Origin of the sequence: Streptomyces sp. NPDC001933 (assembly GCF_042890955.1) — a bacterium.
Lineage (GTDB): Bacteria > Actinomycetota > Actinomycetes > Streptomycetales > Streptomycetaceae > Streptomyces.
The window spans coordinates 1-115,343 of record NZ_JBIASS010000007.1 but is presented as its reverse complement, the minus strand read 5'-3'; the positions used below and the strand labels follow the sequence as shown (position 1 = coordinate 115,343).

The window sequence follows — 115,343 nt, the reverse complement described above, 5'->3', positions numbered from 1 at the left end:
CGTCGCCCATGGTGAACCCGCCCACGTTGCGCAGCGGTTCGGCGAGCAGGAACATCAGCAGGACGAGCGAGAGGGTGATGCTCAGGGCGAGGATCATCCCGTCGTAGCCGGTGAGGGCGATGATGCCGGTGGTGCCGAGCACCGTGGCCGCGGAGAGGTAGTCGCCCGCGAGGGCGAAGCCGCTCTGCATGGGCGAGAGCGAGCGGGAGCCGGTGTAGAACTCGTCGACGTCGTCACGGTCCGGGCCGGTCATCACGCAGAGCAGCAGTGCCACGGTGCCCACGGCGAGGAAGGCCACCAGGGACATCGACTGCGCGGAGTTGTCGAATCCGTTCACCGGGCCGCTCCCGCTCTTCGCAGCCGGGCGGCGAGCGGATCGGCCGTGCGCCGGGCGCTCCGCTCGTACAGGGCGATGGCGAGCAGCGTCACGGGGAGCTGGCAGAACCCCAGGGCCAGGCCGACGTTGAGGCCGCCGAACAGGGGCTGGTCCAGCAGGTCCTTGGCGTATCCGGAGAGCAGCAGGAAGACCACGAAGTAGCCGAGCGCGGTCAGCGCCGCGGTGCGCCGCAGCGCCCGGTACGAGGTGCGCAGCCGACGCAGGTCGCTGTGGCGGCCGGGCGCGGGTGCGGGGGCGCCGGAGGCATCGGGGGCGTCGGGGGTGCCCGGCGAGCCGGGGCCGGGGCCGGGGTCGGGGTCGGGGGCGGTCTCGGAGCTCTGCCAGGGCAGCAGATAGTCGGCGTGGTGCGGGGGTGGCGGCCGATGCTGAGGGGACGGCTTCGGCAGCGGTCCGGGCCAGGGGGAGTGGGGGGCCGGGGGCGGGTTTCCGTGCGACATCGGGGTGCTGCTCCTTGCATGGCTCGGGTCCTGGGGCGGGCGGCAAGGCAGGAGTGCGGGTGCGTGCGGATGCGCGAACATTACTTGTGGGTACGGCAGTTGGGGAGGGGGTGGCCTGAATTACCCAAGGTAATGGCTCAGTTGCGTGAGGCCGGATGAACCGGAGGTGGCGGCCGGGCGGGAACGGGGCCTTCCGGCGAGGCTTCCGGTACACCTTTGGTCGGAGCCCCTGACACGGGTCTCCGCCCTGGGGTCGAGACCCCTAGGGGGAGCTCCTTAATTCTCGCCAGGGGCGGTTCCTCCCGGCGGAGGACGTCACGGCGGGGGGCTGTTCCTTAACGTTTTCCTACACCGCAACGTTTTCCCGCACCGCGGAAAGCGGCTGGATCCCACCGCCGGAGCGGGCGGGCAGCGGGCGGGCAGCGGGGGAGGGGTGGGGAAAACCCCACCCGGGAACTGCGCTGGACACCAGTGCGCCCAACCCGCTCCCGACACCAGACTCTGCAATGCGCGCCGACACATCCCTGACGATGACCGACATAGGAGATAAACCGTGACAACGGCTGTGACCATTCCCAGGCACGGGGACACTGGAGGGCTTACGGCCGTCGCCGCGCGGGCGCGGCAGGTCGTCAAGGCGTACGGGGCGGGCGAGACCCGGGTCGTCGCGCTCGACCATGTCGACGTGGACATCGCCAGGGGGCAGTTCACCGCGATCATGGGGCCGTCCGGCTCCGGCAAGTCGACCCTGATGCACTGCCTGGCCGGCCTGGACACCGTGAGCTCGGGGCAGATCTTCCTCGACGAGACCGAGATCACCGGGCTCAAGGACAAGAAGCTCACCCAGCTCCGCCGGGACCGGATCGGCTTCATCTTCCAGGCGTTCAACCTGCTCCCCACGCTCAACGCGCTGGAGAACATCACGCTGCCGATGGACATCGCGGGCCGCAGGCCCGACGCCGCCTGGCTGCGGCAGGTCGTGGAGACCGTCGGCCTCGCCGAGCGGCTGAAGCACCGGCCGACCGAACTCTCCGGCGGCCAGCAGCAGCGCGTCGCGGTGGCCAGGGCGCTCGCCGCCCGCCCGGAGATCATCTTCGGCGACGAGCCGACCGGGAACCTGGACTCCCGGGCCGGCGCCGAGGTGCTGAGCTTCCTGCGCAGGTCGGTCGACGAGCTGGGCCAGACCATCGTCATGGTCACCCACGACCCGGTGGCCGCCTCCTACGCGGACCGGGTCCTCTACCTCGCCGACGGACGCATCGTCGACGAGATGCACAGCCCGACGGCCGACCAGGTCCTCGACCGCATGAAGGACTTCGACTCGCGCGGGCGGACGTCATGACCGTCTGGAAGACATCGCGGCGGAACTTCTTCGCCCACAAGGGACGCATGGCGCTCTCCGCCGTGGCCGTCCTGCTGTCGGTGGCGTTCGTGTGCGGCACGCTCGTCTTCACCGACACCATGAACACCACCTTCGACAAGCTCTTCGCCGCGACCGCGGCCGATGTCACGGTCTCCCCGAAGGACCCCGAGGAGAACAACGGGATCCCGGAGAACGGCAAGCCCGTCACGGTACCCGCGTCCGCCGTCGGGCAGGCCGCGAAGGCCACCGGCGCGAAGGCCGCCGAGGGCGCGGTCTCCAGCATGTCCGTCACCGTCGTCGACAGCCACGACAAGAACCTGGGCCCGACCTCGGGCGCCCCGACGATCGCGGGCAACTGGACGAGGAACGACCTCCGTTCGATGGAGATCTCCTCCGGCCACGCACCGCGCGGCCCGACCGAGGTGATGGTCGACGCCGACACCGCCGAGAAGCACCACCTGAAGCTCGGCGACGAACTGCGCACCATCACCGCGGGCGGCGACATCAGGGCCGCGATCACCGGCATCGCCACCTTCAAGGTCACCAACCCCGGCGCCGCGGTCGTCTACTTCGACACCGTCACCGCCCAGACGAAGCTGCTCGGCGCGCCCGACGTCTTCAGCATGGTCTCCGTCACCGCCGAAGCGGGCGTCTCCGACGAGCAGCTGAAGAAGAACGTCGCCACGGCGCTCGGCGACACCTCCGCGTACAAGCTTCAGACGCAGGAGCAGGCGGCGGCGGCCAACAAGGACTCGATGGGCTCCTTCCTCGACGTCATGAAGTACGCGATGCTCGGCTTCGCCGGGATCGCCCTCCTCGTCGGCATCTTCCTGATCGTCAACACCTTCTCGATGCTGGTGGCCCAGCGCACCCGCGAGATCGGCCTGATGCGGGCCATCGGCTCCAGCCGCAAGCAGGTCAACCGGTCCGTGCTGATCGAGGCGCTGTTCCTCGGCGTCGTCGGCTCGCTCCTCGGCGTCGGCGCGGGCGTCGGCCTCGCCGTCGGCCTGATGAAGCTCATGGGCGCCATGGGCATGGAACTCTCCACCGGGGACCTCACCATCGCCTGGACGACCCCGGTGGTCGGCCTGGTGCTCGGCATCGTCGTCACCGTCGTCGCCGCGTACTTCCCGGCCCGCCGGGCCGGGAAGGTCTCCCCGATGGCCGCCCTGCGCGAGGCCGGAACCCCGGCGGACGGCCGCGCGGGCCGGGTCCGGGCCGCGATCGGCCTGGTCCTCACGCTGGCCGGCGGCGCCGCGCTGCTCGCCGCGACGAGGGCCGACGAGGCGGCCGAGGGTTCGCTCATGCTCGGTGCGGGCGTGCTCCTCACCCTGATCGGCTTCATCGTGATCGGCCCGCTGCTGGCCGGCCTCGTGGTCCGGGTGCTGAGCGCGGTCATGCTGCGGATGTTCGGCCCCGTGGGACGGCTCGCCGAGCGCAACGCCCTGCGCAACCCGCGCCGCACCGGTGCCACCGGCGCCGCCCTGATGGTCGGCCTCGCCCTGGTCGCCTGCCTCTCGGTCGTCGGCTCCTCCATGGTCGCCTCGGCCACCGAGGAACTCGACAAGTCGGTGGGCGCCGACTTCATCGTCCAGCCGGCCGGTGGCGGCGGCGGGCTGATCGTCGACCAGGCGGCGAAGGCCGTCCGGGCGGCGGGGGACATCGACCACGTCACCTCGTACAAGTTCGTCAGCGCCGAGCTCACCGCCCCCGACGGCTCCACCGGGAGCGAGGGCCTGGTCGCCGCCGACCCCACGTACAAGGACGACGTCCGCCGCGAGACGGTCTCCGGCGAGCTGGCCGCCGCGTACGGCAAGGACGCCATGTCGGTCGGCGAGACGTACGCCACCGAGCACCACGTCGAGGTCGGTGACCGGATCACCGTCGCGTTCAAGGGCGGCGAGACCGCGAAGCTGAAGGTCGCCGCGATCACCTCGGACGACGTCAACATCGACAAGGGCGCGATGTACATCAACATCACGACCGCCGAGCGCTACGTCCCCGCCGAGACCCTGCCCCAGAACATGATCATGTTCGCGAAGGCCGCGGACGGCAAGGAGAAGGAGGCGTACGCCGGTCTCAAGGACGCCCTCGCCAAGTACCCGCAGTACGAGGTGAAGAACCAGGCTGACTTCAAGCAGCAGCTCAAGGACCAGATCGGCCAGCTGCTGAACATCGTCTACGGTCTGCTGGCGCTCGCGATCATCGTCGCCGTGCTCGGTGTGGTGAACACCCTGGCCCTGTCGGTGGTCGAGCGGACCCGGGAGATCGGCCTGATGCGTGCCATCGGTCTCTCCCGCCGCCAGCTGCGCCGGATGATCCGTCTGGAGTCGGTGGTCATCGCCGTCTTCGGAGCCCTGCTCGGCCTCGGCCTCGGCATGGGCTGGGGCACGGCGGCCCAGAAGCTGCTGGCCCTGGAGGGCCTCGGCGTCCTGGAGATCCCGTGGCCGACGATCCTCACGGTCTTCGTCGCCTCGGCCTTCGTCGGCCTGTTCGCGGCCCTGGTCCCGGCGTTCCGGGCGGGCCGGATGAATGTCCTGAACGCGATCGCCACCGATTAGCGCGGGCGGCGGCCGACGTAAGATGGCCTGATCCGGCCCCGGGGTGTTCCTCCAAACACCCCGGGGCCGGATCCGTACGTGCGGGGCGCCGCCGGGACGCCCCACCGTGGCGCCGCGTCCGAACACCCCGCCGGGCGTGGATTGCGGGCGCGGCTGTCACAGCGGAGTCGTACGCTGGGAACCCCCCGGTACGCCAGGGGGTGGCTTCTGGATCCTGCCGGGCTCGCGAGGGCCGGCACGCACATCTGCTGCGTTGTCGTCAGTCGCCCACGCTCCGCGTGGGCTCCCTCCTCCGCCCTGCAGCTGCACGCACCGGCCCTCGCTCCCTGATCCGGCAGGATCCAGCAGCCACCCACAGCACGTGTCGGGCGCTTCGCGTTGCCCTGCGCGTTGCTCTTCGTGTCGCCCTGGCAGCAGCCGGCTGCCGGACCTCGCCCTAGTTACCCGGACGGAAGCCCTTCATGAGCCTGCACGGTCTGCTGGATGTCGTCGTACGTGACCCGGCACTCTCCGAAGCGGTGAAGGCCGCCGGCGACGGCCACCGGATGCACGTCGACCTCGTCGGCCCGCCCGCCGCCCGCCCCTTCGCCGTTGCCGCACTGGCCCGCGAGACCGGGCGGACCGTGCTCGCCGTCACCGCGACCGGCCGGGAGGCCGAGGACCTGGCGGCCGCGCTGCGCACCCTGCTGCCGCCGGACACGATCGCCGAGTTCCCGTCCTGGGAGACCCTGCCGCACGAGCGGCTCTCGCCCCGCTCGGACACCGTGGGCCGCCGCCTCGCCGTGCTGCGCCGCCTGGCGCACCCGAGGGCGGACGACCCGGAGACCGGCCCGGTCTCCGTCGTCGTCGCGCCGATCCGTTCCGTGCTCCAGCCGCAGGTCAAGGGGCTCGGCGACCTGGAACCCGTGGCGCTGCGCATCGGCGAGAGCGCCGATCTCGGCAAGACGGTCGAGGCGCTGGCGGCGGCCGCGTACTCCCGGGTCGAACTGGTCGAGAAGCGTGGCGAGTTCGCCGTACGCGGCGGCATCCTGGATGTGTTCCCGCCGACTGAGGAGCACCCCCTTCGGGTGGAGTTCTGGGGCGACGACGTCGAGGAGATCCGCTACTTCAAGATCGCCGACCAGCGGTCCCTGGAGATCGCCGAGCACGGACTGTGGGCGCCGCCCTGCCGCGAGCTGCTGCTCACCGACGAGGTGCGGGAGCGGGCCGCCGCGCTCGCCGAGGCCCACCCCGAGCTGGGCGAACTCCTCAACAAGATCGCCGAGGGGATCGCGGTGGAGGGCATGGAGTCCCTCGCCCCGGTCCTGGTCGACGACATGGAGCTGCTGCTCGACGTGTTGCCGAAGGGCTCGATGGCGCTGGTCTGCGACCCGGAGCGGGTCCGTACCAGGGCCGCCGACCTGGTCGCCACCAGCCAGGAGTTCCTCCAGGCGTCCTGGGCGGCCACCGCGGGCGGCGGCGAGGCCCCGATCGACGTGGGCGCGGCCTCGCTGTGGGGCATCGCGGACGTCCGGGACCGGGCCCGCGAGCTGGGGATGATGTGGTGGTCGGTCTCCCCGTTCGCCGCCGACGACGAGCTCGACGAGGACACCCTCAAGTTCACGATGCACGCCCCGGAGTCGTACCGCGGCGACACCGCCCGCGCGCTCGCCGACACCAAGGGCTGGATCGCCGACGGCTGGCGCACGGTGTACGTCACCGAGGGCCAGGGCCTCGCCTCCCGTACCGTCGAGGTGCTGAGCGGCGAGGGCATCGCCGCCCGCCTGGACCCGGACCTGGCGGAGATCTCCCCGTCCGTCGTCCACGTCTCCTGCGGCGCGATCGACCACGGCTTCGTCGACCCGGCGCTGAAGCTCGCCGTGCTCACCGAGACGGACCTCACCGGCCAGCGCACCGCCACCAAGGACCTGGGCCGGATGCCGGCCCGCCGCCGCAAGACGATCGACCCGCTGACGCTGGAGACCGGCGACTACATCGTCCACGAACAGCACGGTGTGGGCCGCTACATCGAGATGGTGCAGCGCACCGTGCAGGGCGCCACCCGCGAGTACCTCCTCGTCGAGTACGCCCCCGCCAAGCGCGGCCAGCCCGGCGACCGCCTGTACATCCCGACCGACCAGCTGGAACAGGTCACCAAGTACGTCGGCGGCGAGGCGCCCACCCTGCACCGGCTCGGCGGCGCCGACTGGACGAAGACCAAGGCGCGCGCCAAGAAGGCCGTCAAGGAGATCGCCGCCGACCTGATCAAGCTGTACTCGGCCCGGATGGCGGCCCCCGGCCACACCTTCGGCCCCGACACCCCCTGGCAGCGCGAGCTGGAGGACGCCTTCCCGTACGCGGAGACGCCCGACCAGCTCTCCACCATCGCCGAGGTCAAGGAGGACATGGAGAAGTCCGTCCCGATGGACCGGCTGATCTGCGGCGACGTCGGCTACGGCAAGACGGAGATCGCGGTCCGGGCGGCGTTCAAGGCGGTCCAGGACGGCAAGCAGGTCGCCGTCCTCGTGCCCACGACCCTCCTGGTCCAGCAGCACTACGGCACGTTCACCGAGCGCTACTCCCAGTTCCCGGTCAACGTGCGGGCGCTCAGCCGTTTCCAGTCCGATTCCGAGTCCAAGGTGACCCTCGAAGGGCTCCGCGAGGGCTCCGTCGACCTGGTCATCGGCACCCACCGCCTGTTCTCCTCCGAGACCAGGTTCAAGGACCTGGGTCTGGTCATCGTCGACGAGGAGCAGCGCTTCGGCGTCGAGCACAAGGAGCAGCTGAAGAAGCTCCGCGCCAACGTGGACGTCCTCACCATGTCCGCGACGCCCATCCCCCGTACGCTCGAAATGGCCGTGACCGGCATCCGTGAGATGTCGACGATCACCACCCCGCCCGAGGAGCGCCACCCGGTCCTCACCTTCGTCGGCCCGTACGAGGAGAAGCAGATCGGCGCGGCCATCCGCCGCGAACTGCTCCGCGAGGGCCAGACGTTCTACATCCACAACCGGGTCGAGTCGATCGACCGCGCCGCCGCCCGCCTCCGCGAGATCGTCCCGGAGGCCCGGATCGCGACGGCCCACGGCCAGATGTCCGAACAGGCCCTGGAACAGGTGGTGGTGGACTTCTGGGAGAAGAAGTTCGACGTCCTGGTCTCCACGACGATCGTCGAGTCCGGCATCGACATCTCCAACGCCAACACCCTGATCGTGGAGCGCGGCGACAACTTCGGCCTCTCCCAGCTCCACCAGCTGCGCGGCCGCGTCGGCCGTGGCCGCGAGCGCGGCTACGCGTACTTCCTCTACCCCCCGGAGAAGCCGCTCACCGAGACGGCCCACGAGCGCCTCGCCACGATCGCCCAGCACACCGAGATGGGCGCGGGCATGTACGTGGCGATGAAGGACCTGGAGATCCGCGGCGCCGGAAACCTCCTGGGCGGCGAGCAGTCCGGCCACATCGCGGGCGTCGGCTTCGACCTGTACGTACGCATGGTGGGCGAGGCGGTCGCCGACTACCGGGCCTCCCTCGAAGGCGGCGTGGAGGAGGAGCCGCCGCTGGAGGTCAAGATCGAGCTCCCGGTCGACGCCCACGTCCCCCACGACTACGCCCCCGGCGAGCGGCTGCGCCTCCAGGCGTACCGCGCCATCGCCTCCGCCAACACCGAGGACGACATCAGGGCCGTCCGCGAGGAACTCACCGACCGCTACGGCAAGCTCCCCGAGCCGGTCGAGAACCTCCTCCTGGTCGCCGGCCTGCGCATGCTGGCCCGCGCCTGCGGCGTCGGCGAGATCGTCCTCCAGGGCCCGAACATCCGGTTCGCCCCGGTGGAGCTGCGCGAATCGCAGGAGCTGCGCCTGAAGCGCCTGTACCCGAAGACGGTCATCAAGCCGGCCGTCCACCAGATCCTGGTCCCGCGCCCCACCACCGCCAGGGTCGGCGGAAAGCCGGTCGTGGGACGTGAACTGCTGGCTTGGACGGGGGAGTTCCTGACCACGATCCTGGGGTCGTAATCCCGGGACGTCTGCTGCCTCGGCCCCGTCGGATGTCCGGCGGGGCCGAACCCTTCCATGGGGTGAGCGGAGTGGCAGGCCACTTGAATCGGCTGGCTGCTGATCGACTGCCGACGACTTCCTTTCCGCCCGAGTCGCTTTCCAGGAGTGGTCCCGGACGGTGGGCCTGATCCGGGTGACCGGTGCCGCCCACCGGTTCCGGCACCGCGAGTTCCAGGAGTGGCTCACGCGCCACCCCGTTCCGGCCCGCCCGGTGCCGGCCGCTCATCCGCCGACGCGAACAACAACTCCGTGACCGACCGGAAGACCGCCTCGGGGTCCCGCGTGCCCACCGCCGCCTCCAGGTTGCCGCTCAGCAGCAGCGTGGCGAACCCGTGGGCCAGCGACCAGGCGGCCACACCCGCGAGCCGGGCGTCGTCGCCGCGTCCGGCAGCGGGGAGGCCGGTGACGCCGGCGCGCAGCTCGGCCGAGGCGCGGTCCTTCGCCGCGAGCAGATCCGGGTCGTCGGTGCGGTAGAGGTCCGGCTGGAACATCACCTGGAAGTGGGCGGGGTGGTCGACGGCGAACCGCACGTACCGCACGCCCCGTTCCCGCAGGTCCGGGGCGTCGGCCAGGGCGTCGGCGAACCGCTCGTACCCCTCCGTCGCGATGGCGGTGAGCAGGCCCGTGCGGTCCTTGAAGTGGTGGGCGGGGGCCGCGTGGGAGACCCCGGCCCGGCGCGCCAGGTCGCGCAGGCTCAGTGCGCCCGGCCCCTCGGTACGGATGACGTCGAGAGCGGCGGTGAGGACGGCCCGCCGCAGGTCGCCGTGGTGGTAGGTGCGCTCGCTGGTCATGGGCAGGAGATTACGCGGAATCTAGTCGTTGACAAGTTCGAGGGTGGGGCGGCAGTCTGGGGATCTCGATATCTAGTCAGTGGCTAGATTGGTGACTTCGTGGAGGGCGGAATCATGTCCGAGTCGCTGGGGCGGGTGCGACGGATGTGGCACCTGCTGGAGCCGTTGCACGCTGTTCTGTACTACGCGCCGGAGGCCGTCGCGGAGGCCGCCGCGCTCGGATACCGGACCGACGAGCGGTGGCCCGGCTACTTCGCCTGGCGCGCGGCGCCGCTCGGGGAGGTCGATGCGGGGCGGGTGGCCGACACCTTCTACAGCTTCAGTCCGGCGATGGTGAGTGAGTACGTGCCCGCCGCCTGGTCCGTCGCCTCGCCCGGTGCGGTGCTCGCGGCCCGGACCCGGGCGGTCGACCGCGCCTACCGGAAGCTGCTGGGGGAGGCGGTCGACGGTGCGGAGTTGCGTGAGGCCGCCGCGCTCGTGCGGCGCGTCGCGGAGGGCGCCGACACCGCCGGCCGGCCGCTCGCCGCGGCCAACGCCGCCCTGTCCTGGCCAAAGGAGCCGCACCTCGCGCTCTGGCAGGCGGCGACGGTCCTGCGTGAGCACCGGGGCGACGGCCATCTCGCGGCGCTCGTCGAGGCGGGGCTCGACCCGGTCGAGTCGCTGGTCTCCTTCGCCGCCGTCGGGGCGGCGCGGCCGGAGGTGTTCGCGAGCCGGGGATGGAGCGACGTGGAGTGGCGGGCCGCCCGGCAACGGCTCGTGGAGCGTGGGCTGTTGGACGGGGGCGGTGTGGCGACCGAGGCGGGGCGGGCGTTGCGCGCCGAGGTCGAGCGGCGTACGGACGAAGCGGCGGCGGACCCGTGGCGGGTGCTCGGTGAGGAGGGGCAGGAGCGGCTCGCCGAACTGCTGGGGCCGTTCTGGGTGGCGGCGATCGGTTCCGGGATGCTGCCGTCCGAGACGACGCTGGGGATCGGGAAGGTGTGAGCCGACGGGGGGCCGGACGGTGCGCGTGTGCGCGGAGGGGCCGGATCGCGGACGCCGCCCGCACCCCTCACGCGCCCCAGGCGGCCAGCAGTGTGATTCGGGTTGCAATCGGCCAGAGTGTCGGCATGTGCATGCTCTCGGGGAGCAGGCTTTCGTAGGATTCCCGGGTTCGGCTTTCTCCCTGTCAGGACGGTTCCGAGTGATATCTCCCCGCACTTACCGAGTGATGCTGCCCGCCCTCGGCGTGGCGGCGGTGCTGGCCCTGGCCGGCTGCGACCCCGAGCAGCCTTCGCGCTCCGAGGGGGAGGGCGGCGGGCGGGCCGTCACCGGGTTCGGGGCCAGTCCGCTCGACAACGCCGACGGTACGAAGCCGGGGCTCGCGCCGCTCACGTCCGAGGCGGACCGGGCGGCCGGGCGGAAGGTCATCGAGAAGGTGGCGACCAAGGGGCGGGGGCCGAAGACCGGTTACGCGCGGGACAAGTTCGGCTACGCGTGGAAGGACTCGGTCGACGGGATACCGCTCGCGAGGAACGGCTGCGACACCCGTAACGACCTCCTCGCCAGGGACGGCAAGGACCTGAAGTTCCGGTCCGGTTCGGACTGCGTGGTCGTGTCGATGACGCTCAAGGACCCGTACACCGGCGCCACCATCGACTGGCGCAAGCAGCAGGCCACCAAGGTCCAGATCGACCACGTCATGCCGCTCTCGTACGACTGGCAGATGGGCGCCGCGCGCTGGAACGAGGCCAAGCGGCAGCAGATCGCCAACGACCCGCTCAATCTCATCCCGGTGGACGGGCCGGCCAACAACGCCAAGCGCGACTCGGGGCCGGCTTCCTGGCTGCCGCCGTACAAGCCGGTGCGCTGCTCGTACGCAGTGCGGTTCGCGCAGGTGTCCCTTAAGTACGGACTTCCCGTAACCGCCGCAGACAAGACGGCGATGCTGGAGCAGTGCGGCGGGTGAGCACAGGGGCGGGGCGGTAGTACGCAGAACCCGCCCTGGGGCGGGGCGGGTTCTGTGGTCCGGAGCGCTCAGGGGTTCAGGGCTTCGGGCTGTTCGCCTTGAACGGCTTGTCGAATTCGGAGAATTCGACGGACACGGGGGCGGTGCCGTCTCCCGTTCCGCCGCGCGGGAGGCGCAGCCGCAGCAGGAAGGGTCTGCCCTCGGTGGCGATGTCCGCCGTCCACTTTCCGTCGTCCGTCCTGCCGGTGACGGTCAGGGCGGGGGTGCCGGAGGCGGCGGCGCTCGTCCACCTTTTGCGGGCCGTTCCGGTCTTCGGCGCGAGGCCGCCGAGGAAGGTCTCCCAGTCGCAGTAGCGTTCGGCCAGCTTCGCGTGCCGGTCGGCGGTGGTGGGTTCCACCCAGCGGCCGGTGAGGTTCTTGGCCTGTGGCGGGGAGGCCGATCGCAGCATCGCGGCGTCGGAGCGGGTGCGGACCGTGCCGTCCGTCCGTACCAGCTCCAGCGTGCCCGCCGCGCCCATGGAGAGGGTGACCGTGCACTCGCCCCTGATGTCCGTGGCCACGTACGCCTCCACCGGGCCCTCGGGCGTCGCCGTCCGCACCGTCATGCGTACCGACTTGGCGGCGCGGGTCGCCGCGAGGGCCTTGTTGACGACCTCGGGGGCGGTCAGCCCGGCGTAGGGGGCGGTGGCGTCGGGTCCCTCGTCCGGGAGCATGTTGCAGGCCGTCGCGAGGGTGAGGGCGGTCGCGGCACTCAGGGCGGCTGCCGAGGCGCGGGCGGGAAGGCTCATGCCGAGCTGCTCCGGTCTCTCCGGTTCGTTCTGTCCGGTCTCGGAAGGACGGTCAGAGCTTCAGGTCCCACTGCGAGGCGTCGTACGTGAAGCCGGGGTTGACCTCGACCGTCAGGTTCTTGGCGTCCGCCGGGGTGTCGAAGGCGAACTGGACAGTGACCTTCTTGCCCGGCAGGACCGTGCCGCTGAAGCCCGTGCCGACCTTGTTGTCGAAGATCTGCTCGGCGTCCACGCCGTCCTGGCCGGCCCGTGCCGAGACGCTGACGAGCGCGGAATCGAACTTCTCCTTGCCCGCGTTCTCGATGACGACGGCGACCCGGTAGGCCTTCTGGCCCTTGGTGTGTCCGGCGGCGTACGCGTCCGGGGTGTACGAGGTGGCGTCGCCGACCGTGACCGTCAGATCGTCGTCGTACACGGCCGAGTCGCCGGCCTCCAGCGCCTCGCCGGTCTCCTTCTTCTTGTCCGCGCCCCCGTCCTTGGCGGAGTCGCCGCCGGGCTTCGGCTTCGCGGAGGCCGTCGTGTCGGAGACCGCCTTGTTGAGGTCGTTCACGGCGTCGTCCACGGCCTTGAACGTGATCACCGCGCCCACCACCGTGAGGATCAGCGAGATCAGGCCGAGTACGGCACCGAAGGTCGCCATCCCCTTGTTGGTGGCCTCGCCGCGCTTCGCCCGGCCCCGGCCGGCCAGGCCCAGGATCAGGGCGATGAGGCCGAGGATGCCCGCCAGCCAGAACAGGAACGGGATCAGGCCGGACACGGCGCCGATGACACCCAGGATGAGGGCGGCGATGCCCAGTCCGTTACGGGCCGGGCGCATCCCCGGCGTCTGGGCCGGGGTGTACGGCTGCTGGGGCTGCGGGGACTGCGGCGGCTGCGTGAACTGGGACATGGCTGTGCCCTCCGGCGAAAGCAGAAATGGGTGGGGAGCGGTTCCGTGCATCGCTCCGGTGCATCGCCCTGTGCGGCGATGGGTCAATCACAGCAGAGCTTGTGAACCGAGTCAACACGGTTCACGGAGAATGGGTCGATGCACGCTGTGAATCGGTGTCGTGTGAACCGGGTCGGTATGCTCGCCGACAACCAGTACCGGGACGAGTGCCAGGACCAGCCAGGGAGACAGTCAGTGCCGGAGAACTCGACAGAGGTGACCGCGGCCGGGATCGCACGGCTGGCGGGGGTGGGACGCGCCGCGGTCAGCAACTGGCGCCGCCGCCACGCCGACTTCCCCAAGCCCGTCGGCGGCACCGAGACGAGCCCGTCCTTCGCGCTGCCCGAGGTCGAGCAATGGCTCCGCGACCAGGGGAAACTCGCCGAGGTCCCGCTGCGCGAACGGGTCTGGCAGCAGGTCGCCGGGCACCCGGCCGGAGCGGTCCCCGCCCTGGTCCACGCGGGCTGCGCCCTGCTGCTCCTGCGGACCAGCCCCAGGGCCTGGCCGGAGATCACCGCCGTGTCGGACGAAGGGATGGCCGGCGTGCTCTCCCTCGCCGTCGACAAGGTGCTCACCACCCGCTTCGGACCGGCGGCGGAAGGCGGGAGGGCCGTTCACACCCCGAGCCCCGCCGAACTGCTCCCGTCCGTCCCGCTGCTCCGCGCCGCCGCCGAACTCGCCGCCGGGACCGGGGCCCGGGAGACCTTCGAGTTCCTCCTCGGCCGTCAGCTGGACGCCAACCCGCGCCAGTACACACTCACCCCGCCCGGACTCGCCGAACTGATGGCCGCCCTCGTGGAGACGGGCGAGCGGCCCGCCCGTACGGTCCTCGACCCGGCCGCGGGCACCGGCGCCCTGCTGCGCGCCGTCGGCAACCCCGCCGCCCTGTACGCCCAGGAGACCGACCCCGACCTCGCCGCGCTCACCGCGCTGCGGCTCGCCCTGCACACCGGCCCCGGCTGCGCCCTGGCGGCACGGACCGCCGACACCCTGCGCGCCGACGCCTTCCCGCAGCTCGCCGCCGACGCCGTGCTCTGCCACCCGCCGTTCAACGAACGCAACTGGGGCCACGACGAACTCGCCTACGACCCGCGCTGGGAGTACGGCTTCCCGGCACGCACCGAGTCCGAACTCGCCTGGGTCCAGCACGCCCTGGCCCATCTGCGAGAGGGCGGCACCGCCGTGCTGCTGATGCCCCCGGCCGCCGCCTCGCGCCGCTCCGGCCGCCGGATCCGCGCCGATCTGCTGCGCCGCGGCGCCCTGCGCGCCGTCATCGCGCTCCCGGCCGGCGCCGCACCCCCGTACGGCATCCCGCTCCACCTCTGGGTGCTCCGCAAGCCCGGCAGCGGCTCGCCCACCTCGCCCGAACTGCTGCTCGTCGACACCGCCGAGCCCGCCGAACCGGCCTCGGGAGGACAGGCCTCCGCGACCGGTGGGCGCGACCGGCTCGACTGGCAGGCGGTGCAGGGCGCCGTGCTCGACGCCTGGCAGTCCTTCGAAGGCGCCGCCCCGGCCGGGGCCCGCCCCGGCGCGGGCCGCGCCGTCCCCGTCATCGAACTCCTCGACGACGACGTGGACCTGGCCCCCGCCCGCCATCTGCCACCGCCGGCCGCCGCGGGCGGACCCGGCGAACTGATCCGGGTACGGGAGCGGCTCACCGAGACGCTCGGCCGCGCCGGCGCCCTCACCCCGCCCGCCGTCACCCTCACCGACCCGGCCCACTGGCCCCTCACCACCGTCGGCGAACTCGCCCGCGCCGGAGCCCTCCAGCTCCGCACCGGCGGCTCCGGCACCGGCCAGGGCCCCGTGCTCACCGAACACGACGTCCTCGGCTCCACCGCCCCTTCGGGAAGCCTGCCCGCCGACGGCCCCGCCGAGGAGCCGGTCCTCGTCGAACCGGGCGATGTCGTCGTCCCCGTGCTCGGCGGCGGCTCCGCCGCCCGCGTCATCGACGACGCCACCGCGGGTGCCGCGCTGGGCCGCAACCTCCAGCTGCTGCGCCCCGATCCGGCCGCCCTCGACCCCTGGTTCCTGGCCGGCTTCCTGCGCGGCACCGCCAACAACCGCCAGGCCAGCAGCTACGCCTCCACCGCCACCCGACTGGACGCCCGCCGCCTCCAACTGCCCAGGCTGCCGCTCGCGGAGCAGCAGCGGTACGGCGAACGGTTCCGTGCCCTGGCCGAGTTCGAGGACGCCCTCAGGCTGGCCGGCCGGCTCGGCGGACAGCTCGTACAGGGGATGTACGACGGACTGACGGACGGCACGGTCGCACCGAAGTGAGCTGAACCGGAGTGAGCTGAACCACAGCGGTTCCGTACAACCCGGGGCCGGTTGTCGGTGTCGCCCTCTACGCTCGGATCTGCGTGCACGGAGCGTGCGCGCGGATGTTCAACGACCAGGTCTCCAGGAGCAGCCATGTACGCCCCGGGTCATCCGCCGACGCCGCCGCGCCGGGTTCCCAGCCGGGCCTGGATCGTCTCGATGCGGGTGCTGTTCGGCGTGCTCTCGGTGGGCTCGCTCGGGATCCTGCTGTGGGCTCCGCTGCTCCGGCTCGCGATCGTGCGCCGCCGGGCGTACGACTGGTGGCTGACCGGTGCCGGGTTCGTGTTCGTCTGCGTGCTCCTGCCGGTCCTCGGCCGGGACGGCAGCGACGAGCCGACCGGCATCGACTACCTCCTCATCCCGCTGCTGCTGGTGGTGATGCTGGGCTCGCTCGCGTACTACCTGGTGGGGGACATCCGCCATTACGAACGGCTGACCAGGCAGCAGCCGGTGACCGGCTACGGCTACGGACACGGCTACGGACACGGACACGGACACGGGTACGGCTACGGGTACCAGCACGCGCCCACGGTGCCGATGGGGAGGTCCACGCCCGCTCCTGTGCCCATGCCCGCGGCTGCTCCCACGCCCGTGCCGTCGCCGCCCCTGCCCGTACAGCAGCCGCCCGCCGCGCCCCAGTTCCAGCCGCAGCCGCAGCCGCAGCCGCAGCTTCAGCCCCAGCCGAACCCCGCGCCCCAGCCTCAACCCCAACCCCGGCCCCATTCGCACCCCCACCCCCAGCGCATCGACCAGGTCCGCGCCGAGCTCGACGAGCTGAGCGACTACCTCCGCAAGGAGGAAGGCCGGTGAACGGGCGTCTCATCGGTGGGCGGTACCAACTGGCGACCATCCTCGGCCAGGGCGGCATGGGCCAGGTCTGGACGGCCTACGACCAGCGCCTGGACCGCCGCGTCGCGGTGAAGCTGCTCCGCCCCGACCGGGTCACCGGCCCCATCGACGGCGAGGCCGCGGACGAGCTGCGCCGCCGCTTCGTCCGCGAGTGCCGGGTCACCGCCCAGGTCGACCACCCGGGCCTGGTCACCGTCCACGACGCGGGCAGCGACGGCGACGACCTGTTCCTCGTCATGCAGTACGTCGAGGGCGCCGACCTCGCCGACCACCTTGCCGAGCACGAGCCGTACCCCTGGCAGTGGTCCGTCGCGGTCGCCGCCCAGCTCTGCGCCGTCCTGTGCGCCGTGCACGCGGTGCCGATCGTCCACCGCGACCTCAAGCCCCGCAACGTGATGGTGCGTCCGGACGGCACCGTCACCGTTCTCGACCTGGGCGTCGCCTCCGTCCTGGACACCGACACCACCCGGCTCACCCACACCGGCTCACCGATCGGCTCCCCGGCCTACATGGCCCCCGAGCAGGCGATGGGCGGCGCCGTGGGCCCGTACACCGATCTGTACGCCCTCGGCGTGCTTCTGCACGAACTGCTCAGCGGCGAGGTGCCGTTCGCCGGGACCACCGCCCTCGGCGTGCTCCACCGCCACCTCCACGAGCCGCCGGTCCCGGTCCGCCGGATCAGGCCCGAGATCCCCGAGCAGCTCGAAGCGCTGGTGCTGCGGCTGCTCGCCAAGGACCCGCAGCACCGCCCGTCCGGCGCCCAGGAGGTGTACGAACACCTCGCCCCGCTGCTTCCCGCGCCGGGCACCGGCCTCTCCGTCGGACCGCTCGACCCGACCCGCCCCTTCCTGCGCCCGCACGCCCCGTGGCCCGACCGCAACGCCACCCGGTCCCAGCCCGCGGCACCGGCCCCGCCCGCCGCGGCCGCCCGGCCCGATGTGGCCGCCGCCGTCGACGACGTCAAGAAGCTGCTCGGCGAGGGCCGGATCACCCAGGCCGTGGACATCCTCGGCTCGATCCTTCCTGTCGCCGCCGAACAGCACGGCGAGGACTCCGCCGTGGTCCGCATCCTGCGCAAGCAGTACGCGGCGACGCTGATGGACGACGGCCAGTACCGCCGCGCCCTGCCCGAGCTGCGCCGGCTCGCCGGCGACCGCGCGGCGGAGGCCGGCCCGGCCGACCCACAGACGCTCCAGTTCCGCTACGACGCGGCCCAGTGCCTGGAACAGCTCGGTGAACCGGCCGCCGCCCTCGCCGAGTACCGCGCGGTCCTCCCGTACTTCGAGAACCACCGCACCACGGGCGGCGACCCGGCCCGCGCCTTCGAGATCCGCAACCGCATCGCGCACCTGCTGCTCGCGCTCGGCGACCATGTGACGGCGCGCGTCCAGCTCCAGGCGCTGCTGTACGACGCCGAGCGGGCCTACGGGCCCCACCACCCGCTGCCGGTGGAGCTGCGCCGCCGGCTCGACCGCCAGGTGGAGGTGCGGGGCGGCTGACGACCGGCCCGGCCCCGGTCGGAACTTCAGGGGCTCTCATGGCCGGACCGGCCCGGCGCCCGGCCCTGGTCAGACCTCCACGGGCTCCGGGGCCCCGGAGAGCTGCGGCGCGGGGTCGGGGCCGGGCCGTCCGGACCGCCCGGTCTCCGATCGCCGCCGCCGGTACGCGAGGGCCGCCCCGCCGAGCACGAGCACGGCGAGCGAACCCGCCCCGGCCACCGCACCCGCCCGCAGGCCCGGGGGCCGGAACGTGCAGTCGACGGCCCCGCCCCGGGCCGGTGCCGGGGTGGCGACCAGGCCCAGGTAGCTGTCGGCGGGGCGGCCCTGGCAGCTCCAGCCCGCGATCCGGGGCGCCGCGATCACGACCGTTCCGGTGGTGCCGGGCGGCAGTTCGGCCCGGACGCCGTGGCCGGTGACGTGGACGGCGGTCGCGCCGGTGCGCTTCAGTCCGGTTACCGCCGAGGCCAGCCGGGCCCGGTCCAGACAGCCGACCGCCCCGTGCGGCACGGTCCCGGCGCGCACCGGGGTCAACGTGACCCGCACGCTCCCGCCCCCGCCGACCGTGCCCAGGTGCTGCATCGCGGCCCGCCTGGCCGGCAGCTGCCCCTTGAACTCGACCTCCGGGCCGTCGCCGAGCCGCGCCCGGCCGAACATGTCGGGCGACCACAGATACGCCTCGCTGCCCGCCGGACAGGCGGCGGTCAGCGTGTACGTGCCGCGCCCCACCCGGTAGTCGTACGCCCTCTTGTCCGCCACCGTGCCGCCGTCCGCCGCACGCAGCACCGTCGTCGGGACCGTGTAGACCCGCGAACCGAGCAGCTGCTCCTGGTTCCGGAACGGCGAACGGCCGTACGGCACAGGCACGCCCGGCCCGCGCACCGTCACCAGCGGCGGCGCCTCGGCACGGCTCACCGTCACCGGCCGGTCGTCCGGGACGTTCGACCCCTGGTGCGGATCGCGCGGCCCGCGCACCCGCGCGCCGACCGAGAAGACCGCGTCCGTGACCGGGTTGTCCAGGCTCTGCACGGCCCGGCCGTTCGACGTCCACCCGCCACCGAGCGCCCGCATCGTGCGGGTCAGCACCGCGGGCGTGTGGCTGCTGTAGTACGCGCCGCCCTGCCCGCCCACCAGCAGCGGATCGTTGGTGGTGGTCTGCTCCCGGCCGGGGTCCGTGCGGTAGCCCGGCCAGCCGTCGGCGCCCGCGACCACGGCCGCCTGGGTCCGCTGCCGTTCGCCCCAGGGCGCGTAGTCGTCGAGCCGGTTCAGCCGCTGCCGGTCGAAGTACGCGGTGGCCGCGGCGGCCTGCCCGGCCTGTGCGCCGATCAGCAGCACGGCGGCCAGCGCCGCGAGCCTCCGGCCCCGCCCGGCCAGCACCAGAGCGCAGGCCGCGGCCACCAGCCCCACCGCGAACAGCGGATACGTCCACCCGGTGACCAGGTCGCTGAAGCCGGCCCCGGCCGCGAGCAGCACCAGGACCGCGGCCCCGCAGAGCAGCGCCCGCCGCTCCGGCCATCCGTACGAGACCGAGACCCAGGCGGCGATCACCAACAACCCGGCCAGCACGAACGTCTGCCGGTACGGGCTGCCGTTGGGCGTCGCGAAGGCGTGCCACAGCAGATGGGTCGGCTCCCACTGCATCGACAGCGCGACCCCGGCCACCAGCCCCGCCCACGCCCACCGCTCGCGCCCCGGCACGGACCGCTGGAAGGCGAGCGCGACGGCCAGCAGCAGGGTGCCGGTGCCGAGGAAGAGGGCCGGGGTGAAGAAGCTGTACGTGGCGGGCAGCAGCCGGGCGAGCACATCGGGCCAGGTGGCCGGCGCGAACGGACGGTCCCAGCCCGGGTAGGCGTGCTTGGTCCCCAGATAGACCGGGAGCAGGACGGGCGCCGAGAGCCCGACACCGATCCCGACCGTGCAGACGGCCCGCACCAGCCCCCGGACCACCGCCCGCCGGTCGTCCCGCTCGGTGAACAGCCGGACGGCCAGCACCAGAGCGGCACCGAGCGTCGCCATGTACGCCGTGTAGAAGTTGGCCGCCCACACCACCGCCACCAGCAGCGGCCCGGCGATCCGGTGCCGTCCGGTACGGGCCCACTCGGCGACCAGGCAGAGCAGCGGCAGCGCGACCAGGCCGTCCAGCCACATCGGGTTGTACGACGCCTCGGCGACCGACCAGCCGCACAGCGCGTACGAACCGCCGAGCGCGCCGGCCACCCACCAGCGCCCGCCGCGCAGCGTCAGCAGGAACAAGGCCATCAGCGCCGCCGCCGAGGCCATCTTCAGGACCGTCACCACATAGACCGCGAGATCGATCCGGTCACGCGGGAAGACCCCGACGAGCAGGGCGAACGGGCTGGTCAGATAGGTGCCGAGATCCGGCAGGAAACTCGTCCCGTACCCGGAGGACCAGTTGAGCAGCAGCCCGCCGTCGGCGTTCCCGTGCAGCAGGTCCCACAGCCGGGCGTGGAACGGCACGAACTGATTGCCCAGGTCGTTGACGCTGCGCGTGTGCGGCCCGAACGGGAAGACGCGCGCCACGGCGTCACCCGCGCAGACCGCTGCGACGGTGAGCAGCGCGGCGAGCGAGCCCGCGCGCAGGCGGGGACGGAAAGTCGGCATACGCAGGAATATGCCAGCTTCGAACTTACAACCCCGGGCCGGATTGGGTCAGTTCACGCAATGGACGCCCACCGGTCACGTGCTGCATCGGGTTCCGACATCTGGCCGGGCTGATGTACTTCCGTGCTGATCTCGCTGGTGGTGCCTTGTTACAACGAGGAAGAGATCCTCGAACGCTTCCATGAACGCGTCACGGAAGAAATGACCGGGCTGGGACATGAATTCCAGCTGGTGTTCGTCGACGACGGCAGTGCGGACCGGACCCTGGTGATCCTCCAGGAACTGGCCGCCGCCGATCCGCGGGTCCGCTATGTCTCCTTCAGCCGCAACTTCGGCAAGGAGGCCGCGATGCTGGCCGGTCTCCAGCACGCCGAGGGCGACGCCGTGGTCATCATGGACGCCGACCTCCAGCACCCGCCCGAGCTCGTGGGCCGGATGCTCCAGGAGCACGAGCAGGGCCACGACCAGGTGATCGCCCGCCGCACCCGCAAGGGCGACCGGGTCACCCGCACCCTCAGCGCCCGCACCTACTACTGGCTGATCAACCGCCTGGTGGACGTGGAGCTGGTGGACGGCGTCGGGGACTTCAGGCTGCTGTCCCGCCGCACCGTCGACGCGGTACTGGAGCTCACCGAATACAACCGGTTCTCCAAGGGCCTTTTCGCCTGGGTGGGATTCCGTACGACGACCTTCTCCTACGAGAATGCCGTCCGTGAACAGGGAAGTTCCGCCTGGACCTTCGGAAAGCTGCTCAATTACGGTCTCGACGGGCTGCTCTCCTTCAACAACAAACCGCTGCGCGCCGCGCTCTACCTGGGCATGCTGCTGCTTTCGGTGGCCTTCGCCTATGCTGCGTGGATCGTCGGCGTCGCCCTGGTGAAGGGAGTGGAAACTCCCGGCTATGTCACGCTCATCGTCGTGGTCACCGCACTCGCCGGGGTCCAGATGGTGATGGTCGGGGTGGTCGGCGAGTACGTCGGCCGCATCTACTACGAAGTGAAGCGACGCCCGCACTTCCTGGTGAAGGCCACCAACACCGAGGCACCACGACCGACGCCACAGACGTCACAGACGCGACAGATACGGGAACCCCAGGAGTTCGTACGCCGATGACGGTCACCGCGCAGATGGCCCGATTCGCCCTCGTGGGAGTGGTGAACACCGGCACGTACTACGGCTGCTATCTCGTCCTGCTGATGTGGCTGCCCTACATCGCCGCCCATGTGATCGCCTTCGCGCTGAGCATGACCGGCTCCTTCTTCCTGAACTCCTGGTTCACCTACCGGACCCGGCCCACCTGGCGGAAGTTCCTGCTCTTCCCGCTCACCAACGCCGCCAACTTCGTCATCACGACCGGCGGTGTCTATCTGCTGGTCGACCTGGCCGGGTTCAGCAGCCGGTACGCGCCGCTGGTCGCGGCCGCGGCGGCCATCCCGATCACCTTCGTCGTCTCGCGCACGATCATGCTGCGGCCGGACACCCCGGCCCCGGAGGCCGAACGCGTGCCCTGAGCCGTCCCGGCCGGGGCCACATCCCCAACTCCTCCCGAATCGTTGGTCGAATCGGTGGCCCCAGCCGTGTCCACTGCCTAACATCGATCACCGCAAGGTCTTGTGCACTGATGCACAAACTCTCCCCGGGAGGTTCCTTTGCACCGCCGCCGTCGCACCGCGCTCACCGTCTCCGCCGCCCTGCTCGCCGGCGCCCCACTCCTGACCGCCTGCGGCAGCGAGGCCCACCCGGGCGCCGCGGCTGTCGTCGGCGGGGACCGGATCGAGGTCTCCACGCTGCAGAGCCAGGTGGCCGCGGTACGCGAGGCGCAGCGCGACTCGAAGGACGCCTCCCAGCTCATCGACAAGTCCGGGCAGCTCAGCCGGGCCAAGCTGCACGGCATGATCTTCGACCGGGTGCTGGACCGGGCCGCACAGGACGTGGGCGTGACCGTCAGCCGCAGCGAGATCCAGCAGATGCGCAAGGCGGCGGCCGCCCAGTCCGGCGGGGAGGAGCGGCTGCGGACGGCGATGCTCCAGCAGAGCTGGGTCGCCCCCGGCCAGATCGACGCCGTCCTGCGCGAGCAGGTCCAGCTGACCAAGCTGGCCCAGGCGCTCGGCGCCGACCTCCAGCAGCCCGCCGGTCAGCAGGCCGTCGGCGAGGCGCTCGGCAAGGCGTCGAAGGCCCTGCGGGTCGACGTCAATCCGCGCTACGGCACCTGGGACGACAAGCAGACCCAGCTCGCCGACTACAAGGCCCCCTGGCTCAACCCGGTCACCAAGCCGGCCGGCGCGGCCGCCGAGGCCGGGGCCTGACCGGCCGCGGAAGGGGCGGCGGGAGCGACCGGAGTAGATTCGAACGGTGAATGCTGAAGACCCCGGCCGTATCGTTCTGCTCACCGCCAGCCACCGCGTCGCGCCCGGACTCCTGTCCTGGCCCGCCTGGCAGGCACTGCACGCCGCCGACCGGGTGCTCTGCGCCGAGCCGGACCACCCGCAGCTGCCGTATCTGCGCGAGGCGGGCGTCACCGTCGAGCATGCCGCGCCCGCCGCGCAGGAACTCGTCGACGACTGTGCGGGCGGCCGGTCCGTCGTCGTCCTCGCGGGCGGCGAGGGCGATCAGCCGCTGACCGACGGGCTCGCCAGGCTCGCCGGTTCGGGCCGGGTGCGGATGCCGGACCTGGAGCTGCTGCCCGGTTCGTACGACCTGCCGGGCGCCCGGCTCCTCGATCTGGTCCAGGTCATGGACCGGATCAGGGTCGAATGCCCGTGGACCTCGCAGAAGACCCACGAGGGCCTCGCCAAGTACGCCATCGAGGAGGCGTACGAACTCGTCGAGGCGATCGAGGACGGCGACCGCGACGAGCTGCGCGAGGAACTCGGCGACGTGCTCCTCCAGGTCGTCTTCCACGCCAGGATCGCCGAGGAGGACGAGGAGGAGCCGTTCTCCGTCGACGACGTGGCCGCGACCCTCGTCGAGAAGCTGATCCACCGCCACCCGCACGTCTTCGGCGACGAGAGCGCCGAGACTCCGGAGGACGTCCACGCGCACTGGCTGCGCACCAAGGCCATCGAGAAGCAGCGCGACTCGGTCACCGACGGGGTCCCGCTCGGGCAGCCCGGCCTGGCGCTGGCGGCGAAGCTGGCCGGCCGGGTCCGTACCGCGAAGCTCGACGTGCCGCTCCCCACCGGCGACGGCATCGGCTACGAGCTCCTCGCCCTCGCCGTACGCGCCGAGCAGGACGGCATCGACCCCGAGGCCGCCCTGCGGGCCGCGGGCCGCGCCTACCGGGACGCCATCAGGGCGGCGGAGGGCAACGAGTAGCACCGGGGGCGACGCCTGGCGGCGGAGGACAACGAGTAGCGCCGGAGGGCGACGCCTGGCGCCGGAGTGGGCCGAGCAGCGCCGGAGGGCGACGGGAACCGCCGGCGGGGACGAGTACGCCGGAGGGCGGGGGATGGCGCCCGGGGGCGGCGGATAACGTCGGGGGGTGAACCACAGCCCCGCCGACCGCCCCGCCGACAGTCCCGCCGATGCGCCCGCCGCCTGCCCCGCCGGCGGCCCCGAACTCTTCACCTGGGAGTTCGCCACCGACCCGTACCCGGCCTACGCCTGGCTGCGGGAGCACAGCCCCGTGCACCGGACCGCGCTGCCCAGCGGCGTCGAGGCGTGGCTCGTGACCAGGTACGCGGACGCGCGGCAGGCGCTCGCCGACACCCGGCTCTCCAAGAACCCGGCGCACCACGCCGAGCCGGCGCACGCCAAGGGGAAGACGGGCATCCCGGGAGAGCGCAAGGCGGAGCTGATGACGCATCTGCTGAACATCGACCCGCCGGACCACACCCGGCTGCGCCGCCTCGTCTCCAAGGCGTTCACCCCGCGCCGGGTCGCCGAGTTCGCACCGCGCGTACAGGAACTGACGGACCGCCTCATCGACCGCTTCATCGCGGAGGGGAAGGCGGACCTCATCCACGACTTCGCCTTCCCGCTCCCCATCTACGCGATCTGCGACCTGCTCGGCGTCCCGCGCGAGGACCAGGACGACTTCCGGGACTGGGCGGGCATGATGATCCGCCACGGCGGCGGTCCGCGCGGCGGGGTGGCCAGGTCGGTGAAGAAGATGCGCGGCTATCTCGCCGAGCTGATCCACCGCAAGCGGGAGAACCCCGGGGACGATCTGATCTCCGGGCTGATCCGCGCCAGCGACCACGGCGAGCACCTCACCGAGAACGAGGCCGCGGCCATGGCCTTCATCCTGCTCTTCGCCGGATTCGAGACCACGGTCAACCTCATCGGCAACGGGGTCTACGCCCTGCTGCGCAACCCCGCGCAGCGCGAACGGCTCCAGCTCTCCCTGGACGCGGGGGAGAGCGGGCTGCTGGAGACCGGCATCGAGGAACTGCTGCGGTACGACGGCCCGGTGGAACTGGCCACCTGGCGGTTCGCCACCGAACCGCTGACGCTCGGCGGACAGGACATCGCGGCCGGGGACCCGGTACTCGTGGTGCTCGCCGCGGCCGACCGCGACCCGGAGCGTTTCGAGGACCCCGACACGCTCGACCTCGCACGGCGTGACAATCAGCACCTCGGATACGGGCACGGCATCCACTACTGCCTGGGTGCGCCGCTCGCCCGGCTGGAGGGACAGACCGCGCTCGCCACGCTCCTGAACCGCCTTCCGGACCTGCGACTTGCGGTGGAACATACCGATTTGCGGTGGCGTGGCGGGCTCATCATGCGCGGACTCCGCACGCTTCCCGTGGAGTTCACCCCGGGGTCCGCCCACGCAGAAAGTGACGCACCGTCAACTCTGTGACTTTCACGTGATCTGCGCTGCATCGACTTGTGACTCCCGTTCGAACCCGGCTAGGTTCACCGTTCGACTCACCAGTCACACGTCAGCTACCCGGAAGGCAACCCCATGGGCTCCGCGAACGGCAAACACCGTCGCCCCCGTCAGGCACCCGCCATCGTCGTCGCCGCGGGCGTGACCGGATCGGCCATCGCCATCCCGCTGCTCGGCGCGTCCGGTGCCCACGCGGCCGACGCCACGACCTGGGACCGGGTGGCCGAGTGCGAGAGCGGCGGCGCGTGGAGCGCCGACTTCGGGAACGGCTACTACGGCGGCCTCCAGTTCTCGCAGGAGACCTGGAAGGCGTACGGCGGTGAGGCGTACGCGGAGCGCGCCGACCTCGCCAGCCGGGCGCAGCAGATAGAGGTGGCCGAGAAGGTGCTGGACGACCGGGGCCCGCGGGCCTGGCCCAGCTGCGCGGTCATCTCCGGTCTGGCCGTGGACGGGACGCTGCCGGGCGTGGACCCGGGCTCGGTGCCCGCCGACGACCCGGCCGGGAGCGGGAAGCCGGCTGACGACGCGTCGGCGGACCCGTCGGGCGACGCCACGCCGTCCGGGAGCGCCTCGGACGGTACGGACGGCGCGGACGGCTCGGAGGGGTCCGGCAAGCCGTCGGGGAAGACCTCGCCGTCCCCGAAGCCCTCGGCCTCGACCACCCCGTCCTCCGGAGCGCCCGCCTCGCCCGACGCGTCCAGCGGCAAGGGCGGCAAGCACCGCGGCGCGCCGGCCGCCGAGAAGGGGCGTGGCGCGGACGCCGACGGCCGCGAGTCGGGCCGTCACGCATCGCGCGGCGGCAAGGACGCGCGCGACACGGCCGCCCCGGCCGCCGACGGCACGTACACCGTCCACGCCGGCGACAACCTCTGGTCGATTGCTGACGCACAGAAGGTTCCCGGCGGCTGGCCCGCGCTCTACGAGGCCAACAAGGCTGCCGTCGGCGCCGACCCGGACCTCATCCTCCCTGGCCAGAGCCTCGATCTCGATGTGAAGGCCAAGTGAGGGAAGTCTGATAATCGACTAAAAGAGCCCCAAAAAGTGGGCCAGTTCAGGGACCTATGTCCGCTTATGCGTAAGTGAGACATGGGTCTCTTTGCGTCAACTGGCGTGTCGCGTCCGGGGGCCCTTCCGCATCGCGTCCCACCTGCGGAAACGACGGTTCTTCAGATGCAAGTAAGGGTTTATTGTCCGATGTGTCCGTCTTTGAATGTGGGGGTTGCGTATGTTTACGGTCGGAACCGCTCGCACCGCGGGCCCCGTCGACCGTCACGCCGAATCCTGCCGTCGGTCGAAGGGAACAGACGCGTAAAGCGCCGTAGGCAGGAGCGGGGGACCCAGGTAAGCGCCGGGCCCGATCGTCGAAAGACGCATCAGGACCGGCTTGGGGTGAAGTCGCGTGCTAGGACGTGCGACCGGGCAACTCACTTGGCCCGAACCCGACAGCTCACCTCGTAGGCGTCGGTGAGGAGAAGTTCCATGCTGCTTTCCAGCAAGGGCAAGCACCGCCGCCCGTCCAAGGCCGTCCGCATCGCCACGCTCGCCGGTGTCGCCGGTGCCGCAGTCGCCGTGCCCCTGATGGGCGCGACCGGCGCCTCCGCCGCCTCCGTCGCCACCTGGGACGCCGTCGCCCAGTGCGAGTCCGGTGGCAACTGGTCCATCAACACCGGCAACGGCTACTACGGCGGTCTGCAGTTCTCGCAGTCCAGCTGGGCCGCCGCCGGCGGTACGCAGTACGCCCCGCGCGCCGACCTGGCCACCAAGGCCCAGCAGATCGCCACCGCCGAGAAGCTCCTCGACATGCAGGGCCCCGGTGCCTGGGGCTGCGCCGGCGCCGGCAACCTGACCAACGACGGCGTCGACCCGGGCGTCGACACCGGCTCGTCCTCGAACTCCTCCTCCAATTCGACCGCGAGCTCCGGCGCCTCCGAGCAGCAGAGCGCCCCGGCCGCCCCGAAGCAGCAGGCCCAGCCGAAGCAGGCCGAGCGCACCGAGGCCCCCGCCGCCTCCCGCTCGGACCGCACCACCGCCCCGCAGGCCGAGTCGAAGAAGACCGTCACCACGCCGACCGGCGAGAAGGTCAAGAAGGGCGACGGCGAGTACAAGGTCGTCTCCGGCGACTCGCTGAGCAAGATCGCCGCCGACCACAAGGTCAAGGGCGGCTGGCAGAAGCTGTTCGAGCTGAACAAGGACATCGTCAAGGACGCCGACCTGATCTACCCGGGTCAGCAGCTGCACCTGACGAAGTAGTCGCGGCTCGCTCCTCCCCGAGTACCACCCCGGCCCGGCGCGCATTCCCCCGTATGCGCCCGGCCGGGGTGCTGCCGTTCGCGCTCGGGGGAGCGGCGGACCGTTCAACTGTTGTAGTTACTGACCGGTAAAAATCTGACAGTTTGTCCGGTAATGTGTGCCCCCGGGTCCTTTTTCGTCCCAGGGGTCGGGCGGTCGGCCGACTGATCGGGCCGGGCCGGTTAGGCTCTTGTCGCAAGGCCAAAGCGACCCTGCACAACCAGCGTCATATCCCAGAAGGAGATGCCTCGTGCCGTCCATCGACGTCGTCGTAGCCCGGGAAATCCTCGACTCCCGCGGAAACCCCACGGTCGAGGTAGAGGTCGGCCTCGACGACGGCAGCACGGGCCGTGCTGCCGTTCCGTCAGGCGCCTCCACCGGTGCGTTCGAGGCCATTGAGCTTCGCGACGGTGACCCCAACCGCTACCAGGGCAAGGGCGTCGAGAAGGCCGTCCTCGCCGTGATCGAGCAGATCGGCCCGGAGCTCGTCGGCTACGACGCCACCGAGCAGCGGCTGATCGACCAGGCGATGTTCGACCTGGACGCCACCGAGAACAAGGGCTCGCTCGGCGCCAACGCCATCCTCGGCGTCTCGCTGGCCGTCGCCCACGCCGCGTCCGAGGCCTCGGACCTGCCGCTCTTCCGCTACCTCGGCGGCCCGAACGCGCACCTGCTGCCCGTTCCGATGATGAACATCCTCAACGGCGGTTCGCACGCCGACTCCAACGTGGACATCCAGGAGTTCATGATCGCGCCGATCGGCGCGGAGTCCTTCTCCGAGGCGCTGCGCTGGGGTGCCGAGGTCTACCACACGCTGAAGAAGGTCCTGAAGACCAAGGGCCTGTCGACCGGTCTCGGCGACGAGGGCGGCTTCGCGCCGAACCTGGAGTCCAACCGCGCCGCCCTCGACCTCATCCTCGAGGCCATCAAGGAGGCCGGCTACGTCCCGGGCAAGGACATCGCGCTCGCGCTCGACGTCGCCGCGTCCGAGTTCTACAAGGACGGCAAGTACGAGTTCGAGGGCAAGGCCCGCTCGGCCGCCGAGATGACCGAGTACTACGAGGAGCTCGTCTCCGCGTACCCGCTGGTCTCCATCGAGGACCCGCTGTACGAGGACGACTGGGCCGGCTGGAAGGTCATCACCGACAAGCTCGGCGCCAAGGTGCAGATCGTCGGCGACGACCTCTTCGTCACCAACCCGGAGCGCCTGGCCCGCGGCATCGAGGAGGGCTCCGCCAACGCCCTGCTCGTCAAGGTCAACCAGATCGGCTCGCTGACCGAGACCCTGGACGCCGTCGAGCTGGCCCAGCGCAACGGCTTCAAGTGCATGATGTCCCACCGCTCCGGCGAGACCGAGGACGTCACCATCGCCGACCTCGCGGTCGCGGTGAACTGCGGCCAGATCAAGACCGGCGCCCCGGCCCGCTCGGACCGCGTCGCCAAGTACAACCAGCTGCTGCGCATCGAGGAGATCCTCGACGACGCCGCGGTGTACGCGGGCCGCTCGGCGTTCCCGCGGTTTCGCTCTGCGAACCAGTAAGCACAGCAAGGGCTGACAAGCCCGGCGGGGGTCGTGTGCCCCGGCCTCCGTCCGTCCCCGCACTCGGTCCCGTACCGTGTGCGGGGACGGACGTGCGTAGTGGGGAGGCGGGGACATGGCCGCGAAGGACCGGGACCGGTTCTCCACCGCGACCCGGCTGCGACTGCTCGGCGAGCAGACCGCGGCCCGCGTCTACCGGTCCCAGAACCGCCGCCAGGCCCGCCGCTCACGGCTCACCGGCCGGGCGGCCTTCCTCGCGCTCGTGGTCTGCTCGCTGGTGGTCGCGCTCGCGTACCCGATGCGGCAGTACGTCTCGCAGCGGGACGAGATCGCCGACCAGGAGCGCCTCGCGCAGGAGGCCAAGGCCCGTACCGAGGAGCTGCGCGACGAGAAGGCGCGCCTGCAGGACGACGCGTACATCCGGCAGCTGGCCCGTACGCACCTGCACTACCTTCTTCCCGGGGAGACCAGTTACACCGTGATCGACCCCGACGCGGTCAAGGAGCGCGAGGGCAGGACGGACGAGTCCGGCCGGCCGTGGCACTCCAACCTCTGGGACGGCGTGGACAGCGCCGACCGCGACGACCGCGACTGACTTTCTCCATCCATCTGCAGAACCGCAGTTCGAGCAGCCCGATCAGAACCTAGGCAGGCATGGAAACGCCCCCTCCCCAGACCGAGTCCACCGCGCCCACCGAGGCGGACATCGCCGCGTTCCAGCAGCAGCTGGGCCGTCCGCCGCGCGGTCTGCGCGCGATCGCGCACCGCTGCCCGTGCGGCAACCCGGACGTGGTCGAGACGCAGCCCCGGCTGGAGGACGGTACGCCGTTCCCGACGACGTACTACCTGACGTGCCCGCGTGCCGCGTCCGCGATCGGCACGCTGGAGGCGAACGGGGTCATGAAGGAGATGACCGAGCGCCTCGGTACGGACCCCGAGCTGGCCGCCGCGTACCGGGCCGCGCACGAGGACTACATCGCACGGCGCGACGCGATCGAGGTGCTGGAGGGCTTTCCGAGCGCGGGAGGCATGCCGGACCGGGTGAAGTGCCTGCACGTTCTGGTGGGGCACTCGCTGGCCGCGGGGCCGGGGGTGAATCCGCTGGGCGACGAGGCGATCGCGATGCTGCCGGAGTGGTGGCGCAAGGGGCCGTGCGTTTCGCCGTGCGGCGCGCCGGACGAGGACTGACCGTTCGTTCCCCGGGGGCTCCGCCCCCGGACCCCTGCTCCTCGATCGCCGGAGGGGCTTGAATGGCTCCTCGTCCCCGGAGGGGCTTGAACTGCTCCCCGATCGCCGGAGGGGCTTGATTGTGGGAGTGCTTCATGACTCGCGTGGCTGCCATCGACTGCGGCACCAACTCCATCCGTCTGCTCGTCGCCGACGCCGACCCGTCCACCGGTGAGCTCGTCGAGCTCGACCGGCGGATGGAGATCGTCCGGCTCGGGCAGGGCGTCGACCGTACCGGGCGGCTCGCTCCCGAGGCGCTGGAGCGGACGTTCGCGGCCTGCCGGCAGTACGCGACGGTGATCAAGGAGCACGGGGCGCAGCGGCTCCGCTTCGTCGCCACCTCCGCCTCCCGCGACGCGGAGAACCGGGACGACTTCGTCCGGGGGGTGCTGGAGATCCTGGGCGTCGAGCCCGAGGTGATCAGCGGTGACCAGGAGGCGGAGTTCTCCTTCACCGGAGCCACCAAGGAACTCGCGGGCCGCGACCACCTCGCCGAGCCGTATCTCGTCGTGGACATCGGCGGCGGCTCCACCGAGTTCGTCGTCGGCGACGACCACGTACGGGCCGCGCGCTCCGTCGACATCGGCTGCGTACGGATGACCGAGCGGCACCTGGTGCACGACGGTGTCGTCACCGACCCGCCGACCGACGCCCAGGTCGCCGCGATCCGGGCCGACATCGACGCCGCCCTCGACCTCGCCGAGGAGAGCGTGCCGCTCACCGGGGCCGCCACCCTCGTCGGCCTCGCCGGGACGGTCACCACGGTCGCCGCGATCGCCCTGGGGCTCGACGCGTACGACTCCGAGGCGATCCACCACTCCCGGATCTCCTTCGATCAGGTCCAGGAGATCACCGGACGGCTCCTCGGCTCCACCCACGCCGAGCGGGCCGCGATGGGCGCGATGCACCCGGGACGGGTCGATGTGATCACGTCCGGTGCGCTGATCCTGCTCGCCGTGATGGAGCGGACCGGGGCCCGTGAGGTCGTCGTCAGCGAGCACGACATCCTCGACGGGATCGGCTGGTCGATCGCCTAGGGGACAGGCACCGGAAGGGCCTGGAAGGGCCTGGAAGGGGCTGGAAGGGGCTGGCGGGGGCGCTCCGCGCGGAGCGCTCACGCGTACCTTGGCCTGCACCTTTGAGCTCTCGTGGGCCACCCGGGGGGTGGTTTCCGGGACACGCCGCGACGAAGTTCGTGAACTTCTTCACAAGGAATTCGGCTCTGTGGAGGGCGGTTCTGCTCCGGATGGGCATCCGGGGCCGCCCGCAAGGTTGTTGCGAGGTCGTGCGGGAGTGTTCCGGACGTGTTGCCGACAGGTGAACCGGAGCGGTGGTTCGGTCCGTCCGGAGGGCCAAGGGCCAGCTCACAAGCGGTGAACAACGTTCGCCGTCACGCCGTGGTTCCCCTGCGTCGCCATGACCTCGGTCACGTGGGCGGCGAAGTGTAGCAGAAGGTGGACACATGCTTGTGAAGGGGCTCACGAGCATGCCCTCCGAGGGGGGTGGATACTCGATGGCATGAGCACCACGGAGCGTCCCAGGATCCTCGTAGTAGGCGGTGGGTACGTAGGCCTGTACGCAGCTCGGCGCATCCTCAAGAAGATGCGCTACGGAGAGGCGACCGTCACGGTCGTCGACCCCCGGTCGTACATGACCTACCAGCCCTTCCTCCCCGAAGCTGCTGCCGGCAGCATCTCGCCTCGGCATGTCGTCGTCCCGCTGCGACGCGTCCTGCCCAAGGCCGAGGTTCTCACCGGCCGAGTCACGACCATCGACCAGGACCGCAAGGTCGCCACGGTCGCGCCGCTCGTCGGCGAGGCCTACGAGCTGCCCTTCGACTACCTGGTCATCGCGATGGGCGCGGTCTCCCGCACCTTCCCGATCCCCGGCCTCGCCGAACAGGGCATCGGCATGAAGGGCATCGAGGAGGCCATCGGCCTGCGCAACCACGTCCTCGAGCAGCTGGACAAGGCCGACTCGACGACCGACGAGGACGTCCGCCGCAGGGCGCTGACGTTCGTCTTCGTGGGCGGCGGCTTCGCCGGCGCGGAGACCATCGGCGAGGTCGAGGACATGGCCCGTGACGCGGCGAAGTACTACACGAACGTGAAGCGCGAGGACATGCGCTTCATCCTCGTCGACGCCGCCGACAAGATCCTTCCCGAGGTCGGACCGAAGCTGGGCACCTGGGGCCGGGAGCACCTGGAATCCCGTGGTGTCGAGGTCTTCCTCTCGACCTCCATGGACTCCTGCGTCGACGGTCACGTCGTCCTGAAGAACGGCCTCGAGGTCGACTCCAACACCATCGTGTGGACGGCCGGCGTGAAGCCGAACCCGGCGCTGGCCCGCTTCGGCCTGCCGCTCGGTCCGCGCGGTCACGTGGACACCTCCGAGAAGCTCCAGGTGCAGGGCACCGACTACATCTGGGCCGCGGGCGACAACGCCCAGGTTCCGGACATGATCGGCCGCCGGGCCGGTAACCCGAACGCCTGGTGCCCGCCCAACGCCCAGCACGCGCTGCGGCAGGCCAAGGTCCTCGGCGACAACGTCATCTCCGGCATGCGGGGCTTCCCGCAGAAGGAGTACAGCCACGCCAACAAGGGTGCCGTCGCCGGTCTGGGGCTGCACAAGGGCGTCGCGATGATCGTCATGGGCAAGATGAAGATCAAGCTCAAGGGACGCATCGCCTGGTACATGCACCGTGGCTACCACGGCATGGCGATGCCGACCTGGAACCGCAAGATCCGGATCTTCGCCGACTGGACCCTCGCGATGTTCCTCAAGCGCGAGGTCGTCTCGCTCGGCGCCATGGAGACGCCGCGCGAGGAGTTCTACGAGGCCGCCAAGCCGGCCCCGGCACCGGCCGCCGCCAAGGCCGAGGGCGAGAAGGCCAAGGCCTCCTAGTCCGCCCGCGGGCCCACTCGCCCGCGCAGTACGCGCACAACGCCCGAAGGGGCCGTCCGCCATCCGTGGTGCGGGCGGCTCCTTCGGCGTATCCGGCGCCGAATGCATGTGCCGTACAGCTGTTTTGCCCTTCCATTGCGCTGTAGCGGGATGGCGGGGGCTTCGCGGACTGTTGACGGGTACGTACCTCGTCGTGGCGCACGGGTGCCCGGCGTGGTTGCAGGCATGTTCGACCATGTTTGGGCACATTGGGAACACCATCACGGAGGTGTGCGCCATGGCAGACGCCGCGTTGCGGCTGACCGCTCTTGCCGAGGAGTTGCTGGGAGAAAAGCTGCCGGTCCGTATCCGGGCCTGGGACGGCAGCGAATCCGGACCGCCCGGTGCCCCCGTACTTGTGATCCGGAACCGCCGCGCGCTGCGCCGGCTGCTCTGGAAGCCGGGCGAACTGGGCCTGGCCCGCGCCTGGGTCGCGGGCGAACTCGACATCGAAGGCGATCTCTACGAGGCCCTGGACCTGATGGCCTCGCTGATCTGGGAACACGGGGCCGACGCCAAGGAGAGCGTCCACCCGGTCCGCGACCCCAGGGTGCGGGCCTTCGCCAAGGGGCTGCTGCGACTGGGCGGCCCCCTGCCCCCGCCGCCCCCGCCGCCCGAGGAGGTGCGCCGCCGCCCCGGCCCCCTCCACACCAAGCGCCGGGACAAGGCGGCCATCAGCCACCACTACGACGTGGGCAACGACTTCTACGAACTGGTCCTCGGCCCGTCCATGGTCTACTCCTGCGCCTACTGGGAGGACGACAAAAGCCTTGAGGACGCCCAGCGCGACAAGCTCGACCTGGTCTGCCGCAAGCTCGCGCTGAAGGAGGGCGACCGCCTCCTCGACGTCGGCTGCGGCTGGGGCTCCATGGCCATCCACGCCGCCCGCGAGTACGGCGCCCGGGTCACCGGAGTCACCCTCTCCGTGGAACAGGCCGCCTTCGCCAGGAAGCGCATCGCGCAGGAGGGCCTGACCGACCGGATCGAGATCCGGGTCCAGGACTACCGGGACGTCAGGGACGGCCCCTACGACGCCATTTCGTCCATCGGCATGGCGGAACACGTCGGCTCGGTCCGGTTCCGTGAGTACGCCGACGACCTCTACGCACTCCTCAAGCCCGGCGGCCGGCTGCTCAACCACCAGATCGCCCGCCGCCCCGAGAAGGACGAGTCCGCGTACCACGTGGACGAGTTCATCGACGCCTACGTCTTCCCCGACGGCGAACTGGCCCCGGTGGGCCGGACCGTGGCCACCCTCGAAGAGGCCGGCTTCGAGGCCCGCGACGTCGAGTCGATCCGCGAGCACTACGCGCTGACCCTGCGCCGCTGGGTCGCCAACCTGGAGAAGCAGTGGGACCGGGCGGTCCGGATGACCTCGGCCGGACGGGCCAGGGTCTGGCGGCTCTACATGGCCGCCTCCGCCCTCTCCTTCGAGCACAACAAGATCGGCGTCAACCAGATCCTCGCGGTGCGTCCGGCGGAGGGCGGGGCCTCCCGCATGCCGCTGCGGGCCCGTGACTGGACGGCGTCCGCGACCGGTTGACACACCGGGACGGGCCGAGGGCCGGTGCGCGCGGCTTCTTCGCTGCGCGCACCGGCCCTCGGGCGTCTTCGGCGGGATCCCGTCCCGCCGGGTCCGCTACTCCGTCTTGATCGCCGTCAGCATGTTCAGCTTCGCGGCGCTGCGGGCCGGCCAGAGCGCGGCCAGCACACCCACGATCCCCGCCAGCACCAGGAAGACCGCGATCCGGTCCCACGGGATGACCAGCGCGTACTGCGGGATCTCCGAGGACAGGGTCTGCCCGATCGCCCAGCCGAGGAACATGCCGAGCACGACACCGACCACCGCGCCGAAGAGCGAGATGACCACGGCCTCCAGCCGGATCATGCGCTTCACCCGGCGCCGGTCCAGGCCGATCGCCCGCAGCATGCCGATCTCCTGCTGGCGCTCGAAGACCGACATCGCCAGGGTGTTGACGACCCCGAGCACCGCGATGATCAGGGCCATCGCCAGCAGCCCGTACATGATGTTCATCGCGAGGTTGACCGAGCCGCCGAACATGTCACGGATGTCCTGACGGTCCATGATGCTCATCCCGGGGTTGTCACCCAGGGCCTTCACCAGCGCCTGCTCGTTGGCGTCGGTCGCGCCGCCGTCCGTCTTCAGCCAGATCTCGCGGATGTACGACATGCCGCCGTGCGCGTCGGCGACGTTCTTCGGGACCAGGACCGGGGAGAGCATCTCGTTCCCCTCGAAGACCGCCCCGACTTTCAGCTCGCCCTTCTTGTCGTCGTCGAACTTCACCGGGAGGGTGTCGCCGGTCTTCCAGCCGTTGGACTCGGCCGTCTTCTTGTCGACGGCGATCTCGCCCTTCCCCAGCGCGTCGAGCGAGCCGGAGACGGTCGGCAGCGTGAAGAGCTGCTGCACGTCGCCGGGGGTGACGGCGGACGCGGAGTGGTACTCGCCCTTGACCTCCAGCGAGGTGGCCTGCTGCGGCGAGATGGCCGAGACCCCGTCGGCCTTCTGCAGGGCGGTGAGCGCCGACTCGTCGAGCGGACCGCCGCTCGCCATCGTCACCATGTAGTCGGCCTTGATGTTGTCCGTGGTCATCCGGTCGACCGCCTGGCCGAGGGTGACGCCGAGGACCGAGATGCCGGTGACCAGGGTGAGGCCGATCGCCAGCGCGGAGGCGGTGGCGCCGGTACGGCGCGGGTTGCGGACCGCGTTCTGCGCGGCGAGCTTGCCGGAGACCCCGAACAGCCGCTTCAGCAGCGGGCGGACCAGTGCGATCACCGGCCGCGACAGCAGCGGGATCAGCACGATGACGCCGATCAATGTGAGGAAGGCACCCGCGGCGATGATCGTCCGGCCGGACGATCCGCTCCTGGACGCGCCCGCCACGATCCCCGCCCCGCCCAGCAGGGTGAGGACCGCGCCGATCGAGTTGCGCACCACCAGGGACTTGACCGTGGCCGTCGCGTGCACGCTGCTCATCGCCGCGACCGGCGGGATCTTGGCGGCCCGGCGGGCGGGCAGCCAGGCGGCCAGCACGGTGATCAGGACACCGACGGCGAACGCGGCGATGACCGCGGTGGGCGAGACGATCAGGGGCCCGGCCGGGATCTTCCCGCCGAACAGGCCCATCGCGGAGCGCAGCCCGATGGCGAGGCCCAGACCGATGGCGAAACCGATGACCGAGGCGATCACGCCGACGACGGCCGCTTCGATGAGCACCGAGCGCTTGACCTGGCGGCGCGAGGCGCCGACGGCGCGCATCAGCGCCAGCTCCTTGGTGCGCTGGGCCACCAGCATGGTGAAGGTGTTGGCGATCAGGAAGACACCGACGAACAGGGCGATGCCGGCGAAGGCGAGCAGCATCCCGTTGAGACCGCTCAGACCGTCCTCGATGTCCTTGGCCTGCTGGTCCGCGAGCGCCTGGCCGGTCTTGGCCTCGGCGTCCTTCGGCAGCAGCGGCTTCACCTCGGCCAGCAGCTTCTCGGCGGAGGCGCCGGACACGGCGGACACATTGGCGTCCTGGAACACGCCGGGCCTGAGGTAGAGCTTCTGGGCGACCTCGGTGTCGAAGAGGACCAGGCTGCCGCCCGCGTTGACCGCGCCGTCCTCGGTGGTGAAGACGCCGGAGAGGACGTACTCCTTCACCGGCCCGTTCGTGGCGACCCGGACCCGGTCACCGACTTTGTACTCGCCCTTCTTCGCGGTCTCCTTGTCGAGCGCGATCCGGTCGGCCGCGACCGGGCCCGTACCGTCGACGAAGGTGTACGCGGAGTCCTTGCCGTTCTTGCCGGGGAAGTAGTTCCCGCCGGTGTTGGACCAGCCGTTGCCGATCAGCCTGCCGTCGGGGTCGGCGACCCCGGCGAAGCCGGAGACCCGGCCGGTGGCGGTGGAGACGCCGTCCAGGCCCTGGATCTTCTTCAGGGTGGCGGCGGTGATGCCGGTGGTCTTCTCGTCGCGCTGGTCGGCGTAGGTGGTGACGGCGACGGCGACGTCGTCGTAGCTCTTGGCCGACTGGTTGCGGAGGGCGTTGCCGAGGGTGTCGGTGAAGACCAGCGTGCCGGAGACGAAGGCCACGCCGAGCATCACGGCGAGGACGGTCATCAGCAGCCTGGCCTTGTGCGCGAGCACATTGCGCAGGGCGGTACGGAACATGTCTGTCAGTCCTGGGATGGGAGAGGGTCCGGGGAGGGGCGCAGGGCGGGGCGGACTCAGCTGGTGCGGCCCTTGGCGTCGAACGCCTTCATCCGGTCGAGGACCCGGTCCGCGGTGGGGTTGATCATCTGGTCGACGATCCGGCCGTCCGCGAGGAAGATGACCCGGTCCGCGTAGGAGGCGGCCGCCGGGTCGTGGGTCACGATCACCACGGTCTGTCCCAGCTCGCGCACCGAGTTGCGCAGGAAGCCGAGGACCTCGGCGCCGGAGCGGGAGTCCAGGTTCCCGGTCGGCTCGTCACCGAAGATGATCTCCGGCCGGGAGGCCAGGGCGCGGGCGACCGCGACGCGCTGCTGCTGACCGCCGGAGAGCTCTGTCGGCCGGTGGGACAGCCGGTCGGAAAGGCCCACCATGTCGATGACCTGGCGCACCCACTCGGCGTCGGGCTTGCGGCCCGCGATGTCCATGGGGAGCGTGATGTTCTCGTACGCCGTCAGCGTCGGCAGCAGGTTGAACGCCTGGAAGATGAAGCCGATCTTGTCCCGGCGGAGCTGGGTGAGCTGCTTGTCCTTGAGGGAGCCGAGCTCCGTCTCGCCGATCCGTACCGAACCGCCGCTGAAGCTGTCGAGACCGGCCACGCAGTGCATCAGCGTGGACTTGCCGGAGCCGGACGGGCCCATGATCGCGGTGAACTCGCCCCGGGGGAAGTCCACGGAGACCTGGTCCAGAGCGGTCACCCTGGTCTCGCCCTCCCCGTAGACCTTCGACAGATCCGTGGCGCGGGCGGCCACCGTGGTGACGCGGGGTGCGGTGGAAATGGTGGTCACGGGTATCTCCTGTTTCGGGCTCCGGCCGAGGGCTCGTCCGGGGTTTGAGCGGGACCCCTCAATCGTCACCGCCGTCGCGCCGCCGGGCGTCCGTCCGCGTGCCCGTTCCTGGGGCAGCCTTGAGTCGCACCGGGAGGGCCCGGGGTCCTCCTGCGGTATGACACCGACCCTGAGTCGCCGTTCCGGGGGCCACCGCCCGGCCGGGCACCCGGCGGCCCCGCGCCCGGCCCTCTGCCCCGCGCGGTGGTGCGCCCGTAGCGGCCACCGGCGCGCGCCCGGTGAATGCGCCGTCCGAGTGCGGCGACTTTACGTCAATCCGGATTACCGGCCGTCGTGCCCGCTACCCCGCCCAGGCATGTGGCGATGCCCTTGAACGAGTGCTGACGACCCCTCAAGCGGTCAATAAAATAAGACAACATCGCGCCACTGATCCGCTGTTCGGGGGAGGTCCCCGGATAGGGTCATGTGCCAACGCGGAGCCGCGCGCCAGGCCTGGATGGTGGAATGCAGACACGGCGAGCTTAAACCTCGCTGCCCCTCGGGGGCGTACCGGTTCGAGTCCGGTTCCAGGCACCACTTCTCACTTGGGGGCCGAGCCGGCGGCAGAGCCGCCCGCTATCGATCCCGACCGGTTTCCGACAGGTTTGCGGGTCTTCTCCGTACGGGTTTCCAGAAAGATCCTCCCCAAGCACTAGTCTGATTCTTTTGCCTACCCATTACTCTTGTGGGAAGGCCACGCAGGGTGGCCATGGAGGAGTGAGATGAGGAGCAGCAACCCGGTCTTCTCGCGACGGGGCTTCAGCCGCGACAACGGATACGCGGGCTTCAACGCGGCGCCGCAGGCCGGGGCCCCCGCAGCGGGTGCCAACCCGTACGCGCAGGGCACCGCCGCGAACCCGTACGCCACCAACCCCTACGCCCAGCCGGACGCCCAGTACGGCGCCCCGCAGGCACCGGCGCGCACCGGCGCGATGACGATCGACGACGTCGTCACGCGCACCGCGATCACGCTGGGCACCGTGGTGCTCGGCGCCGTGCTCGCCTGGGCGCTGCTGCCGGTCGACGAGGCGAACCTCGGCAAGTCGTACGGCATCGCGATCGGCGCCGCCCTGGTGGCGTTCGTCCTGTCGCTCGTCCAGTCCTTCAAGCGCAGGCCGGTGCCGGCGCTGATCGTCTCGTACGCGGCCTTCGAGGGTGTCTTCCTCGGAGTGATCTCCAGCGCGGTCAGCACGTACATCGGACCCGGCGTCGTGATGCAGGCGGTGATGGGCACCATGTGTGTCTTCGCCGGTGTGCTGCTCGCGTACAAGATGCGCTGGATCCGCGTCACCCGGCGCTTCTACGGCTTCGTGATGGCCGCCGCCGTGGGCTTCATGCTCCTGATGGTGGTCAACCTGCTGTTCGCCGTCTTCGGCGGCGGTGACGGCCTGGGCTTCCGCAGCGGTGGCCTCGGCATCCTCTTCGGTGTCATCGGGATCATCCTCGGCGCGTGCTTCCTGGCCCTGGACTTCAAGCAGGTCGAGGACGGCATCGCCTACGGCGCGCCCCGCGAGGAGTCCTGGCTGGCGGCCTTCGGCCTCACCATGACCCTGGTGTGGATCTACCTGGAGATGCTGCGTCTGTTCTCCATCCTCAGCGGCGACGACTGATCGTCCGCACCCGCACGACGGAACGGCCCGCAGGCACTGTGCCTGCGGGCCGTTCCCCGTTCTCGCAGGCGTTTCCACGTGTGCCCGTGCATCGGCCCGTTGGTGACCGTCCTGCCGGGGAGCGTAGGGTCGCGGAGTGCTCGATACGACCCCGCTGATCATCGCCGTGGACCGATTCGCCGACCGGCTGCGCGCCGCCCCGCAGAGCCGTCTGCAGCGCGGAGCTGCTGCCGAGGGGCTTGCCGCGGCGCGGGAGCTGGCGCTGCGCGCCCAGCGGATCGAGGCGCCGGACCGGGAGCCGCGCCCCCTGCCGGACGCCGGGCTCTTCTCGGTCGGTGACCAGCTGGCCGTGGCGGGGCGCGATCTGGCGGTGGCACTGGAAAAGGCCCCGTCGGGCGAGCTCGACGAGGCCGTGCAATTCGTGGACGAGGCCGCCGCACGCGCGTTCGCGTAGCGGCGGGTGGTGCTCCGGGGGGATCGGTCCGGGGCCGGCGGCCGGCGAGGGCCGCTGCGTCCGGATGCCGGGGTTTCAGAACGAGGCGATGACCCGGTCGGCGAGGATGTAGACGTTCTCCTTGCCGCAGGAGAAGGTCAGGGCGTACGCGCCGGAGACGCCGGAACCGCCCAGCAGCACCGGGTGCTCACCGTCGCGCAGCGAACCGGCCAGGCGCTCGGCCGTCTCGCGGTGTCCGGGGGTCATGCAGAGCGTGGTGCCGTCGGCGAAGACGTAGACGTCGAGCGTGCCGAGCGGGCCGGGGCGCACATCGGCGAGCTCCGTACGGCTGTCGGCGAGCTCTTCGAGGCGGTTCACGGTGCGCTCGTGGTCGGTGACGACCGGGGTCTGCACCGGTACGAAGTCGGGGTGCGAGGGGTGCCGGCGACGGGCGGCGGCCAGCTCGGGGGAGTCCTCGGCGAACTCCGCCGGTCCGGGCAGCTCGGTCATGTCGGCCAGCTCCGTCAGTTCCACCAGCTCGTCGAGGGCCTCGGTGGCGTCGAGGTCCATCGCGTCCAGGCCCGCGAAGTCGGCCTGGCGGGGCATGAAGAACGGCGCGTCCTCGCCCACCCCGGTCAGGCCGCCCAGCAGGGACGGGGCGTCGGCGGCGTCACGCGCTTCCTGGGTGGCCCAGAAGGCACGGGCCTCGGCGAGCTCGCGCTCGCGCTCCTCGGCCAGCGCTTCGGCGACGGCCGCGCGTATCTCGGCGACCGGGGTGAGGGTGCTGCGGCTCTGCGCGGGCACGGTGATGCCGTGCGCGCGGGCCTCGGACAGTTCGGTACGAAGGGCCGTGACCTGCTTGCGCAGCCCGTGAGCAGCGTGCAGAGCAGCGGCGCCCACGGCCGTGGCGGCGGCGGTGGTCAGCAACAGGGCAAGAGACATGGCGCTCACTGACATACTCCCGGTTTCAATCGATCCCCCGACTTCCTACATCAGCTTGTCCCCTACCTGCGCCCTGTGTCAGTGCATTACGTCACGAATTGGACAGGTCTTTGGGCCTGGGGTTTAACCCTGATGTGGGTGTGACCTGCGGGAATGACTCTCCCCCAGGAGATAGGTCACATCCTGGGGGAGATTCGGTCACGGTCGGGGCTCGGAACCGGCCATCGTGCGGGGCGTGGGCCCGCTGACGGCTTTGTCAGGTCCGGGCCGCCCGGCTCGGCCTCGGCCGGTGGCTCAGCTCAGCCGCTCGATGACCATCGCCATGCCCTGGCCGCCGCCGACGCACATGGTCTCCAGGCCGAACTGCTTGTCGTGGAACTGCAGGCTGTTGATCAGCGTGCCGGTGATCCGGGCGCCGGTCATGCCGAAGGGGTGGCCGACGGCGATCGCGCCGCCGTTGACGTTGACCTTCTCCAGCGGCAGGCCGAGGTCGCGGTAGGAGGGGATCACCTGGGCGGCGAACGCCTCGTTGATCTCCGCCAGGTCGATGTCGTCGACGGTCAGCCCGGCCCGCTTCAGCGCCTGCCTGCTGGCCTCCACCGGTCCGTATCCCATGATCTCGGGGGAGAGGCCGGAGACGCCGGTCGAGACGATCCGGGCCAGCGGGGTCAGGCCCAGCTCGCGCGCCTTGGTGTCGGACATGATCACGAGGGCGGCGGCGCCGTCGTTGAGCGGGCAGCAGTTGCCCGCGGTGACCAGGCCGTCGGGGCGGAACACCGGCTTCAGGCCCTGCACGCCCTCCAGGGTGACGCCCGCGCGCGGGCCGTCGTCCTTCGAGACGACCGTGCCGTCCGGGGTGGTGACCGGGGTGATCTCGCGCTCCCAGAAGCCGTTCTTGAGGGCTTCCTCGGCGAGGTTCTGCGAGCGGACGCCGAACTCGTCCATGTCCTGGCGGGTGACGCCCTTGAGCCGGGCCAGGTTCTCCGCGGTCTGCCCCATCGCGATGTACGCGTCCGGGACGACGCCGTCCTCGCGCGGGTCGTGCCAGTCGTCGCCGCCCCGCTCGGCGCGGGCCGCGGTGCGGGCCTCGGCGTCGGCGAACAGTGGGTTGTGCGTGTCCGGCCAGCTGTCGGAGTTGCCCTTCGAGAAGCGGGACACCATCTCGACACCGGCCGAGATGAAGACGTCGCCCTCGCCGGCCTTGATGGCGTGCAGCGCCATACGGCTGGTCTGGAGGGAGGACGAGCAGTAGCGGGTGATCGTGCAGCCGGGAAGGTGGTCCATGCCCATCTGCACGGCGATGATCCGGCCCAGGTTGTTGCCCTGCTCGCCGCCGGGGAGGCCGCAGCCGAGCATCAGGTCGTCGATGTCCTTCGGGTCCAGCTCGGGAACCCTGGCCAGCGCGGTCTGGATGATCGTGGCGGTCAGGTCGTCCGCGCGCAGGTCCTTGAGCGAGCCCTTGAAGGCCCGGCCGATGGGGGAACGGGCTGCAGAGACGATCACGGCTTCGGGCATCACGCGGCTCCATGAGGGCTGGAAGGCGGGTTCGGGCAGGTGCTGACTTGGAAGTTACCTGTACGTAGACGCTGGGTCACCGGGCTGCGCATGTGACGCCGACCTCTTTTCTAAGCGACCGCTCAGTCGACTGGTGGCCGGTCGGCAGGCTGCTCGGCGGGCCGCTCGACAAGCCTGGGACCGGCCGGTGGACCGGCCGGGGAACCGGCCGGAAGATCGCGTGGTTCCCCGTGCGGTTCCGGCTGCGGGTGGGGCTCCGTGGCCGCGGGCAGACGCCGCCGCCTGCGCTGCTTGAGGAGCGCCCACGGCGCCCGGGCCCCGGTGACCTCTGTACCGGCCTCCTTGGCCGCCTGGGAGGCCGCCTTGGCCACCGGCAGCATGTCCGCGCGCCGGGCCCCGTCCAGCCGCTCGGACTCCGGCCACAGCCCCAGCACCGCGCAGAGCGTGGGCAGCAGCGCCATCGCCGCCGTGGCGTACCCCTCGGCCGACGGATGGTAGTTGTCCGGCCCGAACAGCTCCCGCGGATTGGCCTCGAACTCCGGCCCGAGCAGATCGCCCAGCGATACCGTGCGCCCGCCCTGCTCCACCGAGCCGATCGTCTGCGCCGCCGCCAGCTGCCGGCTCACCCGCCGGGCCAGCCAGCGCAGCGGCTGGTAGACCGGCTCGATCGTGCCCAGGTCCGGGCAGGTGCCGACCACCACCTCCGCGCCCGCCGTACGCAGCCTGCGCACGGCGGTGGTCAGACAGCGCACCGACTGGGTGGCCGGGATCCGGTGCGTCACATCGTTCGCACCGATCATGATCACGCAGACGTCCGGCGGACGGGAGGCGTCGGCGAGCAGCAGCGAGACCTGCCGCTCCAGATCGTCCGACCGGGCGCCCGGCTGCGCCACATTGTGCAGATCCACCGGCCGTTCCGACACCGCCGCGAGCCCCGAGGCGAGCAGCGCCCCCGGGGTCTGCCCGGCCCGGCGCACCCCCTGCCCGGCCGCCGTCGAGTCACCCAACAACCCCAGCCGCAACGGTTCCGCGGGGCCGGCGAACGCCACCCCGTACCGCCCGTCCGCGCTCGGCGGAACCGGTGCGATCCCGCCGCCCACCTGCCGTTTCGCCAGCTGGACCTCCGCCAGCAGGACGCCCACCGCCGCCGCACCGAGCAATCCGATGCTGCCGCCGCCATAGGCCGCGCCCGCCGCGATCCGCCGTGCCACCCTTGCCCTTGACACAGTCCGGTCCACCTCCTCGTCGCCGTACCGCCGTACATACAGCTAACTGCCCCGCAGTGACCGTTGCTCAATCGCTTCGCCCAATCCCGTCCCCGTACGCATACCCTTGCCGCACCATCTCGGAGACCCCGGAGTACACGGTGCAATTCCACGATTCGATGATCAGTCTCGTAGGCAATACCCCGCTGGTGAGGCTGCGCAGTGTGACGGCCGGCATCCAGGCGACGGTCCTGGCCAAGGTCGAGTACTTCAACCCCGGCGGTTCGGTCAAGGACCGCATCGCCCTGCGGATGATCGAGGCCGCGGAGCAGAGCGGCGAGCTCGAACCCGGCGGCACGATCGTCGAGCCGACCAGTGGCAACACCGGCGTCGGCCTCGCGATCGTCGCCCAGCAGAAGGGGTACAAGTGCATCTTCGTCTGCCCGGACAAGGTGTCCCTGGACAAGATCAATGTGCTGCGCGCCTACGGTGCCGAGGTCGTCGTCTGCCCGACGGCCGTTGACCCCGAGCACCCGGACTCCTACTACAACGTCTCCGACCGCCTGGTCCGCGAGACGCCGGGGGCCTGGAAGCCGGACCAGTACTCCAACCCCAACAACCCGCGTTCCCACTACGAGACCACCGGTCCCGAGCTGTGGGAGCAGACGGACGGGAAGATCACCCACTTCGTCGCGGGCGTCGGCACCGGCGGCACGATCAGCGGCACCGGCCGCTATCTGAAGGAGATCAGCGGCGGATCGGTGAAGGTGGTCGGCGCGGACCCGGAGGGCTCGGTCTACTCCGGCGGCTCCGGGCGCCCCTACCTCGTCGAGGGCGTCGGCGAGGACTTCTGGCCGAGCGCCTACGACCGCACGGTCACGGACGAGATCGTCGCCGTGTCCGACAAGGACTCCTTCCAGATGACCCGCCGCCTCGCCAAGGAGGAGGGGCTGCTGGTCGGCGGCTCCTGCGGCATGGCGGTCGTCGCCGCCCTGGAGGTCGCGAGCCGCCTGGGCCCGGACGACGTGGTCGTCGTCCTGCTGCCCGACAGCGGCCGCGGCTACCTCAGCAAGATCTTCAACGACGAGTGGATGGCCGACTACGGCTTCCTGGAGGACACCGGCCCGTCCGCGCGCGTCGCCGATGTGCTCGACCACAAGGCCGGTCCGATCCCGACGCTCGTCCACATGCACCCGGAGGAGACCGTCGGCGAGGCGATCGACGTGCTGCGCGAGTACGGCGTCTCGCAGATGCCGATCGTGAAGCCGGGCGCCGGCCACCCGGACGTGATGGCCGCCGAGGTCATCGGTTCGGTGGTGGAGCGGGAGCTGCTCAACGCGCTCTTCGCCCAGCGCGCCTCGCTCTCCGACCCGCTGGAGAAGCACATGTCGCCGCCGCTGCCGCAGGTCGGCTCCGGCGAACCGGTCGAGGACCTGATGGCCGTGCTCGGCGGCACGAACACCGCGGACGCGGCGATCGTGCTGGTGGAGGGCAAGCCGAAGGGCGTGGTCAGCCGCCAGGACCTGCTGGCGTTCCTCGCCAAGGACGCGACGGCCGGCAAGGCGTAGCACCCTGCGGGGCTCCGCTTCGCGAAAACGGTACGAGCGCGACACGTTCGCGCAGCACCGGCTTAACACGAGTCCGGCAGATTGACGGGTGCCGGCAGGGAGACCCGCCGGCACCCGATACGGCGACACGGACTACGGAGCGGCTCCCGGACCTCCACCGTCGCCAGGACGCGGTGACCGGAACCGACCCGGACCGTGTCTCTCGCGGGGACCGCCGTCGTCCCGCCCCCCGGGCGACCGGGGGTGCGGCGGTCCCCGCGACACATCCGTCAGGGCAGGCGCGCGGTTCCGTCCCTGCACACGCGCGCCTCCGTCCATCCACGCGCGCGGTCCCTGGACGTGTCTCAGCCGGCCGGTGCCGGTGCGGCCGCCCAGCTCGCCAGCAGCGCGATGCGTTCGGCGGTCTCGCTGCCGGGCTCCGGGGTGTAGACCACCAGGGACTGGCCGGGATCGCCGGCCGCGCCGAGCGTCTCGTACGGCAGGACCAGCTCACCCGCGACCGCGTGGTTGATGCGCTTGACGCCACCGGTCTTCGACTTCACCTGATGGTCCGCCCACAGCCGGCGGAAGTCCTCGCTCTTCAGCGACAACTCGCCCACCAGTGCGGCCAGTTGCCGGTCGTTGGGGTGCAGCCCCGCGTACAGCCGCAGATACGCGACCGTCTCCGCCGCCACCGCCGCCCAGTCCGGGTACAGCTCCCGCGCCGCCGGCTCCAGGAACACCTGGCGCGGCATGTTGCGCTCGGCGGCGGGCATCCGGGAGAAGCCGAGGACGGCGTCCCCCAGCGCGTTCCAGGCCAGCACGTCCATCCGGCGCCCCAGGATGAACGCCGGGGCACCGGCCAGCGAGTCCAGCACCAGGCGCAGCCCCGGACGCACCCGCTGGGAGGAGGCCGGAGCCGAGGCGCCGGCCCTGGGGCGCGCCACCGTACGCAGATACGCGTGCTCCGTCTCGTCCAGCCGCAGCACCCGGGCTATCGCGTCGAGCACCGCGTCCGAGACGCTCGGGCCGCGCCCCTGCTCCAGCCGGATGTAGTAGTCGACGCTCACCCCGGCGAGCTGCGCCACCTCCTCGCGCCGCAGTCCCGGCACGCGCCGCCGGCCGTACGCCTGGAGCCCCACGTCCTCGGGCTGGATACGGGCGCGGCGTGAGCGGAGGAAATCCCCCAGGTCAGCTTCCATGGCGTCGATCGTAGAAGAACCGCGATCGCCCGGCCTGGTACTGGCAGACCCAGGAACAGCGTCCCCCTGGGTAACCCGTCGGCCGCCCCGCAGAGTGGAACCAGGCCGGGGGAACGCCCGGGCCGCAAGGCGCACAAGGAGCACGGACATGTCGTACACGACTCTCGCAGGCCGTACCGCCGTCATCACCGGAGCCGCCAGCGGCATGGGCGGCGCGACCGCCCGGCTGCTCGCCGCCCAGGGGGTCAGGGTCGCCCTGCTGGCCCGGCGCGCGGAGCGGCTGGAGGAACTGGCCGCCGCCATCAAGGAGGCGGGCGGCGAGGCGCTCGCCGTCGCCACCGACGTCACCGACCAGGCGTCCGTCGACGCCGCGGCCGAGCTGGTGCACAGCACCTTCGGCCAGGTGGACCTGGTGGTCAACGCGGCCGGTGTGATGCTGCCGAACCCGGTGGACGAGGGCCGGACCGACGAGTGGCAGCGGATGATCGACACCAATGTGACGGGCGCCCTGCGGATCATCCGGGCCTTCACGGCCGACCTGGTGGCGGCGGCCGCCGAGGGCCGCACCGCGGACCTGGTCAACATCTCGTCCATCGGCGCGCACATCATGTTCCCCAACTACGCCGTGTACGGGGCGACGAAGGCGGCGCTGACGTACCTGTCCACGTCGCTGCGCACCGAGTTCGGGCCGCGTGACGTCCGCGTCACGAACATCGAGCCGGGCCTCACCGACACGGAGCTGGCCGGCCACGTCGACAACGCCGAGCTGAGCGGCCAGCTCGACGGCATGTTCGACGCGCTCGGCGGGCTCTCCAGCGACGAGATCGCCGACCTGATCGCCTACGCGACCAGCCGGGCGCGCCACATCAACCTGCGCCAGCTGATCGTGCAGCCCACCCGCCAGGCGTAGGGCCGTGGATTCCCGGGACGGTTCCGAGCCCCCTCGGACCGTCGGTTCCCCCGGCCCGTCGGTTCCCTCACCGTCGGTCCTCCCGGCCGTCGGTCCTTCCGGCCGTCAGCTTCCCCGGCCGTCAGTCCTCCCAGTCGGAGCCCGTGCGGCCGGGGCGGCGCGAGACCCACGGCCAGTTGCGGGCCGCGTGCACGGCGTTGACCGCGACGATCCCGAGCCAGGCGACGATCAGGCCTCCGGTGTGGGCGGCCGCGGCAGCGATCGCCGACAGCGGGACGGCCAGGACCAGCGAGATGATCCCGAAGCCGTAGCGCTCGCCGAAATTCCCCAGCGACTGCGACGGGTGCGCACCCCTGGCGGCGCTCACCCGCTGTTCGGCGAGATGGCGCCGGACCTGGCGGTCGAGAGTGCTGTCGAGCTGCTGCTCGACCTTCTCCAGAAAAGACTCCACGAGCGCGGGCTCGTACTCCGAACCCAGCTCACTACGGGCATGCAGGGCGGCATCGAGCTCGTTCCTGAGCTCGGGGTCACGGGCTTTCATGGCCTTTACGGTACGAATCGCGGGCGTCGCGGGCAGTGGGGCTAACCCCCCTCTTTGGGATGGGCTTCGGGTCGGGCTTCGGGTCGGGCTTCGGGCGGGCGGTTCCTCGGGCAGGGTGCCCGGGGCGGCCGGCTGCCCCGGCTGCATATGGACATGCAGACGCCTTGCTGGCTGAATGGATTTGTCGGCGCCGGATCGCGGTGCGCCGGAAACTACCGAGGGGACAGCATGAGCGGGAGCAGCCCGGCTGCGCGGTTGCAGCAGCTCTTCGAGGGGCGCCGGCTCACACCCACCCAGCGGCGCATCGCGCACTCGATGGTGCGCAGGGCCGGGGACGTCCCGTTCCTGTCGAGCGTGGAGCTGGCCGAGCTCGCCGGGGTCAGCCAGCCGTCCGTCACCCGGTTCGCCGTGGCGCTCGGCTTCGACGGCTACCCGGCGCTCCGCAAGCACCTGCGGGAGGTCGCACCCGCCGAGCCCGTGTCCGTGGCCGGGGGCGCGGACGGGGACGACGTGTACAACGAGTACCAGCAGGCGGTGCTCGGCGAGATCGAGAATCTGCGGCACCTGGCCGAGCTGCTCGCCGACCCCGGGCCCGTCGAGCGGGCGGGCAGGCTGCTGGCGGCCTCGCGGCCGCTGCTGGTGCTCGGGCTGCGGGCCGCCTCCTCGCAGGCGCGAGGCTTCGGATACTTCGCGGCCAAGGTCCACCCCGATGTCCGGGTGCTCGACGAGGGCGGCAGCATGCTGCGCGACCGGATCGACGCCGCGCGCCGGGCGGGTGGCTCCGCGCTGATCTGCTTCGCGCTGCCCCGGCACCCGAAGGAGGTCGTGGACGCGCTCGCGTACGCGCAGGAGCAGGGGATGACCGTCGTGTCGGTGGCGGACTCCGCGTTCGCGCCCGTCGCCAAGTACAGCGATCTGCTGATCCCGGCCGCCGTCGGTACCGGGCTCGCCTTCGACACGGCGTGCGCGCCGATGCTGCTGGGGCGCGTGTTGCTGGAGGCGATGTGCGACGACCTGCCCGACGCGCAGGCATGGCTGGAGGAGTTCGACGCGAGGGCGGCGCGGGGGCTGTTCGTGGAGTGACGGGACCGGGGCTGCCGTCCGGCGTGGCCGGGGACAATGGCGCGGTGCTGGAGCTGCTGCCGGGAATCGGTGCGGCGCTGCCGTCCGGGGCCGGGGTGCTGCGGTTCGGAACGAGCGCCGATGCCGCCCATGACCTGCTGACCGTGTCCGTGGACCGGGTCCACCTGGGGCGGCAGTGCGGGTCGCTGACGATCAAGGACTACTCCGAACTCCGCCATGCCCACGACGCGTGGCTCGGCGGCTACCTCTTCCAGCCCGGATGGAACACCGTGGCCGAGTTCGACGGGATCCGGCTGACCATGGCCGGTGGCGGCCCGGACGCGGCCGACGGGCTCGCACGGGTCGAGGTGGAGCGGGTGCGTCCAGTGTCGGGGCCGGGTGCGGCCGCTGCCGTGTGGGACGGGGTCGATCTGTTCGGGCACCCGGCCGACGAGGTGCTCCTGGTGCTCCCGGAGGCGGTGCGGCTGCCGGAGCCGGCCTCGGGCGTGGCCGTGCCCGCGCTCGGGCTGCGGCTGGGCGGGAATGCTCCGGTGGGCGACAGGTGGGGGCGGCTGACCCTGACCGACACGGAGTCCGACGGCTGGGCGCGGTGCTGCGCCGGCCGGTTCCACTGCGCCAAAAACGGCAACGGACTGGTGGGGATCACGGGCTGAGGGGCGCGCGGCGGGGTGGCCGCCGGGGCTTCGCCGATTCTCAGGCACCGCTCATCTACGGCCACTAACCTCCGGGCCGGAAGGCTCACCAGGGGCTGACGGGCTCATCAGGAGTTGGCGGCTCCACCAGGAGCTGAGGAGAGGGGTACGGACGTGGGACGCGGAGCGCAGTCGTTGGCGAGGGTGGCCGTGATCGTACGGGCCGGTGCCGCACCGCTGTGGTGGCCGGGGCTGCTGGCCGCGGCGATCGGCGCGCTGGTGCCGGGGCTCACCGGGCGCCGGATCGGCCTGCTGTCCGGGGCCGCGCTCTTCCTGATCACCGCTGCGGTGGTGGCGTTCTCGCGCGGCGGCCGGTACGCGGAGCTGGCCGGCGGCGCCACGCGTGCAGGGCGGTCCGACTTCCTCCAGGACCGCGCCGTGACCGTACGCAACTGGCGGCGCGGGCACCGGTGGTGGCTGCTCGGCGCGTTCCTCGTGGCGGTGGCCAGCGCGTTCCTGCTGCCCGGGGCCGGTGGGCTGGTGCTCGCCGGGGCGGGCGCCGGGCTCTGGCTCAAGGCCGTCCGGATCGGGCGGCGCGAGGAGCGGGACGACGCCCTGTACTGGGTGCGGACCGACTGGGTGGAGCGCGGGCGGCCCGCGGGCAAGCAGGTCAAGGGGTACCGGTCGACCGGGCCGATGGCGGGGGACGCCGCGCCCGGCGGGGCGCGGCGCCGGCGCTGAATCCGCCAGCCGTCAGGAGCGGGGCGGCAGCGGGCCGGGGTGCGGGGGTTGCCGCTGGGACGGCAGCGGGCCGGGGTGCGGGGGTTGCCGCTGGGACGGCAGCGGGCCGGGGTGCGGGGGTTGCCGCTGGGAGGTGAGAGACGGGGGTGCCGGGCGGGCGGCGCGGCGCGATGCGGCGTCGATCAGCTCGCCGATGCGGGCGCCCGCGAGGCGGCCCTCGATGTGGAGTGCCCCGACGTCGACCCGGTCCCCGGCCAGCAGTGTGAGGACGGCCGAGGGCCCTGCGGCGTACGACGCGACGCAGCCGGACTCGCCCCGTACGAGAAGTTCACCGAAGCGGCCCCGGCCGGCCGCCTCCGCCATCCGCGTCGCGACGCCGAGCGCGGCCGCGGTCAGCGCGCCGACGCGCTCCGGCTCCACCTCCGGGGTGTCGTGGGCCAGGACGAGCCCGTCGGTGCCGGCGACCAGGGCGCCGGACAGGAGCGGGACCCGGGTCCGTAATCGCCGGAGTTCGGCCAGGACGTCCCGCGCCTGCGCTTCGGCTTCGGCCTCCGCCTCGGGCGCCATCGGCGGTTTCGTCCCGGCGCGCAGCCTGAGTGCTCGGATCACAGGGGCCTCCCATGCGTCTGCGAGCCGGTGCGGCGCAGCGGCCGCGGGCATACGGACGCCCCTCCCGGCCCGGTGTGCGAGTGTGGCCACGAGGCTACGCAACGTGCTTTCCCTGGACAGGGGTTCGGGCATTCCCCAGGGGCACATGCCCTGGTGCACGGAGGCGTACGGAGGGCGCGTGGCGAGGGCGCCGGGCGACCCGTGTGCGGGGTGAGCGCCGGGTGTCCGTCCCCGTGCGACGGCGCGGGGCTGTTGACTACGAGTATTCAGACCTTCAGGATGTGAATAGAGGAGTTACAGTCGCGAGGAGGCATTTCCATGTCAGGACCCCGCCCCGTTCGGGCACCGCGCGGTACGGAACTCAGTGCCCTGGGATGGCAGCAGGAGGCCGCCCTGCGCATGCTCCAGAACAACCTCGACCCCGAGGTCGCCGAGCACCCCGACAAGCTCGTCGTCTACGGCGGCACCGGCAAGGCGGCCCGCGACTGGCGCTCCTTCGACGCGATGGTGCGCACACTGCGGACGCTCAAGCAGGACGAGACGATGCTCGTCCAGTCCGGCCGCCCGGTCGGCGTCATGCAGACGCACGAGTGGGCGCCGCGCGTCCTGATCGCCAACTCCAACCTGGTCGGCGACTGGGCGAACTGGGAGGAGTTCCGCCGCCTGGAGGCGCTCGGGCTCACCATGTACGGCCAGATGACCGCCGGATCGTGGATCTACATCGGCACTCAGGGCATCCTCCAGGGCACGTACGAGACGTTCGCGGCGGTGGCGGCCAAGAAGTTCAACGGCACCCTCGCCGGCACGATCACCCTGACCGCCGGACTCGGCGGCATGGGCGGCGCCCAGCCGCTGGCCGTGACCATGAACGACGGCGTCGCGATCTGCATCGACTGCGACCCGCGCGCCATCGAGCGCCGGATCGAGCACCGCTACCTGGACGTGCGCGCCGACTCCCTGGAGCACGCGCTCCAGCTGGCCACCGAGGCGCGGGACGCCCGCCGCCCGCTCTCCATCGGCCTGCTCGGCAACGCGGCGGAGCTGCTGCCCCGGATGCTCGCCGAGGGCGCCCCGATCGACATCGTCACCGACCAGACCAGCGCGCACGACCCGCTGTCGTACCTCCCGCTCGGGCTCGACTTCGACGACATGGCCTCGTACGCCGCCGAGAAGCCCGCCGACTTCACGCAGCGCGCCCGGGAGTCGATGGCCAAGCACGTCGAGGCGATGGTCGGCTTCATGGACGCCGGGGCCGAGGTCTTCGACTACGGCAACTCCATCCGCGGCGAGGCCCGGCTCGCGGGCTACGACCGGGCGTTCGACTTCCCAGGCTTCGTGCCCGCGTACATCCGGCCGCTGTTCTGCGAGGGCAAGGGCCCGTTCCGCTGGGCGGCGCTGTCGGGCGAGGCCTCCGACATCCACAGGACCGACAAGGCGATGCTGGAGCTCTTCCCGGAGAACGAGTCGCTGCACCGCTGGATCAAGATGGCCGGCGAGCGCGTCCACTTCCAGGGGCTGCCCGCCCGGATCTGCTGGCTCGGCTACGGCGAGCGCGACCGGGCCGGTGAGCGGTTCAACGACATGGTGGCGAGCGGTGAGCTGGCCGCCCCGCTGGCCATCGGGCGCGACCACCTGGACTGCGGCTCCGTGGCCTCCCCGTACCGGGAGACCGAGGCCATGCTCGACGGATCCGACGCGATCGCCGACTGGCCGCTGCTCAACGCCATGGTCAACGTGGCGTCCGGCGCCTCGTGGGTCTCCATTCACCACGGCGGCGGTGTGGGCATGGGCCGCTCCATCCACGCCGGGCAGGTGACCGTCGCCGACGGTACGGAGCTGGCGGGCGAGAAGATCCGCCGGGTGCTCACCAACGACCCGGGCATGGGCGTCATCCGGCACGTCGACGCCGGGTACGACATGGCGGAGTCCGTCGCCGCGGACAAGGGCGTGCGCGTCCCGATGACGGAGGACGGCCAGTGAGCCTTCAGACCGGGAACGGGAACGGGAACGGGAACGGGATCACGGCCGGGGCCGGGAACACGGGCGGCGCAGGCGCTCGCGCCGACGCCGGTGGCCACAGCGGTTCGTCCTCGTTCCAGGCCATGTGGCGGGAGCTCCTGCCCATCGGCCGGAACCGGGGCAGCGGCGGCTACCGGCGCTACGCCTGGACCGGGGCCGACGTCGACTGCCGGGCCTGGTTCCGGGCGCAGGCCGAGGCGCGCGGGCTCACCTACGAGGTGGACCGGAACGGCAACCAGTGGGCCTGGCTCGGTGACCCCCTGGCCGGGGACGCCGTCGTCACCGGCTCGCATCTCGACTCCGTACCGGACGGCGGCGCCTTCGACGGGCCGCTCGGTGTGGTCTCCTCCTTCGCCGCGCTCGACGAACTCCGCAGCAGGGGAGTGGAGTTCACCCGGCCGCTTGCCATCAGCAGCTTCGGCGACGAGGAGGGGGCCCGATTCGGGCTCGCCTGCGTCGGCTCCCAGCTCGCCGCCGGACGGCTGACCGTCGAGGCGGCGCACCGGCTCCGCGACGACCAGGGCATCACGCTGCCGCAGGCCATGGAGGCGGCCGGGTACGACCCCGACACCATCGGCCCGGACCCCGAACGGCTCGCGCGCATCGGCGCGTTCGTCGAACTCCACGTCGAACAGGGGCGCGCCCTCGACCTCAGCGGCGACCCGGTCGGCATCGCCTCCGCGATCTGGCCGCACGGACGCTGGCGGTTCGACTTCCGGGGCGAGGCCAACCACGCGGGCACCACCCGGCTCGCCGACCGCCGCGACCCGATGCTCACGTACGCCGAGACCGTGCTCGCCGCCCGCCGGGAGGCGGAGCTGGCCGGCGCCCTCGCCACCTTCGGCAAGGTCGCCGTCGAGCCCAACGGGGTCAACGCCATCCCCTCCCTCGTCCGGGGCTGGCTCGACTCCCGCGCCGCCGACCAGGACCGCCTGGACGCCGTGGTCACCGGCATCGAACGGGCCGCCCGGGAACACGCCGAGCGGGCCGGTATCGACGTCGACGTCGTACGGGAGTCCTTCTCGCCCGTCGTGGAGTTCGAGCACGCCCTGCGCGACGAGCTCGGCAAGATCCTCGCGGGCCGTGGCGACGCCGGTCGTGCCGTACCCGTCCTCGGGACCGGCGCCGGACACGACGCGGGTATTTTGTCCGCTTCGGTGCCGACCGCCATGCTGTTCGTCCGGAACCCCACCGGGGTCTCGCACTCGCCGGCCGAACACGCGGCCGAGGACGACTGCGTGGCCGGGGTGGTCGCACTCGCCGACGTACTGGAAGGTCTCGCGTGCAGCTGACAACGGAGCCGGCGGGCAGGCCCGCCACCGTGACGTACTGGTTGTCCCACGCCTGGCTCGGCACCCATGTCGAGCCGGGCGTCGCCCTGGACGTCTCCGGCGGACTGATCGCGGGCGTCCGCACCGGCGTCGCCACCCCGCCGCCGGGCGCCACCGTGCTGCGCGGGCTCACCGTCCCCGGGCTCGCCAACACCCACTCGCACGCCTTCCACCGCGCCCTGCGCTCCACCGTCCAGGTGGGCTCCGGCACCTTCTGGACCTGGCGCGAGATCATGTACCAGGTCGCCTCCCGGCTCACCCCCGACTCGTACTACGAACTCGCCCGCGCCGTGTACGCCGAAATGGCGCTGGCGGGCATCACCGCGGTCGGCGAATTCCACTACCTGCACCACGCGCCGGGCGGCACCCCGTACGACAACCCGAACGCGATGGGCGAGGCCCTGATCGCGGCGGCGGGCGAGGCCGGGATCCGGATCACCCTGCTGGACACCGCCTATCTCTCCGCCGGATTCGGCGAGCGCCCCACCCAGTACCAGCAGCCCGACCGGCACCAGCTGCGCTTCTCCGACACCACCGCGGACGCCTGGGCCGAACGCGCCGGTCTCCTGAAGGGCTCCGACCACGCCCTGATCGGCGCCGCAATCCACTCCGTGCGCGCCGTGCCCGCCGCGCAGCTCGCTACCGTGGCCGCCTGGGCCGAGGAGCGGCAGGCCCCGCTCCATGTCCACCTCTCCGAGCAGACCGCGGAGAACGACGCCTGCCTCGCCGCCCACGGCCGCACCCCCACCCGGCTCCTCGCCGACCACGGCGTCCTCGGCCCGCGCACCACCAGCATCCACAACACCCACCTCACCGCCGAGGACATCGCACTCCTCGGCTCCTCGGCGACGGGCACCTGCATGTGCCCCACCACCGAACGCGACCTCGCCGACGGAATCGGCCCCGCCGTCGCCCTCCAGCGGGCCGGATCGCCGCTCTCCCTCGGCAGCGACAGCCACGCCGTGATCGACCTCTTCGAGGAGGCCCGCGCGATGGAGCTCAACGAGCGCCTGCGCACCCGGGCGCGCGGCCACTGGACGGCGGCCGCCCTGCTGCGTGCCGCCACCGTCGACGGACACGCGGCGCTCGGCCGGCCCGAGGCGGGCGTCATCGAACCCGGAGCCCCCGCGGACCTGGCGACCGTCGCCCTGGACTCCGTCAGAACAGCGGGGCCGGTGCCCCGACTGGCTGCCGAAGCAGTCGTATTCGCCGCCTCCGCCGCCGATGTGCGGCACACGGTCGTGGCAGGCCGACACCTTGTCCGCGACGGGCAGCACGCACTTGTCGAGGACGTACCCGCAGCACTCGCCTCGGCCGTGGCCGCCCTGCACGGCTGACGCCGGAACCCAGTAAGGAGAGCAACACCCCGATGACGACGACCGCCATCACCAACATCGCCAGTCTGGTCACCAACGACCCCTCCCTGTGCGCGGATTCCCCCCTGGGCACGATCCGGGACGCGGCCGTCGTCATCGAGGGCGACCGGATCGTCTGGACCGGTGAATCAAGCAAAGCACCCGCCACTGACAACGCCGTCGACGCGGGCGGCCGGGCGATGATCCCCGGCTTCGTCGACTCCCACTCCCACCTCGTGTTCGCGGGCGACCGCACCGAGGAGTTCAACGCCCGGATGTCCGGCCACGCCTACAGCGCGGGCGGCATCAGGACCACGGTCGCCGCCACCCGCGCGGCCACCGACGAAGAGCTCTCCGCCAACGTCGCCCGCTACCTCGCCGAGGCGCTGCGCCAGGGCACCACCACCTTCGAGACCAAGTCCGGCTACGGCCTCACCGTCGAGGACGAGGCCCGCGCCCTGCGCATCGCCGCCCGGCACACCGAGGAGGTCACCTACCTCGGCGCCCACGTCGTCTCCCCGGACTACGCCGACGACCCGGCCGGCTACGTCGACCTGGTCACCGGGCCGATGCTCGACGCCTGTGCCCCCTACGCCCGTTGGGTCGACGTCTTCTGCGAGAAGGGCGCCTTCGACGGCGACCAGGCCCGCGCGATCCTGACCGCGGGCATGGCGAAGGGCCTGCTCCCCCGCGTCCACGCCAACCAGCTCGGCCACGGCCCCGGCGTCCAGCTGGCCGTCGAACTCGACGCCGCGTCCGCAGACCACTGCACCCACCTCACCGACGCCGACGTCGACGCCCTGGCCCAGGGCAACACCGTCGCCACCCTGCTCCCCGGCGCCGAGTTCTCCACCCGCGCCACCTGGCCGGACGCCCGCCGCATCCTCGACGCCGGCGCCACCGTCGCCCTCTCCACGGACTGCAACCCGGGCTCGTCGTTCACGTCCTCCATGCCCTTCTGCATCGCCCTCGCCGTACGCGACATGGGCATGACGCCGGACGAGGCCCTCTGGTCCGCCACCGCGGGCGGCGCCGCGGCCCTGCGCCGTACGGACATCGGCCGCATCGCCCCAGGCGCCCGCGCCGACCTGGCCCTCCTCGACGCCCCCAGCCACGTCCACCTCGCCTACCGGCCGGGCGTCCCGCTGGTCCACACGGTCTGGCGGCGGGGCGAACGCGTCGTCGGGGAGCCGCAGTCGTAGAGCCGTGGCCGTAGTCGCAGAGCCGTAGCCGTAGGCCACGCTCAAAGCAGCCGTAAGCCACGCTCAAACACGCGGAAGGACCCGCCTCCTGACGAGGCGGGTCCTTCCGCGAGGCGCCTGTCGCGGGTCGCGCGACGGGTCCTCCACGAGGCGGCGTGCCGCTCACTCCTCCAGGGTCAGCCCCTTGCGCAGCTTGACCAGGGTGCGGGAGAGCAGCCTCGACACATGCATCTGGGAGATGCCCAGCTCCTCGCCGATCTCCGACTGCGTCATGTTGGCGACGAACCGGAGCGAGAGGATCGTGCGGTCGCGGCGTGGCAGCGCGGCGATCAGCGGCTTCAGGGACTCGACGTACTCGATGCCTTCGAGTCCGTGGTCCTCGTAGCCGATGCGGTCCGCCAGCGCGCCTTCGTGGTCGTCCTCCTCGGGCTTGGCGTCCAGCGAGCTCGCGGTGTACGCGTTGCTCGCGGCCATGCCCTCGACGACCTCGTCGCGGGTGATGCCGAGGCGGTCGGCGAGCTCGCCCACGGTGGGCGATCGGTCCAGTCGCTGGGCGAGCTCGTCGCCCGCCTTGGCCAGGTCGAGCCGCAGTTCCTGGAGCCGGCGCGGGACGCGCACGGACCAGCTGGTGTCGCGGAAGAAGCGCTTTATCTCGCCGACGATGGTCGGCATCGCGAACGTCGGGAACTCCACGCCCCGGCTGAGCTCGAAGCGGTCGATCGCCTTGATCAGGCCGATGGTGCCGACCTGGACGATGTCCTCCATCGGCTCGCTGCGGGAGCGGAACCGGGAGGCGGCGAACCTGACCAGGGCCAGGTTCAGTTCGACGAGCGTGTTGCGGACGTACGAGTACTCGTGAGTGCCCTCTTCGAGGGATTCGAGCCGCTCGAAGAGCGTCTTCGACAGTGCCCTGGCGTCCAGCGGCCCCACTTCGTCATAGGGCGGGATCTCGGGAAGTCCTTCGAGACCGTCACTCGCGCCGCGGCCGGAGCCATCGGTGCGGTCGGTGTCGCTGATGACGTCCGTGGTGATGACGCCTGTGGTGGTGCTCGTGGTGGTGCTGGTACCTCTGTCGGTACCGGTGCTGCTGCGGGTGCCGTCCTCGGCGCTCGCGGCAGGGGAGTCTGAGTGGGTCAGTCCCTGAGGACATGCTGACGTCGCGTTGTGGGGACGCGGTCCGTCGAGCCGGGGTGACATGGTCTCCTCCATCGTTCTCGGCATATGGCTGCCGATGCCCATACGTGTTCCTGCGGTGAAGCGGCGCCTCCGAAGCCGGCCGTGTTTTGGGTGTCCTCCTACCCTTACCCGCTTCGGACGGACACTTACAAGCGCCAATTGACGCTATATGTCCGGTTTGTTGAGGTCTTCGGGTATCGCGTGGCGCACAGACCGCGTAATGTTTCAAGAACGTCAGAGGCAGCACATACGCATCTGCGCACGCGAAGGCGCAGGCAGTGACGAACGGCGAAGAGGGACGGGCATGGACCGCGGGACGGTCGGCAGCGCGAACCGGGGTCGACTTCATGTCGAGGTCCGGACCGAAGGGCGCAGCGAGGTAGTGACGCCGGTGGGTGAGCTGGATCACCACACGGCGGATCTGCTGCGGGAGCCCCTGGAGCACGCGGTCGAGCAGGGGCGGGTGCGCCTGGTGGTCGACTGCTCGGGACTCGAATTCTGTGATTCCACCGGGCTCAATGTGCTGCTCGGTGCCCGCCTGAAGGCGGAGGCGGCCGGGGGAGGGGTCCATTTGGCCGGAATGCTGCCGGTGGTGGCGAGGGTCTTCGAGATCACCGGGGCCGAGGCGGTCTTCACCGTCCACGACTCCCTCGAAGCGGCCCTGGACACGTGACCGCGGCGCGTTTCGCGGCCCCGGGCGCCCCTTGTGTTGCCCGTGTCACGCGATCCGCGTAGACGAAGTGGGTGTTGTCACGATTCGGCCGGGCAGGAGTCATCCGGCGGAGCCATGGGCGACCACCAGAATCTGAATCCGTACTTGCAACTGTTCGATCTTGTAGCTGTTCGATGCAATTGTTCGATGGCGACATGGTGAATCGGTGAGGTGAAGCGCTGATGAGCACCACCCGGCAGCATCCGCCGGGCGACCTCGGCCCCGAGCCGGAGGACGTCGGCGTTCAGCCGCACCCGGACACGGGCGCCGGTGCGGCCTCCTCCGAGCCGGCCGAGCGGCAGTGGCTCACCCTGTCGCTGCGCGGGGTCAGCGGCATCGTGCCGACCGCCCGCGACTTCGCCCGCCAGGCGCTTCACGAATGGGGCTGGCTCCCCGCGTCGAGCGCCGACGGCCGGGCCGCCGCCGAGGACGTCCTGCTGGTCGTCTCCGAGCTGGTCACCAACGCCTGTCTGCATGCCGACGGGCCCGAGGAGATGCGTATCGCCTGCACGGCGAAGGTGCTGCGGGTGGAGGTCGTCGACTCGGGTGCGGGACAGCCCGCGCCGCGCACCCCGCACCGGGCCGGGCGGCCCGGCGGGCACGGCATGTTCATCGTGCAGCGGCTCTGCCTGGACTGGGGCGTCCTGCGGGTGCCCGGCCGGTCCGGGAAAACCGTCTGGGCGGAGCTGGCCGCCCCCGCGTAGGCCGGCCGGACCCCCCGGGGTGTACGGCCCCGTGGATTGCAGCACCGAGGAGCGCGCCGGATCGGCGCGCTCTTTGTCTTCCCTCCATAAGGCACCGGGCGTACCTTGAGCGCCCGATCTGATATGTCGTCAGAAAAATACGTCGGTGCGAACCGGCGTGCGGCGACTTCCGGCATGAGGGGAACTCAGGTGTCCTACCAGAAGCGAACAGCTCTCGCGCTGGCGTCCGCGCTGGCGGGCACGGTGGTGCTGATGGCCGCGCCCGCCGCCCACGCCACGGTCGTGGACGTCGACTACAACTGCAAGACCCCGATCGGCGACAAGAGTGCCGTGTCGCCCATCGACATCAAGAGCGTCAAGAGCGGGGGTGGCTACCGGCTCACGATGTCCTTCCAGAAGGGCGTCTCCTCCAGCCCCGTGGAACTGGGCAAGGGTGCGATGAGCCCCAGCGCGGTCATCGAGGTGGGCGGCGCCGACCCCGGCCAGGTCCAGGTCTCCGGCGCACCGAACTCCGCCGCGATACCCGCCAACAGCCCCATCAAGATCAGTGACCTGTCGGGTACGTACACCCCGAAGAAGAGCGGCAAGGTCGACTTCACCGCCGGAGTGCTCACCATCAAGGCGCTCGGTACGACGACGACCTGCACCCCCACCAACAAGCCGGGACCGTCGCTCCAGCTCGATGTGACGGCCGCGGGCAACGCGCAGAGCGCCCCGGACGACGGGCAGCTGCCGAAGACCGGTCCGCTCGACTCGGCCGTGGCGCTCGGCACGCTGGGCGGCACGGTGCTGCTGACCGGTGCGGCCGGGGTGCTCTGGCTGACCAGGCGAGGGCAGGGGGTCGCGGGCCGATAGGGGCCGTTCCTGCCGGACCGGGCCGGAACCGGAGCGGCCCGGGGCCCGGGATCCAGCCGCCGCCGTCACGCACCAGGGAGCCGCCCATGCCGTCGCCGACCGGTCACGCCGCCCGACTCGCCCTTGCCGTACTGCTGTGCGCCCTTGCCATGACACCGGTGGCCGGTGCCGTGCCGCGGACGCCGCCGCACACGGGCGCCGCCTCGTGGACGGCGCAGCCCGCGGTGAGCGGTTCCGGTACGGGCGGCAGACCGTACGTCTACCTGGAGGGCCCGCCCGGCACCGTTCTCCAGGACCGGATCTCCGTCACCAACTCCGGGCGGTCCCCGATCACCGTGCGGCTGAGCGGTGCCGACACGTACGACGAGAAGGGCGGCGGCCCCGGTGACGGGAGCGCCACCGGGACCGGGCGCTGGCTGCGGACCGCCGCCACCGAGGTGACCGTCCCGGCCCGCACCCGCGCCGATGTGCCGTTCACCGTCACGGTGCCGACGGGCGCGCCCCCCGGCGACCGCCCCGCCGCGATCGTCGTACGCGGCGGCGACCGCACGGTGGGCGTACCGGTCCGGCTGCGGGTGGGCGGGCCGACGCTGGCCGCGCTCACCGTCGAGGACGTCACCGTGTCCGGGCGGGCCATCCACTACACGCTGGTCAACCGGGGCAACGCGGTCCTCGCCCCCCGGCTCGCCGTCCGGGCGGACGGGGTGTTCGGGACGCTGCTGCGGCGCGGGGCCCGCACCCTGCCGGTGGAGGTGCGGCCCGGACAGCGTCTCAGGCTCACCGAGCCGTGGGGGGACGTCCCCGCGCTCGACTCGGCGACCGTACGGCTGCGCGTCACGGCGGCGGGCGGCGCGCACGGCGAGGCGACGGCCCGCGCGGTCTTCGTCCCGTGGGCACCGCTGACCGCCGGCGCGCTGCTGGTCCTGGCCGGCGCGGGCGCGGGGGCGTACGTGTACCGGCGCAGGCGATCGAGCCGCGGGCAGCGGCGAGCCGACACCGGCAGCGATGCCGATATCGGTGCCGGAGAACGGCCCGGGGGGTCACCGGGCGGTCAACAGGACTCAGGGAGCAGGGACTTGGCGAAGGCGGGAGCGGAATCGTGACTGGACAGGCCGGACCGGCAGCACCCCGCAGCGGCGGTCACCGAGGGGCCGGGAGCCCGTTCGCCGCGCCGTTCGTGGCGTTGCTCGTGGCCCTGCTGCCCGCCCTGCTGATGCTCTCCGCACCCGGGGCCGGGGCGGCGGACACGAGGGCCGCGGACGCGAAGCCCGTGGTCACCCTCTCCAAGCAGCAGGCGGGCAAGGGCGGTGAGATCACCGTGAAGGGCAGCGGCTGGCGGCCGAACGCACTGCTGATGATGCTGATCTGCGGACGGTCCACGCAGGACCGGGGCGTGATCGGCGGCACCAACTCCTGCGCCAACGCCGAGGGCCGGGCCGTCACCACCGATGCCAAGGGCGCCTTCCGCAAGAAGATGCCGGTCGCCGAACCGCCCGTGCCCTGCCCCTGCGTGGTGCACGTCGCCACCGTCACCGGGGAACAGGCCGCCGCCGACGCCGTGTTCGTCGTCGCGGGTCACCCGCTAGCAGCGCTGCCGAAGGAGACCGGGGGCGGCAGGCTCGCGGTGCTCGCCACCACCCGGCTGGAGGGCGAGAGCGGGATCCTCACCTGGTTCGGCGCCCCGCCCGCCCGGCAGCTCGTCCTCACCGTGGGCAACCTCGGCTCCGCCCCCGTCAAGGACCCGGTCTTCGAGGTCGGCACCGCGCACGGCGTCTTCGCCCCGCAGTGGGAGGAACAGCAGTGGCGCGGCACCATCGCCTCCGGCCGCAAGGCGCAGATCAAGCTCCCGGTCGAACTGACGGCGGGCGCCCACGGCGACTACCAGGTCTCGCTCAAGTACGGCGGCAAGGTGCTGGCCGAACAGCCGTGGGGGGTCGGCCGCCCCTGGGGGGTCACGCTCTTCTGGATCCTGCTGTGCCTCGTCGTGCCGGCCGCCGTGTTCCGGATCGGCATGGCGGTGGTCGACAAGGTACGGCCCCGCTCCTCACGCGCCCCGGGCCGCGCCCGGCGCCACCGCCCCCGGCGGGGGACCGGCAGGTCCCCGAAGACCCCGAAGACCGCGAAGAACCCGAAGCCGCGCCGTGCACCGGGGTCCGCCGAGGACCCCGCGGCCGCGCCCACCGACGGCCCGGCCGCCACCACGGCCGCGCTGCCGTGGTTCACACCCGATTCCGCACCGTCAGAGAACAGACCGACGACGAAGGGACATTCGTGAGTACGCAACGCAGGACGGTCGCGGCGGGAGTCGCGATGATGCTCGGCGGCGCGGGCATGCTGCTGGCCGCGAGTCCGGCACAGGCCGCCGACGTCTCGTACGCGACGGAGTGCATTCCGCCGCCCATCTCCGGGCTGCCGGCCGTGCAGGGCACCACCAAGGTGCAGCTGACCGCGCCGGCCGAGGCCAAGGTCGGGGACACCGTCGAGGTGGTGTGGAAGACGGTCGAGGCCGCCTCCAAGAACCCCGACGTGCTCGATCTGGGCGCGGACACGGTCAAGCCGACCGGCACGCTGAAGGTGGGCGGCGCCGCCACCGGCACCGTGCAGATGGAAGGGCCGCGGCAGAACCCGCCGATCCCCAAGAACAGCGCCATGGTGCTGTCCGACATGAAGGGCACGCTGAAGCTGGAGAAGGCCGGTGAGATCACGCTGACGCCGGACGCGTACAACATCAACGTCTCCAAGCCGATCTCCACGGACACCAAGTGCACCCCGAAGGAGGCCGTGCAGCCGGGCGCGACCATCAAGGTCACGGACGGCGGCGGATCCACCACCGCGGGCGGTACGACGAGCGGTTCCACCACTGCGGGCGGGACCACCTCCGGCTCCACCACCTCGGGAGGCACCACCTCGGGAGGCACCACCTCGGGAGGCACGACCGCAGGCGGTACGACCTCGGGCGGCAGCGACTCCGGCGGCGCCACCTCGGGCTCCGGCGGCGGCAGCGGACAGACCGACTTCCCCGGCAAGGAGGTCGCGGTCCACTTCACCTGTACGTCCCCGGGACCGGCCGACATCGGCTCCAAGGTCACGATCAACGCCAAGAAGAGCGGCGGGAGCTACGCCCTCACGGTCAAGACGGCCAAGGGCGTGATGGACAGCCCGGCCGACCTGCCCGCCGGCGCGCTCAAGCCGTCCATGGACGTCGCCCTGGGCGGCGCGGACAAGGGCTCGGTGAAGGTCACCGGACCCGCCAACGCCGAACCGCTGAAGCAGGGCAAGCCGGTCGACCTGGCCGACATGACCGGCACGTACAAGCCCGGCGCGTCCGGCAAGTCCACGCTCAGCCCCGGCACCCTGACGATCGACGTCACCCTGGGCGGCCAGAAGATCAGCATCCCGTGCAAGGTGAAGGGCTCGGCGGCCGTGTCGCTGGAGCTCGACACCGCCGCCCAGGAGGGCGGCGCCTCCGGCTCCGCCACCTCGGGCTCCGCGGGCTCCTCCTCCGCGGCCGGCGGCACCGCCTCCGGCGGACTGGCCGCCACCGGGGCCGAGGACAACGGCACCCTGCGCGCCCTCGGCCTGGTCGCCGGCACGGCGATCCTGCTGGGCGGCGCGGTGTTCACCTTCACCCCGTGGCGCAGGCTGCGAGGCACCAGGTGAGCCGGCTCCCGTAACAACGGCACAAGGGCCGCGACTGCCGCGACAACGGCACATCGGCCGCGACAACGGCGCAAGGGCCTCCGCACCGTCGACCGGTGCGGAGGCCCTTGCGTACGGGCGGAGAGCGATCAGCGCGTCAGCGCACGTCGCCCATGAGCTCGCTGACCTTCTTGCGGTACATCCAGATCGCGAACCCGGCGACGATCGCGAGCGCCGCCTCCAGGCCCACCATGCCGGTCTTGTTCAGGTCGACACCCGCCAGCGACAGCAGGCTGGTGGTGCAGTCGCCCGCGGTGACCGCGAGGAACCAGACACCCATCATCTGGCTGCCGTACTTCGCGGGCGCCATCTTCGTGGTGACCGAAAGGCCGACCGGGGAGAGGCAGAGCTCACCGACGGTCTGCAGGAAGTAGATCGACACCAGCCACATCGGGCTGACCTTGTCGCCGTCCGTCGTCATGGTCAGCGGCAGCATGAAGACGAGGAAGGAGACGCCGACCAGGAAGAGGCCCGAGCCGAACTTGACGACCGTGCTCGGCTCCTTGCCGCGCCGGTTCAGCGCCAGCCATATCCAGGCGACGACCGGGGCCAGCGCCATGATGAAGACCGGGTTGACCGACTGGTACCAGGAGGTCGGGAAGTCCAGGCCGAACACACTGTTGGTGGTGGAGGACTCACCGAAGAGCGACAGCGTCGAGCCGCCCTGGTCGTAGATCATCCAGAACACGGCCGCGGCGACGAAGAACCATATGTAGCCGGACATCTTCGACTGCTCGGTCTTCGAGAGGTCCCGGTCCCGCTTGATCCGAACCAGCACCGCGATCGGGATGATCAGACCGGCGATGGTGATCGGGACGAGCGCCCAGTTCAGCGTGTAGACGTCGGTGGCGACGAGGACGCCGTAGAAGACGACGGCCACTACCAGCCACAGCAGACCCTTGCGCAGGGTCGTACGGCGCTCCTCGGCCGACAGCGGCTTCGGGACCACGCTGCTGCGCGCGCTGAGGTGGCGGGTACCGATGAGGAACTGGGCCAGACCCAGCGCCATGCCGGCCGCGGCGATGGCGAAGCCGAGGTGCCAGTTCACCTTCTCGCCGACGGTGCCGATGATCAGCGGCGCGGCGAAGGCACCGAGGTTGATGCCCATGTAGAAGACGGTGAAGCCGCCGTCGCGACGGGCGTCGTCCGGACCGTTGTAGAGGTGGCCGACCATCGTCGAGATGTTGGCCTTCAGCAGTCCGGAGCCCAGCGCGACCAGCGCCAGACCGGCGAAGAAGGTGCCGGAGCCCGGCAGCGCGAGCGTCAGGTGGCCCAGCATGATGATCGCGGCCGAGATGGTGACCGTCTTGCGCGGCCCCCAGACCCGGTCGCCGAACCAGCCGCCGGGCATGGCCAGCAGGTACACCATCGCCATGTAGATGGAGTAGATCGCGGTGGCCGTGGCCGCGTTCATGTGCAGGCCGGAACTGGAGACCAGGTAGAGCGGAAGCAGGGCCCGCATGCCGTAGAAGCTGAAGCGCTCCCACATCTCGGTCATGAAGAGAGTGGCCAGGCCGCGGGGGTGGCCGAAGAAGGTCTTCTCGGATCCAGAAGTACTGGCCGGGTCCTTCGTCAGGCTGGACGCCATGGTCGATCCTTGTGTGCTCGGGACGCGACGCCTTGTGAGCGTGGTGCGCCCGGTGGGGGGAGGCCGGCACCGGCACGGGTACGTCCCACCCCTCACGCCCGAGAGGGGATTCGCCCCGACCGCCCGGCTCACCAAGGAGCCGGCCGAAGGAGACGGGGACCGACCGTGTCGGGATCCACGCCCGGCACGCATCCTCGCGTTCCGGGCCCGGCCACAGGTCATTCACTGATTCCGCGACTGGCGGGTACCAGTCGGCCAACAAAAGAGACCCTCGGCGCTAAAAGCTGCCCAAGGGTCCTTGAGTAGTGCAACAGGCGTCGAGCCACCATACGACACGACAGAGCCCGATATGAATGGACTTGAGAGATGGATCACAGGTTCCGATGGAACCGTTCTCCCACATTCAAAGGCGCCCACCCGTTTATTTCGCAGACCCGCAGGGCTTTTGGATCACCTCACTGCATCCGCTCCGCGCGGACTACCATCACTCCATGACCCGTGTACTGCTCGCCGAGGACGATGCATCCATCTCGGAGCCGCTGGCCCGCGCACTGCGTCGGGAGGGTTACGAGGTCGAGGTCCGCGAAGACGGTCCGACCGCGCTCGACGCCGGCCTCCAGGGCGGAATCGACCTGGTCGTGCTCGACCTCGGGCTGCCCGGGATGGACGGACTGGAAGTGGCCCGCAGGCTCCGTGCCGAGGGTCACACCGTGCCGATCCTGGTGCTGACCGCCCGCGCCGACGAGGTGGACACCGTCGTCGGCCTCGACGCGGGCGCCGACGACTACGTCACCAAGCCCTTCCGCCTCGCCGAACTGCTCGCCCGCGTCCGGGCCCTCCTGCGCCGCGGCGCCACCGAGCCCGCACCGCAGCCCGCGACGCACGGCGTCCGGATCGACGTCGAGTCGCACCGCGCCTGGATGGGCGAGGAGGAACTCCAGCTCACCGCCAAGGAGTTCGACCTGCTGCGGGTCCTGGTCCGGGACGCCGGCCGGGTCGTCACCCGCGACCAGCTGATGCGCGAGGTCTGGGACACCACCTGGTGGTCGTCGACGAAGACCCTCGACATGCACATCTCCTGGCTCCGCAAGAAGCTGGGCGACGACGCCGCCAACCCCCGCTACATCGCGACCGTACGGGGCGTCGGCTTCCGCTTCGAGAAGAGCTGACGTTCCGAGGGGGGCCACCGTTCCGGGAAGAGCCGACGAGCAGAAGTATTCATGCGCCGCAGACTGATCAACTCCACGCTCGCCGTGGTGCTCGTGGTGATCGCCGTCTTCGGCGTCTCCCTCGTCATCGTCGAGACCCGCACCATCAGCAACAGCGCCCAGGAGAGCGTCGACTCCGAGGCGCTGCGGCTGATCAGCGTCGTCGAGAGCCGACTGCTGGAGGACGAGCAGATCACCACCGTACTGCTGTCCCAGCAGATCGACACCAAGCGCTACGCGCTGGTCGAGATGCCCGGACGCGCCCCGCTCGAAGTGGGCAAGCGCCCCACGGGCAGGGTGATCAGCAGCACCGCCGAGGGGGAGCACGGCGAGAAGGTCACCGTCGAGGAGTCCAGCTCCGAGGTCACCCGCGAGGTCGGCCGCACCCTGATGATCATCGGCGCGGTGGCGCTGCTGGCCATCGTCTCCGCCGTACTCCTGGCCGTACGCCAGGCCAACAAGCTGACCTCACCGCTGACCGACCTGGCCGAGACCGCCGAACGACTGGGCTCCGGTGACCCGCGCCCCCGCCACAGGCGGTACGGGGTGCCGGAGCTGGACCGCGTCGCCGACGTCCTGGACGCCTCCGCAGAACGGATCGCCCGGATGCTCACCGCGGAACGCCGGCTGGCCGCCGACGCCTCGCACCAGCTCCGCACGCCGCTCACCGCGCTCTCCATGCGGATCGAGGAGATCTCGGTCACCGACGACCCGGACACGGTGAAGGAGGAGGCGAACATCGCCCTCACCCAGGTCGAGCGGCTCACCGACGTGGTGGAGCGGCTGCTGACCAACGCCCGCGATCCGCGTACCGGCTCCGCCGTCGTCTTCGACCTCGACGAGGTCGTCAAGCAGCAGATCGAGGAGTGGCGTCCCGCCTACCGGAGCGCGGGCCGGGCCATCGTCCGCTCCGGCAAGCAGGGCCTGCGGGCCGTCGGCACGCCGGGCGCCGTCGCCCAGGTGCTGGCCGCATTGATCGAGAACTCGCTGATGCACGGTGGCGGTACGGTCGCGCTGCGCACCCGGGTCACCGGCAATCAGGTGGTCATCGAGGTCACGGACGAGGGCCCCGGGGTTCCTCCGGACCTGGGCGCCCGGATCTTCGAGCGGACGATCAGCGGCCGCAACTCCACGGGCATCGGCCTCGCGGTGGCCAGGGACCTCGCGGAGGCGGACGGTGGCCGCCTGGAACTGCTCCAGCAGCAGCCCGCGGTCTTCGCCCTGTTCCTCAGCCGGGTGGCTCTGAAGCGGCAGGAGCCGGAACGCCCGGTGCGGTGAGCGGCGCTGAGCGGCGCGCGGCGCGGGCGCGCGCTATCGCCGTACGGGATCCGCGCCGATCCGCGGCACCGGCTTCGTGCGTCCCTGCTTCAGGAACCCCTCGGCCCCACCGGCCACGGGGTTCTCGACGGCCGGTGCGGGCTTCTCGTCGGCCGGCGCGGGGCTCTCGACTGCCGGTGCGGGCTTCTCGACGGGCAGCGCCTTGAACACCCACGTCCGGTAGGACCAGAAGCGGAACAGGGTCGCGATGCCGATCCCGAGGATCTTGAAGACATTGCTCTGGACCGGGCTGTTCCACCCGAAGCCGTACGTCGCCACGTACAGCACACCGGTCTCGATGACCGCGCCCACCCCGCTGAACAGCAGGAACAGCGTCAGCTCACGGGTCCGTCCGCTCTTGTCGCGGTCCCGGTACGTCCAGTAGCGGAAGCCCAGGTAGTTGCCGAGGATGGCGACGAGGGTGGCCAGCAGACCGGCCCGTACGGTCGGGATGGCGGTGTAGCGCCAGAGCAGGTTGGACACCGCCATGTTGACCACCAGGCCGACCGCGCCGACCACGCCGAACTTGGCGACTTCCCGGGCCAGCAGCTCCAGCCGCGCCCGCAGTGCGCCCCGTTCGTTCATGGTGATCGCTCAGCCCGTCCGTCGGTTACGTCAACCCGGCCATGCTAACCAGCCCGGCCAAGGGCCGCCCGGGGACACCGTGAGTGGTGTGGCGATGCTGTGACACGACCGCCCGGCCGGGGCGGCCGGAGGGCGTCGTCCGGAGCTTCCCGGGACGGCGGATACCCTGGAGGAGTGACGTTCCCGGTAGTCGGCATGGTCGGTGGCGGTCAGCTCGCCAGAATGACCCACGAGGCGGGCATCCCCCTCGGTATCAAGTTCAAGCTCCTCAGCGACACCCCTCAGGACTCTGCGGCCCAGGTGGTGAGCGAAGTCGTCGTCGGCGACTATCGCGACCTGGACACGCTGCGCGCCTTCGCGCGCGGCTGTGACGTGATCACCTTCGATCACGAGCACGTGCCGACCGAGCACCTGCGGGCCCTGGAGGCGGACGGCATCCCCGTGCGCCCCGGCCCCGACGCTCTGGTGCACGCCCAGGACAAGGGGGTGATGCGCGCGAAGCTCACCGAGATCGGCGCGCCCTGCCCCCGCCACCGCATCGTGACGGACCCGGCCGACGCCGCGGCCTTCGCGGACGAGGTCGGCGGTTTCCCCGTCATCCTCAAGACGGTCCGCGGCGGGTACGACGGCAAGGGCGTCTGGGTGGTCCGCTCCGAGGCGGACGCGGCCGACCCGTTCCGGGCCGGTGTCGCGGTCCTGGCCGAGGAGAAGGTCGACTTCGTACGGGAGCTGGCGGCCAACATCGTCCGCTCGCCGCACGGCCAGGCCGTCGCCTACCCGGTTGTCGAGTCGATCCAGGTCGACGGGGTCTGCGACACGGTGATCGCCCCCGCCCCCGAGCTGGACGAGCACCTCGCCGGCGAGGCCCAGCAGCTCGCGCTCAGGATCGCCTCCGAACTCGGTGTCGTCGGCCACCTCGCCGTCGAGCTCTTCGAGACGCGTGACGGACGCATCCTGGTCAACGAGCTGGCGATGCGCCCGCACAACTCCGGCCACTGGACGCAGGACGGCGCGATCACCTCGCAGTTCGCCAACCACGTCCGGGCCGTGCTCGACCTGCCGCTCGGCGACCCGCGCCCGCGCGCCACCTGGACGGTCATGTCCAACGTCCTCGGCGGCGACTTCCCGGACATGTACCAGGCGTACCTGCACTGCATGGCCCGCGACCCGCAGCTCAAGATCCACATGTACGGCAAGGACGTGAAGCCCGGCCGCAAGGTCGGACACGTAAACACCTACGGCGACGATCTGGCGGACGTGCGCGAGCGCGCCCGGCACGCGGCCGACTACCTGCGAGGAACGATCACCGAATGACCTCCCCCGCCACCACCGCGCCCGTCGTCGGCATCGTCATGGGCTCGGACTCCGACTGGCCCGTCATGGAAGCAGCGGCCAAGGCCCTCGACGAGTTCGAGATCCCCTACGAGGTCGACGTCGTCTCCGCCCACCGCATGCCGCACGAGATGATCGCGTACGGCGAGCAGGCGGCCGGCCGCGGCCTGAAGGCTATCGTCGCGGGCGCGGGCGGTGCCGCCCACCTCCCCGGCATGCTCGCCTCCGTGACCCCGCTGCCGGTCATCGGCGTACCGGTCCCGCTGAAGTACCTGGACGGCATGGACAGCCTGCTCTCCATCGTGCAGATGCCCGCCGGTGTGCCGGTCGCGACCGTGTCGGTCGGCGGCGCGCGCAACGCCGGTCTGCTCGCCGCCCGGATCCTCGCCGCCCACGACGCCGAGCTGCTGGCCCGGATGCAGGAGTTCCAGCAAGAGCTCAACGACCAGGCGACGGAGAAGGGCAAGCGGCTCCGCAGCAAGGTCCAGGGCGCCGACTCCTTCGGCTTCGGAAAGTAGGCGACGGTGGAGCAGGCGCGGCAGACGGAGCAGACGGGGCAGGTGCGGCAGGCGGACCGGCTGGGGCGGGCGAGGGAGCTCCTCGCCCAGTACCCCGTCGTCGACGGCCACAACGACCTGCCGTGGGCGCTGCGCGAACAGGTCGGCTACGACCTCGACGCCCGTGACATCGCCACCGACCAGTCCGCCCATCTGCACACCGACGTCCCGCGGCTGCGCGCGGGCGGCGTCGGCGCCCAGTTCTGGTCCGTCTACGTACGGTCGGACATGGCGGGCGACGAGGCCGTCAGCGCCACCCTGGAACAGATCGACGTGGTCGCCGAGCTGATCGGCCGCCACCCCGCCGACCTGCGGCGCGCCCTGACCGCCGACGACATGGAAGCGGCCCGCGCCGAGGGCCGCATCGCCTCCCTGATGGGCGCCGAGGGCGGCCACTCCATCAACAACTCGCTGGGCACCCTGCGCGCCCTGCACACCCTGGGCGTCCGCTACATGACGCTCACGCACAACGACAACATCGCGTGGGCGGACTCGGCGACCGACAGGCCCGGAGTCGGCGGCCTCTCGCCGTTCGGCCACGAGGTCGTACGGGAGATGAACCGCACCGGCATGCTGGTCGACCTCTCCCACGTGGCGGCCACCACGATGCGCGACGCGCTCGACACCTCCACGGCGCCGGTGATCTTCTCGCACTCCTCGTCGCGGGCGATCTGCGACCACCCGCGCAACATCCCCGACGACGTCCTCGGCCGGCTCCCGGCCAACGGCGGCATCGCCATGGCGACCTTCGTGCCGAAGTTCGTCCTGCCCGAGGCGGTCGCCTGGACCCTGGCCGCGGACCAGAACATGCGCGCGCACGGCCTGCACCACCTCGACACCACCGCGCAGGCCATGAGGGTCCACGCCGACTTCGAGGCGGCCCACCCGCGCCCGATGGCCACCGTGGCGACCATCGCCGACCACCTCGACCACATGCGCGAGGTCGCCGGCATCGACCACATCGGCATCGGCGGCGACTACGACGGAACCGCCTTCCTCCCCCAGGGCCTCCAGGACGTCGCCGGCTACCCGAACCTGATCGCGGAGCTGCTCGGCCGAGGCTGGTCCGCCGCCGACCTCGCCAAGCTCACCTGGCGGAACGCCGTACGGGTGCTGCGCGACGCCGAGGACGTGGCGCGCGAGCTGCGCACCCGCCGCGGCCCCTCGCACGCCACGATCGAGCAGCTGGACGGCCCGGCCGTCTGAGGCACAGCACTTGGGGCGCCCTCCGGGGCGCCCCACGCGCCGTGTCCAGTCCCGCGCAGCCGTCCGTCATCCCGCGCAGAGGCAGAACGGGTGCCCCGCGGGATCCGCGTACACCCGGAAACTCCGCTCCCGGTCCTCCGCCTCCAGCACGGTGGCGCCCAGCGCGAGCGCCTCCTTCTCCGCCGCGTCCAGATCCGGCACGGTCAGATCCAGGTGGACCTGCTGCGAGGCTTCCGCACTCGGCCACCGCGGCGGTACGAAGCCGGGCGCGGCCTGGAACGCGAGAACCGTGCCCCCGGTCCCGGTCAGCTCCAGCCAGTCGTCCCCGCCGGGCACGATCTCCCCGCCGAGCAGCCCGGCGTAGAAACCGGCGAGCGCGGCAGGGTCGGGGCAGTCCAGGACGACGGCACCCAGTGTGGCGACAGCCATGACAATTCCTCCTCCGGACAGACGGATACGGCCGGTTACCGCTTCACGGGCTCAACCGGTAACCGTTACTGCATGCTGCCGCACAGGAGGTAACGTCGCAACCATGAGGTCGAAATCGTGAGGTCGCAGTCATGACTGAGAAGGAACCCGCGCCCGGGGAACTCGCACTGATCGAGGCCCTGGTCAACACGCTGGACGTCGAGACGGGCGCGGACACTCTCGACACGGCGGACGGACGCGCCGCCTTCGGCCTCACCGAACGGGACGTCCCCGAAGCCCGGGACCTGCGCGAGGCGCTCCGTACCGCCTGCCTCGCCCACGCCGGCCACCGCCCGCCGGACGACGCGGCGTCCCCGCTCGACCGGCTCCTCGCGGAAGCCCCCCTGCGCGTCACCGTGGACGCGGCGGGCACCGCCGCACTGCGCCCCGCCACCGAGCCGGCCGGGCTGTCCGCCCGCGTCGCCGCGGCCATCGCCACCGCGGCGGCCGAGGGCACCTGGGCCCGGCTCAAGGCGTGCGAGGCGGAGGACTGCCGCTGGGCGTACTACGACCGCAGCCCGGCGGGGCGCCGCCGCTGGTGCTCGATGTCGGTGTGCGGCGCCCGCGCCAAGATGCGCACCTACCGCGCGAAGCGCGGCTGAGGTCTGTTCCCCGGCTCAGGCCGTCGGACGCCCCATCGCCCGGTACGTCCAGTCGGCCTCGCGCCACAGCTCGCTGTCGAGCGCGTTGCGGCCGTCCAGGATGATCCGGCGGGACGCGACCTCGCCGAGCGCCGCCGGGTCCAGCTCGCGGAATTCCCGCCACTCCGTCAGATGCAGCACCACATCGGCGCCACGCACCGCGTCCAGCGCCGTGTCCGCGTAACCGAGGGTCGGGAAGAGCCGCCGGGCGTTGCCCATGCCCTTCGGGTCGAAGACGGTGACCTGGCCGCCCTGGAGGTGGATCTGCCCGGCCACGTTCAGCGCCGGCGAGTCCCGTACGTCGTCCGAGTCCGGCTTGAACGTCGCGCCCAGCACCGCCACCCGCTTGCCGAGGAACGAATCGCCGCCCACGGCCTCCCGGGCCAGCTCCACCATGTGGCCGCGGCGCCGCATGTTGATCGAGTCGACCTCGCGGAGGAAGGTCAGGGCCTGGTCCGCGCCCAGTTCACCGGCGCGCGCCATGAAGGCCCGGATGTCCTTCGGCAGGCAGCCGCCGCCGAAGCCGATCCCGGCCCGCAGGAACTTCGAGCCGATCCGCTCGTCGTGCCCGATCGCCTCGGCCAGCTTCTTGACGTCGCCGTCGGCGGCCTCGCAGACCTCCGCCATGGCGTTGATGAACGAGATCTTCGTGGCCAGGAAGGAGTTGGCCGCGGTCTTCACCAGCTCGGCGGTCGGGAAGTCCGTCACCACGAACGGCGACCCCTCGGCGACCGGCACCGCGTACACCTCGCGCAGCAGCTTCTCGGCCCGCTCGCTCGCCACCCCGACGACGATCCGGTCCGGGTGCAGGGTGTCGTTCACGGCGAAGCCCTCGCGCAGGAACTCCGGGTTCCAGGCCAGCTCCGCGTCGGCACCCGCGGGTGCCAGCTCCGCCAGCCGCGCCGCGAGCCGGGTGGCCGAGCCCACCGGGACGGTCGACTTCCCGACGACCAGCGCGGGGCGGGTCAGGTGCGGCGCCAGCGACTCGAAGGCGGCGTCCACGTAACTCATGTCGCAGGCGTACTCACCGTGCTTCTGCGGAGTGTTCACACAGACGAAGTGCACATCGCCGAAGGCCGCCACCTCTTCCGGGGAGGTGGTGAACCGCAGCCGCCCCGTGGACCCCTCGATGCCCTCGACGTGCTTGCGCAGCAACTCCTCCAGGCCCGGTTCGTACATCGGGACCCTGCCGGTGGCCAGCATCTCGATCTTCTCGGGCACGACATCGAGGCCGAGCACTTCGAAGCCCAGCTCCGCCATGGCCGCGGCGTGGGTGGCGCCGAGGTAGCCGGTGCCGATCACAGTGATCCTGAGGGCCATGGAACGCTCCTGGGAGATGCGGACAGACGTGCGGTGAACGAGCATAGTCGTGCTCCCGAAGGCCCGGTTTCCGGCTGCCCGCACAGCCTCGCCCACCCCTTTCGGACCCCTGTCGTGAAGCTCACGCGGGCTTTGCATAGGCCATTGCGGGAGCAGCGCTCTAAAATTGGGTTACTTAACGGTAGTTAGCGTCTTGGGGAGTGAGCGTCTTGGCGGGTTCGACCGATTTCGACCTGTACCGTCCGGCCGAGGAGCACGAGATGCTCCGGGAGACGGTGCGCGCGCTCGCCGAGGCGAAGATCGCCCCGCACGCGGCGGCGGTCGACGAGGAGGCGCGCTTCCCGCAGGAGGCGCTGGACGCCCTGACCGCGGCGGACCTGCACGCGGTGCACGTACCCGAGCAGTACGGCGGCGCGGGCGCCGACGCCCTCGCCACGGTCATCGTGATCGAGGAGGTGGCCCGTGTCTGCGCCTCCTCCTCCCTCATCCCGGCCGTGAACAAGCTCGGTTCCCTCCCGGTGATCCTCTCCGGCTCCGAGGACCTGAAGAAGAAGTACCTGGGCCCGCTCGCCAAGGGCGACGGCATGTTCTCGTACTGCCTCTCCGAGCCCGACGCGGGCTCGGACGCGGCCGGCATGAAGACCCGTGCGGTCCGTGACGGCGACTTCTGGGTCCTCAACGGTGTGAAGCGCTGGATCACCAACGCGGGCGTCTCCGAGTACTACACGGTCATGGCCGTCACCGACCCGACCAAGCGCTCCAAGGGCATCTCGGCCTTCGTCGTCGAGAAGTCGGACGAGGGCGTCTCCTTCGGCGCCCCGGAGAAGAAGCTCGGCATCAAGGGGTCCCCGACCCGCGAGGTCTACTTCGACAACGTCCGCATCCCCGCCGACCGCATGATCGGCGAGGAGGGCACCGGCTTCGCCACCGCGATGAAGACCCTGGACCACACCCGCATCACCATCGCGGCCCAGGCCCTCGGCATCGCCCAGGGCGCCCTCGACTACGCCAAGGGCTACGTCCAGGAGCGCAAGCAGTTCGGCAAGCCGATCGCCGACTTCCAGGGCATCCAGTTCATGCTCGCCGACATGGCCATGAAGCTGGAGGCGGCCCGCCAGCTCACCTACTCCGCCGCCGCCAAGTCCGAACGCCTCGACGGCGACCTCACCTTCTTCGGCGCCGCGGCCAAGTGCTTCGCCTCCGACGTCGCGATGGAGATCACCACGGACGCGGTCCAGCTGCTCGGCGGCTACGGCTACACGCGGGACTACCCGGTGGAGCGGATGATGCGCGACGCGAAGATCACTCAGATTTATGAGGGCACGAATCAGGTTCAGCGCATCGTCATGGCGAGGAACCTGCCGTAGCGGTCATTGCTTCACGCGTCCGGCCCCCGATGCATTCATCGGGGGCCGGACGCGTGTATGTGGCGGGGAGACCGGGGGCGGCTCACTTCCCGGTGAACACTTCCTCGATGGTGGCGGCGGTGGCGGCGCGGTTCAGCCACTGGCGCAGGAGTTGGGGGTCATCGCAGCTTGTGATCCTCTCGCGGGCCTCGTCGGCAAGGGCGATGCCACGTGCTTCGAGGACCAGCAAGAGGCCTTCCACCCGACCTTCCACCCGGCCTTCGGCCCGGCCTTCGTCCCGGATTTCTTCCGACATGAAGGACTTGTTGAAAGACGTGTCCACGGCCACCAGATTCCTCCACTGTTGTGCGGCCGGGCGGTTGCCCAGGCCCTGTGCGGTGAGTTCGACGATGGGGTCGGCGATTGCTTCCGGTGTGTCCCGCAGTGCGGCTGACAGGGTTTTCAGTATGGCACCGACGTCCGGATTGTCGGCGTGTGTGATGGCGGCCAGTGTGGCGAGTGCGAGGTCTTTGCGGGCTTCGGCCACATCGGTGATGACAGGCATGTTGTGCGGGCCCGCGACGAGGGGGTTCAGGGCGAGCGTCTGCCATTGACGGACACCGATGGAGATGGGGCGTGCGGCCCATTCGGCGGTGGCGTGGTCCTGGCAGACGACCAGTAACAGGATGGGCAGCCCATACCTGTTGTGGAGATAGCTGACGTAGTACGGCCAGCTGGCGGTCTTGCGCGGGTCCTTCTTGCCCTGGGCCTCGATGGCGAGGAGGAAGGGCCCGTCGTGCTCTGTCTCGATTCGCAGGAGGGTGTCCACCCGGCGTTCCACGGGGCGGGCTTCGGTGAGGTCGGTGGGCAGCGCGGTGGCCGAGGTGGGTGGTGGGATGTCGACTCCGAGCACCTCGGAGACGCGGGAGAAGAGACCGGGGTACTCCTGGAAGATGCGGTGCATTGCCTCGTGGGGCGAGCTGACCATTGAGGGGGCGCACCGACAGCGAGTTCGCCGGCCGACCCGTCTCCGATCCGAAGCAGCTCCGGATTCTCGAACTGCGATATGGCGTCATCCGGGCTCGGGCTCTCTCGCCAGGAGAGTCACTGGCCTTCATCGAGCAAGTGCTGGGAGAGACGTGATCCGCAAGAGCTCTGCAGGGGACGCCTCCAGGTTGGAGTGGTTCAAGAGCAGCTTCAGTGACAGCAGCGACGGCAATGACTGCGTCGAGGTCGCCGCTGCCCCCGGCATGGTTCACGTCCGGGACTCCAAGAATGCCCAAGGCCCACGCCTCGCCTTCGGCCCCAACGCCTGGGCCGGCTTCGTCCCCTACGCTGCCGAGCGCTGACCCGGCCGTCAGTCCACCTCGTCGTCCTCGTCCTCCCCGTCGAAGCGGTCGTAGGCCGCCTCCGTGCGGGCGCGGAACATCGCGGTCCCGCGGTCGTCGCGGAGGATGATCTCGTCGTGCGCGTACCAGCGTGAGCCCGGCTGCTGGCTGATCGGGTACTCCGGGAGCGGCAGGCGCCGGAAGGTGGCGGCGATGTCCTCGGGCAGGTCGGTGTCGTCGGGGGTCACCCATCCCATCAGGTCCTCATCGGCGCACAGGGCCTCGGACAGGACGATCTCGACGAACGCGACGCTGACCCGGCCCAGCCACGCGGCCCAGTCGTCGGCGGTGGGGCGGACGAGGTCGGCGCGTACGACGACCGGCGGGTCGTCCTGGTCGAGGTCCGTGACGCGTATGCCCCAGTAGGCGCAGGACTGGTTCTCGACGCGGAAGACCAGCACGCCTCGGTCCGCGTCGAGGTAGAGGTCCTCCGGGGCGAGTAGGGAATCCTGGTTGTCCGTCAAGTCGGGTCGAAGGCCGAGCAGTTGGTAGGCCTCGCGCAGTGCCGCGGGCAGCGGCAGGCCGAGCCGGGCCTGTGCCGCGTCGAGATCGGCGGGGGCGTGGCCATCGGTCCCGGCGAGGGGGCTCTGGCTCCAGTCACGGGCGAAGGCGCGGATGAAACGCCATGCCGCCTGCCTGTCGGGCTGTTCGCCGGCGGCCGCGGCGAGGGCGTCGAGGTCGAGCGCTGGGTTCGGGAGCGATGGTTCCTGGGTCATGCGTGTGACCGTAGGTGCCGCCACTGACAGGGTTCCGCGCCCCGCTTCCCGCATTCCCCCCACCCGCCGGACACGGGCTCGGCGCACTGGGTGCATGAACGATCACCCACAGGCGCCGCCGGATCACCTCGTCATCAATGTGCAGCGCCGGGACGACCCGGTGTCCCTGGTCACCGAGGCGGACGCGTTCGCCGCGTCCCGGACGTACGGCAACATCGTGGTCCGGGGGCCGCTCTTCGGCGTCGCCGAGCAACGCCGCGGCGAGCGGCCGCGATGGCGGCTGCTGACCGACATGGGCACCGGCTATCCGCAGGATGCCCGCGATGCGCTGAACTCCCGTCTCTGGTTCAAGGCCAAGGACGAGACGGACGACCCCAAGGAGCGGCGCGCCCTGCTGGACGCGGTGGCCCGGCTGGAGACCGAGCCGCTGAACGAACTGACCGTCGGCGACACGCGCTACCGCATCGTGCGCGCCGACGAGTTCGCCCGGACCGGCGAGGGGCGCCTGGAGCCGCCCAGGCCCACGGACGTCGACACGGAGGGCTGGGACACGTCGGTGCACACGCCCTCCACCACCAAGGGCTTCGTCGTCGACCACGCGGCGGCGGTGGGGCTGACGGAGGGCCTGGAGCGGATGGGCCTGGTGCCGGTCTCGTACACCTCGGAGCGCTTCCCGCCCGACGTACTGGCCGATTCGCAAAGGGCGTTGCGGACCCATCCGGGGCTGGTGCTTCTGCCGGTCGTCTTCCGGGTGATGGAGCGCAAGGAGAAGTCCTGGTCGATGGCGTCGAGCCAGCACCCCACCCCGCAGGACGCGCGGCGTTCACTGGTGTACTACCTGAAGACGTTCCTGCCGATGACCGAGGAGATCGACGAGCAGGAGGCCGCCGTGTACGCGCGGGCGGCGGAGGCGTTCACGCGGCGGCTGCGCCCCAACGAGCTGAACGTACGCGGGCGTCGCTTCGAGATCGCCCGGATCGAACGGATGATGCGCGTCGGTCCCGCCGGCCCGGAAGGCCCGCGGCGCTCGGACATCGACGACCAGGAACCCACGAAGATCCATCCCACGATGGACGAGTGGGGCAACGTCGAGCGCAACGAATGAGCGAACAGCAACAGGGCCCGGACGGTTCGCCGTCCGGGCCCTGTTGCTGTTGCCGTCAGTTCTCGGTGACGGTGACCTTCTCGTCGTTCTTGAGCTGCTCCACCAACTGCTTGACCTTGGCCTTGTCCCAGACCAGGTTGCTGCCGGTGGATCCCGAGATCGGCATGTTCATCGACTTGCCGTCGCCGCCCGTGACGTCCTTCAGGGCGAAGAACATCTGGCTCAGGGACCAGAGCGACATGTCCTTGTCCACGACCAGGGTGTCCAGGCCCGCGCCCATCGTCGGGTACAGCTTGAACGGGTTGAGGATCGTGGCGGGCGTCGCCGTCTGGCTCGCCAGCGCAGCGAGGAACTTCTGCTGGTTCTTCGTCCGGTCGAGGTCGCTGCTGAAGGCGTGCCGGGTCCGGACGAAGGCCAGCGCCTGCTCGCCGTTCAGCGTCTGCTTGCCCGCCTGGAAGTCGGCACCGGACCACTTGTCCTTGAAGGCCTTGGGGATGTCCAGCTCCACGCCGCCGATCGCGTCCACGATCTTGGCGAAGCCGCCGAAGCCGATCTCGCAGTAGTGGTCGATGCGCAGTCCGGTGTTGAACTCGACGGTACGGACGAGGAGTTCGGGACCGTCCATGGCGTAAGCGGCGTTCAGCTTGGTGAAGCGGCCGCGGCCCGGGTAGAGCTTGCCGGAATCGGAGCCCTTGAACGAGGGGATCTCGACGTTCGAGTCACGGGGCAGGGAGATCAGCGTCGGCCCGTTGGAGCCGTCGTGCAGGATCATCATCGAGTCGGTCCGCTTGCCCGCGGCGGAGCCCGTGTGGAGCTTCTTCTTGTCCTCGGCCGTCATGCCCGCGCGGCTGTCGGAACCGACGATCAGGTAGTTGGTGCCGTCGCCGCCCTCCGGCCGCTCGATGACCTTGGAGAGGTCCACCTCGCGCTTGAGCTTGGAGTCGGCCCAGAAGTACGTGCCTATGGAGACCCCGAGGATCACGACCACCAGGGTCAGCGCGCCTATCTTGATCCGGCGGCGCCAGTCGGGCGCCGGCCGTCCCTGCGTGTAACCGCCGCCGCCCTGGCCGCCACCGTGGCCGTTGCCCCGGCCCCCGGCGTTGCCGCCGCCGTAGACCTGACCCGTGTTGTACCCGCTGTCGTACTGCGGGCCACCGTTGTCGTAGCCGCCCGGCTGCTGGGGGATCGGCCGCTGCCTCGGCGGCGCGGGACGCTGCTGCGGGGCGGGGCGCCGCTGGACGTGCGGCATCGAGCGGGCGCTCTCCGGCTGCTCACCGGCGCTGCCCTGCCCGTAGCGGTTGCCGCCGCGGTTGTCGTCGGACCATCCCTCGGGCCAATCGTTCATGCGGTCCAGTGTGCAGGCCGGGTACGCCGGTATTACAGGGGGTTCGGGAAATCGCACCAGGGCTGTTGCGAAGCTGATGCATTGCCGCCGGGCGGAAGCCGCCGCATAAGGTGGACGGTATGACAGATCAGGCCCCGCGCCCGGAGGGCGACATTCCGGGCAAGCCGACCGCCGCCTCCCGGACCACCCTCAGCCACATCATGACCGGCAGCGACACCAATCTGCTGGGCACCGTGCATGGTGGCGTGATCATGAAACTGGTCGACGACGCGGCGGGCGCCGTGGCCGGCCGGCACTCAGGCGGCCCCGCCGTGACGGCCTCGATGGACGAGATGGTCTTCCTGGAGCCGGTCCGCGTCGGTGATCTCGTTCACGTCCGCGCCCAGGTGAACTGGACCGGCCGCTCCTCGATGGAGGTCGGCGTCCGGGTCATGGCCGAGCGATGGAACGAATCCACCCCCGCCCAGCAGGTCGGCAGCGCCTATCTGGTGTTCGCCGCGGTCGACGCGGACGGCAAGCCGCGCCCCGTACCGCATGTGATCCCGGAGACGGAGCGCGACAAGCGGCGTTACCAGGAGGCGCAGATCCGGCGCACCCACCGCCTCGCCCGCCGCCGGGCGATCCGGGAGCTGCGCGAGAAGCGCGCGGCGGAGGGCATCGAGGACTGAGCCGCTGGGCTCGGCAGCAAACCTCGCGGGGCTGCCTACTGCTGGGCGCTCCGAGCCCCGCGGGGGCGGCGCACCACCGTCACGGGCAGGCCACCTGGTCGCCCGTCACCGTGCCGAACTCGCCGGCGTCCCGCTCCTCGGCGCGTACCCGCCGCACCGTCTCGAAGTCCGCGCCCGCCGTCACCCGCATCGTGGCCCCCTGCCCCCGCACCGGCCTCAGCTCGGCCCCGGGCAGTGCGGCCGCCAGTGACCTCGCGGACCGGTCCCAGCGCGGGTCGTAGCTGATCAGGGTGCGCTTGAGGGCGTGCAACTCACCGTTGAGCGGGGCGCGGGTGGTGTCGAAGCCGGTGGCGCGCAGCGCGGCGTCGACCGTCTTGCCGAGGCCGTCCTTCGGAGTCCCGTTGTAGACCTGGACCCGGACCTGCCGGGGGGCGACGTCGACCGTCTGCGCCTTCGGCTCCTTGGGCCGCGCGGGGGCGAGCGGCTTGTCCTCGCGCAGTGCCCGGAAGAGCTTCTTCGACTTGGCCTCGTCCCATCTGACCGTCGAGCCGATGCCCTTCACCGGGTAGGAGGCGTTCCCCACCGGTACGGAGGCGAACTCGGACGAGGCCGGGGAGAAGCCGCGCATCGCCTGGGCGAGCTCCAGCAGCTGCTCCGTACCGAACCCCTTGTCGGCCCGGACCGAGCTCAGCATCGTCGAGGCGACGTCCCGGAACTTCACCGGGTTCAGCAGCACACCGCTGCTGGTCGCCCGCGCGATCAGCGACGCGAGGAACTTCTGCTGGCGCTGCATCCGGCCCAGGTCGGCGGCCCCGTCGATGTGCCGGGAGCGTACGTACTGGAGGGCCTGCCCGCCGTCCAGCTCATGGGTGCCCGCGGCGAGATCGAGACCGGTGTACGAGTCCTTCAGCGGCCGGGTCGTGCAGATCTGCACGCCGCCCAGGGTGTCCACGGTCTTCATGAAGCTGGTGAAGTCGACCTCCAGGTAGTGGTCGACCTTGACGCCCGTCATGTGCTCGACGGTCCGCACGGTCAGATTCGGCCCGCCCTCGGCATAGGCCGCGTTCAGCTTCAGCGGGTGCGCGGAGTGCTTCACACCGGTGTTCCGGTCGGTGTGCTCGGGGATTTCGGCGTAGCTGTCGCGGGGCAGCGAGACGATGCTCGCGCGCTTCTTGTCCGCCGACAGATGCACCAGCATGACCGTGTCGGTGCAGTGGCACGGTGCACCGCCCAGCCGGAACTTCTGCTTCTCCTCCGGGGTGATCCGGTCGCGGCCGTCGGTGCCCACGAGCAGCAGGTTCGTGCCGGTCCCGGCGCGTGGCCGGTTCTTCATGTCCTTGAACGGATCGATCCGGTCGATCCCGGTCTCCAGATTGGTCACCACCGCGTGACCGACGCCGCCGGCCCCCAGCACCAGCACGGAGAGGCCGGTCGCCATCCGCATGCCCCAGCGTGGGCGCTCGTCCTGCTTTCTGGGCCTGCGCCGGGGCGGAACCGCACGGGAACGCGAGGGACTGGGGGAGCGGTGGGGTGTGGGCACGGGGGAGACCTCCGCGGTGCGAGGGGACCGTTCGCACAGTAGGTCCATACGATCAAAGGCCCGGTGCGCGACCCGGCGGGGCGCCCCGGCGTCCCCCATTCGCGGTAACGTGGCGGCCGAATAACGCCGCCCGGTGGGGTGCGAACCCCCGGCGCCACCCGAGGACCACCCGAGGACCACCATGCCTGCCGCGCAGTACCCCGCCGTCTCCGTGATCATGCCGGTGCTCGACGAGGAACGTCACCTCAGGAACTCCGTCCGGCACATCCTGGAGCAGGAGTACGCGGGTGAGATGGAGGTGGTCATCGCGCTGGGCCCCTCCACGGACCGCACCGACGAGATCGCCGCGGAACTGGTGCGCGAGGACCCCCGGGTCCACACCGTTCCCAATCCGACCGGCCGTACCCCGGCCGCCCTCAACGCCGCGATCAAGGCATCCCGTCACCCCATAGTGGTGCGGGTCGACGGACACGGCATGCTCTCGCCGAACTACATCGCGACCGCCGTCCGCCTCCTGGAGGAGACCGGCGCGCAGAACGTGGGCGGCATCATGCACGCCGAGGGCGAGAACGCCTGGGAGGACGCCGTCGCCGCGGCCATGACGTCGAAGATCGGCGTCGGCAACGCGGCCTTCCACACCGGGGGCCAGGCCGGCCCGGCGGAGACCGTCTACCTCGGCGTCTTCCGCCGCGAGGCGCTGGAGAAGGCGGACGGCTACAACGTGGAGTTCATCCGCGCCCAGGACTGGGAGCTGAACTTCCGGATCCGCGAGGCGGGCGGCCTGATCTGGTTCTCGCCCGAGCTGAAGGTGCAGTACCGGCCGCGCCCCTCCGTGCGGGCGCTGGCCAAGCAGTACAAGGACTACGGCCGCTGGCGCCACGTCGTCGCCCGCTACCACTCCGGCTCGATCAACCTGCGCTACCTGGCGCCGCCCACCGCCGTCTGCGCGATCGCGGCGGGCATCGTGGTCGGCGCGGCCGTCACCCCGTGGGCGTTCGTCGTCCCCGCCGGGTACGTCGCGGCGATCGTCGCCGGGTCCGTACCGGCGGGCAAGGGCCTGTCGCTGAAGGCGCGGGCCCAGATCCCGGTGGCCCTCGCGACCATGCACATGTCGTGGGGGTACGGCTTCCTGACCAGCCCCCGCTCGCTCGCGAAGAAGGTCATCGCGAGCCGCCGCCCGGCCGTCACCGTGTGACACCCGACGAAACCGCGGGGGCCTTCCGATGTGCCGGAAGGCCCCCGCGGTGCGTTGTGCGCGGCGCGCTACCAGCCGAAGCCGGGCTGGATGTCCATGCAGGCCGAGTCGTCGTCGCCGTTGAGCGCCCGTGCGCTGTCCGGGGTCTTCTCCTCGGCGGAGGGCGCGTGGTAGTCGCCGTCCTCGCGCCAGTCGGCCCCCACGGTCAGCGTGATGCCGGAGACGTCGGTCGACTTCTTCACCGCCGTCAGCGGGATGCCGAGCGCCTTGGCGACCGCCTGGGCGTTGCCCTCCATGTCCACGGTGGGGAAGAGGATCCCGGTCCGCTTCGCCGGCTCGGTGTTCTGCGAGTCGATCGTGGTCTGGCTGTAGCCCTTCCCGGCCAGCAGGTCCTTGACCGCCGTCGCCCGGCCCTTGACCGGGTAGTCGACTTCGGTACGCGTTCCGTTGCGGACGGTCACCGGGATCTCGGCGGGGGACGCGGTGGGCTTCTTGGCGGCGGCCGGTTTCTTGCGCTTGGCCGCCTTGCCGTCGAGCGGGATGTCGTCGCGGACCATCTGGAAGAGCTGGTCGGCGTCGCCGGGCTTGGGGAGCACCCGCTCCTTGAGCGTGCCCGTCCCGTAGACGTTCGGCATCGTCGTCATGGTGATGCGCTTGGTGGGCACCTTCTTGAGTTCCTCAGCGAGGTCGTAGAGCTTGTTGACCGAGCCGAGGCCGTTGTCGCCCTTGTCGACCGTCAGCGCGTTCGTCGCCGCCTCGGCGAGGTCCATCAGCTTGCCCGGGTCGGTGAGCTTGGTGCCCTTGCGCAGCTCACGGACCATCGAGTTCATGTACATGTGCTGGGCGTGGGTACGGCCGAGGTCGGTGCCGTCCTCGAAGCCGTAGCGGGTGCGCAGCCACTGGAGGGCCTGCTTGCCCTTGATCTTCGTGGTGCCCTCCTCCAGCTTCAGCCCGGAGCCCTTGCCGGTGCTGGTGTGCGAGTAGACGTTGCCCTTGACGCAGACCGGGACGCCGCCGATCGCGTCCGCCATCGAGATCACACCGGAGAAGTCGATCATCATGAAGTGGTCGATGGTGATGCCGGTGAGCTCGTACCAGGTGGCCACCGTGCAACCGGGACCGCCGCGGCCGAGCGTCGTGTTGGTCATCGCAAGATTGGTGGTCGCGGGGTAGACGTGCTTCGTCTTCGGGTCGGTGCACTTCGGGATCTTCAGCATCGTGTCGCGCGGCATGCTGATCACCGACATGTTGCTGCGGTCGGCGGAGAGGTGGAGCAGCATCTGCACATCGGCCAGGGGCGGTGCACCGAAGGTGTCCTTGGCCCCGCCGAGCTTCTGGTTCTCCTTGGAGTCCCGCGCGTCCGAGCCTATGAGCAGGATGTTCATCGGGGTCTGACCGGCGGCGTTGGCCTTGTGATCGGCCATCTTCTTGTCGCCGAGGGTCAGATCGGCCTTCTTGAGATTGCCGTTCAGGTGCTCGATGTAGAGGTAACCGGCGCCGGCGCCGCCGATTATGAGCAGCGCGGTCACCGACGCGACCCAGCGCAGCACCCGGCGTTTGCCCTTCTTGCCGTGCCGCTTCGGGCCACCGCGCCGGTGCCCGCCCTCCGCCGGGGCGGCCCGGCGGCCACCTCCGCCGGAGCCCGGCTCCTCTTCCGGCGCCTCCGTGTGGAGACCGCCGTCCCGGCCGGGTCGACCGGCCTGCCGGACGCGTGGCCGCGTCCCTTCCCCGGGCGTACCGCTCCGTGCCACCAGGACCCCCCTGCTGCTCAGACTCGTGGTTCCGCGCAGTGACCCGGTGTCACTTGGCGCACTCTGCCTTGTCGGCGTTTGCTTGCTGGATGTCGTCCGGCACCTTCGCCGGCCCGGTGATGGGTGTGCCCGCGCCCTTGAAGTCGTCCCCCAACGTCAGCACCATCGCCTGGAGCCCTTCGGCGTCCGTGGTGCCCTGCTTCATGGCCGAGCCGGGCAGGCCCATCATGGCGGCCAGGGCGCGGGCCTGGTCCGCCTGGTTCGGCGCGTACTCCAGCGTCGTCTTCTTGACCTTCGCCGGGGCGTTCGCCTTGTTCGTGGACTTGAGTACGCCCTGCTCGTTCTGCAGCCAGACGACCGTCGTCTGCGCGGCACCGGGGACCTTGCCGCCGTTGTACACATCGACGCGTACGTCGCCCGCGGCGGCCTTGGAGCCCTTGAGGAGCGCGTCCTGCTTGCTCTTCGCGGCCTTCTTCTTCGACTTCACCTCGGTCAGTGAGGTGTCGTCGCGCATCATCGCGAACAGCGCGTCGGCCTTGGGCGTGTTCAGTACGACGGTGACCGGTGTCTTCTCGGCCGGGTTGTCGAGCACCGGCACCGTGGTGAAGGTGATGTTCTTCGTGTTGACCTTGCCGAGCTCCTGGGCCAGCGAGGCCAGCTTGGTCCCCGTGCCGATGCCGGTGTCGACGGTGAGTGCCTTGGTCGCCGCGTCCGCCAGCTTGTAGAGCTTGGTCGGGCTGGTCAGGGTGGAGTCGGACTGCATCTGCCGGATCATCGAGGCGATGAACTGCTGCTGGATCTTGATCCGGTCCAGGTCGCCGTGGTTGCCGAAGCTGTGCCGGGTCCGTACGAACGCCAGGGCGTCCTCGCCCTGGATGCGGTGCTCACCTGCCGGCAGGTCCAGGTGCGAGTCCGGGTCCTTGACCGGCTTGGCCAGGCAGACCTCGACCCCGCCGACCGCGGTGGACAGCTCCTTCACCGCGTTGAAGTCCACCATCATGAAGTGGTCGACCTTCAGGCCGGTGATCTCCTTGACCGTTTCCATGGTGCAGCCGGCGTTACGGCCCTCCTGGCCGAGGCTCTGGTTGAAGCGGACGTTCGGCGTACCCGGGATGACCTTGTCCGAGCCGTCCGGCTGCCTGGTCTCGCAGTCCGGGATGTCGGTGATCAGGTCGCGCGGGATGCTCAGCGCCGTCGCGTTGGTGCGGTCCTCGGAGACGTGGAAGAGGATGTTGGTGTCGGCGTGGCCCACGCTGCCCTTGTCGCCGTAGCCCTCGTTGCCCTTGCCGGTGCGCTTGTCGGTGCCGATGATCAGGATGTTGATCGGGGCGTCGTTGTCGAAGACGTTCTTGTTGCCGGCCCCGCCCACGTCGACCGTGTTCAGGTTGCCGTTGAAGTGCTGGTACAGCGCGTACCCGCCCACCGACAGGCCGACGAGCACGAAGGCCATCGTGCCGCCCGTCCACAGCAGCGCCTTCTTGCGGCGGGCCTTGGGGGCCTTGCGGCTGCGGCGGCCCGCCGGACCGGAACTCTCCTGGCCGCGCGTGCCGTTGGCCGAACGGCGGCTGCGCTGCCCCGGCACCTCGGGCTTCGAACCCGTCCCCTGGCCGTCGCGGGCCGGATTCCGGCGCTCGCCCCTGCCGTCGCGGGAGGCGCTTCTGCGTCCGCCGCCACTGTCACGGGCCGACGACCCTCTGCTATTGGGGACACGTGGACCGGAAGTACGGGAAGACTCTCCCGAATCCCCTCCGGAATGATTCAGTCGCAGTTCGTAATCGCCGGTTTGCGGGTTGAGTACCCACTGGTCTGCGGGGTCGATTCCGTCCGCCCGCCCACGGCTTTGCGCATCCACGGTTGCTTGAGTCCTCCGTCGGTGCCACGCGAGGCGCCTCCCCCGATCAGGCGCTCGATCTTTCGCTCCAGAAGTGCGCGGCCAGGAGGCCGGCAGCACCGGATCGCGTCACACTATCGGCCCAGTTCGTCGTCGAGCGACGTGCGTGACAAATTCCACGGTCCTTACAACTGGTCATACTGCTCATTACACGCCGATCACCGGCTTCTGTTTGGGAATTGCTTTACTGCTTGCACAGGTCCGCCGCCGCGTTGTTGCCCGAATAAGTCGGTGTGGGAGTGGGGCCGGAAGCATCCGGGGTATCGGCCGCGGCATTGTTTTTCCCGTTGTTCTTCTCGTCGTCATGCTTGAGCCGGTCCGCCGGGACCACGGCGACCGGATCGTCGTCGCGCAGTCGCTTGAAAAGCCGGTTGGCGTCGGGCTGTACGAGTTCGTCCCGGTTCCGGTTGGCGGCGTACGGCTGCCGGGGCACCGTCAGGAACTGCACCTTGTCGGTCGGTACGTTGCGCATGCCGCGTACCAGTTCGTACAGGTCCTTGAGGCTGTCCAGTCCGGGATCGGTGGTCAGCGCCTTGGTGGCCGCGTCCAGCACCGGGTAGAGGCGGGTCGGGTTGAGCAGGACGCCGTCGCTCTGCACCTTGTTCACCAGCGCGCCCAGGAACTGCTGCTGGCGATCCATCCGTTCGGTGTCGCTGCCGTTGCCGATCGACTTCCGGGCCCGTACGTACCCCAGCGCCTGCTCGCCGTTGAGCGTCTGGCGCCCGGCTGGGAGCTTCAGATGGGCGTCGGGGTCGTCGACCGGCTTCTTCAGGCAGACCTCGACCCCGTCCACGGCATCCACCATGTCCTTGAAGCCGTTGAAGTCGACGACCATGTGGTGGTCGATCCGGATGCCGGTCATCTTCTCGACCGTACGGATCGTGCAGGCGGTGCCACCGAACTCGAAGGCCCAGTTGAACTGGGCGAATTGCTTCTTCGTGGTCGTGCCGTCCGCCCGGTGGCAGACCGGGATCCACACCATCAGGTCGCGCGGCAGGGACATCGCGGTGGCGCTCTTCCGGTCCGCCGCGAGGTGGAGCAGGATCGTGGTGTCCGATCGCTGGCTGCCGCCGTCGTCACGGCCGTACTTGCGGTTGTCGCCGGCCCGGCTGTCCGAGCCGATGAGCAGGATGTTCTCCGCGTCGCGCACCACGGAGGCGGGCCGCTCCCGCTCGTACACCTTGAGTTCGGCGGCCGCGGAGGTGTCGGTCCTGATATTGCCGTCGAGCTTCCTGTACAGCCACCAGCCGACGCCCGCCGCGACCAGGACGACGAACGAGGCGCCGAGCGCGGTCCAGCGCAGCCAGTGGCGCCGGTGACCGGCCGCGGAGGCGCCGGATCCGTCCTCGGAGCGCGATCCGGTTCCGTCCGCCGCCGAGTCGTCGGAGTCGTCCGGCGGGCCGGCGCTTTCGCTCACGTCTGCGTCCATCCTTCACGTTCGGCGGCGTGTCTGGCCGCCGGTCGCAGAAGTAGACGGCTGAACCTCACGCTTGGTTGTGTCTCCGGTGGTCAGTACCGCCGATCATGTACCGGAGTTGACGCGAAGCCCCCGAGGACTCGGCCCGGCTTGAGCCGGACGAGTGGTCCTCAGGGTGCTTGTCATACCGCGCTGTTGGTGACCCGTTCGCTCTCGACGCGCTTCGCCAGTCCCTCTTCGTCCAGCCGGTCCAGGTGCCGGCACAGGACCACGGAGCCCCCGGTGGCCAGCGGCGCGAAAAGCCCCGCGGCCAGCCCCTCCCAGGTGTCGTACGAACGCCCCGTGAGCAGCCGCGATCCGGCGGTCAGGCCGAGCGCGTCCGCGTCCTCGCGGGCCCGCGCCACCAACTGCGCCGACGTCAGCTCGACGCCGTCCACCGCCAGCGCGGGGGCGTCCGGGTCCACCGGGGCGAACGGCGCGAACCGGTCGCCCTGGCTCGGCACCTCCACCGCGTAGTCCGCGAAACCCTCGGGCGTCCGCGGGAACCTGCCGCCCAGCGGGCGCAGCGCCAGGGCGACCCGCTCGCCGCGGCAGGCCCGAGCGGCCTCCAGCGTGTCCGGGCCGCTGACCACGAGGTCGGCGCCGGCCGGGTCGCCCTGCACATCGGCGATCACGCCGACCGAGGAACAGGCGAGCAGCCAGACCGCGGACTGCCAGTGCGCGGGCAGCAGCAGTGCCAGCCGGTCGCCGGGCTCCGCGGCGAGATCGCCCTGGAGGAGATTGGCGGTCTTGGCCACCCAATTGGCGAAGGTGGCCACCGACAGTTCGACGCGTTCTCCGGTGGCGTCGTCGTAGAAAGTGACCATGGGGCGGGCCGGGTCCGAGGCGAGCGCGGAACGCAGCAGGTCGGCAGGGGTTCGGTCGGTGGCGTTCATCCGCGCAAGATTACGCGGCGGCGGCCGGCCCGGCGGGACGGAGGAGCGGCTGCTGCACCGGATCGGCAGACGGACCGTCAATTGCGCGGATCCGTCCGGGTGGCCGTAGTTGCCGGTGTATGCCCAGGATTATTCGTATGCGTGCCTTCATTGCATCCTCGATCGGTGTCACCTGTGCGGCCGTACTCGTTCTGCCGCTGGCCGTGCCCGCGGGCGCCGCCCCCGACACCAGCACCGTCCCCGCCGAGTCCGCCGAGCCCGTCGACGTGCCGGGCTCGACGCAGTCCCTGCCGATGCGGACCCTGCCGGCGCCGTCCGACGGGTCCACCGGCGATCCCACCCGCGCGACCGCCCCCGAACAGGGGCTGCCCGAGCGCGAGGTCCACCCCTTCTCCATGGTCGGCGTCGTCTGGGACGACGCCGACACCGAACTCCACGGCACCGTCCAGGTCCGCACCCGCGCGACCGACACCGGCAAGTGGTCCGACTGGCAGGACCTGGAGACGCACAACGCCGAGCACTCCGCCGACCCCGGCACCGCCGAGCGCGATTCCGGGACCGTACGGGGCTCCACCGCCCCGCTCTGGGTCGGCGACTCGGACGCCGTCGCGGTCCGGGTACGCCCCGAGGCCCCGGACCCGCAGGACCGGACCGGCTCCGCCGTACCGCTGCCCGGCGGGCTGCGCCTCGAACTCGTCGACCCCGGCGAGGACCCGCAGCAATCCCCCGCGACCGGCGACGGGACCGAGCCGGGCACCCGGGCCGAGCCGGACACCGGCACAGCCGTCGCAGCGGGAGCCCAGGACACCGACGCCGACGCCGCCGCTGACGGACGCACCGCACCCCTCTCCCCGAGCGTGCTCCCCGCCCTGAACAAGGCTCAGTCCGAGGCGCAGGGCGAGGCACAGGCCGGCCTCGCGCCCGGCGCCCGGCCGTACATCGGCCCCCGTCCGCGCATCGTCACCCGCAAGGGCTGGGGCGCCGACGAGAAGCTCAGGGAGAGCAAGTTCGTCTACACGAGCACGGTCAAGGCCACCTTCATCCACCACAGCGCCACGGGCAACAACTACAAGTGCTCCCAGGCACCCTCGGTCCTGCGCGGCATCTACCGCTACCACGTCAAGAGCAGCGGCTGGCGCGACATCGGCTACAACTTCGCCGTCGACAAGTGCGGAAACATCTACGAAGGACGGGCGGGCGGCGTCACCAGGGCCGTCCTGGGAGCGCACACGCTCGGCTTCAACACCAACAGCATGGGCATCGCGGTGCTCGGCACCTTCACCAAGTCCAACCCGCCCGCCGCCGCGGTGAACGCCGTCGCGAAGCTCACCGCCTGGAAGCTCGGACTGTTCGGCGCCGACCCGCGCGGCAAGGCCACCCTCGTCTCGGGCGGCGGGAACAAGTACAAGAAGGGCAAGAAGGTCAAACTCAACGTCATCTCCGGCCACCGGGACGGCTTCGCAACCGATTGCCCCGGAGCGCGTCTCTACAAGAAACTCGGCTCGGCCCGGACCAGCTCCGCCAAGCTCCAGGGCCGCTGAACGGAACGGGAAGCTGCTGCGGACCGCTGCGGGCCGCTGACCGGGGACGGCCGAACCGGTCTGCATACACTGGCCAGCCGAAACCAGGCCAGGCCCCAGCAGGAAGCAGAGTCAGTGCTGTGACAGAGGCAAAAGAAGCGATCCTCCTGGTCGGTGGGAAGGGAACCCGGCTGCGCCCGCTCACGGTGCACACGCCCAAGCCCATGGTTCCGGCAGCGGGCGTTCCGTTCCTCACCCACCAGCTGGCGCGCGCCCGTGCCGCCGGGGTCGAGCACATCGTGCTCGCGACGTCGTACCTGGCAGAGGTCTTCGAACCGTACTTCGGAGACGGCTCGTCGCTCGGCCTGCACATCGAGTACGTCACCGAACGCGAACCGCTCGGCACCGGCGGGGCGATACGCAACGTCGCGTCCCGGCTGGCCTCGGGCCCGGACGACCCGGTGCTCATCTTCAACGGTGACATCCTCACCGGCCTGGACATCCGGGCCCTGGTCGCCTCGCACACCGAATCCGGAGCGGACGTCTCCCTCCACCTCACCCGCGTCGACGACCCGCGCGCCTTCGGCCTCGTGCCGACGGACGGCAGCGGCAGGGTCACCGCCTTCCTGGAGAAGCCCGAGACGCCCGAGGAGATCGTCACCGACCAGATCAACGCGGGGGCGTACATCTTCCGCCGCTCGGTCATCGACACCATCCCGGCCGGCCGTCCGGTCTCCGTCGAGCGCGAGACCTTCCCCGGACTGCTCGCCTCCGGAGCGCACCTCCAGGGCATGGTCGACTCCACGTACTGGCTGGACCTCGGCACCCCGCAGGCCTTCGTACGCGGCTCCGCCGATCTGGTCCTGGGCCGCGCCCCGTCCCCGGCCGTCCCCGGCAGATGCGGCGAGGCGCTCGTGCTGCCGACGGCCTCCGTCGCCGACGACGCCAAGATCAGCGGCGGCACGGTGGTCGCGGAGGGCGCCCTGATCGGCGCGGGAGCCCGGGTCGACGGCTCCGCGGTACTGGCCGGCGCGGTCGTCGAACCAGGGGCCGTGATCAAGGACTCGCTGGTCGGGGCCGGTGCCCGGATCGGCAGCCGTACGGTGCTCACGGGCGCGGTGATCGGGGACCGGGCCCGGGTCGGCGCCGACAACGAACTCCGCGACGGCATCCGCATCTGGTGCGGGGCGGTCCTCCCGGACGCGGCGGTGCGCTTCTCCTCCGACGAATAGACGGTGCGCTTCTCCTCGCGACGCATAGCCCGACGGGCAGCCGGACACCGGCCGCAGCGCTTACCCTCGACAGGCACCCCGACGACCGAGGACCTCACCGTGGCAGGACGATTCGCCCCCCACAGCGCTCCCCGCAGCGCTCCCCGCGCGGCCGTCCCGCACCAGGCGGCGGCACAGGCGGCGACCCCGGCGGCGGACGCGCTGACCCGTGAGTGGACCCCGCCCGGCCCCTTCGACCTGCGCCTGGTCGTCGGCCCCCTGCGCCGCGGCCCCGCCGACCCCACGTACCGGATGACCGGGGACGGCACGGCCTGGCGGGCCAGCCGCACACCCGCCGGCCCCGGCACCCTCCGCCTCACCGCCCGGGGCGGCCGGATCGAGGCGGCGGCCTGGGGCCCCGGCGCACCGTGGCTGCTGGACCGGCTCCCGACGCTGCTCGGCGCGACGGACGACCCGGACGCCTTCCGCCCGCGCCACCGCCTGCTCGCCCTGACCCGGCACCGCCGCCCCGGCCTGCGCCTGCTGCGCACCGGCCTGGTCATGGAGTCGCTGATCCCCTCGATCCTGGAACAGAAGGTCACCACCGACGAGGCCTACCGCGCCTGGCGGCTCCTGGTCCGGAAGTACGGCACCCCGGCGCCCGGCCCAACGGACCACGCCGCGTTCACCGCGCTGGGTCTGCACGTCATGCCCGACGCCCGCACCTGGTCCCTGGTCCCGTCCTGGGAATGGCACCGCGCGGGCGTCGACGCCAAACGCTCGGGCACGATCCTGCGCGCGGTACGTGTGGCCCGCCGCCTGGAGGAGGCGGCGGCCATGGAACTCCCGGAGGCCATGGCCCGCCTGGAGCTGATTCCCGGGATCGGCCCCTGGACCTCGGCCGAGACGCTCCAGCGCTCGAACGGTGCGGCGGACGCGGTCACCGTCGGCGATCTCCACCTCCCCGGCATCGTCGGCCACGCCCTGGCGGGCAACCGGGACGCCGACGACGAGGAGATGCTCGCCCTGCTCGCCCCGTACGAGGGGCAGCGCCACCGGGCGACCCGCCTCATCCTGCTCTCCGGCCACACCCCGGCCCGCCGCGCCCCGCGCATGACCCGGGGCGACATCGCCCGCCTGTAGAACCTGCCGGGCCACGTCCGTGAAGCCCCGCCCCGGCGCACCTCGACGAACCCGCCCGCGCCCCCGCCTCAGCGCACCTCGATGAACCCCTCCGCGTCCCGCCCCGGCCGCGCCGCGGGGTCGGCCGCCGCGCGGCCCACCGCCACCGCACCCAGCGGATCCCAGCTCTCCGGCAACTCCAGCACCTCACGCACCACGGAGCGGCAGAACATCGTCGACGACACCCACGCCGAGCCGAGCCGCTCGCCCGCCAGCGCCACCAGGAAGTTCTGGATGCCGGCCCCCGCCGCGACCACGAACATCTCGCGCTCCGCCGTGTCCCGCCGCTCGTCCCCGTACGTGTGGGAGCCGTCCATCACCAGGCACGGCACCACCAGATACGGCGCCCGGCGCAGCACATCGCCCCGCCGCACCCGCTTGGCGACGGACTCCTCGCTCTTCCCGTCGCGCCGCAGATCCGCGATCCACGCGTCCCGCATCGCGTCGAGCAGCCGGGTCCGCGACTCCTCGGACTCCAGCAGGACGAACCGCCACGGCGTCGTGTGATGCGGCGCGGGCGCCGTCACCGCCGCGGCCACGGCCCGCCGCACCGCCCCCGGGTCCACCGGATCGTCGGTGAACTCGCGGACCGTACGCCGCAGGGTCACCGCCTCCCGCACCGCCTCCGACGTACCGAGCCGGAACATGTCGTCGGCCGCGACCCGCACCATCGCGCGGGCACCACCGGCGTCCGCCGGGTCCACCACATGGCCGAGCCCCCGCACCACCGCGACGGGCAGCCCGTCCGCCTTGCCCTTGACCAGGTCACCGGCCGAGGCCAGCTCGTCGGCGGTGGCGACCACGGTGGCGCTCAGCGGATTGCCGTACGCGTCCGTGCCGCCGCGCAGATCGTCCAGCACCCGGACCCCGGCCGCTCCGATCGCCACATCGGTCAGCCCGTTGCGCCACGGGCGCCCGAACGTGTCCGTGACGACGACCCCGACCTCCACGCCGAGAGTGTCCCGCAGCCCGTCACGGATCGCCCGCGCCGAGGCGTCCGGGTCCTCGGGCAGCAACAGCACCGTCCCGGCGGGGGTGTTCGAGGCGTCGACCCCGGCCGCGGCCATGACCAGACCCTGCCGGTTCTCCACGATCCGCAGCGTGCCGCGCCGCGCCACCACCCGTACCGTCTCGGCGTCGATCGCCGCCTCGCGGTCGGTGGCCTCGACGATCCGGCCCTCCGCCTTGGAGACGATCTTCGAGGTGACCAGCAGGACATCACCGTCGACCAGACCCGGCCCGGTCGCGGCGATCAGCTTCGCCAGGTCGTCCCCGGCCCGCACCTCGGGCATGCCGGGCAGCGCCCAGACCCGGTACGAGGGCGCCTCGCCGGCGCTCACGCCCGTACCTCCTCGGCCAGCGCCAGGGCCTGCCGGGCCATCTCGGCCGTCGCGCCGACATCGGTCATCATCAGCGGCACGGAACGGCAGCGGATGCCCGCGGCCTCCACCTCGCCGACCACCCCGGCGTCCACCGTGTCGACGAGCCAGCCGTCGAGCAGCCCGGAGCCGTAGTGCGTGGCCACGGCCGACGCCGTCGACTCGACGCCCACCGCGGCGAGCACCTTGTCCGCCATGCCGCGCACGGGCGCGTCGCCGACGATGGGGGAGAGGCCGACGACCGGCACCCCGGCCTCGGCGATGGCCTCCCGGATCCCGGGCACGGCGAGGATCGTCCCCACCGACACGACGGGGTTGGACGGCGGGAAGAGGATCACGTCCGCCGCGGCGATGGCCTCCAGCACCCCCGGAGCAGGCTTGGCCTGCTCGGCGCCGACCGGCACGATCGCCTGCGCCTCGACCGAGGCACGCAGCCTCACCCAGTACTCCTGGAAGTGGATCGCCCGGCGCTCGCCGTCCATGTCGACCGCGACATGCGTCTCGACCCGGTCGTCGGACATCGGCAGCAGCCGGACCCCCGGCTTCCAGCGCGCGCAGAGCGCCTCGGTGACGGCGCTCAGCGGATAGCCCGCGCCCAGCATCTGCGTGCGGACGATGTGCGTCGCGAAGTCACGGTCGCCGAGGCCGAACCACTCCGGCCCCACGCCGTACGCCGCGAGCTCCTCCTTGACGTGGAAGCTCTCGTCCGTACGCCCCCAGCCCTGCTCCTCGTTGATGCCACCGCCGAGGGTGTACATCACGGTGTCGAGGTCGGGGCAGACCTTCAGCCCGAACAGATGGATGTCGTCACCGGTGTTGCCGATCACCGTGATGTCCGCGTCGGGCGCGGCCTGCTTGAGGCCACGCAGAAAACGAGCACCACCGATACCGCCGGCCAGAACCACAATGCGCATGCACAGCAGTTTGTCAGGCGGGTACGACATCCACGGCCGCCGGGGCGCACTGCGCCGCGTGCATCGGCATCTCGGTCAGTCCCGGGTAGTAGATGTGCAGACTGACGGCCGGTTCGAAGGAGTCGTTGACCACTTCGTGCGCGTAACCGGGCGCGAAGACCCGCTGCGCGCCGGAGTCCAGCGCCCGGGTGGCGCGCGCGGTGCGCTCGGTCAACCGGCCTTCCAGCACGGTCAGTACGCCGGAGGACGGACCGTGGTCGTGGAGCCCGCTGCCCTGACCGGGCACCCAGCTGAGCAGCCAGACCTCGTAGCCGGGCCCAATGCGCAGCCGGTGGTACCAGCGGGTGGTGGTGTCGTACCGGACGAGGGGTGCCCACTGCGCGCGGTCGGCCGCGATGGTGCGGGCGAGCCCGACGAACTCGGCCACGGTGGCGGGGTGCTCGCGGGCGGGCTGGAGGAGGTGCTGGACTTCGAGGATGTCGCCGGCGATCTGGAGGTCGCTGTTGCTGTTCATGGATGAGGTGGTTCCTCGGCATGGGGGTGCATGTGCGGGGTGTCACGGAGACCGGAGAGCCTCGGCCGCGCGGAGACGAAGAAGCAGGGAAGAGAAGAAACCTGCCGACAGCGCTGCGCAGAGGTTCTGCGAGAGGAGCTGGGTCAGAGCCGGTGCCCTGGGGGCATCAACAGCTGTGACAGCTGGAACAGCAACAGCGGGCCTGGACAGCGGTGCGGAACCCACGGACGTGGGTGGCGTACATCGCGGCGGTCGCTGGCATGAAGTCAAGGAGACCGGCTGCGCACTCCACTGTCAACCTGATGCCCGATTTGGTGGCAATGTTTCACCTCATCCGGTTGCCGGGAGCGGGGAAGGGTTTATGCATCCACCGCGCCGGAGATGTGGCGCACCAGCCGCGCCCCCAAACGTCATTGAGGCTCCGTGACCCGAATGTGATCTTGGTCGCTTCGGTGGTCGAATCGCAACATCGGGGCGATTCCGGTCGTCTCACTCAGTGAGAAGCGGGGGCACGGCGGGGCCCATGACGTATGTCAGGTTTTTGGTGATTTGCACACTTTCCGCATAGGCTTGGTTCCGCAGGGTGAATACCGGGGCCAATAGCAGATCTTCGCTTGACTGGCCTGGAGCTACACACTTGTAATTTCACTCGTGTCGTTCGGCCGCAATCAGTAACGGCCGCATCACGGGACGCAAGAGACAGACGAGGGGCGCACATGACCGAGCTGTTCCAGCAACTGCTGGTCGAGGACGCGGACGAGGAACTCGGCTGGCAGGAGCGCGCACTGTGCGCCCAGACCGATCCCGAGTCCTTCTTCCCCGAGAAGGGCGGATCCACCCGCGAGGCCAAGAAGGTCTGTCTCGCCTGTGAGGTCCGGTCCGAATGCCTTGAATATGCCCTTTCCAATGACGAGCGCTTCGGCATCTGGGGCGGCCTCTCCGAACGTGAACGGCGCCGGCTGAAGAAGGCTGCCGTCTGATCCGAGGCCGCCGCCCGACAACCCGGAGACCGCCGCCCGACAACCGGACATCCGGACCACGAACGACCATGGCCCGTCGCCTGCCCCCGGCCCGCAGACGACGGGCCGTCGCCGTCCCCGCCGCGGCTCCACCCCGCCCGGCCGCGGCCCCGTTCGAGCGCTCGGCGCCAGCGTGGTTATCCGTACCGTTAGTGTGGGGCCCCGTCCGAGACGCGCCAACGCCCCGACAGGGCGCGCGTGTACACCGATGCAGCCCCCGGGGTGACGCCCCCCGGACCCGGCCGGAGGGCCCGTACCTCGATGTCCGTGCACAGCCAATCGGCGGCGCCGTACGCGGCCGCCGCCACCCCAGAGTTCCCCCGGCACGTCGTCACCGCCGTGCTCGTCTCCCACGACGGCGCACGCTGGCTGCCCGACGCGATCGCCGGGCTGCTCGGGCAGGAACGCCCCGTACAGAACATCGTCGCCGCCGACACCGGCAGCGCCGACGACTCCGCGCGGCTGGTCACCGAGGCGCTCGGCGCCGAACGGGTCCTGCACCTCGCGCGCCGTACGAGCTTCGGCACCGCCGTCGACGAGGCGACCCGCACGGCCGGTGTCCTCACCCCCGAGGACCTGCCGTACCTGAAGCGCCCCAGCAGCTGGGACCCCGTCAGCAGGAGCTGGCGCGACGACGCCTACGACCTGCCCGAACTGCCGCACGGCGAACCGGTGCAGTGGCTCTGGCTGCTCCACGACGACTGCGCCCCCGAGCCCGACGCGCTCGCCGAACTGCTGCGCGTCGTCGACACCGACCCGCACGCCGCGATCGTCGGCCCCAAGCTCCGCGGCTGGTACGACCGCAAGCAGCTGCTGGAGGTCGGTGTCTCCATCGCCAACAGCGGACGCCGCTGGACCGGACTCGACCGCCGCGAGCAGGACCAGGGCCAGCACGACCAGGTCCGTACCGTGCTCTCCGTCTCCACCGCCGGCATGCTGATCCGCCGTGACATCTGGGAGGAGCTCGGCGGGTTCGACCGCAGGCTCCCCCTGATGCGTGACGACGTCGACCTGTGCTGGCGCGCGCACGTCGCGGGACACCGGGTGCTCGTCGCCCCCGACGCCGTCCTCCGGCACGCCGAGGCCTCCGCCCGCGAGCGCCGCCCCATCGACTGCGCGGGACGCTCCGTCGCCTCACCGCACCGCGTCGACAAGGCCGGCGCCGTCTACACGATGCTGGTCAACGCCCGCGCCAAGGCGCTGCCCTGGGTGATGCTCCGGCTCGTCGTCGGCACCCTGCTGCGCACCCTCGCCTATCTCGTCGGCAAGGTGCCCGGCCAGGCACTCGACGAGGTCGCCGGGTTCTTCGGCACCCTGCTGCGGCCCGGCCGGATCCTCGCGGCCCGGCGCAGCCGCGGCAAGGGCGCCGTGGACCAGGCCGAACTGCGCGGCCTCTTCCCGCCGCCCGGCGCCACCGTCCGCGCCACCGTGGACCAGGTCGCCGGGAACTTCGGCAGCTCCGACGCCGACTCGGGCGGCTCCCGGCACGGCGCCGTGGAGTCCGGCCCCGGCGGCGACGACGCCGACTTCCTGGAGATCGAGCAGTTCGCGCGGCTCAAGCGGATCGGGCGCAAGCCCGGCCCGGTGCTCTTCGCCGTGCTGCTCCTCGTCTCGCTGGTCGCCTGCCGCGGTCTCCTCGGCGGCGGCACGCTGGCCGGCGGCGCACTGCTGCCCGCACCCGCCGACGTCTCCGACCTGTGGAGCAAGTACGCGGACGGCTGGCACACGGTCGGCACCGGCGGCACACAGACCGCGCCGCCCTACCTCGCCGTGATCTCGGCCCTGTCCGCGCTGTTCCTCGGCTCGACCGGCTTCGCGCTCACGCTCCTGCTGGTCTGCTCGGTCCCGCTCGCCGGACTCACCGCCTACTTCGTCTCCCGGCCGCTGCTCGAATCGAGGCTGCTGCGGGCCTGGGCGAGCGTCGCGTACGCCTTCCTGCCCGCCGCGACCGGCGCCCTGGCGACCGGCCGCCTCGGCACCGCCGTACTGGCCGTGCTGCTCCCGCTGATCGCCCGCGCCGCCGTCTCCGCGCACGGCATGCGCGCCGCCGGTGACGCCCGCGGCAGCTGGCGCGCCACCTGGGCGTACACCCTGCTCCTCACCTTCGCGATGGCGTTCACGCCGATCGTCTGGCCGCTCGCCGTGGTTCTCGGCATCGGCGTGCTGGCCCTGCGCCGCGACGACATCGCCGCGTACGGGCTCCGCTTCCTCGCCGCGATCGGCACCCCGCTGCTCGTCCTCGCGCCCTGGTCGCTCTCGCTGCTCACCAACCCGTCCGGCTTCCTGAAGGAGGCGGGCCTGGACATCGGTACGGGCACCGCCTCCGCATTCGACCTGCTCGGCATCAGCCCCGGAGGCCCCAAGGCCGCGGGCGGAGTGCTGCTGCTGGGCATCGTGCTCGCCGCGCTGGCCGCGCTGCTGCGCGGGGAGCGGCAGTTCGCGGTGCGCACCGCGTGGGCGGTCGCGCTCGTGGCACTGGTCTTCGCCGCGCTGGCCAACGGCTCGGGCTGGGCCGGTCCCGCCACCCTCGTCTACGGCATCGCGCTGATCGCCGCCGCACTGGTCGGCGCGGACGGCGCCCGGGTACGCGTCGCCGAGCTCAGCTTCGGCTGGCGGCAGCCGGTCGCCGCGCTCATCGCCCTCGCCGCGGGGCTGGCCCCGGCACTGGCCGCCGTGAGCTGGATGATCGGCGGCGCGTCGGGCCCGCTGGAGCGCCGCGACCCGGTGCAGGTGCCCGCGTTCGTGGCGGAGGAGAGCACCACCCGCGACCAGCCGCGCACACTGGTCCTCGGCGGCACCTCGCCCGCCGGCGTGTCGTACAGCCTGGTCCGCGGCTCCGGCGCGCGGCTCGGCGACGCCGAACTGACCGAGGCGGGCGGCAGCAACAGCCACCTCGACAAGGTCGTCGCCAACCTGGTCGCGGGCTCCGGAGCCGACCAGGGCAGCCAGCTCAGCGGCTTCGCGATCCGTTACGTACTGGTCCGCGACGGCGCCCCGAAGCAGATGAGCCGGGTCCTCGACGCGACCCCGGGGCTCAGCCGGCTGAGCCAGTTGGACGGCAGCGCGCTGTGGCGGGTCGACCGCCAGGTCGCCCGAGTCATGATCATGCCGTCCGGCACCGACGGGGAACCGCTGCCCGTCGGCTCCCTCCCCGTCGAGGCGCACAGCAAGATCCCGGCGGGCGGCTCCGGCCGCGTGCTGCGGATCGCGGACGCCGCCGACCCCGGCTGGCAGGCCACGCTCGACGGCCGGGCGCTGACCCCGAAGACCGTCGACGGCTGGGCCCAGGGCTTCGAACTCCCCGCCGAGGGCGGCACGCTCGACCTCACCTACGACACCCCGTTCACCCACACCGCCTGGATCTGGACGCAGTCGGCGCTGGCCGTCGTCCTGCTCGTCCTCGCGCTGCCCGGCCGCCGCCGGGAGATCGACGACGACCTGCCCGAGGAGAGTGTGACGGTCCCCGCGGAGCCGGTCGCCGGCGAGGGACGACGGGCCCGCAGGCTGCGCGCGGCCGCCCAGGCGGAAGCCGAGGCGGGAGCGGAGGCCGGCCCGGACGGGGAGGCACCGTACGCGCCGGGGCAGTACATCCCGTCGCAGCAGGCGGGGGAGTACGACCCCGCCCAGCAGGACCCGGCCCAGCAGGCTCCGGACCGGCAGGCTCCGGACGGGCAGGACCCGGCCCAGCAGATCCCCGAGCAGCAACCGCACCCGGGCGACGACCAGGACGCCTTCGCCCCGCAGGCCGACGACGGCCAGTACGCGGCCGTGCCGCAGCAGCAGTACGGCGAGCAGCAGCAGTACGGCGAATGGGACGCTCAGCAGTACCAGGACGCCGGCTACCAGCAGTACCAGGGCGAGCAGTACCAGGACGGTCAGGGCGGCCAGTACGGCACGCAGCAGGACCACCTCGCCGCCGACCCGTACCAGCAGAACGCCTACGACCCGTACGGCTACGCCCAGCAGCAGTACGACCCCCGGGCCCAGGCCCCGTACGACCCCCAGGCCCACTCCCAGTACGGCCAACAGGCCCAGTACGACCCGCAGGGCCAGTACGACCCGCAGAACCCCGACGAGAACCCCGCCCCGGGCCAGAACCCGTGGCCGACCGGTAACGCATCGCGAGGCGAGTCCGAGTGAAGTCCACCAGCCTGTCCCTCATCGCGGGCACCGTCGCCCTCGCCGCAGTCACCGGATTCGCCGCGCTCACCGCGCCCGGCGACGAGGGCGAGGCGGAGGCGAAGACCGCCGCACGGCTGCCGGTGGAACGGTCCAGCCTGCTCTGCCCGTCCCCCGGTCTCGCGGACCTCGCGGAGACGACCTACACCTCCTTCACCCCGGCGGGCGGCGGCAGCGGCGGCGAGGCCGGCAAGGCCGAACTGCAGAAGGCCACCTCCACCACGGCCGACGGCGAGAAGAAGGACGAGAAGAAGAGCGAGAAGAAGGCGGACCCCGGAAAGCCGGTCGTCTCGCTCAAGGAGCCCGGTAAACCGGCCATCGCCGAGGAGTCCGGCTCCGGCACCCCCGCACTGGTCGGCACCGCCACCGGCCGGCTGGCCCCCGGCTGGACCACCCAGCAGACCACCATGGTCGAGGCGGGCGGCTCCCGCGGCCTGCTCGGCGTCAGCTGCACCGGCCCCGACACCGACTTCTGGTTCCCGGCCGCGAGCACCGCGAAGTCCCGCGAGGACTACGTCCACCTGACCAACCCGGACGACACCGCGGCCGTCGCCGACATCGAGCTGTACGGCCCCGACGGCTCGCTCAAGTCCGATACCGGCGAGGGCATCACGGTGCCCGCCCGGTCCAGCGTCCCGGTCCTGATCTCCACGCTCACCAGCGAGGCGACCGAGGACGTCACCGTCCACGTCACCACCCGTGCCGGGCGCGTCGGCGCGGTCGTCAGGACCGCGGACGAGAAGACCGGCAGCGACTGGCTGGCCGCCTCCACCGACCCGTCGGGCACCCTGGTGCTCCCCGGCATTCCCGCGGACGCCACCTCGGTCCGTCTCGTGGCCTTCGCGACGGGCGACGACGACGCCGATCTGACGGTGAAACTGATCGGCAAGACCGGCGCGATCTCCCCGGTCGGGAACGAGGCCATCCACGTCAAGTCCCGGATGACCGCGGGCGTCGACCTGAAGGACATCACCAAGGGCGAGGCCGGCTCCCTGCTGCTGACCCCGTCCAAGGGAGGGAAGAACCCCCAGGTGGTCGCCGCACTGCGCGTGGTCCGCGGCACCGGCGACAAGCAGGAGGTCGGCTACATCCCGGCGACCGGCCCGGTGGGTGCGCGGGCGACCGTGGCCGACAACCGGGACAAGGGCTCGGTCCTCTCGCTCACCGCGCCGGGGGCCACCGCGACCGTGAAGGTCACCGCGTCGGCGGGCAGCGGGGGCGGCGAACAGGCCGTCAAGAAGTACACGGTCAAGGGCGGTACGACGCTGGCGGTCACCCCGCCCGTACCGTCCGGGCTCAAGGGCGGCTACGCCCTGACGGTCGAGACGGAGTCGGGCGGTCCGGTCCACGCCGCGCGCACCCTCACCGTCACACAGGACGGCATCCAGATGTTCACCGTGCAGACCCTGCCGGACGACAACGGAACCGTAGAGGTGCCCACGGCCGAGCAGGACCTGTCGGTCCTCGACGACTGAGCGGGACGGGCGGGGGACCGGACGACGCGAGGCTCTGACGGGCGGCGGACCGGGCAGCACACCGGCCTCGGGACGGGCGGGGACCGGACAACGCACGGCCCCGCTACCCGCCGCCCCCGCTCACCCGCCCGCCCACCGGGCTCCCGCTACTCCTGCCCGTACCGCGGGTCCACGGACTCCGGAGCGAGCCCGAGCAGCTCCGCGACCTGCTCCACCACGACCTCGTGCACCAACAGGGCGCGCTCGTCGCGGTTCTTCGTACGGATCTCGACGGGCCGCCGGTAGACCACGATCTGCGCGGGCCGGCCCTTCTCCGCCGAGACCGCCTGCCCCAGCGGCACGGTCTCCTCCTGCGTCCCCGGCACGTCGAGCACCATGAAGTCGACGTCGGCCAGCTGCGGCCAGCGCCGCTCCAGCCGTTCCACCGAGTCCTGCACGAGATCGCGGAAGTTCTCCGCCCGGCTGACGGAGAGCGGCACCTGGGGCGGGGCGACGGGCCCCCGCATGCCGCGGCCATGACGGTCACGACGGCGTGGGCGCGGCTCGGACGGGTGCGGAGGTACGGGACTGTCCATCACTGACGCAGCGTAACCCTCGGCGGGGCGGATGGATCGTCGCCGGCCGACGAGGCATCTTCCGAAGCACCGTCCAAGGCATCGGCATGTCCAATCCTGAACAATCCGGCCATCCAGGGGCACGTTTCAGGCCCCGCACCTGATCGTTGATCTCCTGCTGTATGACAGCTTTTGTGCCGAGTGGTGACCAAAATCGTCGCCGGTACGACCCGTACTTCCCCGTCCTCCCGCAGGTCAGAAGGAGGGTCCGGAAGGCGTTCGCGCCGGTGGACACAGGGCGACACGGTGGGGTGAGCTGAGGGAGAGTCGTCGCAGCCCGCTCAAGAGTGCGGTACCGTCCAACATCGTGAGCCCTGTACGTCGCTGTTCGCGCACCGCGTGCGGCCGCCCTGCCGTCGCGACACTGACGTACGTCTATGCCGACTCGACTGCGGTCCTCGGCCCGCTCGCCACCTACGCCGAGCCCCACTGCTACGACCTCTGCGCCGAGCACAGTGAGCGGCTGACGGCCCCACGCGGCTGGGAGGTCGTCCGGCTCTCCGACCCCTCCGCGCCCACCCGCCCCAGCGGTGACGACCTCGAAGCGCTTGCCAACGCCGTACGGGAAGCGGCACGGCCGCAGGACCGCGGCGCGGACGGCCGCAGCGGCGGTCCGCACGCCGCCGATCCGATGGAGGTCGCGCGCCGAGGCCACCTGCGGGTGCTGCGCTCACCGGACTCCTGAGCTCGGGCACGAGCCCTCCGGGTAGTTTGGGCGGTCCGCAGAAATCTCAGGAGGACCGGCCCGTGGCTGCTGATCTGTCGCAGATCGTGAAGGCGTACGACGTGCGCGGAGTGGTGCCCGATCAGTGGGACGAAGCGCTGGCCGAGCAGTTCGGGGCTGCGTTCGTCGAGGTGACGGACGCGGACGCGATCGTGATCGGCCACGACATGCGGCCCTCGTCGCCCGGCCTCTCGGGAGCCTTCGCACGCGGAGCCGCGTCGCGCGGCGCGGACGTCACACTCATCGGCCTCTGCTCGACCGACCAGCTGTACTTCGCCTCGGGCAGCCTGGGCCTCCCCGGCGCGATGTTCACCGCGTCGCACAACCCGGCGCAGTACAACGGCATCAAGCTCTGCCGGGCGGGCGCCGCACCCGTGGGCCAGGACACCGGGCTCCTGGAGATCCGCGCCCTGATCGAGAAGTGGTCCGAGACCGGCGCCCCGCAGCCGGTCGCCGCCCCCGGCACCGTCACCGAGCGCGACACGCTGGCCGACTACGCGGCCCACCTGCTGTCCCTGGTCGACCTGACAGCCGTCCGGCCGCTGAAAGTCGTCGTCGACGCGGGCAACGGCATGGGCGGCCACACCGTCCCCACCGTCTTCGCGAACCTGCCCGTCGACCTCGTACCGATGTACTTCGAACTCGACGGCACGTTCCCCAACCACGAGGCCAACCCCCTCGACCCGAAGAACCTCGTCGACCTCCAGGCCCGGGTCGTGGCCGAGGGCGCCGACCTGGGCCTCGCCTTCGACGGCGACGCGGACCGCTGCTTCGTGGTCGACGAGCGCGGCGAGGGCGTCTCGCCGTCCGCGATCACCGCACTGGTCGCGGCCCGGGAACTCGCCCGCAACGGCGGCAAGGGCACCGTCATCCACAACCTGATCACCTCCCTCTCGGTCCCCGAGGTCGTCCGCGAGAACGGCGGCACCCCGGTCCGTACCCGAGTGGGCCATTCCTTCATCAAGGCGGAGATGGCCGAGCACGGCGCGATCTTCGGCGGCGAACACTCCGCGCACTACTACTTCCGCGACTTCTGGAACGCCGATACGGGCATGCTCGCCGCGCTCCACGTCCTGGCCGCGCTGGGCGGTCAGCCGGGCCCCCTGTCCGAACTGGTCGCCCGCTACGACCGCTACGCCGGCTCGGGCGAGATCAACTCCACGGTCGCCGACCAGAAGGCCCGCACAGCAGCGGTACGCGCGTCCTTCGAGACCCGCACCGGCGTCACGACCGACGACCTGGACGGCCTGACGGTCACGACCCCCGACTGGTGGTTCAACCTCCGGGCCTCCAACACGGAACCCCTGCTGCGCCTGAACGTGGAAGCCCGCGACGAGCGGACGATGGCAGCGGTACGGGACGAGGTCCTGACCCTGATCCGAACCCCGGACTCCCCTGACACACCAACCCTCTTGGGCACCCACCCCAGCCCGCCCGACACGGCTTCCGGCCCCTCCGGCACGGCTTCCGGCCCCTCCGGCACGCATTCCAGCCCCTCCGGCGCTTGAGGAGCGGGGTCCGGGGCAGCGCCCCGGTTACGGGAAGGGGCGGGTAGGGGAACAAGCCCGCCGCAGGCGCCCCGGTCCCGCCCCCGCACTTCACCTCCGCCCCCACTCCCAACCTCACCCCGCCCCCCCGGGCCCCCCGGGCCCGCCCCGCCCCCCGACGGTAGGCTGACGTCGCCTGATCCGTAGCCCGAAGGGACCCACCCCATGCCGCTCGAAGCCGGCCTCCTGGAGATCCTCGCCTGCCCGGCGTGCCACTCCCCGCTCGACGACCGGACGGCGGCCGACACCCCCGAACTGGTCTGCACCGGCAAGGACTGCGCCCTGGCCTACCCGGTACGGGACGGCATCCCCGTCCTGCTCGTCGACGAGGCCCGCCGCCCCGAGTAGGGGCGTACGGGCGCATGTACGCCCACCGACCCGCACCCCGCACGGTGATCAGCACGTGATCGGAGGACCGTCCCCCATGCTCGACGAGTCGCTGCTCGACGCCCCGGAAGCCCTGGCCCGAGCCGACCGCCGCGGCCTGCTCCGCGGCGCCGCCGAGGCCGGGGCGAGGGTCCGTACCGCCGCCCGCCACGCTGCCGAGGCGGGCATCGCCGACCTGAACCCGGAGGGCCGCCCCCGTGCCGTGCTGGTCGCCGGCTCCGGCACCGCCGCGTCCGGCGTCGCCGACCTGATCACCGCCCTGGCGGGCGCCTCCGCACCCGTCACCCGCATCCACCCCACCGGGGTCGCCCCCGCCGCGGGCGCGATGCGCTGGGCCCTGCCCGGCTGGGCCGGCTCCGTTGACCTGCTACTGATCGTCACGGCCGACGGCTCCGAGCCGGGCCTCGCCCTCCTCGCCGAACAGGCGTACCGCCGAGGCTGCAGCATCGTCGCCGTCGCCCCCCACCAGTCACCGCTGCGCGAGGCGATCGACGGGGCGCACGGGCTCGTCGTACCGATGGCCTCCGCCCCGCACGGCGAGTACGACGCCGAGACCTCGGCCGCGGGCCCCGGCACGCTCTGGGCCCTGTTCACCCCGCTGCTCGCGCTGCTGGACCGGGTCGGCCTGCTCACCGCGCCCGCCGATGCACTGCAGAGCGTCGCCGACCGCCTGGACCGCACCGCGGAACGCTGCGGCCCGGCCATCGCCACGTACAGCAACCCGGCCAAGACACTCGCGGCCGAACTCGCCGACAGCCTGCCCCTGATCTGGACCGAGGGCGAAGCCGCCGCCCCCGTCGGCCGCAGATTCGCCGCCGTCCTGGCCGAACTGTCCGGCCGCCCGGCCCTCGCCGCCGAACTGCCCGAGGCGCTGCCCGTGCACGGCGCGATGCTGGCGGGCACGTTCGCCGCCGGGGCCGACCCGGACGACTTCTTCCGCGACCGGGTCGACGAGCCGGAGCCGCTGCACGCCCGCGTCGTACTGCTCCGCGACCGTCCCACCGGCGGGCTGAGCGCGGCCCCCGCCGCCCGCGAACTGGCCCTCGGCCACGACACGGCGATCAGTGAACTCGAACCGGAGGAGGGCACCGAACTCGAAGCCCTCGCCGAACTGCTCGCGGTCACCGACTTCGCCGCCGTCTACCTGGCACTGGCATCGGCAACCGGCGCCTGACCAAGGCCGCACCGCACCCCGAGGCCCTCCACCGCACCCTCACCAGAACCCCGGCCCCACCAGCGCCGACCAGAGCACCGCACCCCCGATCCACGCACCTCACAAGGACGAAGACCATGGACCGGCTCTCCAACACCGTGCGCCCTTACGCCTGGGGCTCCACCACCGCCATCCCCGAACTGCTCGGCATCGCCCCCACCGGCGAACCCCAGGCCGAGATGTGGATGGGCGCCCACCCCGGCGCCCCCTCGCTCCTCACCCGCACAACCGGCACCGGCACAGCCACCAGCATCAGCACCGCCACCGGCACTGCCAACGCCACCGGTGAGGCAGGCTCCCAACAACCCCTCACCGACGTCATCGCCGCCGACCCCGAGCGCGAACTGGGCCGGGCCACCGTCGAGAAGTTCGGCCCCCGCCTCCCCTTCCTCCTCAAACTGCTCGCCGCCGGCGCCCCCCTCTCCCTCCAGGTCCACCCCGACCGCGCGCAGGCCGAGCGGGGTTACGAGGACGAGGAGCGCCGGTCCGTCCCGATCGACGCGCCCCACCGCACGTACAAGGACGCCAACCACAAGCCCGAACTGATCTGCGCGCTCACCCCCTTCGCAGGCCTGTGCGGCTTCCGCCCGCCCACCGAGGCGGCCGAGGCGATGGCGGCGCTCGGCGTCGACGCGCTCAAGCCGTACGTCGACCTGCTCGGCGCCCACCCCGAAGAGGCCGCCCTGCGCGAGGTCCTCACCGCGATCCTCGGCGCCGACCCCGCGGAGATGGCCGAAACGGTGCACCTGGCCGCGGCCGCCGCCGAACGCCTCGGCGGCGCCCATGCCCCGTACGCCCGGATAGCCCACCACTTCCCCGGCGACCCCGGCGTCATCGCGGCGATGCTGCTGAACTACGTGGAACTCCAGCCCGGTGAAGCCCTGTTCCTCGGCGCGGGCGTCCCGCACGCCTACCTGGACGGCCTCGGCGTCGAGATCATGGCCAACTCGGACAACGTGCTGCGCTGCGGACTCACGCCCAAGCACATCGACGTACCCGAACTGCTGCGCATCGTCCGCTTCGAGGCGACCGACCCCGGCGTCCTGCGCCCCGAGGCCTCGTCGTCCGGCGAGGAGCTGTACGAGACACCCGTGGACGAATTCCGGCTCTCCCGCTTCGACCTCTCGCCCGGCGCCGCCCCCGTCGACCTGACCAGGGAGGCCCCGCAGATCCTGCTCTGCACCGGAGGAGCCCCGAAGGCGGGTGAATTCGACCTCAGCCCCGGTGCCTCCGTGTTCGTACCATCCGGGGAAAAGGTCGAAGTGTCCGGTACGGGCACTCTGTTCCGCGCCACAGTGGTGGTCTGACGTACCGTCCGTACCAGCGACTGCAACAATGTCCGGCCGTACCGCGGCGCCAGGGCCGCAGCACCGAAGAAGGGACACCAGGCACCCATGAGTGCGTCAGGCGGAACCAAGGCGATCGTGGCGGCACTCGCTGCCAACCTCGCGATCGCAGTGGCCAAATTCGTGGCGTTCCTGTTCAGTGGCTCGTCGTCGATGCTCGCGGAGAGCGTCCACTCGGTCGCCGACTCGGGCAACCAGGGACTGCTGCTGCTCGGCGGCAAGAAGGCCCAGCGCGAAGCCACCCCCCAGCACCCCTTCGGCTACGGCCGCGAACGCTACATCTACGCGTTCCTCGTCTCCATCGTCCTCTTCTCGGTCGGTGGCATGTTCGCGGTGTACGAGGGCTACGAGAAGATCAAGCACCCGCACGAGATCGAGGCCTGGTACTGGCCGGTCGGTGTGCTGGTCTTCGCGATCATCGCCGAGAGCTTCTCCTTCCGTACGGCCATCAAGGAGTCCAACGAGACCCGCGGTTCGCTCTCCTGGAAGGAGTTCGTCCGCCGGGCGAAGGCCCCCGAGCTTCCCGTCGTCCTTCTGGAGGACCTCGGCGCACTGATCGGCCTGGTGCTCGCCCTCGGGGGCGTCGGCCTGGCCCTTGCGACCGGCAACGGTGTCTGGGACGGCATCGGAACCCTCTGCATCGGCGTCCTGCTGATCGCCATCGCGATCGTGCTCGCCGCCGAGACGAAGTCCCTCCTGCTCGGCGAGGCCGCCGGCACCGACCAGGTCGAGAAGATCAAGGCCGCACTCGTCGACGGCGACACGGTCACTCGCGTTATCCACATGCGTACGCTCCACCTCGGCCCGGAGGAACTGCTCGTCGCCGCCAAGATCGCGGTGCAGCACGACGACACGGCCACCGAGGTCGCCAACGCCATCAACGCCGCCGAGAGCCGGATCCGTGAGGCGGTCCCGATCGCCCGGGTCATCTACCTGGAGCCGGACATCTACAGCGAGGCCGCCGCCGCGGCGGGCACCAACCCCGGCAAGGCCCCGGGCGGAGCCCCCGGCGACACCCCGGACACCCCGACGGAATCCGGCCACTGACCACCCCCTACACCGGCCCTCCCTCCCGCTCCCGGCACGTCGTCCGAACGCATCCCAACCGCATCCCAACAGCATTCCGACCGCTCCCCGGCCACGTTTCGGCTTGGGGCGGACTGGGAGCGACTGGGCCGATCGGTGTAGATTCGACGGCAGTGTCAGACGTCGCTGCTGATGGCGGTCGATCGGTCCGTACGCGCGGACCGGCCGAGGGAGAGAGGGCCTCCGACGGACTGCGCTGCGAGCGTCCGGGCATTCGTGTGCCCGCCGCCGCAGAGCCATCCGTGCCCCACCTCGACCCCATTACGAGGAGCAGCCCGTTATGACGACGGTCGCCAATCGACAGGACTTCAAGGTCGCCGACCTCTCCCTCGCGGTGTTCGGCCGCAAGGAGATCACCCTCGCCGAGCACGAGATGCCCGGCCTGATGTCGATCCGCAAGGAGTACGCCGCCACGCAGCCGCTGGCCGGCGCCCGCATCACCGGTTCGCTGCACATGACCGTGCAGACGGCCGTGCTGATCGAGACCCTGGTCGCCCTCGGCGCCGAGGTCCGCTGGGCCTCCTGCAACATCTTCTCCACCCAGGACCACGCCGCCGCGGCCATCGCCGTCGGCCCGAACGGCACCCCGGACGCCCCGGCGGGCGTCCCGGTCTTCGCCTGGAAGGGCGAGACGCTGGAGGAGTACTGGTGGTGCACGGAGCAGGCCCTGACCTGGCCGAACACCCCCACCGGCGGCCCGAACATGATCCTCGACGACGGTGGTGACGCCACCCTCCTCGTCCACAAGGGCGTCGAGTTCGAGAAGGCCGGTGCGGCCCCGGACCCGTCGACCGCGGACAGCGAGGAGTACGCCCACATCCTCACCCTGCTGAACCGCACCCTCGGCGAGTCCCCGCAGAAGTGGACCCAGCTGGCATCCGAGATCCGCGGTGTCACCGAGGAGACCACGACCGGCGTGCACCGGCTGTACGAGATGCACCGCGACGGCACCCTCCTCTTCCCGGCGATCAACGTCAACGACGCGGTCACCAAGTCCAAGTTCGACAACAAGTACGGCTGCCGCCACTCGCTGATCGACGGCATCAACCGCGCCACCGACGTCCTGATCGGCGGCAAGACCGCCGTCGTCTGCGGCTACGGCGACGTGGGCAAGGGCTGCGCGGAGTCCCTGCGCGGCCAGGGCGCCCGGGTCATCGTCACGGAGATCGACCCGATCTGCGCCCTGCAGGCGGCGATGGACGGCTACCAGGTCGCCACCCTCGACGACGTCGTCGGCCAGGCCGACATCTTCGTCACCACGACGGGCAACAAGGACATCATCATGGCCGCCGACATGGCCAAGATGAAGCACCAGGCCATCGTCGGGAACATCGGCCACTTCGACAACGAGATCGACATGGCCGGCCTGGCGCAGATCGACGGCATCGTCAAGGACGAGGTCAAGCCGCAGGTCCACACCTGGACGTTCCCCGACGGCAAGGTCCTCATCGTGCTCTCCGAGGGCCGCCTGCTGAACCTGGGCAACGCCACCGGTCACCCCTCGTTCGTCATGTCCAACTCGTTCGCGGACCAGACCCTGGCCCAGATCGAGCTGTTCACCAAGCCCGAGGAGTACCCGACCGACGTCTACGTGCTGCCCAAGCACCTGGACGAGAAGGTCGCCCGTCTCCACCTCGACGCACTCGGCGTGAAGCTCACGACGCTCCGCCCCGAGCAGGCCGCGTACATCGGTGTCAAGGTCGACGGCCCGTACAAGCCCGACCACTACCGCTACTGATCCGTACCGATCCCGCCCGCCAGCGACCGCGCACGTCACCACCGGTCAGTGACGACCGGCCGCTGACAGACGGAACAGACTGACAGACGGAACAGCTTCAGCAGCAGCTACGAGCGCAGGCCCCCGCACCCCCGTGTCGGGGGCCTGCACTCGTACCGCGCCGCCCGCTCAGCCCGAGGAACCCCGAAGGACCCCATGCCCCGCGGCCGATATTCGCTCCACGATCCCCACGATCACACCCCCCTCGGCGAAGAACACTTCCAATGCGCACCCGGTCCCTCCGGCTGGCGCTACCTCTCCCGGACCACCACCCCCTCCGGTGACCACCTCGGCTCCGTCGACCTCACCCTCGACGAACTGGGACGGCCCATCCGCCTCGAACTCCACGCCGCGAGCTGGCAGGTCCGCGGCGCCGCCCTCGAAGGCGTCACCTGGGTCCGTACCGATCCGACCGGCACTCATGCCACCGAAGGCAATGTCCGCGCCCACGCCTTCACCGGCACATCCCCCGCATTCCTCATCGCGACCGCACGACTGCTGCGCCTCACCCCCGATTCCCCCGCGACCCGCGTCCGCCTCGTCGCCTTCACGGACCCGGTCCTCGCCCCCCGCACCGTCGACCAGTCCTGGGCCCTGGTGAACAGTGAAGCGCACGCCACTGACAACGGCCCCCTGACCGTGGACGAATACCAGGTCAGCGCCCTGGACACCGGCGAACAGCACACCGTCCACATCGCCGGCGATGTGGTCCTCGCAGCCCCGGGCATCGAGCTCGAAGACCTGGACTCCCCGCCCTCACCGCTCTAGGCAGGCGGCGCGAACCCCGTGGCAGCAGGCGGCACCCGACCACCCTCCGCCCCCGGGGCCGGCAAAGGCGCACCCGCCTCGGCAGCCCCCACGAAAGGCACAGCCCCCACCGGCGCCCGGACGCCGGCGTCCCCACCCACCGGAGCCCCGCTCACCGACCGCCCGGCCTCCCCCTCCGGACCACCACGAGCAGCCCCGTCCTGAGCGGCAACGAACACCCGCCGCGCATCCCGCGCCTGCCGCTCGTTCACCACCGCCGCCAGATACGCCCCGGCCGGCACCCCCTCCGGCACCGGCACCCCGGTCCGCGCCGCCAGCTCCCCGGCCAGCCGCTCCGCCATCGACCACCCCACCTGCGCATCGAGCTGATGCATACGGGTCAGGTACTGCCGCACCGCCGACCAAAGGGACTCCGGCACCGCCGACAGATCCAGCCCCGAAAACCGCCCGACCAACCACGGCGGCGGAGGCGGCACGGCAGCCGCCCGCCCCGCGGGCACCCGTTCCCGTACGACGAGCGTCCCCGCGAACACATCCCCGAGCCGCCGGCCCCGCGCCGACACCAGCGAGGCGATGCAGGCGACAACCCCGAACGTCATCAGGATCTCGACGACCCCCATGGCCCCACGCACCAGTGCATGCCGGAACCGGATCGGCCCCCCGTCGTCCCGCACCACCCGCAGCCCGCACGCCAGCTTCCCCAGCGAACGCCCGTGGCTGAGCGTCTCCACCGCGATGGGCCCGCCCACCAGCACCAGCAGGAAGGCCGCCACGGACACCGCCGCGAGTGCCGCTTCGTCCAGCGTCGCCGTCGCGATGGCCAGCCCGATCGACACCAGGACGAACGCCGCCCCCACCACGGCAAGATCGATGGCCAACGCCAGCGCCCGGCTCGGAAGTTTCGCCGGCCGCAGCCCCAGCACGACCGCGTCCCCGGTCACGAGCTCACTCATCGCCACCCCACCCTTCGCCGATCATCCCTGCCCCTCGGGGCCTCAGTCTGCCAAGCTGACCGGCAGCGCGCCGCCGTAGTACGAACCCGTACGCACCCATGCCTGGAGCAGCAGCCGACCATGGATCTCGATGTCTTCGTGACCGCCCACCGCACCGAGTGGGACCGCCTGGACCATCTCCTGCACCGAGGGCGCCGGCTCACCGGCACGGAAGCCGACGAACTCGTCGAGCTCTATCAGCGCACGGCCACCCATCTCTCGCTCCTCCAGTCCGGAACCCCGGACCCGATGCTCACGGCACGCCTCACCCAACTTGTGGCCCGTGCCCGAGCCACGGTCACCGGCACCCGCCGAGCCTCCTGGCGCGACGCCACTCGCTTTCTCACCGCCGGCTTTCCCGCCGCCGTCTACCGGTCCAGGCACTGGTGGATACCCACCGCGGTTCTTTCCACGCTGCTGGCGGCAGTCATCGGCTGGTGGATCGGCACGCATCCCGAAGTCCAGTCGGCCATCGCGGCCCCGGAGGACCTCCGCCGCATGACCAGTCCGGGCGGGGAGTACGAGACGTACTACTCCAGCCACCCGGCCGCATCGTTCGCCGCCCAGGTGTGGACGAACAATGCCCAGGCCGCAGCCATGTGCCTGGTCCTGGGAGCGTTCCTCTGCATCCCGGTGATCTGGATCCTGTTCGTCAACGTGCTCAACCTCGCGGTCGGCATCGGCCTGATGTCCTCAGCCGGCCGGCTCGACACCTTCCTGGGGCTGATCCTCCCGCACGGCCTGCTCGAACTCACCGCAGTCTTCGTCGCCGCGGGTACGGGCCTGCGCCTCGGCTGGACGGTCATCGACCCGGGCCCGACCAGCCGACGCTCAGCCCTCGCACAACAGGGCCGTGCCGCGATCGGCATGGCCATCGGCCTCGCGCTGGTCCTGTTCGTCTCCGGCCTCATCGAAGGCTTCGTCACCCCGTCCGGCCTCCCGACCTGGGGGCGCATCACCATCGGCATCGCGGCCGAGCTGGCCTTCCTTGCCTACGTCTACATCCTGGGCGGCCGAGCCGCGCGAGCCGGAGATGCCGGAGATGTCGATCCCACGGAACGAAGCGCCGAGCTCCCGGTTGCCGCCTGATGTGCGCGCGACCCCGCTGACCTGCTAGTCTCCTCCTCGCCTCAGGAAGCCATTGACATGGCCGACATGGGGAGGTAGATTTTAACGGTTGCCTCGGACTGGACGTGTCCGGGCCCAGCAGCTAACATCTATCTCGCTCTCACCGGAAAACGAATTTCCGCAGAGCCATTGATTCCTTCCTCTGAATCACGAAGTCGATTTTTCGGCCGAATGTTTCTGATAAAGTCGAATCAGCCGAAAGGCAAAGACCACTCCAACGGTCACCGGAATTCAGATTCGAACCGGAAACGGAACGAAAAAGAGTCTGGTAAGGTTGGAACCGCCGGAAAGGGAAACGCGAAAGCGAAGAACTGGAAAGCGAAAAGCATGATCCCGCTTCGACCGGGAATCGGACACGAAAGAGTCTGATAGAGTCGGAAACGCAAGACCGAAGGGAAAAGCCCGGAGGAAAGCCCCAGAGAGT

96 protein-coding genes, 1 tRNA gene, 1 pseudogene and 1 riboswitch (1 of these 99 running past the window's edge) are annotated in these 115,343 nt (G+C 71.2%); of the genes and pseudogenes, 66 read left to right on the top strand and 32 right to left on the bottom strand.

What is annotated here, in order from left to right; genetic code table 11:
* Window positions 1-337, bottom strand: the beginning of a protein-coding gene (locus ACFYY7_RS19175; protein ID WP_388662840.1) for a cation acetate symporter. Its footprint begins 1,280 nt before the window's first position; only the first 337 of its 1,617 coding nucleotides appear in the window; the start codon lies at window positions 335-337; its stop codon lies beyond the left edge, outside the window.
* Window positions 334-834 carry a DUF485 domain-containing protein gene (locus ACFYY7_RS19170; protein ID WP_388662838.1) on the bottom strand — a complete coding sequence of 167 codons (501 nt, stop codon included), beginning with the start codon at window positions 832-834 and terminating at the stop codon, window positions 334-336. The genes ACFYY7_RS19175 and ACFYY7_RS19170 overlap by 4 nt, the downstream gene beginning before the upstream one ends.
* 553 nt (window positions 835-1,387) lie before the next feature.
* Between ACFYY7_RS19170 and ACFYY7_RS19165 the strand changes: the two genes are divergently transcribed.
* From ACFYY7_RS19165 to mfd, 3 genes are all read left to right on the top strand, one after another.
* A complete protein-coding gene (locus ACFYY7_RS19165; protein ID WP_388662836.1) occupies window positions 1,388-2,176 on the top strand; it encodes an ABC transporter ATP-binding protein in 789 nt (262 codons plus the stop codon).
* Entirely contained in the window at window positions 2,173-4,758 is a 2,586-nt protein-coding gene (locus ACFYY7_RS19160) for an ABC transporter permease (protein WP_388662835.1), read from the top strand. Before ACFYY7_RS19165 ends, ACFYY7_RS19160 begins: the two co-directional genes overlap by 4 nt.
* Window positions 4,759-5,219: 461 nt before the next feature.
* Entirely contained in the window at window positions 5,220-8,750 is a 3,531-nt protein-coding gene (gene mfd, locus ACFYY7_RS19155) for a transcription-repair coupling factor (protein WP_388662833.1), read from the top strand.
* Window positions 8,751-8,974: 224 nt separating this feature from the next.
* Here mfd and ACFYY7_RS19150 read toward each other — a convergent pair whose 3' ends face one another.
* A complete protein-coding gene (locus ACFYY7_RS19150; protein WP_388662831.1) occupies window positions 8,975-9,583 on the bottom strand; it encodes a TetR/AcrR family transcriptional regulator in 609 nt (202 codons plus the stop codon).
* Window positions 9,584-9,697: 114 nt separating this feature from the next.
* Here ACFYY7_RS19150 and ACFYY7_RS19145 point away from each other — a divergent pair, with 114 nt between their 5' ends.
* Window positions 9,698-10,564: a hypothetical protein gene (locus tag ACFYY7_RS19145; protein ID WP_388662829.1), complete on the top strand. Its 867-nt coding sequence runs from the start codon at window positions 9,698-9,700 to the stop codon at window positions 10,562-10,564.
* 226 nt (window positions 10,565-10,790) lie between these two features.
* Window positions 10,791-11,528 (top strand): HNH endonuclease family protein, encoded by a 738-nt coding sequence (locus ACFYY7_RS19140; protein ID WP_388663222.1) that lies wholly within the window; start codon window positions 10,791-10,793, stop codon window positions 11,526-11,528.
* 76 nt (window positions 11,529-11,604) lie between these two features.
* On the opposite strand, the gene ACFYY7_RS19135 is transcribed toward ACFYY7_RS19140, so the two are convergent.
* Complete coding sequence (locus ACFYY7_RS19135) at window positions 11,605-12,315, bottom strand: hypothetical protein (protein WP_388662827.1); 711 nt, start codon at window positions 12,313-12,315, stop codon at window positions 11,605-11,607.
* 52 nt (window positions 12,316-12,367) lie between these two features.
* Window positions 12,368-13,204, bottom strand: a complete 837-nt coding sequence (locus ACFYY7_RS19130) for a DUF4190 domain-containing protein (protein WP_388662825.1) — start codon at window positions 13,202-13,204, stop codon at window positions 12,368-12,370.
* 234 nt (window positions 13,205-13,438) lie between these two features.
* On the opposite strand from ACFYY7_RS19130, the gene ACFYY7_RS19125 reads away from it, so the two are divergent.
* The 3 genes from ACFYY7_RS19125 to ACFYY7_RS19115 all read left to right on the top strand — a co-directional run bounded on the left by ACFYY7_RS19125 (window position 13,439) and on the right by ACFYY7_RS19115 (window position 17,913).
* Window positions 13,439-15,523, top strand: coding sequence for an N-6 DNA methylase (locus tag ACFYY7_RS19125; protein ID WP_388662823.1), 2,085 nt, complete (start codon window positions 13,439-13,441; stop codon window positions 15,521-15,523).
* A gap of 135 nt (window positions 15,524-15,658) precedes the next feature.
* Complete coding sequence (locus ACFYY7_RS19120; protein WP_388662821.1) at window positions 15,659-16,375, top strand: hypothetical protein; 717 nt, start codon at window positions 15,659-15,661, stop codon at window positions 16,373-16,375.
* On the top strand, window positions 16,372-17,913 hold the full coding sequence (locus tag ACFYY7_RS19115) for a protein kinase (protein WP_388662819.1): 1,542 nt from the start codon (window positions 16,372-16,374) through the stop codon (window positions 17,911-17,913). The genes ACFYY7_RS19120 and ACFYY7_RS19115 overlap by 4 nt, the downstream gene beginning before the upstream one ends.
* A 69-nt stretch (window positions 17,914-17,982) precedes the next feature.
* Here the strand turns inward: ACFYY7_RS19115 and ACFYY7_RS19110 are convergent, their stop codons facing one another.
* A complete protein-coding gene (locus ACFYY7_RS19110) occupies window positions 17,983-20,532 on the bottom strand; it encodes a YfhO family protein (RefSeq protein WP_388662817.1) in 2,550 nt (849 codons plus the stop codon).
* Between the two features lie 123 nt (window positions 20,533-20,655).
* Between ACFYY7_RS19110 and ACFYY7_RS19105 the strand changes: the two genes are divergently transcribed.
* From ACFYY7_RS19105 to ACFYY7_RS19045, 13 genes are all read left to right on the top strand, one after another.
* Window positions 20,656-21,645: a glycosyltransferase family 2 protein gene (locus ACFYY7_RS19105; RefSeq protein WP_388662816.1), complete on the top strand. Its 990-nt coding sequence runs from the start codon at window positions 20,656-20,658 to the stop codon at window positions 21,643-21,645.
* Window positions 21,642-22,043 carry a GtrA family protein gene (locus ACFYY7_RS19100; RefSeq protein ID WP_388662814.1) on the top strand — a complete coding sequence of 134 codons (402 nt, stop codon included), beginning with the start codon at window positions 21,642-21,644 and terminating at the stop codon, window positions 22,041-22,043. The genes ACFYY7_RS19105 and ACFYY7_RS19100 overlap by 4 nt, the downstream gene beginning before the upstream one ends.
* A gap of 138 nt (window positions 22,044-22,181) precedes the next feature.
* Entirely contained in the window at window positions 22,182-22,838 is a 657-nt protein-coding gene (locus ACFYY7_RS19095; RefSeq protein WP_388662813.1) for a SurA N-terminal domain-containing protein, read from the top strand.
* A 46-nt stretch (window positions 22,839-22,884) separates the two neighbouring features.
* Complete coding sequence (locus ACFYY7_RS19090; RefSeq protein WP_388662811.1) at window positions 22,885-23,847, top strand: nucleoside triphosphate pyrophosphohydrolase; 963 nt, start codon at window positions 22,885-22,887, stop codon at window positions 23,845-23,847.
* A gap of 166 nt (window positions 23,848-24,013) precedes the next feature.
* Window positions 24,014-25,339: a cytochrome P450 gene (locus ACFYY7_RS19085; RefSeq protein WP_388662809.1), complete on the top strand. Its 1,326-nt coding sequence runs from the start codon at window positions 24,014-24,016 to the stop codon at window positions 25,337-25,339.
* A 105-nt stretch (window positions 25,340-25,444) separates the two neighbouring features.
* A complete protein-coding gene (locus ACFYY7_RS19080; protein ID WP_388662808.1) occupies window positions 25,445-26,374 on the top strand; it encodes a transglycosylase family protein in 930 nt (309 codons plus the stop codon).
* Between the two features lie 299 nt (window positions 26,375-26,673).
* A riboswitch (cyclic di-AMP (ydaO/yuaA leader) is annotated at window positions 26,674-26,845 on the top strand.
* A 3-nt stretch (window positions 26,846-26,848) separates the two neighbouring features.
* On the top strand, window positions 26,849-27,619 hold the full coding sequence (locus ACFYY7_RS19075) for a transglycosylase family protein (protein WP_388662806.1): 771 nt from the start codon (window positions 26,849-26,851) through the stop codon (window positions 27,617-27,619).
* A gap of 289 nt (window positions 27,620-27,908) precedes the next feature.
* Window positions 27,909-29,198 (top strand): phosphopyruvate hydratase, encoded by a 1,290-nt coding sequence (gene eno, locus ACFYY7_RS19070; protein ID WP_358949206.1) that lies wholly within the window; start codon window positions 27,909-27,911, stop codon window positions 29,196-29,198.
* A gap of 115 nt (window positions 29,199-29,313) precedes the next feature.
* Window positions 29,314-29,793 carry a septum formation initiator family protein gene (locus ACFYY7_RS19065; protein ID WP_388662804.1) on the top strand — a complete coding sequence of 160 codons (480 nt, stop codon included), beginning with the start codon at window positions 29,314-29,316 and terminating at the stop codon, window positions 29,791-29,793.
* Between the two features lie 59 nt (window positions 29,794-29,852).
* Window positions 29,853-30,386 carry a DUF501 domain-containing protein gene (locus tag ACFYY7_RS19060; RefSeq protein WP_351261362.1) on the top strand — a complete coding sequence of 178 codons (534 nt, stop codon included), beginning with the start codon at window positions 29,853-29,855 and terminating at the stop codon, window positions 30,384-30,386.
* A 134-nt stretch (window positions 30,387-30,520) separates the two neighbouring features.
* Window positions 30,521-31,462, top strand: a complete 942-nt coding sequence (locus ACFYY7_RS19055; RefSeq protein ID WP_388662802.1) for an exopolyphosphatase — start codon at window positions 30,521-30,523, stop codon at window positions 31,460-31,462.
* Between the two features lie 481 nt (window positions 31,463-31,943).
* The gene (locus ACFYY7_RS19050) at window positions 31,944-33,329 is read left to right on the top strand and encodes an NAD(P)/FAD-dependent oxidoreductase (protein WP_388662800.1); all 1,386 of its coding nucleotides are present in this window, start codon (window positions 31,944-31,946) and stop codon (window positions 33,327-33,329) included.
* A gap of 277 nt (window positions 33,330-33,606) precedes the next feature.
* Window positions 33,607-34,911 carry a class I SAM-dependent methyltransferase gene (locus ACFYY7_RS19045; RefSeq protein WP_388662799.1) on the top strand — a complete coding sequence of 435 codons (1,305 nt, stop codon included), beginning with the start codon at window positions 33,607-33,609 and terminating at the stop codon, window positions 34,909-34,911.
* 96 nt (window positions 34,912-35,007) lie between these two features.
* Here ACFYY7_RS19045 and ACFYY7_RS19040 read toward each other — a convergent pair whose 3' ends face one another.
* Window positions 35,008-37,536 carry an ABC transporter permease gene (locus tag ACFYY7_RS19040; RefSeq protein WP_388662797.1) on the bottom strand — a complete coding sequence of 843 codons (2,529 nt, stop codon included), beginning with the start codon at window positions 37,534-37,536 and terminating at the stop codon, window positions 35,008-35,010.
* A 56-nt stretch (window positions 37,537-37,592) separates the two neighbouring features.
* Window positions 37,593-38,363 (bottom strand): ABC transporter ATP-binding protein, encoded by a 771-nt coding sequence (locus ACFYY7_RS19035; RefSeq protein ID WP_360930253.1) that lies wholly within the window; start codon window positions 38,361-38,363, stop codon window positions 37,593-37,595.
* A gap of 490 nt (window positions 38,364-38,853) precedes the next feature.
* Between ACFYY7_RS19035 and ACFYY7_RS19030 the strand changes: the two genes are divergently transcribed.
* From ACFYY7_RS19030 to ACFYY7_RS19020, 3 genes are all read left to right on the top strand, one after another.
* Window positions 38,854-38,939 (top strand) — tRNA-Leu (locus tag ACFYY7_RS19030).
* Between the two features lie 185 nt (window positions 38,940-39,124).
* Complete coding sequence (locus ACFYY7_RS19025) at window positions 39,125-40,012, top strand: Bax inhibitor-1/YccA family protein (RefSeq protein ID WP_388662795.1); 888 nt, start codon at window positions 39,125-39,127, stop codon at window positions 40,010-40,012.
* A gap of 136 nt (window positions 40,013-40,148) precedes the next feature.
* Entirely contained in the window at window positions 40,149-40,466 is a 318-nt protein-coding gene (locus ACFYY7_RS19020; RefSeq protein ID WP_388662793.1) for a hypothetical protein, read from the top strand.
* Window positions 40,467-40,541: 75 nt separating this feature from the next.
* On the opposite strand, the gene ACFYY7_RS19015 is transcribed toward ACFYY7_RS19020, so the two are convergent.
* From ACFYY7_RS19015 to ACFYY7_RS19005, 3 genes are all read right to left on the bottom strand, one after another.
* The gene (locus tag ACFYY7_RS19015) at window positions 40,542-41,402 is read right to left on the bottom strand and encodes a hypothetical protein (protein ID WP_388662791.1); all 861 of its coding nucleotides are present in this window, start codon (window positions 41,400-41,402) and stop codon (window positions 40,542-40,544) included.
* A 279-nt stretch (window positions 41,403-41,681) separates the two neighbouring features.
* On the bottom strand, window positions 41,682-42,902 hold the full coding sequence (locus ACFYY7_RS19010; RefSeq protein WP_388662790.1) for an acetyl-CoA C-acetyltransferase: 1,221 nt from the start codon (window positions 42,900-42,902) through the stop codon (window positions 41,682-41,684).
* 122 nt (window positions 42,903-43,024) lie between these two features.
* A complete protein-coding gene (locus ACFYY7_RS19005; protein ID WP_388663220.1) occupies window positions 43,025-44,113 on the bottom strand; it encodes an SGNH/GDSL hydrolase family protein in 1,089 nt (362 codons plus the stop codon).
* Window positions 44,114-44,268: 155 nt separating this feature from the next.
* Between ACFYY7_RS19005 and ACFYY7_RS19000 the strand changes: the two genes are divergently transcribed.
* On the top strand, window positions 44,269-45,675 hold the full coding sequence (locus ACFYY7_RS19000; protein WP_351261348.1) for a cystathionine beta-synthase: 1,407 nt from the start codon (window positions 44,269-44,271) through the stop codon (window positions 45,673-45,675).
* Window positions 45,676-46,019: 344 nt separating this feature from the next.
* Here ACFYY7_RS19000 and ACFYY7_RS18995 read toward each other — a convergent pair whose 3' ends face one another.
* Entirely contained in the window at window positions 46,020-46,856 is an 837-nt protein-coding gene (locus tag ACFYY7_RS18995; RefSeq protein ID WP_388662788.1) for a helix-turn-helix transcriptional regulator, read from the bottom strand.
* A gap of 148 nt (window positions 46,857-47,004) precedes the next feature.
* Here ACFYY7_RS18995 and ACFYY7_RS18990 point away from each other — a divergent pair, with 148 nt between their 5' ends.
* On the top strand, window positions 47,005-47,766 hold the full coding sequence (locus tag ACFYY7_RS18990; RefSeq protein ID WP_388662786.1) for an SDR family oxidoreductase: 762 nt from the start codon (window positions 47,005-47,007) through the stop codon (window positions 47,764-47,766).
* A 121-nt stretch (window positions 47,767-47,887) separates the two neighbouring features.
* Here ACFYY7_RS18990 and ACFYY7_RS18985 read toward each other — a convergent pair whose 3' ends face one another.
* Window positions 47,888-48,307: a hypothetical protein gene (locus ACFYY7_RS18985; RefSeq protein ID WP_388662784.1), complete on the bottom strand. Its 420-nt coding sequence runs from the start codon at window positions 48,305-48,307 to the stop codon at window positions 47,888-47,890.
* A 228-nt stretch (window positions 48,308-48,535) separates the two neighbouring features.
* On the opposite strand from ACFYY7_RS18985, the gene ACFYY7_RS18980 reads away from it, so the two are divergent.
* The 3 genes from ACFYY7_RS18980 to ACFYY7_RS18970 all read left to right on the top strand — a co-directional run bounded on the left by ACFYY7_RS18980 (window position 48,536) and on the right by ACFYY7_RS18970 (window position 50,763).
* The gene (locus ACFYY7_RS18980) at window positions 48,536-49,390 is read left to right on the top strand and encodes a MurR/RpiR family transcriptional regulator (protein WP_388662782.1); all 855 of its coding nucleotides are present in this window, start codon (window positions 48,536-48,538) and stop codon (window positions 49,388-49,390) included.
* Window positions 49,391-49,434: 44 nt separating this feature from the next.
* Complete coding sequence (locus ACFYY7_RS18975) at window positions 49,435-50,043, top strand: hypothetical protein (protein WP_388662780.1); 609 nt, start codon at window positions 49,435-49,437, stop codon at window positions 50,041-50,043.
* A gap of 153 nt (window positions 50,044-50,196) precedes the next feature.
* A complete protein-coding gene (locus ACFYY7_RS18970) occupies window positions 50,197-50,763 on the top strand; it encodes a hypothetical protein (RefSeq protein WP_388662778.1) in 567 nt (188 codons plus the stop codon).
* Between the two features lie 12 nt (window positions 50,764-50,775).
* Here the strand turns inward: ACFYY7_RS18970 and ACFYY7_RS18965 are convergent, their stop codons facing one another.
* On the bottom strand, window positions 50,776-51,330 hold the full coding sequence (locus ACFYY7_RS18965; protein ID WP_388663218.1) for a roadblock/LC7 domain-containing protein: 555 nt from the start codon (window positions 51,328-51,330) through the stop codon (window positions 50,776-50,778).
* Window positions 51,331-51,690: 360 nt separating this feature from the next.
* Between ACFYY7_RS18965 and hutU the strand changes: the two genes are divergently transcribed.
* From hutU to hutI, 4 genes are all read left to right on the top strand, one after another.
* Window positions 51,691-53,352 (top strand): urocanate hydratase, encoded by a 1,662-nt coding sequence (gene hutU / locus ACFYY7_RS18960; RefSeq protein WP_388662776.1) that lies wholly within the window; start codon window positions 51,691-51,693, stop codon window positions 53,350-53,352.
* A 122-nt stretch (window positions 53,353-53,474) separates the two neighbouring features.
* Window positions 53,475-54,683 carry an allantoate amidohydrolase gene (locus tag ACFYY7_RS18955; protein ID WP_388663217.1) on the top strand — a complete coding sequence of 403 codons (1,209 nt, stop codon included), beginning with the start codon at window positions 53,475-53,477 and terminating at the stop codon, window positions 54,681-54,683.
* Window positions 54,674-56,059, top strand: a complete 1,386-nt coding sequence (locus ACFYY7_RS18950) for a formimidoylglutamate deiminase (protein WP_388662774.1) — start codon at window positions 54,674-54,676, stop codon at window positions 56,057-56,059. Before ACFYY7_RS18955 ends, ACFYY7_RS18950 begins: the two co-directional genes overlap by 10 nt.
* A 32-nt stretch (window positions 56,060-56,091) precedes the next feature.
* Complete coding sequence (gene hutI / locus ACFYY7_RS18945; RefSeq protein ID WP_388662772.1) at window positions 56,092-57,279, top strand: imidazolonepropionase; 1,188 nt, start codon at window positions 56,092-56,094, stop codon at window positions 57,277-57,279.
* Between the two features lie 162 nt (window positions 57,280-57,441).
* On the opposite strand, the gene ACFYY7_RS18940 is transcribed toward hutI, so the two are convergent.
* Window positions 57,442-58,476, bottom strand: a complete 1,035-nt coding sequence (locus tag ACFYY7_RS18940) for an RNA polymerase sigma factor SigF (protein WP_388663215.1) — start codon at window positions 58,474-58,476, stop codon at window positions 57,442-57,444.
* A 283-nt stretch (window positions 58,477-58,759) separates the two neighbouring features.
* Here ACFYY7_RS18940 and ACFYY7_RS18935 point away from each other — a divergent pair, with 283 nt between their 5' ends.
* The 6 genes from ACFYY7_RS18935 to ACFYY7_RS18910 all read left to right on the top strand — a co-directional run bounded on the left by ACFYY7_RS18935 (window position 58,760) and on the right by ACFYY7_RS18910 (window position 64,386).
* Window positions 58,760-59,128: an STAS domain-containing protein gene (locus ACFYY7_RS18935; RefSeq protein ID WP_266732405.1), complete on the top strand. Its 369-nt coding sequence runs from the start codon at window positions 58,760-58,762 to the stop codon at window positions 59,126-59,128.
* 221 nt (window positions 59,129-59,349) lie between these two features.
* A complete protein-coding gene (locus tag ACFYY7_RS18930) occupies window positions 59,350-59,871 on the top strand; it encodes an ATP-binding protein (RefSeq protein ID WP_388662770.1) in 522 nt (173 codons plus the stop codon).
* 189 nt (window positions 59,872-60,060) lie between these two features.
* Window positions 60,061-60,726: a peptidase gene (locus ACFYY7_RS18925; RefSeq protein WP_388663213.1), complete on the top strand. Its 666-nt coding sequence runs from the start codon at window positions 60,061-60,063 to the stop codon at window positions 60,724-60,726.
* A gap of 86 nt (window positions 60,727-60,812) precedes the next feature.
* The gene (locus tag ACFYY7_RS18920) at window positions 60,813-61,829 is read left to right on the top strand and encodes a hypothetical protein (RefSeq protein ID WP_388662768.1); all 1,017 of its coding nucleotides are present in this window, start codon (window positions 60,813-60,815) and stop codon (window positions 61,827-61,829) included.
* Window positions 61,826-63,001 carry a hypothetical protein gene (locus ACFYY7_RS18915; RefSeq protein ID WP_388662766.1) on the top strand — a complete coding sequence of 392 codons (1,176 nt, stop codon included), beginning with the start codon at window positions 61,826-61,828 and terminating at the stop codon, window positions 62,999-63,001. The genes ACFYY7_RS18920 and ACFYY7_RS18915 overlap by 4 nt, the downstream gene beginning before the upstream one ends.
* 38 nt (window positions 63,002-63,039) lie before the next feature.
* On the top strand, window positions 63,040-64,386 hold the full coding sequence (locus tag ACFYY7_RS18910) for a hypothetical protein (RefSeq protein WP_388663212.1): 1,347 nt from the start codon (window positions 63,040-63,042) through the stop codon (window positions 64,384-64,386).
* Window positions 64,387-64,522: 136 nt separating this feature from the next.
* Here the strand turns inward: ACFYY7_RS18910 and ACFYY7_RS18905 are convergent, their stop codons facing one another.
* On the bottom strand, window positions 64,523-66,013 hold the full coding sequence (locus ACFYY7_RS18905) for a peptide MFS transporter (protein WP_388662765.1): 1,491 nt from the start codon (window positions 66,011-66,013) through the stop codon (window positions 64,523-64,525).
* A 491-nt stretch (window positions 66,014-66,504) separates the two neighbouring features.
* Here ACFYY7_RS18905 and ACFYY7_RS18900 point away from each other — a divergent pair, with 491 nt between their 5' ends.
* Together ACFYY7_RS18900 and ACFYY7_RS18895 are read left to right on the top strand one after the other, a co-directional pair.
* Entirely contained in the window at window positions 66,505-67,182 is a 678-nt protein-coding gene (locus tag ACFYY7_RS18900; RefSeq protein WP_072488330.1) for a response regulator transcription factor, read from the top strand.
* Window positions 67,183-67,233: 51 nt separating this feature from the next.
* On the top strand, window positions 67,234-68,499 hold the full coding sequence (locus ACFYY7_RS18895; RefSeq protein ID WP_388662763.1) for an ATP-binding protein: 1,266 nt from the start codon (window positions 67,234-67,236) through the stop codon (window positions 68,497-68,499).
* 33 nt (window positions 68,500-68,532) lie between these two features.
* Here the strand turns inward: ACFYY7_RS18895 and ACFYY7_RS18890 are convergent, their stop codons facing one another.
* The gene (locus ACFYY7_RS18890; protein ID WP_388662761.1) at window positions 68,533-69,123 is read right to left on the bottom strand and encodes a GtrA family protein; all 591 of its coding nucleotides are present in this window, start codon (window positions 69,121-69,123) and stop codon (window positions 68,533-68,535) included.
* Between the two features lie 174 nt (window positions 69,124-69,297).
* Here ACFYY7_RS18890 and ACFYY7_RS18885 point away from each other — a divergent pair, with 174 nt between their 5' ends.
* The 3 genes from ACFYY7_RS18885 to ACFYY7_RS18875 are packed head-to-tail and all read left to right on the top strand — an operon-like array spanning window position 69,298 to window position 72,218.
* Window positions 69,298-70,437, top strand: coding sequence for a 5-(carboxyamino)imidazole ribonucleotide synthase (locus tag ACFYY7_RS18885; RefSeq protein ID WP_388662759.1), 1,140 nt, complete (start codon window positions 69,298-69,300; stop codon window positions 70,435-70,437).
* The gene (gene purE / locus ACFYY7_RS18880; protein ID WP_388662757.1) at window positions 70,434-70,973 is read left to right on the top strand and encodes a 5-(carboxyamino)imidazole ribonucleotide mutase; all 540 of its coding nucleotides are present in this window, start codon (window positions 70,434-70,436) and stop codon (window positions 70,971-70,973) included. The genes ACFYY7_RS18885 and purE overlap by 4 nt, the downstream gene beginning before the upstream one ends.
* Before the next feature lie 6 nt (window positions 70,974-70,979).
* Window positions 70,980-72,218, top strand: a complete 1,239-nt coding sequence (locus ACFYY7_RS18875) for a dipeptidase (protein ID WP_388662755.1) — start codon at window positions 70,980-70,982, stop codon at window positions 72,216-72,218.
* A 66-nt stretch (window positions 72,219-72,284) separates the two neighbouring features.
* Here the strand turns inward: ACFYY7_RS18875 and ACFYY7_RS18870 are convergent, their stop codons facing one another.
* Window positions 72,285-72,647 carry a VOC family protein gene (locus tag ACFYY7_RS18870; protein WP_266732418.1) on the bottom strand — a complete coding sequence of 121 codons (363 nt, stop codon included), beginning with the start codon at window positions 72,645-72,647 and terminating at the stop codon, window positions 72,285-72,287.
* A gap of 131 nt (window positions 72,648-72,778) precedes the next feature.
* On the opposite strand from ACFYY7_RS18870, the gene ACFYY7_RS18865 reads away from it, so the two are divergent.
* On the top strand, window positions 72,779-73,288 hold the full coding sequence (locus ACFYY7_RS18865) for a CGNR zinc finger domain-containing protein (RefSeq protein ID WP_388662753.1): 510 nt from the start codon (window positions 72,779-72,781) through the stop codon (window positions 73,286-73,288).
* Between the two features lie 15 nt (window positions 73,289-73,303).
* On the opposite strand, the gene ACFYY7_RS18860 is transcribed toward ACFYY7_RS18865, so the two are convergent.
* Window positions 73,304-74,647, bottom strand: coding sequence for a UDP-glucose dehydrogenase family protein (locus tag ACFYY7_RS18860; protein ID WP_388662751.1), 1,344 nt, complete (start codon window positions 74,645-74,647; stop codon window positions 73,304-73,306).
* A gap of 209 nt (window positions 74,648-74,856) precedes the next feature.
* On the opposite strand from ACFYY7_RS18860, the gene ACFYY7_RS18855 reads away from it, so the two are divergent.
* Entirely contained in the window at window positions 74,857-76,014 is a 1,158-nt protein-coding gene (locus ACFYY7_RS18855; protein WP_266733788.1) for an acyl-CoA dehydrogenase, read from the top strand.
* An 82-nt stretch (window positions 76,015-76,096) separates the two neighbouring features.
* Here ACFYY7_RS18855 and ACFYY7_RS18850 read toward each other — a convergent pair whose 3' ends face one another.
* On the bottom strand, window positions 76,097-76,981 hold the full coding sequence (locus ACFYY7_RS18850) for a hypothetical protein (RefSeq protein ID WP_388662749.1): 885 nt from the start codon (window positions 76,979-76,981) through the stop codon (window positions 76,097-76,099).
* A gap of 5 nt (window positions 76,982-76,986) precedes the next feature.
* Between ACFYY7_RS18850 and ACFYY7_RS18845 the strand changes: the two are divergent.
* Window positions 76,987-77,136 (top strand): annotated as a pseudogene (locus ACFYY7_RS18845) (transcriptional regulator); the annotation flags it as partial.
* Window positions 77,133-77,342 (top strand): DUF397 domain-containing protein, encoded by a 210-nt coding sequence (locus ACFYY7_RS18840; RefSeq protein WP_388662747.1) that lies wholly within the window; start codon window positions 77,133-77,135, stop codon window positions 77,340-77,342. The pseudogene ACFYY7_RS18845 and the gene ACFYY7_RS18840, both read left to right, overlap by 4 nt.
* Window positions 77,343-77,350: 8 nt before the next feature.
* Here ACFYY7_RS18840 and ACFYY7_RS18835 read toward each other — a convergent pair whose 3' ends face one another.
* Complete coding sequence (locus ACFYY7_RS18835; RefSeq protein WP_388662745.1) at window positions 77,351-78,097, bottom strand: SMI1/KNR4 family protein; 747 nt, start codon at window positions 78,095-78,097, stop codon at window positions 77,351-77,353.
* Between the two features lie 94 nt (window positions 78,098-78,191).
* Between ACFYY7_RS18835 and ACFYY7_RS18830 the strand changes: the two genes are divergently transcribed.
* Entirely contained in the window at window positions 78,192-79,202 is a 1,011-nt protein-coding gene (locus tag ACFYY7_RS18830; RefSeq protein ID WP_388662743.1) for a DUF5954 family protein, read from the top strand.
* A 55-nt stretch (window positions 79,203-79,257) separates the two neighbouring features.
* On the opposite strand, the gene ACFYY7_RS18825 is transcribed toward ACFYY7_RS18830, so the two are convergent.
* Complete coding sequence (locus ACFYY7_RS18825; RefSeq protein WP_388662742.1) at window positions 79,258-80,547, bottom strand: LCP family protein; 1,290 nt, start codon at window positions 80,545-80,547, stop codon at window positions 79,258-79,260.
* A 119-nt stretch (window positions 80,548-80,666) separates the two neighbouring features.
* Here ACFYY7_RS18825 and ACFYY7_RS18820 point away from each other — a divergent pair, with 119 nt between their 5' ends.
* The gene (locus tag ACFYY7_RS18820; protein ID WP_388662740.1) at window positions 80,667-81,215 is read left to right on the top strand and encodes an acyl-CoA thioesterase; all 549 of its coding nucleotides are present in this window, start codon (window positions 80,667-80,669) and stop codon (window positions 81,213-81,215) included.
* A 79-nt stretch (window positions 81,216-81,294) separates the two neighbouring features.
* Here ACFYY7_RS18820 and ACFYY7_RS18815 read toward each other — a convergent pair whose 3' ends face one another.
* Window positions 81,295-82,659 carry an LCP family protein gene (locus ACFYY7_RS18815; protein ID WP_388662739.1) on the bottom strand — a complete coding sequence of 455 codons (1,365 nt, stop codon included), beginning with the start codon at window positions 82,657-82,659 and terminating at the stop codon, window positions 81,295-81,297.
* Window positions 82,660-82,936: 277 nt separating this feature from the next.
* On the opposite strand from ACFYY7_RS18815, the gene ACFYY7_RS18810 reads away from it, so the two are divergent.
* The gene (locus tag ACFYY7_RS18810; RefSeq protein ID WP_266732434.1) at window positions 82,937-83,950 is read left to right on the top strand and encodes a glycosyltransferase family 2 protein; all 1,014 of its coding nucleotides are present in this window, start codon (window positions 82,937-82,939) and stop codon (window positions 83,948-83,950) included.
* A 68-nt stretch (window positions 83,951-84,018) separates the two neighbouring features.
* On the opposite strand, the gene ACFYY7_RS18805 is transcribed toward ACFYY7_RS18810, so the two are convergent.
* The 4 genes from ACFYY7_RS18805 to ACFYY7_RS18790 all read right to left on the bottom strand — a co-directional run bounded on the left by ACFYY7_RS18805 (window position 84,019) and on the right by ACFYY7_RS18790 (window position 89,944).
* A complete protein-coding gene (locus ACFYY7_RS18805; RefSeq protein ID WP_388662737.1) occupies window positions 84,019-85,701 on the bottom strand; it encodes an LCP family protein in 1,683 nt (560 codons plus the stop codon).
* Between the two features lie 49 nt (window positions 85,702-85,750).
* Window positions 85,751-87,553 carry an LCP family protein gene (locus ACFYY7_RS18800; protein ID WP_388662736.1) on the bottom strand — a complete coding sequence of 601 codons (1,803 nt, stop codon included), beginning with the start codon at window positions 87,551-87,553 and terminating at the stop codon, window positions 85,751-85,753.
* Between the two features lie 223 nt (window positions 87,554-87,776).
* The gene (locus ACFYY7_RS18795; protein ID WP_388662735.1) at window positions 87,777-89,009 is read right to left on the bottom strand and encodes an LCP family protein; all 1,233 of its coding nucleotides are present in this window, start codon (window positions 89,007-89,009) and stop codon (window positions 87,777-87,779) included.
* 182 nt (window positions 89,010-89,191) lie between these two features.
* Window positions 89,192-89,944: a TIGR03089 family protein gene (locus ACFYY7_RS18790; protein WP_388662733.1), complete on the bottom strand. Its 753-nt coding sequence runs from the start codon at window positions 89,942-89,944 to the stop codon at window positions 89,192-89,194.
* A gap of 137 nt (window positions 89,945-90,081) precedes the next feature.
* Here ACFYY7_RS18790 and ACFYY7_RS18785 point away from each other — a divergent pair, with 137 nt between their 5' ends.
* The 3 genes from ACFYY7_RS18785 to ACFYY7_RS18775 all read left to right on the top strand — a co-directional run bounded on the left by ACFYY7_RS18785 (window position 90,082) and on the right by ACFYY7_RS18775 (window position 93,818).
* The gene (locus ACFYY7_RS18785; protein WP_388662731.1) at window positions 90,082-91,485 is read left to right on the top strand and encodes a peptidoglycan recognition protein; all 1,404 of its coding nucleotides are present in this window, start codon (window positions 90,082-90,084) and stop codon (window positions 91,483-91,485) included.
* A gap of 119 nt (window positions 91,486-91,604) precedes the next feature.
* A complete protein-coding gene (locus ACFYY7_RS18780; protein WP_388662729.1) occupies window positions 91,605-92,696 on the top strand; it encodes a sugar phosphate nucleotidyltransferase in 1,092 nt (363 codons plus the stop codon).
* Window positions 92,697-92,795: 99 nt separating this feature from the next.
* Window positions 92,796-93,818 (top strand): DNA-3-methyladenine glycosylase family protein, encoded by a 1,023-nt coding sequence (locus ACFYY7_RS18775; protein ID WP_388662727.1) that lies wholly within the window; start codon window positions 92,796-92,798, stop codon window positions 93,816-93,818.
* A gap of 68 nt (window positions 93,819-93,886) precedes the next feature.
* Here ACFYY7_RS18775 and ACFYY7_RS18770 read toward each other — a convergent pair whose 3' ends face one another.
* From ACFYY7_RS18770 to ACFYY7_RS18760, 3 genes are read right to left on the bottom strand one after another with little or no spacing between them, the layout of a single operon-like run.
* Window positions 93,887-95,197 (bottom strand): coenzyme F420-0:L-glutamate ligase, encoded by a 1,311-nt coding sequence (locus ACFYY7_RS18770; protein ID WP_388662725.1) that lies wholly within the window; start codon window positions 95,195-95,197, stop codon window positions 93,887-93,889.
* Window positions 95,194-96,150 carry a 2-phospho-L-lactate transferase gene (gene cofD / locus ACFYY7_RS18765; protein WP_388662723.1) on the bottom strand — a complete coding sequence of 319 codons (957 nt, stop codon included), beginning with the start codon at window positions 96,148-96,150 and terminating at the stop codon, window positions 95,194-95,196. The genes ACFYY7_RS18770 and cofD overlap by 4 nt, the downstream gene beginning before the upstream one ends.
* A 13-nt stretch (window positions 96,151-96,163) precedes the next feature.
* On the bottom strand, window positions 96,164-96,664 hold the full coding sequence (locus tag ACFYY7_RS18760; protein WP_388662721.1) for a cysteine dioxygenase: 501 nt from the start codon (window positions 96,662-96,664) through the stop codon (window positions 96,164-96,166).
* 716 nt (window positions 96,665-97,380) lie between these two features.
* Between ACFYY7_RS18760 and ACFYY7_RS18755 the strand changes: the two genes are divergently transcribed.
* From ACFYY7_RS18755 to ACFYY7_RS18745, 3 genes are all read left to right on the top strand, one after another.
* The gene (locus tag ACFYY7_RS18755) at window positions 97,381-97,644 is read left to right on the top strand and encodes a WhiB family transcriptional regulator (RefSeq protein ID WP_030927001.1); all 264 of its coding nucleotides are present in this window, start codon (window positions 97,381-97,383) and stop codon (window positions 97,642-97,644) included.
* Window positions 97,645-97,944: 300 nt separating this feature from the next.
* Complete coding sequence (locus ACFYY7_RS18750; RefSeq protein WP_388662719.1) at window positions 97,945-101,823, top strand: glycosyltransferase; 3,879 nt, start codon at window positions 97,945-97,947, stop codon at window positions 101,821-101,823.
* Window positions 101,820-103,337 (top strand): DUF5719 family protein, encoded by a 1,518-nt coding sequence (locus ACFYY7_RS18745; RefSeq protein ID WP_388662717.1) that lies wholly within the window; start codon window positions 101,820-101,822, stop codon window positions 103,335-103,337. Before ACFYY7_RS18750 ends, ACFYY7_RS18745 begins: the two co-directional genes overlap by 4 nt.
* A 146-nt stretch (window positions 103,338-103,483) precedes the next feature.
* Here ACFYY7_RS18745 and ACFYY7_RS18740 read toward each other — a convergent pair whose 3' ends face one another.
* Window positions 103,484-103,912, bottom strand: coding sequence for a metallopeptidase family protein (locus ACFYY7_RS18740; RefSeq protein ID WP_388662715.1), 429 nt, complete (start codon window positions 103,910-103,912; stop codon window positions 103,484-103,486).
* Between the two features lie 346 nt (window positions 103,913-104,258).
* On the opposite strand from ACFYY7_RS18740, the gene ACFYY7_RS18735 reads away from it, so the two are divergent.
* The 8 genes from ACFYY7_RS18735 (at window position 104,259) to ACFYY7_RS18700 (ending at window position 112,799) form a co-directional block, all read left to right on the top strand.
* A complete protein-coding gene (locus ACFYY7_RS18735) occupies window positions 104,259-104,636 on the top strand; it encodes a DUF3499 domain-containing protein (RefSeq protein WP_351261276.1) in 378 nt (125 codons plus the stop codon).
* A gap of 62 nt (window positions 104,637-104,698) precedes the next feature.
* Entirely contained in the window at window positions 104,699-106,183 is a 1,485-nt protein-coding gene (locus ACFYY7_RS18730; RefSeq protein ID WP_388662713.1) for a phosphomannomutase/phosphoglucomutase, read from the top strand.
* A 204-nt stretch (window positions 106,184-106,387) separates the two neighbouring features.
* The gene (locus tag ACFYY7_RS18725; RefSeq protein WP_266732460.1) at window positions 106,388-106,570 is read left to right on the top strand and encodes a Trm112 family protein; all 183 of its coding nucleotides are present in this window, start codon (window positions 106,388-106,390) and stop codon (window positions 106,568-106,570) included.
* Between the two features lie 76 nt (window positions 106,571-106,646).
* Window positions 106,647-107,783 (top strand): SIS domain-containing protein, encoded by a 1,137-nt coding sequence (locus ACFYY7_RS18720; RefSeq protein ID WP_388662711.1) that lies wholly within the window; start codon window positions 106,647-106,649, stop codon window positions 107,781-107,783.
* Window positions 107,784-107,899: 116 nt separating this feature from the next.
* Window positions 107,900-109,129, top strand: a complete 1,230-nt coding sequence (gene manA, locus ACFYY7_RS18715; RefSeq protein ID WP_388662709.1) for a mannose-6-phosphate isomerase, class I — start codon at window positions 107,900-107,902, stop codon at window positions 109,127-109,129.
* 87 nt (window positions 109,130-109,216) lie between these two features.
* Entirely contained in the window at window positions 109,217-110,215 is a 999-nt protein-coding gene (locus ACFYY7_RS18710; protein WP_388662707.1) for a cation diffusion facilitator family transporter, read from the top strand.
* Between the two features lie 319 nt (window positions 110,216-110,534).
* Window positions 110,535-111,992, top strand: a complete 1,458-nt coding sequence (gene ahcY, locus ACFYY7_RS18705) for an adenosylhomocysteinase (protein ID WP_388662705.1) — start codon at window positions 110,535-110,537, stop codon at window positions 111,990-111,992.
* A gap of 195 nt (window positions 111,993-112,187) precedes the next feature.
* Window positions 112,188-112,799 (top strand): hypothetical protein, encoded by a 612-nt coding sequence (locus ACFYY7_RS18700; RefSeq protein WP_266732469.1) that lies wholly within the window; start codon window positions 112,188-112,190, stop codon window positions 112,797-112,799.
* Here the strand turns inward: ACFYY7_RS18700 and ACFYY7_RS18695 are convergent.
* On the bottom strand, window positions 112,796-113,752 hold the full coding sequence (locus ACFYY7_RS18695; protein ID WP_388662703.1) for an RDD family protein: 957 nt from the start codon (window positions 113,750-113,752) through the stop codon (window positions 112,796-112,798). The genes ACFYY7_RS18700 and ACFYY7_RS18695 overlap by 4 nt on opposite strands.
* Before the next feature lie 120 nt (window positions 113,753-113,872).
* Here ACFYY7_RS18695 and ACFYY7_RS18690 point away from each other — a divergent pair, with 120 nt between their 5' ends.
* Window positions 113,873-114,880, top strand: a complete 1,008-nt coding sequence (locus ACFYY7_RS18690; RefSeq protein ID WP_388662701.1) for a stage II sporulation protein M — start codon at window positions 113,873-113,875, stop codon at window positions 114,878-114,880.
* Window positions 114,881-115,343 lie beyond the last annotated feature (463 nt).

Bases quoted from the DNA above. Each gene is read 5' to 3' on its own strand.
- ACFYY7_RS19170 (WP_388662838.1), bottom strand. From the start codon at position 834: ATGTCGCACGGAAACCCGCCCCCGGCCCCCCACTCCCCCTGGCCCGGA.
- ACFYY7_RS19160 (WP_388662835.1), top strand. From the start codon at position 2,173: ATGACCGTCTGGAAGACATCGCGGCGGAACTTCTTCGCCCACAAGGGA.
- mfd (WP_388662833.1), top strand. From the start codon at position 5,220: ATGAGCCTGCACGGTCTGCTGGATGTCGTCGTACGTGACCCGGCACTC.
- ACFYY7_RS19150 (WP_388662831.1), bottom strand. From the start codon at position 9,583: ATGACCAGCGAGCGCACCTACCACCACGGCGACCTGCGGCGGGCCGTC.
- ACFYY7_RS19145 (WP_388662829.1), top strand. From the start codon at position 9,698: ATGTCCGAGTCGCTGGGGCGGGTGCGACGGATGTGGCACCTGCTGGAG.
- ACFYY7_RS19140 (WP_388663222.1), top strand. From the start codon at position 10,791: ATGCTGCCCGCCCTCGGCGTGGCGGCGGTGCTGGCCCTGGCCGGCTGC.
- ACFYY7_RS19135 (WP_388662827.1), bottom strand. From the start codon at position 12,315: ATGAGCCTTCCCGCCCGCGCCTCGGCAGCCGCCCTGAGTGCCGCGACC.
- ACFYY7_RS19130 (WP_388662825.1), bottom strand. From the start codon at position 13,204: ATGTCCCAGTTCACGCAGCCGCCGCAGTCCCCGCAGCCCCAGCAGCCG.
- ACFYY7_RS19120 (WP_388662821.1), top strand. From the start codon at position 15,659: ATGTACGCCCCGGGTCATCCGCCGACGCCGCCGCGCCGGGTTCCCAGC.
- ACFYY7_RS19110 (WP_388662817.1), bottom strand. From the start codon at position 20,532: ATGCCGACTTTCCGTCCCCGCCTGCGCGCGGGCTCGCTCGCCGCGCTG.
- ACFYY7_RS19100 (WP_388662814.1), top strand. From the start codon at position 21,642: ATGACGGTCACCGCGCAGATGGCCCGATTCGCCCTCGTGGGAGTGGTG.
- ACFYY7_RS19080 (WP_388662808.1), top strand. From the start codon at position 25,445: ATGGGCTCCGCGAACGGCAAACACCGTCGCCCCCGTCAGGCACCCGCC.
- ACFYY7_RS19075 (WP_388662806.1), top strand. From the start codon at position 26,849: ATGCTGCTTTCCAGCAAGGGCAAGCACCGCCGCCCGTCCAAGGCCGTC.
- ACFYY7_RS19065 (WP_388662804.1), top strand. From the start codon at position 29,314: ATGGCCGCGAAGGACCGGGACCGGTTCTCCACCGCGACCCGGCTGCGA.
- ACFYY7_RS19060 (WP_351261362.1), top strand. From the start codon at position 29,853: ATGGAAACGCCCCCTCCCCAGACCGAGTCCACCGCGCCCACCGAGGCG.
- ACFYY7_RS19055 (WP_388662802.1), top strand. From the start codon at position 30,521: ATGACTCGCGTGGCTGCCATCGACTGCGGCACCAACTCCATCCGTCTG.
- ACFYY7_RS19050 (WP_388662800.1), top strand. From the start codon at position 31,944: ATGAGCACCACGGAGCGTCCCAGGATCCTCGTAGTAGGCGGTGGGTAC.
- ACFYY7_RS19045 (WP_388662799.1), top strand. From the start codon at position 33,607: ATGGCAGACGCCGCGTTGCGGCTGACCGCTCTTGCCGAGGAGTTGCTG.
- ACFYY7_RS19040 (WP_388662797.1), bottom strand. From the start codon at position 37,536: ATGTTCCGTACCGCCCTGCGCAATGTGCTCGCGCACAAGGCCAGGCTG.
- ACFYY7_RS19025 (WP_388662795.1), top strand. From the start codon at position 39,125: ATGAGGAGCAGCAACCCGGTCTTCTCGCGACGGGGCTTCAGCCGCGAC.
- ACFYY7_RS19015 (WP_388662791.1), bottom strand. From the start codon at position 41,402: ATGTCAGTGAGCGCCATGTCTCTTGCCCTGTTGCTGACCACCGCCGCC.
- ACFYY7_RS19010 (WP_388662790.1), bottom strand. From the start codon at position 42,902: ATGCCCGAAGCCGTGATCGTCTCTGCAGCCCGTTCCCCCATCGGCCGG.
- ACFYY7_RS18995 (WP_388662788.1), bottom strand. From the start codon at position 46,856: ATGGAAGCTGACCTGGGGGATTTCCTCCGCTCACGCCGCGCCCGTATC.
- ACFYY7_RS18990 (WP_388662786.1), top strand. From the start codon at position 47,005: ATGTCGTACACGACTCTCGCAGGCCGTACCGCCGTCATCACCGGAGCC.
- ACFYY7_RS18985 (WP_388662784.1), bottom strand. From the start codon at position 48,307: ATGAAAGCCCGTGACCCCGAGCTCAGGAACGAGCTCGATGCCGCCCTG.
- ACFYY7_RS18980 (WP_388662782.1), top strand. From the start codon at position 48,536: ATGAGCGGGAGCAGCCCGGCTGCGCGGTTGCAGCAGCTCTTCGAGGGG.
- ACFYY7_RS18965 (WP_388663218.1), bottom strand. From the start codon at position 51,330: ATGGCGCCCGAGGCGGAGGCCGAAGCCGAAGCGCAGGCGCGGGACGTC.
- hutU (WP_388662776.1), top strand. From the start codon at position 51,691: ATGTCAGGACCCCGCCCCGTTCGGGCACCGCGCGGTACGGAACTCAGT.
- ACFYY7_RS18955 (WP_388663217.1), top strand. From the start codon at position 53,475: ATGTGGCGGGAGCTCCTGCCCATCGGCCGGAACCGGGGCAGCGGCGGC.
- hutI (WP_388662772.1), top strand. From the start codon at position 56,092: ATGACGACGACCGCCATCACCAACATCGCCAGTCTGGTCACCAACGAC.
- ACFYY7_RS18940 (WP_388663215.1), bottom strand. From the start codon at position 58,476: ATGTCACCCCGGCTCGACGGACCGCGTCCCCACAACGCGACGTCAGCA.
- ACFYY7_RS18935 (WP_266732405.1), top strand. From the start codon at position 58,760: ATGGACCGCGGGACGGTCGGCAGCGCGAACCGGGGTCGACTTCATGTC.
- ACFYY7_RS18930 (WP_388662770.1), top strand. From the start codon at position 59,350: ATGAGCACCACCCGGCAGCATCCGCCGGGCGACCTCGGCCCCGAGCCG.
- ACFYY7_RS18920 (WP_388662768.1), top strand. From the start codon at position 60,813: ATGCCGTCGCCGACCGGTCACGCCGCCCGACTCGCCCTTGCCGTACTG.
- ACFYY7_RS18910 (WP_388663212.1), top strand. From the start codon at position 63,040: ATGCTCGGCGGCGCGGGCATGCTGCTGGCCGCGAGTCCGGCACAGGCC.
- ACFYY7_RS18905 (WP_388662765.1), bottom strand. From the start codon at position 66,013: ATGGCGTCCAGCCTGACGAAGGACCCGGCCAGTACTTCTGGATCCGAG.
- ACFYY7_RS18900 (WP_072488330.1), top strand. From the start codon at position 66,505: ATGACCCGTGTACTGCTCGCCGAGGACGATGCATCCATCTCGGAGCCG.
- ACFYY7_RS18895 (WP_388662763.1), top strand. From the start codon at position 67,234: ATGCGCCGCAGACTGATCAACTCCACGCTCGCCGTGGTGCTCGTGGTG.
- ACFYY7_RS18890 (WP_388662761.1), bottom strand. From the start codon at position 69,123: ATGAACGAACGGGGCGCACTGCGGGCGCGGCTGGAGCTGCTGGCCCGG.
- purE (WP_388662757.1), top strand. From the start codon at position 70,434: ATGACCTCCCCCGCCACCACCGCGCCCGTCGTCGGCATCGTCATGGGC.
- ACFYY7_RS18870 (WP_266732418.1), bottom strand. From the start codon at position 72,647: ATGGCTGTCGCCACACTGGGTGCCGTCGTCCTGGACTGCCCCGACCCT.
- ACFYY7_RS18865 (WP_388662753.1), top strand. From the start codon at position 72,779: ATGACTGAGAAGGAACCCGCGCCCGGGGAACTCGCACTGATCGAGGCC.
- ACFYY7_RS18860 (WP_388662751.1), bottom strand. From the start codon at position 74,647: ATGGCCCTCAGGATCACTGTGATCGGCACCGGCTACCTCGGCGCCACC.
- ACFYY7_RS18850 (WP_388662749.1), bottom strand. From the start codon at position 76,981: ATGGTCAGCTCGCCCCACGAGGCAATGCACCGCATCTTCCAGGAGTAC.
- ACFYY7_RS18835 (WP_388662745.1), bottom strand. From the start codon at position 78,097: ATGACCCAGGAACCATCGCTCCCGAACCCAGCGCTCGACCTCGACGCC.
- ACFYY7_RS18830 (WP_388662743.1), top strand. From the start codon at position 78,192: ATGAACGATCACCCACAGGCGCCGCCGGATCACCTCGTCATCAATGTG.
- ACFYY7_RS18825 (WP_388662742.1), bottom strand. From the start codon at position 80,547: ATGAACGATTGGCCCGAGGGATGGTCCGACGACAACCGCGGCGGCAAC.
- ACFYY7_RS18820 (WP_388662740.1), top strand. From the start codon at position 80,667: ATGACAGATCAGGCCCCGCGCCCGGAGGGCGACATTCCGGGCAAGCCG.
- ACFYY7_RS18815 (WP_388662739.1), bottom strand. From the start codon at position 82,659: ATGCGGATGGCGACCGGCCTCTCCGTGCTGGTGCTGGGGGCCGGCGGC.
- ACFYY7_RS18810 (WP_266732434.1), top strand. From the start codon at position 82,937: ATGCCTGCCGCGCAGTACCCCGCCGTCTCCGTGATCATGCCGGTGCTC.
- ACFYY7_RS18790 (WP_388662733.1), bottom strand. From the start codon at position 89,944: ATGAACGCCACCGACCGAACCCCTGCCGACCTGCTGCGTTCCGCGCTC.
- ACFYY7_RS18785 (WP_388662731.1), top strand. From the start codon at position 90,082: ATGCGTGCCTTCATTGCATCCTCGATCGGTGTCACCTGTGCGGCCGTA.
- cofD (WP_388662723.1), bottom strand. From the start codon at position 96,150: ATGCGCATTGTGGTTCTGGCCGGCGGTATCGGTGGTGCTCGTTTTCTG.
- ACFYY7_RS18760 (WP_388662721.1), bottom strand. From the start codon at position 96,664: ATGAACAGCAACAGCGACCTCCAGATCGCCGGCGACATCCTCGAAGTC.
- ACFYY7_RS18755 (WP_030927001.1), top strand. From the start codon at position 97,381: ATGACCGAGCTGTTCCAGCAACTGCTGGTCGAGGACGCGGACGAGGAA.
- ACFYY7_RS18750 (WP_388662719.1), top strand. From the start codon at position 97,945: ATGTCCGTGCACAGCCAATCGGCGGCGCCGTACGCGGCCGCCGCCACC.
- ACFYY7_RS18740 (WP_388662715.1), bottom strand. From the start codon at position 103,912: ATGGACAGTCCCGTACCTCCGCACCCGTCCGAGCCGCGCCCACGCCGT.
- ACFYY7_RS18725 (WP_266732460.1), top strand. From the start codon at position 106,388: ATGCCGCTCGAAGCCGGCCTCCTGGAGATCCTCGCCTGCCCGGCGTGC.
- ACFYY7_RS18720 (WP_388662711.1), top strand. From the start codon at position 106,647: ATGCTCGACGAGTCGCTGCTCGACGCCCCGGAAGCCCTGGCCCGAGCC.
- manA (WP_388662709.1), top strand. From the start codon at position 107,900: ATGGACCGGCTCTCCAACACCGTGCGCCCTTACGCCTGGGGCTCCACC.
- ACFYY7_RS18710 (WP_388662707.1), top strand. From the start codon at position 109,217: ATGAGTGCGTCAGGCGGAACCAAGGCGATCGTGGCGGCACTCGCTGCC.
- ahcY (WP_388662705.1), top strand. From the start codon at position 110,535: ATGACGACGGTCGCCAATCGACAGGACTTCAAGGTCGCCGACCTCTCC.
- ACFYY7_RS18700 (WP_266732469.1), top strand. From the start codon at position 112,188: ATGCCCCGCGGCCGATATTCGCTCCACGATCCCCACGATCACACCCCC.
- ACFYY7_RS18695 (WP_388662703.1), bottom strand. From the start codon at position 113,752: ATGAGTGAGCTCGTGACCGGGGACGCGGTCGTGCTGGGGCTGCGGCCG.
- ACFYY7_RS18690 (WP_388662701.1), top strand. From the start codon at position 113,873: ATGGATCTCGATGTCTTCGTGACCGCCCACCGCACCGAGTGGGACCGC.